Origin of the sequence: Mesorhizobium delmotii (assembly GCF_900149755.1) — a bacterium.
In the GTDB taxonomy this organism is placed as follows: Bacteria; Pseudomonadota; Alphaproteobacteria; order Rhizobiales; family Rhizobiaceae; genus Mesorhizobium; species Mesorhizobium delmotii.
Genome location: NZ_FUIG01000103.1, coordinates 172,779 through 277,679 on the forward strand (window position 1 = coordinate 172,779; position 104,901 = coordinate 277,679).

The window sequence follows — 104,901 nt, forward strand, 5'->3', positions numbered from 1 at the left end:
GGCCTTGGCTTTGGCCTCCGCTTCAGCCCTCGCCCTTGCCTCCGCCTCGGCCTTGGCTTTGGCCACGGCTTCATCCCTCGCCTGCGCATCCGCTTTGGCCTTCGCCTCCGCTTCGGCTCGAGCCTTTGCCTCGGCTTCAGCCTTCGCCCTGGCATCTGCCTCGGCTTGCAGCCGCGCCGCCTCCTGCTGCTTGCGCAATTCCTCGGCTGCCCTCTCACGCTCGGCTTGCAGGGCCGCGTAGTAACGCACCTCGCGCCGCAGCCGCTGTTTTTCAAGCAGCGCCGCCTGCATGGCCTCGACCCGCTGCTGTTCCTTTTCCAGCGCGCGCTGGGTCAGGAACTGCGCCAGCGGCTCACTGTCGAATTGCCGCTTCGCGGCGCCGAACGGCCCGTCGACGCTGAAATTCACAGTCGGATCGGAGCCGACCAGCGCTTCGTCGCCGGGCCGATAAGTGATCGAACCACTGGCGGCGACCGTGCTGGCGTTCAGGTCCGCCGTGATGTCGGCGGACAGCTTCGCCGCCGGATTTTCCAGGTTGACCGGCGGTGCCCTCAGCGTGCCGCCGGCAATTGTGAAGGCGATGTCGGTATCCCCAGCCGGAAAACTGCCGTCCGCGGCGATCTGCGGCGCGAACCCGGCAGTCTTGGCCGCATCGATATCGCGCCCGATCGCGTCGGCCTTGGCGATGAAGGCGCCAAAGGCGTCGGGATTGACGCCGGCAATGGTCAAGCTCTTCAGCGCCGCCGTGCCGGAACCGGACAGCGCCGCAACCATCGCATCGACCGATTTGCCACTGGTCGAAAGCGCCGCCGAGAAATCGCCGCTTCCGCTGAATCCGGCCTGTGGCAGCACGGTGGCCAGATCGGCGCCGGCAAGTTTCATCTGGCCGGAGAAAAGCCCGGTGCCGTCATTGTTCTTCAGCTCGAACAGCCCGGAAAGCGCACCGCCGGCGAACTTTGCCTTGAGGTCCGAAACGCGGATGCCTTCCTGGTCGAGCTTCAGCGAAAGCGCCGCGTCATAGGCCGTGGCAAGCGGGCCGGCGACCAGCGAGGCCGTGGTCAGGTCGAGTTCGGCGGTGAACGGCAGGCTGGACTTCTGGCTGAACGGGGCGGTCGGCCAAGCCCTGCCGGCGCCCAGGAAGGCCTGGTCACCAAACAGCGCCACCGCCATCGGGTCGAGATCCAGCTCATCGAGTACCAGCGCGCCGGCAAGATGCGGCAGCCCGTCCTTGACGTCGACATTGACGTCGCCGGAAACCGCCAACTCGTTGATGGCGCCGCTGAGGCCGGACAGCACCAGAAGGCCGTTGCCGAAATCGGCGTCGGCCGCAAGCCACGTCGACATGCCTGTCCCCATGCCCGGCAAGCCGACGCCTGTCGTCATCAGCCACGGCTCGATGTCGGCAGCCTCCAGACTGACCTTGCCCTTGGCTGTGGGGCCTTGTGGCGTGCCGGCGAATGTCCCGTCGAAACCGGCTTTGAAGTCGTTGCCGATGAGGTTGAAGCTCGTCGCCATGCCGCCGCCAAGCGTGCCTTTCGCCGAAACATCGGTCGTCGCCTCGCCAAGCATGCCGAGCGGCAGCGCCGGCAGGCCGTAAAGCGCCAGAAGCGCGGTGGCGTCGGTATTCCTGGCGTTGAAGGTCACGGACACCGGCGCCTCGAGAAGCCGATCGGCCAGTCCTTTGCCGGACAGCGATCCTGAAAACGCCGAGCCGCCTGCCCTGCCTTGCGCGCTGACCGCCAGTCCCGTCGTGCCGTCGCCATTGGCGGCGGCACTCGTCACCAGATCGATGCGCGCATTCTGGAACAGCTCGGGATAGGCGGCCACACGCCCCGCCAGCCCTTTCAGCACGGCATTGTCCGGATAGTGCTTCGCCGCGACATCGACCAACGGCTTGAGATCGACGGCGACCACCGAGGCATCGAGCTTACCGGTCGGGCTCGCTGGGAAATCCTTGATCCGGCCAGTGGCGCTGATCGAGGCGCCGGCAAGTCCGCCGACCGAGAGACGGTCGATTTCAAGCAGCCCGTCGCGGAGCCTGAGCGCCGTATCGACCGTATCGGCGGTCAGCCCGCCGGCACTGACCGGCCCGGCCTTGATCTGGAAATCGAGGTCGCGGTCGGAAAAACGGTTGGCGCCCTTGTCGCTGATGAAGATCGAGGCGAAGGCGGCGAGGCCGTCGACATCGAGCTCGCCGCCTTCGAGCCGCATCAGCACCGACGGCCTGGCGTCGTCGGGCTGGCTGGAATCGATGCGGCCGGAAAATTTCGCCTTGCCAAGAACGAGTTCGAGGTCGCTGAAGGCCTGCCGCTTCCCGGTCAGGTCGACCTTGGCCTTGAAGCCGGCGGCCGGCAGCCGGCGGATCGCTTCGTCGACATCTTTCGACAGCCAGGCGGCAAAGCCGGAAGGTTGCCCCACCGCCAGAAGCAGCGAACCGGTGAAGCCGAAATCATCCTCGACACTGATCATACCGTTTGCTTCCAGCCTGGCGCGGCCCGGGAGCGTCGCGCCCAGCGACTTCACCGACCAGCCGGCATCGGCCGGCTCGGCGGAAAGGCGCACGTCACGAACCGTCGTGTCGCCGGCCACCACCGCCGGCAGCTTCACCTCGACGGTGCCCGGTATGGTCGGCCTGGGCAGTTCGAGCAGCGCCTGCTCCAGCGCCGCGACGCGCTCGGATAGCGTCAGTCCGGTCGCGGCGCCGACGGCTTCATCGAACTGCACCTGCGCGCCATCGGCCTCGATCGAAAAGCTTGGGCTCGGCCCAAGTTCGACGGCAGCCTTGCCGTCGGCGGTGTAGGGATTGTCGAGCCGTCCGGTCTCGAAGCGGAATTCGTCGACACCAAGCTTCCGGTGGTCGAGCGAGAACTTGCCGTTCAGCCTGAACCCCGGCTCCGGCTTGCCCGCGCTGGCCTTCATCATCTCATCGTCGGTGCCTTGAAGCCGCGCCGAACTCTTGTCGGCGCCATTCTTGTCGGAACTTGCGACCTTGAACTGGCCCGAATAGATGGCGGCGCCGTTGACGATGCCGGCATTGCCATCGGCTTCGACGATCAGCGGATAGGCGTCCGGATTGGCCTTGAGCCTGAGCCGCATCTGTCCGTCGCCACCGGCTTTGCCGGTTGAGGCGACGACCGCGCTGCGCAGGCCGTCGAGCCGCAGCGAACCATCCATCCGCCATGGTCCAGCCAGCGATTTGGCAGAGATCGTCGAATTGATCTCCGAAAGCAGGTGGCTGCGCCCGCCGGCGGCATGGCGCAGCGCGATCTCTCCCTCCGTCACCGTCAGCTTTTCGATCGAGATCTGGCTGGGATCGAAGGGCGAGGACGGGCGTATCGCCCAGTCGACCGTGCCGTCGGCGGCAATGTCGATCGTCGCCCTCGGCCGCACCAGCCGCATGTCGAAGATCAGCACCTCGCCGCTCAGGAAGGGCGCCAGTTCCGCATCCATCGAAAAGGTCTCGACGGTCATTGCCGGCTGGCCACCGGGGCCGCCGGCAACGGTGACATTCGAGAAGGTCACCGAGGGAAACGGCAGCAGTTTCGCTGTCGCATCGCCCTGAACGGTGACCTTGCGGCCCAGAATGGCGCTCGCCTCGCGTTCGAAATCGGCACGGTAGCTTGTCCAGTCGACAAAATACGGCACCACCAGCGCCGCACACAGCACCAGCACGAAAAAGCCACCGAAGAAAACGAACAGGCGTGCGAGCATCAACTCCCAAGCAGTTGATTGAAAATCAGCCGCACTCTACCCGCATCAGCGTGTTGATAAAGAGGCAAATCGATCGCCCTAAGAGCAAAAAGCTCTAGTCGGCTGGCAGTATCTTCCCAGGGTTCATGATATCAAGCGGGTCGAGCGCCTGCTTGATCGTGCGCATGATGTCGACGCTGTGGCCGAGTTCATGGCGCAGGAAGCCGACCTTGCCTTGTCCGATGCCGTGCTCGCCGGTACAGGTTCCATCCATGCCGATCGCCCGCATGTTCAGCCGCGCGACAAACTCTTCCGTCGCGGCGATTTCCTTCGGATCGTCCGCGTCCATCAGCACCAGCACATGGAAATTGCCATCGCCGGCATGGCCGACGATCGGCGCGATCAGCCCCATCTCGGCGATGTCGGCTTCGGTTTGCGTGACGCATTCGGCAAAGCGCGAGATCGGCACACAGACGTCGGTTGACAGCCCCTTGGCGCCCGGCCGCAGCGTCAGCGACGACCAGTAGGCATCGTGCCTGGCCTTCCACAGTTTCGTTCGCTCTTCGGCGACGCTGGTCCACAGGAACGGGCCGCCGCCATATTCCTCGGCGATCGTGCCGAAGGTCTCGGCCTGCTCGGCAACGCCGGCGTCGCTGCCATGGAACTCGACGAACAGGCACGGGCTCTCCGGATAGTCGAGTTTCGAATAGCTCTTCATCGCCCGCATCTGCAGCGCATTCACCAGTTCGATGCGTGCCACCGGAATGCCCATCTGGATTGTCGCGATCACCGCGTTGCAGGCCGCCTCGACGCTGGGAAACGGGCAGACGCCACCGGAAATCGCCTGCGGAATGCCCTGCAGCTTCAGGGTCAGTTGGGTGATGATGCCGAGCGTGCCTTCAGAGCCGATCAGGAGCCGCGTCAGATCGTAGCCGGCCGAGCTCTTCTTTGCGCGCTTGCCGGTCGTCACCGTCTCGCCGTCAGCCATCACCGCCATCAGCGACAACACATTCTCGCGCATCGTGCCGTAACGCACTGCATTGGTGCCCGAGGCGCGCGTTGCCGCCATGCCGCCGAGCGATGCATTTGCGCCCGGATCGATCGGAAAGAACAGGCCGGTGTCGCGCAGATGCCGGTTGAGATCCTCGCGCGTCACACCGGGCTCGACCGTGCAGTCGAGGTCCTGCGGGTTGACCGCGAGGATGCGGTTCATCCGCGACATATCCAGCGAGATGCCGCCGCCCGGCGCGTTGGTATGGCCTTCCAGCGAGGAGCCGACGCCGAAGGCGATCACCGGCACGCGGTGCGCGGCGCAGGTCGACACGATCTCCTGCACCTCCGCCGTCGTCTCCGGAAACGCCACGCCATCCGGCGCCTGGGTCGGAATGTAGGTGGTGGTATGCGCGTGCTGGGCGCGGATCGCCTCGCCGGTCTGGAACCGCTCGCCGAGCCGCTGCTTGAGGATGCCAAGCACAGCGGCGATGCCTTCTTCGTTGCGCTCGACCGGATTGAGGTCGCTCAGAGCCATCTATTCCTCCGCGAATGGACCAGTGTCCACCCTTGTTATGGACTTATGGATGGGTAGTCTCACCAACCACGTCCTGTCCAGCCAGAAGGAAGTTTTCGATGTCCACCCCTGCCCCCTTCGTCTCTCGTGCCATGGACATCGAGAAGGACTGGATCGACTACAACGGCCATCTCAACATGGCCTATTACAACGTGCTGTTCGACCGCTGCTCCGACGAAGCGTTCGAAATGATGGGGATGGGGCTGGATTATGTGAAGCGGCGGCGGCTTACCATCTACACGGCGGAAGTCCATGTCTGCTATATCAGGGAGCTGCATCTCGACCACAAGGTCAATGTCTCCTTCCAACTCCTCGACCACGACGACAAGCGGCTGAGAGCCTACCAGGAAATCCGCCATGTCGACGGTTGGCTCGCTGCCACTTCCGAATCATTATCGCTGCATGTCGACATGTCCGGACCGAAGGTGGCGCCCTTCCCCGCCGATGTCCTGGCCAAGGTGGAAGTGATGCGCGCCGCCCATGCGGCGCTGCCGATGCCTGAGCGCGCCGGCCGTTCGATCGGTATTCGTCGCAAGACGCTTGAACCGCAGTCAGACCGTAGTTAACCTTACCAAGGTTTTAACGTGAACAAGCCGAATTGAGGCGTTGAACGACTCAGCGCGGCGTTCGAAAACCGTCCGCACGGGCGGCGGGGCTGAAGCGGTTCGGGGAACGTGCATGAAAACCGACATCAAGGTCGAGGCGGACAAGCTGGCCGCCGACCCACGCATCACCGACTATGATTTCTGGCGATCGCTGAAGAACCTCAACAATGAAATTTTTACCATCGCCAACAACAACGAGCCGATCCCCTTCGCCATGATCCGCTGGCGCGCCATCCTGAAGCAGGCGCGGATGAAGCGCGGCCACGCCTGACGGCAGCGCTTAATTCCTTAAACATCAGGGCTGGTGCTTCACCGCCGCCAGCGGCGAACGCGCCACCACCGGTGACGACTGGATGATCGCGGTGTTGGTCATCGCAAACGGAATGATGCGGTCGATCACCCGTTCGAGTTCGGCCACCGAGCCGACATGCGCCAGCGCGATGAAACAGTCCTCGCCGGTCACCCGGTCGCATTGGGCGATCTCCGGCAAATCGCGGATGATCTCGGCCACTACAGCCAGTTGTCCCGGCACTGGCCTGATCCGCAGCCATGCCGACAGCTTCATGCCGAGCGCGGCCGGATTGATCCGCACCGTATAGGCCTCGATCACGCCGCTCTCCTGCAGCCGCCGGATGCGCTCGGCCACGCTCGGCGCCGACAGCCCGACCGAGCGCGCCAGTTCAGCGGTGCTGGTGCGCGCATCCTTTTCCAGCAGGCGCAGGATTTTCAGATCCGCCGCATCCAGAGCAGCATTTTCGCTTCGAAGGCGTTTCAACGAAAACCCCTTTGTTTCGGAACATTAATTATCAGTTTGGCAAGTCACTATCCATGTAAACCGGAAAGATTGCCTGCGATAATGATCCTATGGATGATCAAGCGCAAGCCCCTGCTGCAAGCCCTGCCCTCGCCGGCCCTGTCTTTGGCAAGCTGGCGACCTCGTTGCCGCCGCATGTCTGGTTCGGCGTCAGCACCGTGTTCCATTATCTCGGGCCGGCTTTCGCCGTGCTGCTTTTCCCGCATGTCGGCGTGCTCGGCATGGCCTGGCTGCGGATCGTCACGGCCACCCTTGTCTTCGCGCCGCTGACCCGGCCCTGGACGGTCTTCGCCCGCGCCGACCGGCCGACCCGACTGCTGCTTCTCGCTTTTGGCGCTTGCCTCGGCGTGATGAATTGCTCCTTCTACCTGGCGCTCGATCGTTTGCCGATCTCGCTGGTCGCGGCGATCGAATTCGTCGGCACCATCGGCGTCGCGCTGGTAGGCGTCAGAAGCCCGCGCAATCTCGCAGCCCTTGCCGTTGCCGTCATCGGCACCTTGCTGCTGATCGATGTCAAATGGTCAAGCGACCCGATCGGCCTGTTCTGGGCCTTCCTGAACGGCGCGCTGTTCGTCGGCTATATCGTGCTTGGCCATCGCGTTGCCCGCGCCGGCGCTGGCGACGGCATCGCCGGCCTGGGTGCCGCCATGGCGGTCGCCTGCCTCGTCGTGCTGCCGATCGGCTTCACCAATGCGCTGCCGGCCTTCTCGGCGCCGCCACTGCTCATCGCCGCCATCGGCGTCGGCATCTGCTCCTCGGTCATCCCTTATATTTGCGACCAGCTTGCCATGTCGCGGCTGCCGCGATCGAGCTTCGCGTTGATGCTGTCGTTGCTGCCGGTCACCGCCACGCTGATCGGCGTCATTGTGCTCCGCCAGATACCCAGCCCTACCGATTGCCTCGGCATCGCGCTGGTGGTGGCCGGTGTCGCTTTCCACAAACCGGCGCGTGGCTAGAGCATCGGACCCAAAAGTGGCAGCCGGTTTTGGAAAATCCGATGCTCAAACCAAAACATGGAGCGGCGGCACGGTTCGACCTGAGAGTCCGCCGCTCTATGCCAGCTTCTCCCTGAGGAAGGCGCTCGTCCGGCCCCAGGCGAGGTCCGCCGCGTTCTTGTCGTAGCGGGCCGCGGACGTGTCATTATTGAAGGCATGATTGGCACCTTCATAGACATAGATCGTGTACTCGACCTCGGCTGCATCGAGTTCCTTCCTGAAGGCGTCGATGCCGGCATTGATGCGGGTGTCGAGCCCGGCATAATGCAGCAGCAACGCCGCCTTGATCTTCGGCACATCCTCGGCCTTCGGCTGCATGCCGTAATAGGCGACAGCGGCGGCCAGATCCGGCGCGTTGGCAGCCAATGTGTTCACCGTGCCGCCGCCCCAGCAGAAGCCGACCGCGCCGACCTTGCCGTTGCCATCCGCGTATCCCTTGAGGAAAGCGACCGTTGCGACCGCATTGGCGATGGTCTGCGCCGGATCGAGCTTGGAAAACTGCTCACGCGCCTTGTCTTCGTCGGCCGGCGTGCCGCCGAGCGGCGACAGGAAGTCCGGGGCAAGCGCCACGAAGCCTTCCAGCGCCACGCGCCGCGCCACATCGCGTATATGCGGGTTGAGCCCCCTGTTCTCATGCACGACGATGACGGTGCCGAGCTTGCCGGACTGGCCGGCCGGCTTGACCAGATAGCCCTTCATCTCGCCACCGCTGCCGGGATAGCTGATGTCCTCGCCCGTCACGCGTGAATCGTCCTCGGCAATGATCGCTGCCCGGGCCGAATTCGCAGCCAGCAGCGGCGCGATTGCGGCCGCCGCCGCACCTGATCCGGCAAGCCTGGTCAACTGTTCCATGAAGCGCCGCCGGTCGAGCGTCAGATGCGTGTATTCGTCATAGGCGTCGATCATCGCCTGGGTAATGGCGGGTGTCGTGACGGCTGGGCTGGCAGGTCTAGGTTTCGTCATGGCGCTCTCCTCGGCTTCGGGAAGTACTTCCGCCGCGCAACATAGGGTGGAAGCCCGCATGGTCCAGTCACGGATCAGTGAGGGCCTAGCATGCACTCCACAACGCCGGTCGGCCTGCATTGGCTATGGACCGTCGGAGCGATTTCCTTAGCTAGGATAATTCAAGGCGACAGCCGTGGGCCGTCCTCGGCGTCGTCGCCAAGGCCTGTCTGCTGGTCTCGGCCCGAAAGGCCATGACGCGAAAGCGCCGCATCTTCATCAAATTTTGGTCATCTGCGACAATCTTGGCGGTGCTGCCGCAGTATGAACGAAAGCCGCCGGTAGTGATCCTGCCTACCCTGTGGCTGGCTCTGACAAGAAGGAACAACGCCCATGACCTTCCCGACTCCGATCCTCGTAAGCGCATTCGTGCTTGCCGGCGCTGCGCTGCTGGCGCTGCGGTCCGCCGCCTTGGCGGCCAGGCGATCGACGGTCAAGGTCCGCAGCAACCGGCGCCTGCCTGCCGGCAGCCGCTCGAAAACCAACGACTGAACGCCTTATTTCGGCAGCGTATAGGCCATCACGTAATCCCCCGGCTTGGTACCGACCGAGCCATGGCCGCCGGCGACGATGACCACGAACTGACGACCGTCGGCGACCGTGTAGGTCATCGGCGTCGACTGCCCGCCGGCCGGCAGCCGGGTCTGCCAGAGCTGCCTGCCGGTCGTCAGATCATAAGCGCGGAAAAAGTCGTCGACCGCGGCACCAAGGAAGGCGACGCCGCCGGCGGTGATCATCGGCCCGCCAATGCCCGGCACGCCGACCTTGAACGGCAGTGGCAGCGGCGTCATATCGTAGACGGTGCCGTTGCGGTGTTTGTAGACGATCTTGCCGGTCCTGAGATCGACGCCCGCGACATAGCCCCAGGGCGGCGCTTGGCAGGGAATGCCGCGCGGCGACAGAAACGGCTTCAATATCACTGCGTAAGGCGCACCGTCATTGCGATTTAGGCCCTGTTCGCTGCCCTTGGTATCGCCCGGCGGCGGCACGTCCGCGCGCGGGACCAGCCTGGAGATGAACGCCAGGTATGTCGGCATGCCGAACATCACCTGCCGGACCGGATCGACCGCGACGCCGCCCCAGTTGAATGTGCCGAAATTGCCGGGATAGATCAGCGAGCCTTGCAGCGACGGCGGCGTATAGCGGCCCTCGTAGCGCAGTTTCAGTAATTCGATCCGGCAGGCCAGCTGGTCGAACATGGTGATGCCCCACATGTCGGCGCCGGTCAGCGGCTTCGGATTGAAGCTCAGGTCCGAAACCGGCTGCGTCGGCGAGGTGTGGTCGCCCTCGATCGCCGCCCGGCGCCGGCACTTCCCCGACAGGAACAATCGGCTCGCCGCTGCGCCGGTCGAGCACATAGAGGTCGCCCTGCTTGGTCGGCCCGACCAGCCCCGGCACCACGCCGCCAGCCGTGGTGATGTCGACCAGCGTCGGCTGCGCAGGTACGTCCATGTCCCACAGATCATGATGCACGGTCTGCCGCACCCAGCGCAATTGGCCGGTGTTGAGATCGAGCGCGGGGATCGAGGAGGAGAATTTCTCGACATTGGCGCTGCGCCCCATACCAAGCTGGTCCGGCGTCTGATTGCCGAGCGGCACATAGAGCAAGCCGAGCTTCTCGTCGGCACTCGCTGTCGACCACATGTTGGGCGAGTTGTGGCTATAGGTCTGACCCGGCGCCAGTGGCGTCGTCTGGTCCGGATTGCCGGAATCCCAGTTCCAAATCAGGGCGCCGGTTTCGACGTCGAAGGCACGGATGACGCCGGACGGCTCCTGCGTTGAATAATTGTCGTTGACCGCGCCGCCGACGATGATCTTGTTGGCGACGATCAGCGGCGCCGAGGTCGAATAATAATAGCCCGGCTTCGGATATGGCATGTTGGCAAGCAGGTTCAGCGTGCCGCCTTCGGCAAATGTGGGACAGACCTGGCCATTCGCGGCGTCGAGCGCGATCAGCCGAGCGTCGGATGTCGGCAGATAGATGCGTGCCGCACAAGGCTGGCCGGCGGCGATTTTGGCATCGACATAATAGGACACGCCGCGGCAGGTCTGGTGTTGGCGGTCCTTGTCCAACTTGACCTTGGGATCGAAGCGCCATTTCTCCTTGCCGCTGGCGGCATCTATGGCAATGGCGAAATTGTGCGGCGTGCAAATGTAGAGCGTGTCGGCAACCTTCAGCGGCGTCACCTGATAGGTCGTCTCACTGACGTCGTCGGGCCCTTTCACATCGCCGGTGCGATAGGTAGTCCAGGCCGGCTGCAAATTGGCAACGTTTTCGGGGGTGATCTGGTCGAGCGGCGAATAGCGCTGGCCGTACGTCGTGCGACCGTAATAGTGCCATTCGCCGGCTGGCACGTTGCCGCCGAGATCGGCGGTCGGCGTCACCTTGTCGGTGTTGAGTTCGCCGGCAATATCCTTTGGATCGGTCGTCATCGAATAGCCGGCGACGCCGATCGACGCCAGCACGGCGAGGATCAGCGGCGCGCGTCCATCGGGACCGGTGAGCCCGCGCCGCGCCCACGGTGTCAGCAGCCACAACGCGATAAGCACGATAATGCCGCCGCGCGGACCGAGCTCCCACCAGTCGAAGCCGGTTTCCCAGACCGCCCAGCAAAGCGTGCCGATGACGATCGCCGCGTACAGCCACAGCGCCATGGATTTGCGCCTGTAGAGCAGCCAGGCAGCGACGAGGAAGGCTATGCCGGCAATGATGTAATACCAACTGCCGCCTAGCGAAGCTAACCAGATGCCGCCGCCGCCGAGTACCAGGCCGATGAGGAAAAGGATGAGGGAGGTGATGACGACAGCCAAAACGATGCTCCTTCGACTGGTGCGCGCTTCGCACGCGTCAATGGGCAACCCGGCATTGCGTTCCTGCCCCGAGCACAACTTTCTCCGGCCCGCCATGGCTGTCAAGCAGGCCGGCGCTATAGGTGGTGTTCTACCGGATTTGTAACTCCCCCGCCTGGATTGAGAACAAAACGGAGACACTTCTGGCCTTTCGCTGCCGAATCACTACATTCGGGGACAATGTCCGGCTTTTCGGAAGACATGCCCTTTTTTGACGAACCGAATGCGCGGCCCACGGCCCCGTCCGGCATTGCCGCGCGCGCCATGGCTGCCCGCAGCGGCCACACCAATGCGCCCGACTATCTGAACGGGCTCAACCCCGAACAGCGGCTGGCGGTGGAAACCACCGAGGGTCCGGTTCTGGTGCTGGCCGGCGCCGGCACCGGCAAGACGCGTGTCTTGACCACCCGCATCGCTCACATCCTCGCCACGAAGAGAGCCTTCCCGTCGCAGATCCTCGCCGTCACCTTCACCAACAAGGCCGCGCGCGAAATGAAGCAGCGCATTGGCCTGCTGATCGGCGACGGCAATGTCGAAGGCATGCCGTGGCTCGGCACCTTCCACTCGATTGGAGTGAAGCTGCTGCGCCGCCACGCCGAGCTTGCCGGGCTCAAATCCGACTTCACCATTCTCGACACCGACGACGTCGTTCGCTTGATCAAGCAGCTCATCCAGGCCGAAGGGCTGGACGACAAGCGCTGGCCGGCCAAGCAGTTCGCCCAGATGATCGACGGCTGGAAGAACAAGGGGCTTGGCCCCGCCGACATTGCCGAGGGCGACGCCCGCGCCTTCGCCAACGGCAAGGGCCGCGAGCTCTACAAGGCCTATCAGGAGCGGCTGAAGACGCTGAATGCCTGCGACTTCGGCGACCTCCTGTGCCACCCGATCCGCATCTTCCGCGACAATCCGGACGTGCTGAAGGAGTACCACAAGCGCTTCAAATACATTCTCGTCGACGAGTATCAGGACACCAACACCGCCCAATACATGTGGCTGCGCCTGCTGGCCCAGCGGCCGCAATCCTCCCCCCTTGAGGGGGAGGTGCCCGCGAAGCGGGCGGAGGGGGTCGCCTCAGAAGGCACCGCCAGAGCGTCGAGCACTGCCGCACGGACCCCACCCGGCCGGGCTTTGCCCGGCCACCCTCCCCTCAAGGGGGAGGGAAACCCGCGCCCAGCCACCGTAAACATTTGCTGCGTCGGCGACGACGACCAGTCGATCTATGGCTGGCGCGGGGCCGAGGTCGACAACATCCTGCGCTTCGACAAGGATTTCCCCGGCGCCGCGATCATCCGGCTGGAGCGCAACTACCGCTCCACCGCGCACATCCTCGGCACCGCCTCCCACCTCATCGCCCACAATGAAGGCCGCTTCGGCAAGACGCTGTTCACCGAAAAGGTCGCCGAGGACGACGAGAAGGTCCATGTCCATGCCGCCTGGGATTCCGAGGAGGAGGCCCGCGCCGTTGGCGAAACCATCGAGGCCTACCAGCGGCAGAAGCACAATCTCAACGACATGGCCATTCTTGTCCGCGCGTCCTTTCAGATGCGCGAATTCGAGGATCGTTTCGTCACGCTTGGCCTCAACTATCGCGTCATCGGCGGCCCGCGCTTCTACGAGCGCCTCGAAATCCGCGATGCGCTGGCCTTCTTCCGCGTCGTCGCGCAAGGCGCAGACGACCTCGCCTTCGAGCGCATCGTCAACGTGCCGAAGCGCGGGCTGGGCGAAGCCACCATCCGCCAGATCCACGACACCGCCAGGGCGCTTCGCATCCCGATGCTGGAGGCTGCGGAAAAACTCGCCGAGAGCGACGAACTGAAGCCAAAGCCGCGCGCAGCATTGCGCGAAGTCGCCGCCAATTTCGAGCGCTGGCAGAAAGCGCTGGAGACCACGCCGCACACCGAGCTCGCCGAGACCATCCTGGAAGAGAGCGGCTACACCGACATGTGGAAGAACGACCGCTCGGCGGAAGCTCCCGGCCGGCTGGAAAACCTCAAAGAACTGATCCGCTCCATGGAGGAGTACGAATCGCTGCGCTCGTTCCTCGAACATGTCGCGTTGGTGATGGACGCCGAGCAGAACGCCGAGCTCGACGCCGTCAACATCATGACGCTGCATTCGGCCAAGGGCCTGGAATTCGAGACGGTTTTTCTCCCTGGTTGGGAGGAAGGTCTTTTTCCACACCAGCGCGCGCTCGACGAGGGTGGCCGCTCCGGGCTGGAGGAAGAACGGCGGCTGGCCTATGTCGGCCTGACCCGCGCCAAGAAGAACCTGCATTTGTGGTTCGTCTCCAACCGCCGCATCCACGGCCTGTGGCAATCGACCATCCCGTCGCGCTTCCTCGATGAATTGCCGGAAGCCCATGTCGAGGTCGCCGAAAGCGGCAACAGCTACGGCGGCTACGGCAATGCCTATGGCGGCGGGTCTTTCGCCTCCGGACGGGGCGGCCAAGGCGCAGGAAGGCAGAATCCTTACGGCGCTTCGCGCTTCGACAATGTTGGCGGCAATACAGGCGGCACCGAGAAATCAGGTGCCTTCTCCAGCACCTATGCGACGCCGGGCTGGCAGCGCGCGCAACAGAACCGCACCGAAGCGACCGACCGCAACTGGGGCTCGCGCTCCGGCCACCAGGTCGAGCGCATCGGCTATGGCGAGACCGACAGTGGCTATGGCGCCGGTCGCACCTCGATCAAAGGCCGCACCATCGACGGCGAACTGGTCGCCAAATCCGTTGCCGACACGCCATCTCCCTTCAGTGTCGGCGACCGAGTCTTTCACCAGAAATTCGGCAACGGCAACATTGCTGCCATCGACGGCAACAAGCTGACCATCGATTTCGACAAGGCCGGCCAGAAACGCGTGCTGGACGGGTTTGTCACCGGGGTGTGAGAGCTTCGCCTATTTGTTCCGAAGCGCGGGGTCCCAGGTGATCGACCAAAACTTCAAAATCGTGACTGCGTTCTACGGTGAGTTTCCGAAGATCGCCGCGCCCTATATGCGCATGTCGCAGAAGTTGTAGTCCTACTGCCGACGGACAAACCAAGACCTCTGGGGGTTATGTCCGATCTCACTCATGGGGGGAGACTCATGGTCGAAGGTGAATTCCACGTCGTGGCGCATTGCCCCAGTTGCGGGGTACCCGCGGATGCTTGGCTTACGGAAGTGCCCGCCCCGGATCTGACCGCAGAGTCTGCGTCCGATGCGATAGCAACTGGAGACATCGAGATAGAATGTGAGACTTGCGGAAACGTGTTTCCGGTCACGATTACGGCTCATTTAACTGGATGGGAAGCTCATCTCACCGACGACCCCAAGACGAAGGCCGAATTCGAACAGTTGGACTATTCGTATGACGACTGGCTCGAGGAAATGGAGCCGGAGCCTCATCCTCGTGCCATATTCAACCAAGCAATTAGCGATTGGACAAGTCTACTACACCTAGTTGGCGACAAGAGGTCGGGGGCAGCCGGCATCAACAGAATGCTGCTTGTCCAACTGTTCTCGATTATCGAAGCCTACCTGTCAGATGCCGTGATCAAGCTTGCATTCGAAGATCGTGCTGTCGCCAAAGCCATTGTGGAGTGGCACCCCGATCTGAAAGTAGAGCAAGTATCTCTAACGACGGTGGCGTCACAGCCGAATTTAGTGCGCGACATGGTTGTCGCCCAGCTGCGGAAAAAGACCCAGTTCCACCGGTTCGAGTTCCTGAATGGCATGCTGCGTGCAGCCATTGGCCACCGTCTTCTGCCAGGCGACAAAGTTAAACGAGACCTGATTCTGCAATCCGTCCAAAGTCGTCACCACTGCGTGCATCGAAATGGTCGCGACGTTGACGGCAAGATCTTGGATAGCGTGACTGTAGACTACCTAGATCGGTTGGCCCGGTGTTTTATGGAGACAGTCGAAAGGCTAGCAACGGCGATCGATGAGATCGAAGCCAAACGACCATCTCCGCTTTCAGAGGACCTGCTTGCTATCCAGTGGTGACACTTGCCTAGGGAGCATAGCCTATCCCTTTTCGACTGTGCAAACCCTTGCGTGATAGGCGAGGAAGCGCCGTGGTGGAGCTTTCCGTTCGGCTCAATCACGTCGCTCGCGCTGGCAGCCGCCTATTACCGCTTCGGCCGCTGGCGCACCCTGCACATGATCGAAGACAGGCCGGCCGCCGGCGAGCCGCCGGACACCGGCCTCGGCGTGCCGCACCAGCGCGCGCATCTTTCGCCCGAGACGCCGAACGGCTGAACGACAGCGCCCAGGCCTTCCCTCCAGCCACTTCGATCGCCTAGGATGAGCCAGGCGCAGTGGAGGAAATCCATGGGCAAGGGACGAGTCGAGGCATTTACCGATGGCGTCATCGCCATCATCATCACCATCATGGTGCTCGAGTTGAAGGTGCCGCATGGCGCGGAGTTTTCCGTGCTGGCACCTCTATGGCCCACGTTTTTCAGCTACGTGCTGTCCTTCATCTATGTCGGCATCTACTGGAACAATTTGCACCACATGTTCCACACCGTGCAGCGGGTGGATGGCCGCGTGCTGTGGGCGAATTTGCATCTGCTGTTCTGGCTGTCGCTGATGCCCGTCACCACCGCCTTCATGGGCGAAAACCATTTCGCGCCGGTGCCTGTCGCCGTTTACGGTGTTGTCCTGGCGCTTTGCGCGGCCGCCTACTTCATTCTAGTCGTCATGCTGCACCGGCTGCATGGCAACGACACTGCCTTCGCCAGAGCGGTAGGCACCGACCGCAAGGAAAAGATCTCGTTGGTCCTCTATATCGCCGCCATTCCGCTGACCTTCGTCAATCAATGGATTAGCGTCGCGCTCTATGTGCTGGTTGCCATGATCTGGTTCGTGCCGGACAAGCGGTTCGAGAGGCTGGTCGAAAAATAGGTCTGCCTATTCCCGCATTGCTTTCAGCTTTTCCGCCACCGAGGCCGCAAGGTCGGCATAGCGCTCCTCAAGCCGCTCGGCCGCCTTGATCACCGAAAAATCATGGCCGAATTTTTCCAGCGCCATGCGCAGCTTCTCGACGAATTCCGCCTGTTTTTCGAGCGCCGAAAACAGCGTCTTCACTTGCGCTTCGCTGATGTCGGGATTGGCAAGCATTTGCGGCACCTCGCGGCTCATCTGGTCGCCGGTGGCGGTCTGTTCTTTCAGGATCTCGATCCAGTCGGTCAATCGGTAATCTCCTTCTTACCCGGACAGCATGCGCAGCGCGTGCCGATGTGGTCAACCCAAGGATGCCAAAGCGGGCTTGCGCGAGCCCCTCGCCGCGCTAAGTTCGGCGCAGCTTGAACGAGGACGCTATAGCCATGACCACCGATGCCGAAATTCAGCGCGCTTTGCCTGCCCTTGCCTCCGGCAACGTTGCCGTCGTCACCGGCGGCGCCAGCGGCATCGGCCTTGCCGCGGCCAAGCGGCTGGCGGCAATGGGCCTGAAAATCGTGCTGGCCGATATCGGCGGCGCGCGGCTCGATGAGGCTGCCGGCGCCGTTGCAACGATTGCCGGCGACAGCGCGGTACTCGCGGTCGCCACCGATGTCTCGAAAGCCGACGAACTCGACCGGCTGGCCGAAAAGGCGTTCGGTGCGTTCGGCGGCGTGTCGCTGTTGATGAACAATGCCGGCGTCGGCAACAATCCCGGCAAACCCTGGGAGAACCGCGACGCCTGGAAACGGCTGCTGGACATCAATTTCTGGGGCGTCGTCCATGGCGTCGAGGCCTTCGCGCCGCGTATGCTGGCGGCCGCCAGGCCGGGCCTGATCGTCAACACCGGCTCCAAGCAAGGCATCACCACGCCGCCCGGCAACCTTGCCTACAACGTCTCCAAATCAGGCGTGAAGACGTTCACCGAAGGCCTGGCACATGCGTTGCGCAACGAGCCCGGTGCCAACATCGCCGCGCATCTGCTCATCCCGGGGTTCACTTTTACCGGCCTGACCGAGGGTGCGACCGAAAAGCCCGCCGGCGCCTGGACAGGCGAGCAGGTGATCGACTTCATGCTGGCCTCGCTGGTGCGTGACGACTTCTACATCCTGTGCCCCGACAACGAGGCGACACGGCCTATGGACAAAAAGCGCATGGCCTGGGCGATCGGCGACATTATCGAAAACCGCCCTGCTCTGTCGCGCTGGCACCCGGATTACAAGGAGGCTTTCGCGGCGTTCATGGAAGGCTGACGCTCACGCCGCATGGTTCTTCGAGCCGTGCTTTTGCGCAGCGGCTTTCTTGACCGCCGCATCGGCGATCTTCTGGTCATGCCGTTTCGCCGCCTGTTCACATTTTTTGCGGATCTCCTCGACCTCGGATTCTGTCAGGTGCTCGATGCCGATAAAAGTATTGTGGGCTTTGCCGACCCGGATCAACTCATCGAGTTTCGTCTGAATCGCCGTGCCATCGCGGTTCTGGGTGTTTTGGATGAGGAACACCATCAGGAAGGTGACGATCGTCGTGCCGGTATTGATGACGAGTTGCCACGTATCCGAAAAGCCGAACAACGGCCCGCTTATCGCCCAGACAACGATGACCAGAAAACAGACGGCGAATGTCGTCGGCAAACCGGCAAGATGGGCAACGTAGGTGGCGATCCTGGTGAAAAGCTTCTCGATCATGGCAAGAGAAACAACCGGCAACCGCTCCGGGTTCCCTTGCAAGGAGGGATTTCACGGACATAACAGTGCACGCGCCTGCCAAATCAGGATATTTCGTTTTCCCAGCGGTCGAGGAAGGCCTCGAGCGGCATTGCCTGCATGTCGGGGACTGCCTTTGCCAGTTTCTCGGGCGGCCAGTCCCACCAGGCTAGGCTTTCGATCCGCGCGGCGATGTCCGCCGCGAAGCGTTGGCGCAATTGCCTGGCCGGAACGCCGGCCACAATCGCATAAGCAGGTACGTCGCGGGTCACCACAGCATTGGCGCCGACGATCGCGCCATTACCGATGGTCACATCAGGCATGATCACCGCACCATGGCCGATCCAGACATCGTGGCCGATGCTGACGGATTGCGCCCGCCGTCGTTCCCGGAACGCCGCGTCGACGCCCAGCCAGCGAAAATATTCGTTCGGGCGGTAGCTGAGCTTGTGCTGGGTCAGCCGCTCAATCGGATGCTCCAGCGCGTTGATCCGGCTGTTGGCGGCGATCGAACAGAACTTGCCTATGGTCGTGTAGATCGCCTCGGCGTGGCGCTCGAAATAAGAGAAATCACCCACTGTGACTTCACGCAAGATGACCCGCTCGCCGATCGAGGCGTAGCGCCCAAGCTTGCACGCCTTCAATTCCGCGGTCGGGTGGATGCGCGGCTCGGGGTCTTTCAGGACAAGATTTTCGGGACGGTCCATGCCGGCGGCTTTACGCCCGAGCGATTGGTCCCGCAAGCGGGACCAATCGTCCGTCACCTGTTACCAGAGCCTATTTTGGCTTGCCGTTGCTCCACACCACGTTCTGGCCGTAGAGCGGCACGGTGGTGACCGACATTTTCGCCGAACCGTCCTGCACCTGGCGCGAGTGCGACAGATAGATCAGGGTCTCATTGGTCTTGTCGTAGATGCGGTTCACCACCTGCTTCTTCCAGATCAGGCTGATGCCCTGCTTGAATACCTCCTCGCCGGCCTCGCTCATGTCGATGTCGCTGATGGTGATCGGCCCGGTCTGGCGGCACGAGATCGAGGAATCGGACGGGTCCTCGAACCAGTTGCCCTTTTGCAGGCGATCGATCACGCCGCGGTCGAAATAGGAGACGTGGCAGGTCACGCCTTCGACCTTCGGGTCCTTGATCGCCTCGACGATGATGTCGTTGCCGAGCCAGTCGACGCCGACCTTGCCGACCTCCTGGGCGACAGCCGCACCAGCACCGATGACAAGGCATGCGGCCAAAGCGCCGCCGATCAGTTTTCGCAAGGAAGCCTCCTGCGGTTCGAGTTTTGCCGACCTCAGGTGGGACGGGCGGCAGCGCTTTGCAAGCGGATCATTTTTTGACAGGAATGCCGGTTGCGGCAACGCGACATCTTTGCGCGCGCGAGATCAAACCGTTAAGAGTGTTCGCCCAACAAGCTCCATGGCGCCGATACCGCGCCAATGAAAATCGCAATGGACACCAATTGATGATGCGTTCAATTCTGGTCGGCATTCTCGTCCTGATGGCGGCGGGCATCGGCTGGCTCACCTTCGACTGGTACCGCGGGCATTATGGCGGCGAGCCGTTCGGCGCGCCGTTCAGTTTGGTCGACCAGAAGGGCGCTCCGGTCACCGAGGCTGCGTTTCGCGGCCACCCCAGCGTCGTCTTCTTCGGCTTCACCCATTGCCCGGAAGTGTGCCCGACCACGCTGTTCGAACTGGCGAGCTGGCTGAAGACGATGGGTGACGAAGGCAAGAACCTGCGCGCCTATTTCGTTACGGTCGACCCGGAGCGCGACACGCCCGACGTCCTGAAAGCCTATATCAGCAATTTCTCCGACCGCATCCTCGGCATCACCGGTGACCCGGACAAGGTCCACGCCATGGCCAAATCCTTCGGCATCTATTCGAAGAAGGTCGATACGGGCAACGGCGACTACACGATGGACCACACCGCTTCGGTGCTGCTGCTCAACGCCAGGGGCGATTTCGCCGGCACCATCGCCTACGGTGAAAGCCCGGACACCGCCATCGCCAAGCTCAAGCGGCTGGCGGCGGAAGGTTAGAGCATGATCCCGAAAAGTGAGACCGGTTTTCGGAAAAGATCATGCTCAAACAAAAACATCGTTTGATGACCCAAACGCGGCTTTATTTCACCACTGGAAAGATCGAGGCCGACCGTATCTTCGCGGCGTTGGAAACGGCCTTCGAGGACGAGGGTCTGCCGATTGCCATCCTCGAAGTCGATGAGGATCGCGACATCCAGGAAGTGTCGCTCTATGCCGACGGCGATGTCGACGCCGTCGAGGCGCGTGTGGAAGAGATCCTTGCCGGGCTTGCCTTGTCGAGGCCGATTGCGCGCGAGCCCGTGCCAGATATCGACTGGGTGACGCGTTCGCTGGAGGGACTGAAGCCGGTACGCGCCGGCCGTTTCTTCGTCCACGGCGCGCATGACCGCAGGAAGCGCCACAGCGGCGAACTCGCCATCGAGATCGAGGCGGGCCTCGCCTTCGGCACCGGTCATCACGGCACCACCGCCGGCTGTCTTGAAATGCTGGAACAGGTCGTGCGGCGCGAGCGCCCGCTCAACGCGCTCGACCTCGGCACCGGCAGCGCGGTGCTGGCCATCGCGCTGGCTAAGCTCGCCCATATCCCGGTGCTGGCGACCGACATCGATCCGGTCGCCACAAAAGTCGCCGCCGCCAATGCGCGGCTCAATCACGTCAAGGCGCTCGTCGAAACGGTGACGGCGCCGGGCTTCCACCATCCGATCTTTGCCGCGCGCGGCCCCTTCGACCTCATCGTCGCCAACATACTGGCGCGGCCGCTGATGCGGCTGGCGCCCGAAATGGCCAGGTATATCGCTTTGGGCGGCTCGATCGTGCTGTCAGGCATCCTCGACCGGCAGCGCGACGCGGTGATCTCGGCCTATGTCGGCCAGCAGTTCCGCCATGTCAGGACGTTGCATCGCGAGGGCTGGGTGACAATCCACCTCAAGCGGTGACGCGCAGCGCCTTCAAACGCCAGCCATAAATTCGCTCAGACGTAGCGCGACCTTGCCGCCTTCTTCAGTTCTTCGCGATCGTAGCCGTTCGCTTTCAGCGTTTCGTCGTCAAAGCCAAGCAGAACGCCGCTCACATACCGGCTCGCTTCGCGCTGGCGCGCTTCGATGAGAGCATTCATGGCGCTTCTGAAAAATCCGCGTCTGGCTGAAATCGTGGACATGATGGTCTCCTTTGCAGGGCAGTAAGACTCGTTCCTCCACACCGAAAACGTAAGCTCTGCTGACCTTTTTTTGAATCGCTGATTCTGCATGGCGTCCATGCGCAAAAGCGCACGTCGATGACCACTGTCGATGGCGGCGCCGCCCCTCATCCGCCTGCCGGCACCTTCTCCCCGTATAGTGACCTATCGGATTCACACATCATGAACATCGAGCGTGGCTCCGCACTTGATGGCGTGGAACTCTGCGAGGCCGATGCGCATGACCTTGGGGCCTGGCTTGCCGTAGTAGCCGGTCCAGCCGCCGAGGCGAGCGATGACCCAGGCTGCGAAGGCCAGAGATCCTTTGGGATGGGGATTGCGTTGTCGCTCGGTCTTGCCTTCAAGCTTGGCAGAGACGGCTTCGAGAATGGGACGGTCGTCGGGATCGAAAGCATCGCTGAGCCTCTGATCGGTGTTGCCGTCGCGGGCCTGCACGAGTTGCTTGATGGTGACGGCGGCGATCGTGGCGGCGGCGGCGAAGTTGATCATGGCATGCGGGTCGCCGATGTCGGCCGCCTCGATGTCGAAGCCTGCCGTCTTGAGGGTGCGGAAGAACTCCTCGATGACCCAGCGCGAGCGGTAGAGGTCGACGACACGGCGTGCCTGGGCCACGGTGGCGACACTGTGGGTGGTCAGCAAGCGCCAATGCACCGGTTCGCTGCCGTCTTTCGGCTTCGACACCTCGCGGACATCGACCAGTATCAAACCGACCGTCTCGGGCAACGCCGGATCGGCTCCGTTGAGTGGGCGCCGCACCGTCACCGGCGCGTAACGCACCGCCAACTCGGCATCCCGTGCGCATCGTCCGGGCGCGGCGGGGATGGTCACGGCAAAGCGGCTTTGCTCAGGCTGGGCGTCGATGAAGGCGAACAGCAAGCCTGGCTCTTCTTGCGCGGCCTCGATGCGCCGGTTCTGGCAGGCCCGCACGATCAGGTCGACATTGTGCGGACGTTCGGCGAAGAGTTCATAAAAGTCGCTCTCGCGATCCGACACCATGGTGATGCTGGCCGCCCCTTCCAGAACCGCGCCGGCCTGCTTGGTTGCATCGATCCAGCGCTGCGATTCCTTGTTGATCGTCGCCCGCTGGCGCCGCGGCGCCAGTTCTTCTGCGCCGCGGTTCCAGACCTGCATAGAGACCAGGCCCAGCAGCGCTCCCGTGCCGGCCTCTACCGCCAGCATAGGGTGCAGCATCAGACCTGCTGCATTGCCATTGCCGACCGGACCGTAGCCTGGCCGCGCCCGCCGAGAACCCAGCGCCAATTCCGAGCTGTCTTGCACGGCAACGACATGGCGACCGGCCGCGCGCCGCCCGGTCTGTTCGCCGGCATGCCGCGACATCTCCGCAGCGCTCACCGAGCGGTTGCGCAGAAATCGCGTGAACTGCATCTCGCCCGCCCGACTGCCGCCAAGCCGGCGGATACACGATCCAGGCCGCGCAACCAGCGCGGCATGCAAGCAGGCCCCCCTTTTTCCAGGCGGCGATCGCCAAATCGCCCCAGCCCGTGCTCGATGCCGGTCATTCAAACCTCCTTCGTCTTTCCGGCCGAAATAGAATCGAGCTTCGCCGCAAAGCGCAACCGAGATGTGTGAATGCGATAGGTATAGTGACGGGGAGAAGGGGGAATTGCCGCAACCTCGCCGCCCTTTCTGCACCGCCGACAATTGGCGAAAATCATTGGTGATAGCGTCTTTCTCCCCGTCACTATACGGGGAGAAATGCCCGGCAGGGCAATGAGGGGCAGCGCAGACCTGAAGCGATTGCCCTGCTGGATCGAATCCGGCCGGCGGCCAGCATAGCAAAAGTCGATTCCGATTTTCGGGGTCATACGCTACGGTCGCGCCAGCATCCGAGGAGAGGCCATGATGTTCCAGACCTTTGATTCCGCCGGCGACCCCGCTGTCGCCAAGCCGCGTGTGGCGCTGCTGCGTCAATGGCTGGCTGCCAACGGCTTGGATGGCTTCATCGTGCCTCGTGCCGACGAGCATCAGGGCGAATATGTCGCCGACCGTTCGGCGCGGCTGAAATGGCTGACTGGCTTCAGCGGTTCGGCCGGCGTCGCCATCGTGCTCGGCGACGGCGCCGTCATGTTCGTCGACGGGCGCTACACGCTGCAGGTACGCCAGGAGGTCGATCTCGACATCTTCTCGATCGAAAGCCTGGTCGACAATCCGCCCGCCACCTGGATCAAGGACAATCTCGGCAAGGGCGTGCGGCTTGGCTTCGATCCGTGGCTGCAGACGATCGGCGACGTGAAAGCGCTGAAAGCTTCGGCCGAAAAATCGGGGGCGGTTTTGGTGCCGCTCGAGAAGAATCCAATCGACGTCATCTGGAAGGACCAGCCCGAACCGCCGCTGGCGCCGGTCGAGCTCCATCCGATCGCCTTTGCCGGCGAACTGGCCAAGGATAAGCTGGCACGGCTGGCCGAGGCCATCGGCAAGGACGGCGCCGCCCATGCCGTGCTAACGGACCCGTCCTCCATCGCCTGGGCCTTCGACATCCGCGGCGGCGACGTGCCGCACACGCCGCTGGCACTCGGCTTCGCCGTGCTCGCCGCCGATGGGTCGCATCTCCTTTTCATGGACCAACGCAAGTTTTCGCGCACCGTCGCGGCCTATTTGACGCAGCTCGCCAAATTGCACGAACCCAGTGAATTCGAAGCGGCGATCGCAGGATTGGCCAAGGGCGGCGCGAAGGTCGCGCTGGATCCGGTGCTGGCGGCGGAGAAGCTCAGGATGCTGGTCGAGGACAATGGCGGCACCGTCATCACTGCACCCGATCCTGCCCGCATTCCACGCGCGACGAAAAACCAGGCCGAGATCAACGGCGCCCGCGCCGCGCATCGCCGCGATGGCGCCGCGGTGGCCAAGCTGCTTTGCTGGCTCGACCGCCAGGAACCCGGCAAGCTCGACGAGATCGCGGTCGTCACCAAGCTCGAGGAGTGCCGCCGCAGCACCGGCGAGGAAACGCAAATGCCGCTGCGCGACGTGTCCTTCGACACCATCTCGGGCGCTGGCCCGAACGGCGCAATCATGCACTACCGCGTTTCCCACGCCACCAGCCGAAAGCTTCAGTCTGGCGAGTTGTTCCTGCTCGATTCGGGCGGACAGTATCAGGACGGCACCACCGACATCACCCGCACCGTGCCGATCGGCACACCGACCGAGGAAATGCGCGAACGCTTCACGCTGGTGCTGAAGGGCATGATCGGTATTTCCATGCTGCGCTTTCCCCCGGGCACACGCGGCTCCGAGATCGATGCCGTGGCGCGGCTGGCGCTGTGGAAACACGGTTGCGATTTCGCCCACGGCACCGGCCACGGCGTCGGCTCCTATCTGGCAGTGCACGAGGGCCCGCAGCGCATCGCAAGGACCGGCACCGAAAAGCTGCTGGCAGGCATGATCGTCTCCAACGAGCCGGGCTACTACAAGGAAGGCTCTTACGGCATCCGCATCGAGAACCTCATTCTGGTGACGCCGGCCGAGCAGATAGAGGGCGGCGACATCGCCATGCACGGCTTCGAGACACTGACGCTGGCGCCGATCGACACCAGGCTGGTGCGATCCGACCTTTTGACGCGCGACGAGCTGCATTGGCTCGACACATACCACCAGCGTGTGCTGGCCGAGATCGGACCGATGCTCGAAGGCGAGACGCTGGCCTGGCTGGAAAAGGCAACCGCGCCGCTGCCGCACGACCAGAAGATTTGATTTTTCGGCAAGGCGGTGGGTCAGCTATCGACCCGGGACAGACCGGATCACCCCTTTGGAATCATGACATGAGTGCGAAGCGGACTTTGGCTTGTGCTGCCCCAACAGTTGCGCGAAGCACGTCACGCAGACGATGCCAATCTGCCGGGAACGGCCTGTGGCCTTATCGTTGCCAACCGGCTTTCTTCAACAGATGCGCCATCTCATCTGCCCAATGTGGATTGCGCAGCCTGAACGGCGCCAAGGCATCGCCTGAAGGGTTTTCCATTTCCCGCATCAGCTCAACGCAAGATCCAGCCTCCGGCAAGCGGCCGAGCGAAACGTAGCAGCAGGCGAGTGTTTCGTGGGTGGGCCGCCATGCCGGAGCGATCTTGCGCGCCTTGATGGCCGCGGCAAGCGCCTCGCTTGCCTGTCCTGCAAACAGGTAGGCGAGCGCCAGGATATTGAACCAGACAAAGTTCTGCGGATCGTAAGGGTTCAACATAAGGCCGTGCTCGAGCGGCGCTATTGCCTCCGATGCGCTGCCGCGGAAAAACTGCCCCATTCCCATCACCAGATGACCAAGGGCGAAGCTTGGGCTGATCTCTATCGCCTTTTCCGCGGCAAGAACGGCCTGTTCCGGTGCATTGGCATAGATGCTGCAGATGGCCAGCGCGTAATGCGAATAGGGGTTCTTCTCGTCGAGCCGAACCGCCTTCAAGGCTGCATCCAGACCTTCCCGGATATCCTGTGCCGGTTTGTCGCTCCAGCCGTAAGCGACGATGCCGGCGCTCACGCGGCCGAGCCAGAGATGGGCCTCTGCGAGTTCAGGATCGAGCCTGCATGCCTCCCGGAACAGCTTGCGGGCACTCAAGTGAGTTTGACGGCCGACGTGGTGGAAATGCCAGGTACCTTGCCGCAGCAGGTCCCAAGCCGTCGCATTTCCGCTGTTGCGTGCAGCGGCTGGAAGCGACTCCGTCTTGAGCAGTTCGGGCTCGATCGCGCCGGCCACCCGCTCGGCTATGGCATCCTGGACGGCGAACGCCTCCGTCATTTCCATCTCGTATCGTTCGGCCCAGATCTGATTGGCCGAGGCCGCATCGACCAATTGCGTCGAGACCCGAATATGCTGGCCGGACCGGCGCACGCTGCCTTCCAGCACATAACGGACGCCAAGCTCGCGGGCCACCTGTTTGGAGTCGACTGGCTTGTCTTTATAGACGAAGCTGGAATTGCGGCCGATCAACCGGAACCAGCGGAACCTCGTCAGCGCTGTGATGATGTCCTCCGTGATGCCGTCAGCCAGATAGGCCTGTTCCCTGTCGCCGCTGACATTGGCGAACGGCAAGACCGCGATGGACGGTCTTTCGGAGAGTCCCGCCGGCTGGCCGGAACTTGGCAGCGCGCCGTCTGGAGCGGCGTCCAGCACACGGACGCTGCTGGCGAAACGATATCCGGTGCGGGGAACCGTGGCGATCCACTCGCTGCCGTCTGGCTGTGGCCCGAGCAGCTTGCGCAGGGCTGCAATCTGCACAGAGAGATTGCTTTCTTCGACAACGGCATCGGGCCAAGCCGCTTCCATAAGCGCCGTCTTGCTCAGCACTTGAGCCGGTGCCTCCAGCAGGGCTTGAAGCAACGACAAGCCTTTGTGCCCGAGCGCAACCGGCCGGCCCTCGCGGACAAGCCCCCCGCGCAGCATGTCGAGCACGAACGGCCCGAACGCTAAGCATCGCGGCGCTGCGACATTCCGCTTACCGGCTTCGGAAGAATTCGGAACTTTTCGCCTCCCCTTTTAGGACTCCGGCCGGACGTGCGGTCATCTTGGCCGTTCTTCGTATAGACTAACACAAATGGAGGTCGAAATGACGATGTTGAAGCAACCGTCAGGAGCGGACAGTGTGGCGCCCAGCGACAGAAAAGCTGTAATCGTCGGGGCTGGCGAGGCTTATCGGGCCGAACAGGGATCGGACTATCTGCCGGGAATAAGTGCTGAGACCGTCGGCGCGAAGGCGCTTTGGCTGGGCGTCGTCACGATGCCTCCGGGGAAGCGGACCAAGGCCCACGTCCACGCACGTCACGAAACAGCATTTTATATGCTGAGCGGAGACGAGCTGGAGATGTGGAGCGGGGACGACCTGCAATTTCGGGACGTCGTGCATCCCGGCGACTATCTCTATATTCCGGCCAACGTGCTCCACGTCGCCGTGAACCGGGCAAGCACGCCGGCCATCTTTATCGGCGCCCGCAACGAACCGACCGCGCAGGAAAGCGTCGTTCTGTTCCCGGAGATGGACGGGAGGATACCGTAGAAGGCGACCTTCTAGGACTGATTGGTGGGCGTCCTTCAACCGAACATTCCGCCAATGGAGTGCCACCAGACCGGACCATTCTGTCGCCCCAGCACGGGTCGCCGACGGATTTCGCATTGAAACTCGTTGAAGACACATCGCGGGTGCAGGATGACGGATGTGTCGGCAGAAGGTCTGGCGTGGTGGAACGAGAAGGCAGAGCGTGGGCGAGACCGACGAGCGGCTGCTGGCGCTGATCGCGCAAAACAATGCGGCTGCGGTGGAAGCCATGGTCGAGCGCAAGCTGCCGCGGCTGATCCGTCTCGCCATGCGAATGCTGGGCGACCGCGGCGAGGCGGAGGACGTCGCGCAGGAGACCTTCTTGCGCATCTGGCGAGCGGCTCCGGGCTGGCGCGCCGGCGAGGCGAAGTTCGATACGTGGCTGCATCGCGTCGCACTCAATCTCTGTTACGACCGGCTGCGCAGGCGGCGGGAGACGCCGGTGGCGGAACTTCCCGATCGCCCCGACGAACGCCCGGGCGCAGAAGCCGATATGCTCGCAGCCGACGATCAGCACCAGGTGCGGCGCGCGCTGGCCGAGCTGCCGGAGCGCCAGCGCGAGGCGATCGTGCTGCAGTATTATCAGGAGCTTTCGAACAGCGACGCGGCAGAGGTCATGGGGATCAGCATAGAGGCATTGGAAAGCCTCTTGTCGCGGGCACGGCGGCAGTTGCGCTCCAGGCTCGGACGAGACAGGGACGAAATGACATGACTCCAGAGAGGTTTTCCGAGCTCGTTGCCGCCTATGGCGGGTCGCCGCGGCGCTGGCCTGAAAACGAGCGCGCGGCGGCGCTGGACTTCATCGCCGCCAATCCGACTCAAGCCGAAGTCGCACTTGCCCCGGCGGCGGAGCTCGACGATCTGCTGTCGCGCCATCGCGTCGCAGCTCCGGACGGCGCGCTCGCGCGAAGAATCATCGCCACGGCGCCGCATGCGCTGTGGCGCCGCACACGGCTCATCTGGCAGTGTGCCGGGTTGGCCGGCATCGGACTGGCGGGCGCGCTAGCCGGTGTGCTGACAGTCGCCGTGCTGTTGTCGCTCAACAGCGCCCCTGACGATGGCGATGCCTACGCGCTGACCGCATTCGGCGACATTCAGGGGGACGTGCAATGAGCGAACGCAGCATCAGGATCCTGCTTGCCGTCTCGCTGGCGCTGAACATCTTCGTGCTCGGCGCCGCCGCCGGCGCTGGCTATATGTGGCGCACGCAGGGGGCGCAGCGCGACGGGGCGGGCGACCAGCGCGGCCTGCGCTTCGCTGCGGCCGGCCTGTCGCCCGAACAGCGCAAGGCGTTCCGCCAGACACTCGCCGATGCCCGGCGCCAGTCGGCTGCCGACATCGAAGCGGGTCGGACCGGCCGCGAGCAGGTCGCGCGCCTGATCGAGGCCCAGCCGATCGACGCAGCGGCTGTCAATGAGACGCTCGCTTCGGTTCGGCAAGCCGATATGGCGCTGCGCGGCCGGCTCGAACAGGCGATCGTGAGCTTCGCGACGGGACTGACGCCGGCCGACAGGGCGCGGCTTGTCGACGGCCTGCGCGGCCGCAGCAACATGCTGCGCCGAGCGGGCGAAAAATAGAGATGGAAAGAGCGACGGATTCCGGTCACTGCCGCGTTGAAGCCTCTGAAAACAATGCTGACGGAGGCACGATTGGCACGCCCGAGCGAGGTCGCGGTCGCGCTCAACCGCTTCGGCCTGGGCGCCCGGCCCGAAGACGAGGCGCCGGACGACCCGAAATCCTGGTTGGTAGCGCAGTTCGAAAGCTACGACGCAAGCCCGGCGGTCTTTTCCGGCGCGCGGGACTCGGCCACTCTCGGTGACGGCTATGCCGAGGCGATGCTCGAGGCCAAGGACGCCGAGGGGGCCGCAAAGATGGCCGCCCGCAAAGCGGCGCGCCAGGAGGCTCAAGCGCTTTATCGCGACGAGGTCGACATGCGGGCACGCGCGGCGCTCAAGACATCGACCCCCTTCATCGAGCGGCTCGTGCATTTCTGGTCGAACCATTTCGCCATCTCGGCGGAGAAACCGCAGGTGACCCTGATCGCCGGCGCCTTCGAGCGCGAGGCGATCCGCCCACATGTGCTCGGCCGCTTCGAGGATATGCTACTCGCCGCCGAGCGCCACCCGGCGATGCTGTTCTATCTCGACCAGGTGCGCTCGATCGGTCCCAACTCGAGATTTGCCAACCGCGCAGCAAAACGCAACGCTAAGCGCAAACCCGGCATCAACGAGAACCTGGCCCGCGAAATCATGGAACTGCACACACTCGGTGCACGCTCCGGCTACAGCCAGGCCGACGTGACCGAATTCGCGCTGGCGCTGACCGGTTTCAGCACCGGACGCGCCAGAGGGCGGGGCCAGGCCGGCGCCTTCACCTTTCGACCCGGGCTGCACGAGCCAGGCCAACGCACGATCATGGGCAAGACCTACGACCAGGGCGGGGACAAACAGGCGCTCGCCGTGCTCGGCGACCTCGCGGCGGCCGAGGCGACCGCAACGCAGATCGCCGCCAAGCTGGCGCGCCACTTCATCGCCGACGAGCCGCCGGCAGCGGTCGTGACACGGCTCGCCGAAGCCTTTCGCCGGTCGAACGGCGATCTCGTCGCTGTCTACCGCGCGCTCATCGACAGTCCAGAGGCCTGGCAACCGGCGGCGGCGAAGTTCAAGACGCCGTGGGAATGGACGATCTCGGCGCTGCGCGGCCTGGGCCGCAGCGACATCGGCAAGCCGCGTTTGGCGCAACTGCTCAAACAGCTCGGCCAACCGGTATGGCGTCCGCGTTCGCCGGCCGGCTATGACGACGTTGCCGGGAGTTGGGCGGCACCCGACGCACTGGTCCGCCGGGTTGAGGCGGCGCAGCGCCTCGCCGCACAGAGTGGCGACATCGATCCGCGAGATCTCGCGCGAAAACTCTTTGCCGGCTCACTCAGCGACCTGACAGTGGCCGAGATCGACCGCGCCGAGAGCCGACGCACCGGCATCGCGCTGCTGCTCGTGTCGCCCGATTTTCAGAGGAGATGACCAAGATGAAACGCCGTCAATCCTCACTCTCGCCGGCGCCGGCCTCGGCTCTATGCTGATCGCGCCGCGCATCGTCTTCGCCAATGTGGAAACCGACCGCCGCTTCGTTTTCATCATCCAGCGCGGCGCCGCGGACGGGCTGAACACGATCATTCCCTATGCCGATCCCGCCTACCGCACGCTGCGCGGCTCCTTGGCAATCGACAATCCGATAAAGCTCGACGGTACGTTTGGCCTGCATCCTTCGCTCACCGGGCTCGGGAAGCTGCATCAGCACCAGCAGGCACTGTTCGTCCACGCGGTCGCTTCGCCCTATCGCGAGCGCTCGCATTTCGACGGTCAAAACGTCCTCGAAAGCGGCGGCAGTTCGCCCTATGAACGCAAGGACGGCTGGCTGAACCGGCTGGTCGGCATGCTGCCTAAGTCTCGCGGCGAAGCGATCGCTTTTGCACCGACCATCCCGCTGGCGCTGCGGGGCCAGGCGGACGTCACTTCCTATGCGCCATCCGCTCTGCCAGAGGCGCCGGACGAACTGATGATGCGCGTCGGCAAACTCTATGACGCCGACGAACAGCTGCATGCGCTGTGGAGCAGCGCGATAGAGACACGGGCGCTGGGCGCGGTGAACGCGCAGCGCAAGGACGCAGCGAGCGTCGGCCGCACCGCTGCGGGCTTCCTCTCCAAGGCCGACGGACCGCGCGTTGCCATGATCGAAACCAGCGGCTGGGACACGCATAGCGGCCAGCAAGGCTGGCTGGCCAACCAGTTCAGAGCGCTCGACGCGCTCATCGATGCGTTGCACGTTGGGCTCGGGGATATCTGGAAGGATACGACCGTGCTGGTCGCCACTGAGTTTGGCCGCACTGTCGCCGTCAACGGCACTGGCGGCACCGACCACGGTACGGCATCGGCCGCGATGATCGCTGGCGGAGCGGTGAATGGCGGGCGGGTGCTGGCCGACTGGCCGGGACTGTCTACCGGTGCGCTCTACCAAGGACGCGACCTCGCACCGACGCTCGACCTCGACGCGCTGATTGCGGTGACGGCCGCCGAAACGTTTGGTCTCGATCCGGAAGAGACGATGCGCACGCTCTTTGCAGGAGGTCGATTCGACCCCGCGATCTCCGACATCGTGCGCAAGTAGGACTGGCGTACTCAGCCGGTCCGGTTACCCGACGAACTGGCGGGCGAGGACCAGCACAGCGGCGCCGGCCAAAAACATCGCCATAAGCCCGCCGCGCAGCGAGACCAGCCCGGCGACGATCAATGCCGCCCATTCCGCCGGCCCGGCGCCAAGCGCCGCGGGCGCCACCAGCGTCGTCAGCACCGCGGCAGGCACGGCGTTCAGCCCGGCCTCGACGCGCGGATGAATGTTTTCAAAGCGCGAGATCACCAGATGGCCGCCGATGCGGGTCAGATAGGTGGCAATCGCACCGGCGATGATGATCCACAAGGTTGTGCTCATGGCCGCGCCTCCACACCACTGTGGTGCGGCGGCAGGATGACTGCGAGCAGCACGCCGGCCACGGCGCCAATGGAGACGTGCCAGGGCGAGCCTACCGTCTTGTAGGCGATGATGGAGGCAGCAGCACTGGCGACGACCACCGGCAGCCATAGGGGCCGTTTGCGAAAGCTCATGACCAGGCCGAGAAAATAGATCGGCAGCAGGAAGTCGATGCCCAGCGCATGTGTGTTAGGAATGAGCTTGCCGAACACCGCGCCAAGCGCGCTTTCGGTCACCCAGAACACGTAGACCGGCAGACCAAGTCCCATATACCAGGCGAAGCCGACCGTTTCGCCGGCCTCCGCCTTGCGCTCGGCCACCGCGAACTGCGGATCGGTCAGAATGAAATAGCCGACGGCCTGCTGCATCAGCGGCCAGTGCGCGATGCGCCGGCCGATACCCGCCGAGTAGAGCACATGGCGGAAATTCACGGCGAAGATCGACAGCACGATCAGCCATGGCGCGACATGCTGCCCGAACAATTCGATGCCGACCATCTGGCTGGCGCCGCCGAAAACCATGGCGCTCATCAGGAAGGCTTCCAGCACCGAAAAACCGTTGTCGACGGCAAGCGCCCCGAACAGCAGTCCAAACGGCGCCGCCGCCACCACGACGGGCAAGCTGAGCCGCACGCCATGCCAGAGATCGCTTTTTGCGCGGTTTTCGGAGATTGCTTCCGCCGACATCAGCCACTCCTTAGAGCGCCGCTCGTCCTTTTGGACGAGCAAAGGACGCTCTAACACTTTGAATCCACGCATCGGGCCATCCGAAAATCGATCCCGATTTTCGGGCCGATGCGGGGGGAAAGCCCGTATGTAGGGATCGCCGCCAGCCTTGTCACACCAATTCGCTTGAGCCAATGATCAGCGGAAATGATCGCTGGAACGCAGCCAGTCTACTCGACCTGGCCTTCGATCGCCCTGCCCCAGTCGAGCAGCGGTCTTGCCCGCAAGGCGAAATCGACAAGCTCGTCGACCAAGGCCGGCCCATGGATTCCAGCAGGGTCGATTTCGTGCCGGACGGCGAAATGCCGGTTGCGGATGGCCGCGGCGAGATCGGCGTCCGTGACATGCTCGAAGCCGCGTGGCACGCGCTTCATGCAACCTTCCGCATCGAGTTCGAGACGATTTTGCTTCAGCGCCTTGATCAGCGCCCGGAATTCACCCGGCCGCGTCGCAATAGCCCGGCGCATCGCCAGGAGCAGCTCCGGCCCGGGCTGCCACCAGGCAACGCCTGCAAAGCAGCGGTCGAGCCCAATGTAAACGAAGAACACGCCCTGCTCCATCTTGGTGCCGTCGGGTGAGAGAATCGCCGACAGATGCCGGTTGTAGGGTCGTTTGTCCTTGGCGAAACGCACGTCGCGATTGATCCGGAACAGCGACTTCTTGCGATCGCCGCGCAAACCCAGCCCCGCTGCCGCGAAACGCTCGGACAGCGTTTCGACCAGATCGCCGAAGGGGTCGCGCAGCTCGCCTTCGAAAAGGTCGCGGTTTTCCAGAAACCACTCCCGGCTCTGATGAAAATCGAGTGCCTTGAGGAAAGGAATGGCCTTTTGGCCGAACCCGTTAAATGCCACCGTCACGACTTGCCGATCCGCGCCAGCCACGCATCCTCGTCGATCACTTCGATGCCGAGCTCGGTGGCGAGCTTGAGCTTGGAGCCGGCACCTGGCCCGGCAACGACGAGATCGGTCTTCGTCGACACCGAGCCGGCGACCTTGGCGCCGAGCTTTTCGGCCATCGCCTTGGCCTCGTCGCGCGACATTTTCTCCAGCGCACCGGTGAAGACCACCGTCTTGCCGGAGACCGGCGACGACACGCGACCGACCGGCTCCTCGTCGAGCACTGTTACTTCCGCCAGCAATGCATCGAGCGCCTGCCGGTTATGGTCTTCGGCGAAGAAATCGACCACCGCTTCGGCAACGATCGAGCCGATGCCGTTGATGCCGTTCAACTCCTGCCAGGCAGCGTTGCCAGGGTCACCCTTGCCGGCCGGCATGACGGCGTTTTGCCCGGCTTCGCGAAAAGCGGCAAAGGAAAGGAAATGGCGGGCCAGCCGCTTGGCATTGGTCTCGCCGATGTGGCGGATGCCGAGCGCATAGAGGAAGCGCGAGAACTCGATCTGCCGCCGATCGTCGATTGCCGCGAACAGCTTGCGTACCGAGGTCGCGCCGAAACCGTCGACATTCTCGAGCTTGGTCAGCGATGCTGCCTGCCGTGCCTTCAGGGTGAAGATGTCGGCCGGCGAATAGATGCGCAGCGACGGATCCTCGGCATGGAAGAAGAACTCAATCTGCTTCTCACCGAGCCCCTCGATATCAAAAGCACCTCGAGACACGAAATGGCGCAGACGCTCGACCGCTTGCGCAGGGCAGATCAATCCGCCGGTGCAGCGCCTGACGGCTTCACCCTCCTCGCGCACAGCGTGGCTGCCGCAGGCCGGGCAAAGCACTGGGAAAGCATATGGCAGACTGTCGGGCGGCCGCTTTTCCATGACCACGTCGATGACCTGCGGGATGACATCGCCAGCACGCTGGATGCTCACCGTGTCGCCGATGCGAATGTCGCGGCCTTCGCGGATCGGCTGGCCGCTGTTGCCGATGCCCTTGATGTAGTCCTCATTGTGCAGCGTTGCGTTAGTCACCACGACGCCGCCGACCGTCACCGGCACCAGCCGCGCCACCGGGGTCAGCGCGCCGGTGCGGCCGACCTGGATGTCGATGCCGGTCAGGATCGTCGTCGCCTTCTCGGCCGGGAATTTGTGCGCGATCGCCCAGCGCGGCGAGCGTGAGACGAAGCCCAGCCGCTGCTGCAGCTCGAGGCTGTTCACCTTGTAGACGACGCCGTCGATGTCGTAGCCGAGCGTCGCCCGGTTGGATTCGATCAGCCGGTATTGTTCGAGCAGCCCCTCGACGCTGTCGAACAGCTTCATCAGCGGATTGACCCTGAAGCCGAAACGCTCGAACGCGGCCACCATGCCCATCTGCGTGTCGGCGGGCATGGCGCTCACCGCGCCCCAGGTATAGGCAATAAACCGCAGCGGCCGGCTGGCGGTGATCGACGTGTCGAGTTGGCGCAAGGAGCCTGCCGCCGAGTTGCGCGGATTGGCAAAAACCTGCTTTCCGGCCTCGGCATTGCGGCGATTGAGTTCGGCGAAATCAGTGAGGCGCATATAGACCTCGCCCCGCACTTCCAATACTTCGGGGAAATCCCCCGAAAGCACATTGGGAATCTCGGCGATGGTGCGGGCGTTGGCCGTCACATCCTCGCCGACCTGACCGTTGCCACGCGTTGCCGCCGTCACCAGCCGTCCGGCCTCGTAGCGCAGCGACAGCGACAGGCCGTCGATCTTCGGCTCGGCCGTCATCGCCAGCGGCGCGTCGGCGCCGAGCCTGAGGAAGCGGCGGATGCGGCCGACGAAATCGATCACGTCCGCTTCGGCAAAAGCGTTGTCGAGCGACAGCATCGGAATGGCATGGACGATCTTGCGGAATTTCTCCGAGACCGCCGCACCGACTTTGCGTGAGGGCGAATCCTCGCGCACAAGGGCGGGAAACCGCTGTTCGATGGCGAGGTTGCGCCGCCGCAGGGCGTCGTAAGCCGCGTCCGAAATCGTCGGCGCGTCCTCGGCATGGTAACGCTGGTCGTGAGCGGCGATTTCCTCGGCCAGCCGCTTCAGCTCGCTGGCTGCTTCACTTTCGCTGAGTGAATCGACGGGTTTTTCGGGCATGCACGGCTCCTCGACGCAGGACCCCGAAGACCGGAACGATTTTCGGGGTCATGGCAAAAATCAAATTGCTACAACGTCCCTGCGCGTCCGAAAGGACGCGCGGCGCTGCAGCGGTGGCGCGCCACAATAGATCAGGATTTTGAGAAAATCATTCCTGAGCAGCAGGATGGAGCCACATCCTGACTCGACCCACAACGCCGAGCATGAGCTCCGCTATGCTGCGGTGTTTTCGCGAAGCAGCCGCTCGGCAGCCGCGCGCGCCTCGTCGGTGATGGTCGCCCCGGCCAGCATCCGCGCGATCTCTTCCTGGCGTGCCGCGCGGTCCATCTCGGCGATGCCGGTGGCAACACGATCGGCGCCGCCGGATTTGGAGATCAGGAAATGCGTCGCCGCGCGTGCCGCCACTTGCGGCGCGTGCGTAACCGAAAGCACCTGCACGCGCTTCGACAGCCGCGCCAGCCTTTGGCCGATGGCGTCCGCCACCGCGCCGCCAACGCCGGTGTCGATTTCATCGAAGACCAAGGTCGGCGCCGAGCCGCGGTCGGCCAGCGCCACCTTCAGCGCCAGCAGGAACCGCGAAAGTTCGCCACCGGAGGCGACTTTCATCATCGGGCCCGGTCTTGTGCCGGGATTGGTGCGCACCCAGAACTCGACCTGGTCGATGCCGTCTTCCATGCGGCTCTCGGCCTCACTTGCCATCTCGACGATGAACGCGGCCCGTTCGAGCTTCAGTGCCGGCAGTTCGGCCATCACCGCCCTGGTCAATCCGATCGCCGCCGCATGGCGCAGTGACGAAAGCTGTGCCGCGGCAATGTCATAGGTTTCGCGCGCGGCGGCGGCTTGCTTCTCCAGCCCGTGCAGGCGCTCCTCGCCGGCGTCGAGATCGGCGAGATCGGCCGCCATCGTGTCGCGCAATTGCGCCAGATCGTCGACCGCCACACTGTGCTTGCGTGAGGCGGCGCGCAGCGAAAACAGCCGCTCCTCGGCCTGTTCCAGCCGCCGCGGATCGTATTCGGTGGCGCGAAGTGCCGCTTCCACGCCCGATTGCGCCGCGTCGAGCGACAGCATCGCCTCGTCGAGCGATTTGACCACGTCGTCGAGCAGGCCGGGCGCCTCGGTCACCTTGCGCTGCAGCCGCCGCAACAGGCTGGCGAGTTGCGGCAGGGGCGAGGACGGGCCCGAGAGCACATCTTGCGCGTCGTGGATTTCCAAGGCGATCTTTTCCGCCCGCATCATAGAGGCACGGAGTTCGGCAAGGTCGGCTTCCTCGCCGGGTTGGGGGTCGAGCTTCGTCAATTCGGCGACCGCGGCGCGCAGATAGTCGGCCTCGCGGGCCGCCGCCTCCACCTTGGCGCGGTGTCGCAAAAATTCCTGCTCGCAGGCCCGCCAGTACCGCCATGCTTCGCCGGTCGCCCGGACAGCGCCGAGATGACCGCCGAAGCTGTCCAGTAATTCGCGATGGGCGCCGGGATCGACCAGGGCACGCTCGTCATGCTGGCCGTGGATCTCGACCAGCGCGTGACCGACGTCGCGCATCAGCGTCACGCTGGAAGGCTGGTCGTTGACGAAGACGCGGGTGCGGCCGTCCGCCGTCTGCACGCGCCGCAGGATGATGTCGCCATCGTCCTCGATAGCGTTGTCGGCAAGCAGCATGCGGGCAGGATGGTTGCGCGGCACGTCGAACACCGCGATGACCTGGCCCTGTACCGCGCCATGCCGCACCAGCGAGGCGTCACCGCGGGCGCCAAGCGCCAGCGACAGCGCGTCGAGCAGGATGGATTTTCCAGCGCCGGTTTCGCCGGTCAGCACTGAAAGACCGGACGAGAAATCGATGTCCAGTTTCTCGATCAGAACGATGTCGCGGATCGACAGTCTGGAAAGCATGGTGGCGCGCCGCTCAGGCGCCGGTGATCAGCTTCCCGGCCTTGGCGATCCACGACCCGGCATTCTCGCGCGGCTCGAGCCCACCAGTCTGCAGGAGCTTGTAGGAATCCTTGTACCACACGCTGTCGGGATAGTTGGTGCCGAGCACAGCCGCGGCAGTCTGCGCTTCCGATGTCAGCCCCATCGCATAATATGTTTCCGTAAGGCGCGCGAGCGCTTCCTCGACATGACGCGTGTTGGAATAGGTCTCCACCACGAGCCGGAACCGCTTGACGGCGGCGATATATTCACGGCGCTCGAGATAGTAGCGGCCGATCTGCATCTCCTTGCCGGCGAGCTGATCGTTGGCGAAGCGGATCTTTTCCTTGGCGTCATCGACATATTCGGAATCGGGCCAGCGCGTCACCAGCTCCTGCATCGTCTGCACGGTCTGACGCGCTTCCTTCTGGTCCTGGGTGACATCCCTGATTTGCCGGTAATAGCTGAGCCCGATGATGTACTGGGCATAGGCCGCGTCGTCGGTCGACGGATAGAGCGTGAGATAGCGCTTGGCCGAACCGATCGCCTCGGTATAGTTGCCCTGGCGATAATCGGCAAAGGCGCCCATCACCATCGATTTGCGGGCGTATTCGGAATAGGGATGCTGGCGGTCGACCGCACTGAATTTGCGGCTCGCCTCCTGCAGGCGCCCGGCATTCAGATTGGCGAGGCCCTGATTGTAGAGAACGTCGGCCGGCTCGGTCTGCTCGACATAGGTCGACAGGTCGACATCCTTTTCGGACGACATGCAGGCCGACAGGAACAGCGATGGAACAACCACCGAAAGCGCCAGGAAAACAGCCCGATGCGGCGCTTTCGATTGACCAATTCGCTTGAAGAACATGATTGGATTCCGCCCTTTCGGCGTCATTTCAGTCGTCATTTCGCTCTGGGGCAGCAGGCATAACCATAATCGCCGTGCCCGGCAACGCTATCTCCGGCCAATCGCACATTTTTGTGGCAGCCTGGCGCAGCCTGCACACTTGCGTGATTTCGCCGGCCAATGATGCATTCATGCAACACCGGCCGGCAGCCATAAAACCCGAAAAACGTTAAGATTCAGATCATCCAGGGCGCGTAGACGGGCGCATAGACGGCGCTCATCTCGGCGGTACGACCGCGCTCGCGGCGTGTCGTCTCGACGATCTCGAACGCCGAACGGTCCGACAAAAGGCGGCGCACCGCTGCCGCATTCAGCCTGTGGCCGCCGCGATAGGAACGGAAGCAGCCAATGAACCGGGCGCCGGCCAGCGCCAGATCGCCCATGGCGTCCATCGTCTTGTGGCGCACGAACTCGTTGGGATAGCGCAAGCCTCCCATATTGATCACGCGGTTGTCGTCGCCGATCACCAGGGAGTTTTCCAGCGAGGAGCCAAGCGCATAGCCGGCTGCCCACAGCCGCTCGACGTCCTTCATGAAACCAAAGGTACGGGCCCGCGCGATATCGCGGCGAAAAATGTCGGCGTTCATGTCGGATGCGAACAGCTGACGGCCGATCGCTGGACTTTCGAAATCGATCTCGATCTCGAAGCGCGTGCCGTCATAGGGCCTGAACTCCGCCCAGGAGGCACCGTTCTCGATGCGAACCGGCTTGACCACACGGATATAGCGGCGCTTGACCGGCAGAGTATCGATGCCCGCCTGGTCGATCGCCTCGACGAACGCCATGGCGCTGCCGTCAAGGATCGGAACCTCATGGCCGTCGATCTCGATGACGACATTGTCGATGCCGAGCCCGAAAAGCGTGGCCATCAGATGTTCAACGGTGGCGATATGCTCGCCTGCCGGATCGCCGAGCATCGTGCAGAGATCGGTGGCGCCGACCTCGGAAACGAGCGCACGGAACTCCCGGTCTTCGCTTCCATTCGAAAGCTGGAACACGACACCCGTATCAGCGTCTGCCGGCAGGAAATGAACGGTAACGGGATTGCCGCTGTGAACGCCGGTGCCGGTCAGCGTTGCACGCGATCTAAGTGTCGTCTGATAGTCGTGCAAAACAAACCCCATAGCCCATACTGCCTACGTCCGCTTCTTTAGCCCAAGGGCGCGGCTCTTTGATCGGCAGGCAGGGCCACTTCCCCGAATCCCAGCAAACCGAAATTGATCGGGGCGAAGATAGTGGTCCAGCAGGAAGTCTCAAAATCACGGTTTCTTACTCTCTGTAACCGCAATCCGCAGCGGATACGGTCTCGTAACTCCCTGTTTTACAAGCACTTTTAATATTAACAGGCAAACAATTTCTTGTCTGCCTGTTAACAACTGTTACGGACCGTTAACAGGTCAGTTGGCCTGGCGGCGCAGGAATGCCGGAATCTCCAGCTGATCGTCTTCCTGGACAGCCCTGCTCTGCGGCGTCAGCCGGCCCTGGTCGTCCAACTGGCCGCGGCGTGGCGCGTAAAGCTGCGGATCCTGGCTGGCAAGGCGGCGCACTTCGGGTGCCGCCTGGCGCAGTTTCGGCTCACGCGGCTGCGCCGGCTGCAGCCGTGCAGGTTCTTCTTCGCGGCGGGTAAGGCCGTTGGTCAGGCGCTTGAGCAGTCCCATCGGGCCGCTGTTCTCATGGTCGGCCGGGCGGCCCTTGGCTTCCACTTCGGCTTTCACCACCGGCGGAAAGTCCTCGACGCGCGGCATGCGCTGGGGCGCTGCGGCCGCCGGTTGAAGCACTTCACGCTGCGGAGCAGGCTGCATCACCTGATGCACGATCGGCTGCGGCTGCGCCGGCGGCGCCTGGAAGATCTTGCTCTGCGGACGAAAATCTTCCGCCTGGGCAGTCGGCGCGGGACGCGCCATCGCCGCGGCATTCGCCTCGGCAAGCTGGATCGCCTCGGCTACAGGATCGGCGGCGCGCGGCTCGTAGCCCCCCTGCTGGACAGGCGCCGGACGGCTTTCCGTGACCGGAACGGCCGGGCGATTGACCGGCTTTGGCGGGGCCGTGCGGATGGCGATCGGCGCGGCGGCGATTTCAGCCGCCGATTTGTCGATGCCGGTGGCAACCACCGAGACGCGGATGACGCCTTCGAGATCCTCGTCGAACGTCGCACCCAGAATGATGTTGGCTTCCTGGTCGACCTCCTCGCGAATGCGGGTCGCCGCCTCGTCGACTTCGAACAGGGTCAGGTCGCGGCCGCCGGTGATCGAGATCAACAGGCCCTTGGCGCCCTTCATCGAGGTCTCGTCGAGCAGCGGGTTGGCGATCGCGGCTTCGGCGGCGGCCATGGCGCGGCCCTCGCCGGAAGCCTCGCCGGTCCCCATCATCGCCTTGCCCATCTCGCGCATGACCGAGCGGACGTCGGCGAAGTCGAGGTTGATCAACCCTTCCTTGACCATCAGGTCGGTGATGCAGGCGACGCCGGAATAGAGCACCTGGTCGGCCATGGCGAAAGCGTCGGCGAAGGTCGTCTTGTCATTGGCCAGCCGGAACAGGTTCTGGTTGGGGATGACGATGAGGGTGTCGACGCATTTCTGCAATTCCTCGATGCCCAGATCCGCCGTCTTCATGCGGCGCTGGCCTTCGAAATGGAACGGCTTGGTGACGACGCCGACGGTGAGGATCCCCTTTTCGCGTGCAGCACGAGCAACGACCGGCGCGGCCCCCGTGCCGGTGCCGCCGCCCATGCCGGCAGTGACGAAGCACATATGGGTGTTGGAGAGATGATCGACGATCTCGTCGATGCATTCCTCCGCCGCCGCGCGTCCGACTTCCGGCTGCGATCCCGCACCCAGGCCCTCGGTGACATGCGCGCCGAGCTGGATCAGGCGGTCCGCCTTGGACATGGTCAGCGCCTGCGCGTCGGTATTGGCGACCACGAACTCGACGCCGCGCAAGCCGGCGGTGATCATGTTGTTGACGGCATTGCCGCCGCCGCCGCCGACACCGAACACGGTGATACGCGGCTTGAGCTCGGTGATATCCGGCTTCTGCAGATTGATGGTCATTGTCTCCGTCCTTTGCCTTTCCCGCCGCTTCGCCGCTGCGGCCGCCTATGGGGCTGTCCCCGTCAATTTAAAAACTGTCTCTCAACCACTGACTCATTCGATGCAGTTTTCCGCCCGTTCCGGTCATCCTGAGACCAGAAATTCCTTTCGCCGGATGGCTCTCGAAATTCGCCATCTGCGGGTAGATCAGAAGCCCGACCGGCGTCGAGAAAGCCGGCCCCTTGGCCGCTTCGGGCAAGCCCGCCACACCGAGCGGACGGCCGATGCGCACATTGCGCCCGAGAATGCGGCGCGCTGCCTCGGGCAGGCCGGAAAGCTGGCTGGCGCCGCCGGTCAGCACGACGCGCTTGCCGACGGCGTTGCCGTAACCGGACCTGTTCAGCCGGTCGCGCAACAGTTCGAGCGTCTCGTCGATGCGTGCGCGGATAATGCGCGTCATCACCGAACGCGGTATCTGCAGCGGCACCTCGCCATCCTCGCCGATCGGCTGTATCGAGACCAGGTCGCGGTCGTCGGCACTGCCGGGCAGCGCCGAGCCATGCATCACTTTCAGCCTCTCGGCGGCGTCGAGCGAGGTCGACAGGCCCTTGGCCATGTCCAGCGTGACGTGGTTGCCGCCGATGGCGATGGCATCGCCATGGACGAATTTGCCTTCCGAAAACACCGAGATCGTGGTGGTGCCGCCACCCATGTCGATGCAGGCTGCACCCATTTCGAGTTCGTCGTCGACCAGTGCGGCAAGCCCGCTGGCATAGGGCGTCGCCACCATGCGCTCGACCGACAGGTGCGAACGGTTGATGCAGAGCTCCAGATTGCGCAAGGGCGCCGCGTCACCCGTCAGCACATGCATATTGACGCCGAGCTGGTCGCCGACCATGCCGCGCGGATCACGCACGCCGCGCTCGGCGTCCAGCGAAAAGCCGACGGGAAGCGAATGGATCACCTCGCGCTCGGCCCGCAGCGCCTGCTTGGCGCCGGCGGCAAGCACGCGCTTGATGTCGGCCTCGTCGGCCTCATGGCCACCGAGATTGATGGTTGCCGAGAAGCTTTCGCTCTTCAGCCGACCCGCCGTCATGTTGACGATCAGTGAATCGACGGTCAGGCCAGCCATGCGCTCGGCGGCATCGACGGCAAGACGGATGGCGTGCTCGGCCCTGTCGAGATCGATGACGACACCCGATTTCACGCCTTGCGATTTCTGGTGGCCGATGCCGATCACCTGGATGCGATGCGAGCGTCCGCGCAGCAGCATGCCGTCCTCGCGCGGCTTGAGCTTGGCCACGACGCAGCAGACCTTGCTCGAACCGACATCCAGCACTGTCATGATGCCGGACCGGCGCGACGAGGCATCGCTGTTGCCGCCAAGCCAGCTCATATCTTCGTCTCCGCCTTGCGCTTCGGCATTTTCGGCTTTTCATTGAGCGCAGCCTCGCGCTGCGTCGCCGCTTCCGGCGTCAATTGGACGACGAGGCGATCGGGAAGGCGCATGTCGACGGCGGCGATGTCGCGCGTCAGCAGCCCGTTCTCGCGGTCCATCCTGACCAGATCGGCGATCGCCTGGTCCTCGCCATCCTCGGGAAGCTTGACCGTGATGCCGTTCTCCAGCTTCAGGTCCCAACGCCGTTCGCCGATGCGGATATAGCCTTTGACCCGCGCGGCAAGCTCTGGATATTTTTTGATCCTGGCCAGGAAATCGGGCGCTTTGGCCGGCGCGCCGGTGCCGATGATCAACGGCAGCAGCGACTGCCTGCCGCCGGAGAATGGCGCGATCACGGCGCCGGACCATTCGATGACGGAAAGCTCGCTGCCCTGCTGCCAGAGCGCAAAGGGCTCACGCTCCTCGATGCGCACCTCCAGCGTGTGCGGATAGACCTTGCGCACCGCCGCAACCTCGACCCAGGGCAGCGTGGTTATGCGTTCCCGCGCGGCTTCGGCGTCGAAGCCGATCAGCGACGTCCAGCCATCGAGCTGCATCCTGTCGAGAATGTCGATCTCGGAGGTTGCGCGGTTGCCGACGACCTTGATCTGGTCGACGGCGAAGCCGGTGCGGGCGGTGATGCCCTGGACGATGCCGTCGACATGCCCGCCGAGATAGGCGCCATAGGCACTGCCCGATAGGAGCAGCGCCGCCGACAACATGGCTGCGGAAAAAGGCGGCGCCTCGAAGTCGTCCTCGCCCAGACGCGCCAGCACGCGCGCCGGCCGACGAAGCAGACGCGGCAGCACGAAATGGTCGAACGACAACGAAACACCGAACAGCGTCGGCCCGGCCGCGCCCTTCCTCTTGCCCTGTCCCCACTTCAACGCAGACACGAAGCGTCCTCCACCATCCAACTCAACAAATCGCCGAACGAGTGTCCCGCCTGCGCGGCGATTTCAGGCACCAAGGATGTCGGCGTCATGCCCGGCTGAGTGTTGATCTCGAGCCAGACAATTTCGCCGTTCTCGGAGTGTCGATCATCATAACGGAAGTCCGACCGGGAAACGCCCCGGCAGCCGATAGCTTGGTGAGCCTTGAGCGTCAGTGTCTGTATTTTTTGGTAAATATTCGGTGAAATTTTTGCAGGGCATTCGTGTTTTGATCCGCCCGCGACATATTTTGAATCATAGTCGTAGAAGGAATGGCCGGTCGGGATGATCTCGCAGACGCCGAGCGCCACATCGCCCATCACCGCGCAGGTCAACTCCCGCCCGTGCACGTAGCGCTCCACCATGACGGTATCGCCATACTTCCAATCGGACGAACCGATGACCTGCGGCGGATGCGACTGACCTTCGTGCACAATGACGACGCCGAAGCTCGACCCCTCGTTGACCGGCTTGACGACATAGGGCGGCTTCATCGGGTGCTTGTTCTGGATGGCGAAGCGATTGACCACCTTCGATTCGGCAACCGGGATGCCGACAGACTTGGCGATCTTCTTGGCTTGTTCCTTGTTCATGGCAAGCGCCGAGGCGAGCACGCCGGAATGGGTGTAGGGGATGGCAAGATATTCGAGGATGCCCTGTATGGTGCCGTCCTCACCGAAAGGGCCATGCAGCGCATTGAAGGCAACATCCGGCTTGAGCTCAGCCAGTACCGATCCGACATCGCGAGAGACGTCGACGCGAGTGACCTGGTAGCCTTCCTTCTCGAGCGCATCAGCACAGGCTTTCCCCGAGGACAAAGACACGGGCCGCTCGGACGAGAATCCTCCCAGAAGGACGGCCACGTGCTTGCTTTTCATTTCCCGTCATTCCCTCTCACGGCGGGCCCTTTCACGGCGGGTCTGCATCTCACATGCCCCGGAAAGGGCCGCACACTCAAACGCTCGGAGCAGTCCCTGCTCCCATGGTTCCGCAACATCGAGTCCCCGAGCCTCCCGGCAGGTTGCCCCTGACGGAAAAACGCTGGCAACGCGTCGAAACGACTCAAATCAGGAAACGCTTCAGGGCAGAGAATCAGAGAGTTGATTCACTGGCAAGTCCTTACGATTCCGAGAGATTCACTTTCCGCAAAAACGGCAGCGAAAACTGTGTTGTGAGTCTTTAGAGCAACTGTCCGAGGAACTCCTGGACCTCGTGCCCCGGCCGGAAATTGCCGATGCGTTTGATTTCCCAATGCAGCCGGATGCCCGACTTTTCGAGCACACGCGTGCGCACCGTCTCGCCGAGATATTCGAGGTCGTAGCCGGTCGCGGTTCCCGTGTTGATCATGAAGTTGCAATGCACCGGCGACATCTGCGCGCCGCCGATCATCAGCCCCCGACAACCAGCTCTGTCGATCTCCTTCCAGGCCGAGGTGCCCTCCGGATTCTTGAAGGTCGAGCCGCCGGTCTTTTCCCGGATCGGCTGCACGGTCTCGCGATGATGCTGGACGGCGTCCATCGCCGCCTGGATCGCGGCCTTGTCTGCCAAAACCCCTTCGAATACAGCCGATGTGAAGATCAGCCCGGCAGGTGCTGCCGAATGGCGATAGGCGTAGCCCATATCGGCGTTGCTCAGCGTATGCACATTGCCCTTGCGGTCGAGCGCCCGCACCTCGACGACGCGCTCGCGCGTCTCGACGCCATTGGCGCCGGCGTTCATCCTCAGCGCACCGCCGATGGCACCCGGAATGCCGTGGTAAAATTCGAAGCCGCCTATACCAGCCTGATAGGCGACAGCGGCAAGGCGCTTGTCGGGCGTGGCGGCACCCGCCCTGATCGTGGTCGGCGCAATCACTTCGGCCTCGCCAAAGCCCTTGGCCGAAAGCCGGATGACGAAACCCGCAATACCGCCGTCGCGGACAAGCAGATTCGAGCCGAAGCCGACGATGGTCAGCGGTATCTCTTCGGGCACTGCTCTCAGGAATGTGGCGAGATCGTCCTCGTCGGCCGGCTGGAACAGCGCGTCGGCCAGTCCCCCGGCGCGAAACCAGGTGATCTTGTCCATCTCGGCATTGGGCGTGATGCGGCCGCGCAGGCCGGCAAGCCGGCCGCCAAGCTTGTCGATCAATGCCTGGCCGCGCATCATGAGGCAGTACCGCCGAGTTCCTTGGGCAGCGCGTAGGCCCATTGCGTGATGTTCCCGGCACCAAGGAAGACGATGAAATCGCCTGGTTTCGCCAGATCGCGGATAACCGGCGCAATCGCCGCGGGGCCTTCGATGTAGCGCGCGTCGCGATGGCCGCCGGAGCGGATGCGCGACACCAATGCTTCGGACGTCACCCCGTCGATCGGCTCTTCGCCTGCCGCATAGACCGGCGCCACCATCACCGTGTCGGCATCGTTGAAGCAGACGGAAAACTCGTCGAACAGGTCGTGCAGCCGGGTGAAGCGGTGTGGCTGGGCAATGGCGATGACGCGGCCCTTGGTGGCATCGCGCGCCGCCTTCAGAACCGCCGTTATCTCGACCGGATGGTGGCCGTAATCATCGAACACATCGACGCCGTTCCACGAACCCGTACGGGTGAAGCGCCGCTTGACGCCGGCGAAGGACGACAGGCCCTTCCTGATCGCCTCGGCCGAAAGGCCGAGCTCATGCGCCACAGCGATCGCCGCCGTCGCATTGGCGACGTTGTGACGGCCGGGCATCGGCAGGCGCAGGCCTGAGATCGTCGACTGGCCGCGGCTCTTGCGGTCGCGGATCACCACGTCGAATTCCGAGATCGGGCCGTTCATGCGGTGATTGGTGAAACGTACGTCGGCCTGCGCGTTCTCGCCATAGGTGATGACGCGCCGGTCCTCGATGCGGCTGACCAGCGCCTGAACCTCCGGATGGTCGGTGCACATGACGCCGAAGCCGTAGAACGGCACGTTCTCGACGAACTGGCGAAAGGCCTCGCGCACCTTGTCGAAGGAGCCGTAGTGGTCGAGATGCTCGGGATCGATGTTGGTGACGACGGCAATCTCGGCCGGCAGCTTCAGGAAGGTGCCGTCGCTCTCATCGGCTTCGACCACCATCCATTCGCCGTCGCCCATGCGGGCGTTGGTGCCGTAGGCATTGATGATGCCGCCATTGATCACGGTCGGATCGAGCCCGCCGGCTTCGAGCAGCGTCGCCACCATCGAGGTCGTCGTCGTCTTGCCATGCGTGCCGCCGATGGCCACCGCCTGCCGGAAGCGCATCAATTCGGCCAGCATCTCGGCGCGACGGACGATGGGAAGCAGTTTCTCGCGTGCGGCCTTCAACTCCGGATTGGATTTCTTGATCGCCGTCGAGACGACCACCACTTCGGCATCGCCGATATTGTCGGCATGATGACCGACAAGGCACTCGATGCCCTTGTCGCGCAGCCGCTGCACGTTGGCGCTGTCGGCCTGGTCGGACCCCTGCACCTTGTAGCCGAGATTGTGCAGCACCTCGGCGATGCCGCTCATGCCGATACCGCCGATGCCGATGAAATGCACGAGGCCGATCGTCTGCGGCATCTTCATGCGTGCGTCTCCTTCCTGAAGTCCGATACGCTTTTGTTCGACGCAATAGCCTCTGTCAGATCGGCGAGCAACCGTGCAGCGTCCGGTTTTCCGGCCGATTTCGCCGCCGCTGCCATTGTGGTCAGCCGCTCCGGATCGTCCATCAGCGCCCCGACGAGCGCAGCGATGCGCTCGGGCGAGAGCGAGGATTGCGGATGCACTTCGGCGCCATTTGCCGCTGCCAATGCCGCGGCATTGGCAGCCTGGTCGTGGTCGAGCGCGTGCGGATAGGGCACCAGCAGCGCTGGCCGGCCGATCACCGCGATTTCCGATACGGTCGATGCGCCGGATCGTGACATCACCAGATGCGCCGCAGCCATGCGCGCCGCCATGTCGGTGAAGAAGGGCGATACCTCAGCCTCGACGCCAAGGGCGGCATAGGCCGCCTTCACCCGCTCGACGTCGTCGGCACGAGCCTGCTGGGTGATATCAAGCCGCTTGCGTTGTGCGTCGGAAAGCTGTGCTACCGCCGCTGGAATTGCGTCGGAAAAGAACTGTGCGCCCTGGCTGCCGCCGAACACCAGAAAGCGGAACGGCTGCTCCCCGGTCGACGCCGCATAAGGCGTCTTTGCCGCCGCCAGCACTTGCGGCCTGACCGGATTGCCTGTCGTCACCGTCTTGGCGCCCGCAGCGCTTGAATCTTCCGGCAAGAACCCGCCGGCGATGGCATCGACGCGGCCGGAGAGCGCCCGGTTGGCGCGCCCCATCACCGCGTTCTGCTCGTGGATCAGCGTCGGCACCTTGCGCCGCGTCGCCGCATAGAGCGGCGGCAGTGTCGGATAGCCGCCGAAACCGACCACGACGGCTGGCTTGATCCGGCCGATCACGGCGGACGCCTGCCGCACGCCACCCCAGATTTTCCAGAAGGCGGCGAGCACGGCAAAAGGATTTTTCGAACTCATCGTCGCCGACTGGATCGGATGGATGCCTGCGGCCGGAAACTGGCCGGCAAAACGCTCGGCACGATCATCGGTGGCGAGATGTACCGCCCAGCCGCGCCTGATCAGCTCGTGCGCCAGCGCCTCGGCCGGGAAGAGGTGCCCGCCCGTGCCGCCGGCCGCCAGAAGGATCGCGCCTTTCGACATTTCATTCCGCCGGCATGGCGCGCTGCGACGGTGCGAATCCCAACTGCTTGCGCTTTTCCGGCCGCTTGCGCGTGAGCGCCAGCACCTTGCCCATCGAGATGGCGATGGCGATCTGCGAGGAGCCGCCATAGGAGATGAACGGCAAGGTCATGCCCTTGGCAGGCATCAGCTGCAGATTGACTGCCATGTTGATGACCGACTGCAGACCGAAGACCGTGACCAGGCCGCCAACCGCATAGCGTGTGAAGTCGTCCTGCTCCTTGAGCGCGGTGCTGAGGCCGCGCAGCACGATGAAGGCGAAGATGGTCATGATGAAGAAGCACATGATCAGTCCGAACTCCTCGCCGGCCACCGAGTAGACGAAATCGGCATGGCTGTCGGGTATCACCCGCTTGACGGTGCCCTCGCCCGGCCCGACGCCGAACCAGCCGCCGTTGATCAGCGCATCGCGGCCCATGTCGACCTGGAACGTGTCGCCCTCGCCGGTCATGAAGCGATCGATGCGGCCGGCGACATGCGGGAACACCGTATAGGCGGCAAACACGCCGCCGATGCCGGCAGCGCCCAGCGCGATGATCCACAGCCATGGCAGTCCGGCCATGAAGAACATCACCCCCCAGGTGCCGAGCACCAGCATTGTCTGGCCGAAATCAGGCTGCGCCACCAGCAGCGAGATGACGAGGGCCAGCAGCAGCATGGCGAACAGATTGCCCGGGATGTCGGGCTGGCGCTTGTGTTCGGCAAACAGCCAGGCACAGATGACGACGAAGGCCGGCTTCAGGAATTCCGACGGCTGGATCGACACGCCGGCGAGCGACACCCAGCGCCGCGCGCCCTTCACCTCGACGCCGATGTAGAGCACCGCCACCATCAGCACCAGCATGATGCACAGCATCGCCAGGGCCATGCGTCTGATCTGCCGCGATTCCAGGAAAGAGACCGCCAGCATCACGCCAAGTGCGGGAATGGTGAAGATGATCTGCCGTGTGGCGAAGTGGAAACTGTCCAGGCCGATGCGCTGGGCCACCGCCGGGCTTGCCGCGAAGGACAGCACGATGCCGAGCCCCATCAGCGACAGGAACGCAGCCAGGAACCAGCGATCGATCGTCCACCACCAGGTGGCAACCGGGCTTTTGTCGAGACGACTTTGCATTACCGTGTCCCTCCGATGAGCTTCACGCCATCAATAGTGCTCGCAGCTTGCCTGAAGGCTTCGCCGCGCACTTCGAAATTCTTGAACTGGTCGAAACTGGCGCAGGCCGGCGAAAGCAGCACCACCACCTCGCCGTTGCCATCATCCCTGGCCGCGTCACTTGCGGCGTGCTCGACTGCTGCGGCCAGCGTGCCGGAGATCTCGTAAGGCACCGCCTCGCCGAGCGTCGCCGAGAAGACTGGTGCGGCCTCACCGATCAGATAGGCTTTGGCGACGCGCGGAAAGAGGCCGCGCAACGGCTCGATGCCACCCTCTTTCGGGAGCCCGCCGGCGATCCAGTAGATGCGCGGAAAGCTGGACAGTGCGGGCGCTGCCGCATCGGCATTGGTCGCCTTGGAATCGTTGATGAACAGCACACGGCCCTTGCGGCCGACCTGCTCCATACGGTGCGCCAGCCCGGGAAAGCTCTCCAGGCCCGACTGGATCTCGCCCAGATCGAGCCCGACCTTGAGGCAGGCGGCGATAGCGGCCAACGCATTCTGCGCATTGTGCTGGCCGCGCAGCGAGCCGATGCCTTCGAGAAAGGCAATGCGGCTGTAACGGCCGTGCACCGCCTCCATCAGGTCGGTGCCATCGGCGAAATAGCCGTCGGTCAATGGCAGGCGCTTGGAAATGCGGATGACGTGCTGGCCTGCCCGTTCCAGCCGGTCGGCGAGCTGGGCGCACCAGGAATCGTCGACGCCGACGATTGCCGTCTCGCTGCCGGCCGCCAGCCGCTCCTTGATCGCGGCGTAGTGCTGCATCGTGCCATGACGGTCGAGATGATCGGGCGTCAGGTTGAGCAGGACGCCGGCGGTCGGATTGATCGAGGGCGCCAGGTCAATCTGGTAGGACGAGCATTCCACGACATAGTGCCGCCCGGGTCCCGGCGGATCGAGCGTCATCACCGCGCGGCCGATATTGCCGCCCATCTGCGTGTCGCGTCCGGCCGATTTCAGGATATGCGCCGTCAGCGCCGTCGTCGTCGATTTGCCGTTGGTGCCGGTGATGGCGATGAAGGGTGCTGCCGGCGCCAGCAAGGTCCGCTGCCGGCAGAACAGCTCGATGTCGCCAATGATCTCGACGCCTGAAGCGCGCGCCAGCTCCACTGTCCAGTGCGGCTTCGGATGCGTCAGCGGCACGCCGGGCGACAGCACGAAGGCCGAGAACTTCGCCCAGTCTGCGCCGCGCAGATCGCCGGTCGCGATACCGACGGCCGCGGCATTGGCGACGCTGCCGGGATTGTCGTCCCAGGCGAGCACGTCCGCCCCGCCCTCGATCAACGCGCGCGCAGTGGCGATCCCCGAGCCGCCGAGCCCGAAGAGCGAAACGCGCTTGCCTGCGAAGGATGCAGCGGGGATCAAGCGACCTCCTATCGGAGCTTGAGGGTCGACAGGCCGACCAGCGCCAGGATCACGGCGATGATCCAGAAGCGGATCACCACCTGGCTTTCGGTCCAGCCCAGCTTTTCGAAATGATGGTGGATCGGCGCCATCAGGAACACTCGCTTGCCGGTCATCTTGAAATAGCCGACTTGGATGATGACCGACAGGATCTCGACGACGAACAGGCCGCCGACGATGACCAGCACGATCTCGTGCTTGGTGGCAACCGCGACCGTGCCGATCAGGCCGCCCAAGGCCAGCGAGCCTGTATCGCCCATAAAGATCGCCGCCGGCGGTGCGTTGAACCACAGGAAGCCGAGGCCGGCGCCGATCACCGCGCCGAGGACCACCGCCAATTCGCCGGTGCCGGGCACGAAATGGATCTGCAGATATTCGGCGAATACCGCATTGCCGGAGAGATAGGCGATGACGCCGAAGGACGCCGCCGCGATCATGATCGGCACGATCGCCAGCCCGTCGAGGCCATCGGTCAGGTTCACGGCATTGCCGGCGCCGACGATGACGAAGCACGAGAACGGGATGAAGAACCAGCCGAGATTGACGAGGAACTCCTTGGCGAAAGGAAAAGTCAGCGATGACGAGAACGGCGCCTGGCCGTTGTGCATGATCACCCAGGCGGCGATGCCGGCGATGACGAATTCAAGCGCCAGCCGCGCCTTGCCGGAAAAGCCGAGATGCGATTGCTTCGTCACCTTGAGATAATCGTCGTAGAAGCCGATCGAGCCGAAACCCAGGGTCACCAGCAGCACCAGCCAGACATAGATGCTGGACAGGTTCGCCCACAAAAGCGACGAGCCGATGATGCCGCACAGGATCATCAGCCCGCCCATGGTCGGCGTGCCGGCTTTCTTGAAGTGCGTCTGCGGCCCGTCGGCGCGGATCGGCTGGCCCTTGCCTTGCCGCAGCCTCAGCGAATTGATGATAGCCGGTCCGAAGATGAAGACGATCAGCGCCGCTGTTATCAGCGCCCCGCCGGTACGGAAGGTTATGTAGCGAAAGACGTTGAAGACCGAGATCTTGTCCGCGAATTCGACGAGCAGTGTGAACATGCGATTCGGTCCCCGGGCCTGGCTCTAGGTCTGTTTGGCGGTTGTGGCTACCGCCGGAAATTTGCTGAGCAGTGCGTCGACCAACTTGGAAAACCCGATGCCTTTCGACGATTTGATCATCACCACGTCGCCGGGCTTCAGCGCCGACAGAAGCACCAGTTTCAGATCCTCTGCGCCGGCGCGATACTCCGTCTCGATCTCATCAGGCAGGATGTCGGCCAGCGCCCGCATTTCCGGGCCGGCGAGAAAGACCGTGCGCGTGTCTGTGCCGACGATGAGATCGGCAAGGGCTGCATGCAGCTTCGCCGAGTGGTCGCCGAGTTCGAGCATGTCGCCGAGCACCGCGATGCGCCTGCCTTCGCCCGACACCGGCGTCGCGTTGAGCAGCGCCATTGCTGCGCTCATCGACGCCGGATTGGCATTGTAGCTCTCGTCGATCAGCGTGATCGGACCCCTGGGGTGGCGCAGCACATGGCGCTTGCCGCGTCCGCGTTCGGCCGAAAGATCGGCCAGCGCCAGCGCCACCCTGGCGATGTCGGCGCCGACCAGATGCGCGGCGCCCATCACGGCCAGCACATTCTGCACCATGTGTCGGCCCGGCGCGCCTACCCTGGCGGTGATCTCCTGCCCGCCGATCTTGGCGGTGATGACAGAATGATCGGCATGCAGCGCGCATTTGAGCAGCTTGAAGGTCGCACGGGCATTCTCGCCAAACCCGTAAATGTGCTCGACGCCGGCGGCTCTCGCCAACTTGTCCAGAAGCTTCCAGCGCGGATCGTCACGGTTGAGAAGGACGGCACCGTCCGGTTCCAGCCCCTCGAAAATCTCGGCCTTGGCCTTGGCGATCTCGTCCAGATTGCGGAAGAAGCCGAGATGTGCCGCGGCGATCAGCGTGACGATGGCGACATGCGGCCGGACCATCTTGACCAGCGGCCGGATCTCGTCGGGATGATTCATGCCGATCTCGAAGACGGCATAGTCGCAATCCGCCGTCATCCGCGCCAGCGTCAGCGGGACGCCCCAGTGGTTGTTGAAAGACTGGGCCGATGCGTGCACCTTGCCGACGGCGGACAGCACATGGCGCAGCGCTTCCTTGGTGGTGGTCTTGCCCGCCGAACCGGTCACCGCGATGATCTTGGCATTCGAGCGCGCGCGTGCGGCCAGCCCCAGCTTTTCCAGCGCGGCCAGCACGTCCTGCACGACGATCATCGGCGCCGTCAGCCGCCCGAGTGACGGCAGCTTGCCCTCGGCGACGACCAGCACGCCGGCGCCGGCCTTGATGGCGGCGGTCGCGAAATCATGGCCGTCCATCGCCTCGCCCTTGATGGCGAAGAAAGCATCGCCCGGCTCAAGGCTGCGGCTGTCGATCGAGATGCCGCTGATCCCTTCCGGCATCGGACCGAGCGGTCGTCCCCCCATGGCGGCGACGAGATCCTCGGAGGTCCACAGGAAGTTCATGCGACGCGCTCCTGGAGCGCGGCGCGGACTTCCTCATGGTCGGAAAAATGCAGCGTCTCGGCGCCGATGGTCTGGCCTTCTTCATGCCCCTTGCCGGCCACGATCAGCGTGTCGCCGGCATGGAGCATGGCGACCGCCTCGTGGATCGCCTTGCGCCGGTCGCCGATCTCGATGGCGCCGGGCGCAGCGGCAAGGATCGCGGAGCGGATCGTTTCGGGCACTTCCGAACGCGGATTGTCGTCGGTGACGATGACGACATCGGCGAGCCGCGTGGCGATCTCGCCCATGATCGGCCGCTTGCCCCGGTCGCGGTCGCCGCCGCAGCCGAACACGACGATGACGCGACCGGTGGTGAACGGCCGCACCGAGGCCAACACGTTTTCCAGCGCGTCCGGCTTGTGCGCGTAATCGACATAGACCGGCGCACCGTTGGCAGTGGTGCCAACAAGGTCCAGCCGGCCCGGTGCGCCCTTCAATTTCTCCAACGCCATCAAGGCTTTGGCGGCAGGTGTTCCAGTGGAGATGGCGAGGCCCGCCGAAACCAGGGCATTGGCGATCTGGAAATCGCCGGCCAGCGGCAGGTCGATCTCGTGGAGAACGCCATCGACTTCCACCTCGGCACGCTGGCGGTGGCGCTCGTGCTCGACCCGCTTCAGTGTCAGGAACTCGCCGTGACGGCCGACCGTCAGCACATCCAGTCCCGCCGCCCTCGCCGCCCGGATCGTCGGCTCCGACCACGGATCGTCGGCAAAGATGACGGCCGGTGCACCCTTCGGCAGCAGCGTGTCGAACAGGCGCAGCTTGGCGCGATGATAGTCCTCGACTGTCGGATGATAGTCCATGTGGTCGCGGCCGAGATTGGTGAAGCCGCCGGCTGCAAGCTTCACGCCATCGAGCCGGCGCTGGTCGAGACCGTGGCTGGAGGCCTCCATCGATGCGTGAGTGACGCCGGCATCCGTCAGTTCCCGCAGCAGCCTGTGCAGATCTATCGGGTCGGGGGTGGTCAGCGAGCCATATTCGTTGCGGCCCGGCGCCACCACGCCGGTCGTGCCGATCGAGGCGGCGGCAAAGCCTGACTGCTCCCAGATCTGCCTGGTGAAGGCCGCAACCGATGTCTTGCCGCTGGTCCCGGTCACCGCGACCATGGTTTGCGGCTGGCTGCCGAAGTAGCGGGCGGCACTCAGCGCCAGCGCAAGGCGCGGATCGTCGACGGCGAGAACGGGCACCGGCAGCAGTCCGGCGACCGCACTGCCGTTGCCGGCCACGATCGCCACTGCGCCGCGCTTGGCGGCATCGGCGGCATAGACCACGCCATCGGCCTTGGTACCGATGAGCGCGAAGAAGACCACGCCCGGTCCTACCTGGCGGGAATCCGACGAAATCCCGGTAACCTCCGTATCGAAGGAAGCTGTCCCCTCGACAGGCAGGATACCGGCTAGGTCTTTCAGCTTCATCGAACCCCGTTCATCGCAACAAAATAGCGCGCTGTTTCCGGCGCGCCCTAAGAATCACTGATAGGAAACCAGCGTTGCGCCATTTTCATGGCTGAAATCTGGCTTCACGCCAAGCATGGAAGCCGAACGTCGGACAATGTTCGCAGCCATGACGCCAGCATTCGAGGCGGCCGTTGCACCCATGCCGGGTTTTTCCGGCCTCGGTTCGTCGGCGATCGTAAGCACGATGTATTGCGGATCGTCCATCGGGAAAGCCGCGACGAAGGCGTTGAAATTCTTGTCCTTTGAATAGCGGCCGTTGACAACCTTCTCGGCCGTTCCGGTCTTGCCGCCGACGCGGTAACCTGGAACCCTGGCGTTCCTGCCTGACCCTTTCTCGGCGTTAAGTGCGTAGAGATAGCGCATGCCCTCGACCGTCTTGTCGCTGACCACTTTCTTGGCCACCGACATCGCCTGTTCCTGTGCGCGCCTCAGGAATGTCGGCTGGATCAGATAGCCGCCGTTCAGCAGCGCAGCGCAGCCGACCGCCGTCTGCAGCGGCGTTGTCGACACACCGTGACCGAAGGCGATGGTGATCGAATGGACCTGTTTCCAGACTTTGGGCTCGGTCGGGCGGGCGACCTCCGGCAGTTCCGTCTGCATCTTCTCGAGGATCCCCAGGCGATGCAGGAATTCGCGGTGCCCCTCGATGCCAACCGCTTCGGCTTCCTTGGCCGAACCGATGTTGGACGAGTAGATGAACACTTCGGGCACCGACAGCACCCGAGCCTTGCCGTGAAAATCATGGATGGTCTGACGGCCGATCCTGATCGGGCGCGAAGCGTCGAAACGGCTTTCCAGCGTCACTTTGCCGGAATCGAGCGCCATGGCGGTGGTGAAGCTCTTCAACGTCGAACCCATTTCGTAAAGGCCGGCCGACATGCGGTTCAAGCGGTCCTTGTCCTGCGCATTGTAGGGGTTGTTCGGGTCGAAATCCGGAACCGATGCCATCGCCATCACTTCGCCGGTCTTGATGTTGAGAACGACGGCGCCCGCCGCGACTGCGCGGTATTTCTCCATGCCGGTGGCGACCTCGTCACGCACGATATGCTGGACGCGCAGGTCAATCGAGAGCTGCACCGGCTTCAGATCCTTGGCCACCGCCAGGCCCGACGCCTGAAGATCGCTCAGCCCCTGTTCGTCGATGTATTTCTCCATGCCGGAGATGCCTTGGTTGTCGATGTTGGTGAGCCCGACAATGTAGGACGAAGTTTCGCCAGCCGGATAGAAGCGGCGCTTTTCGGTGCGGAAGCCGAAGCCGGGAACACCGAGCTGCATGATGTCAGATTGTTGCTTGGGCGTCAGTTGCCGCTGCAGCCAGACGAAGCCGGCGCCGCTCTTGAGCTTGTGGTAGGTCTGCTCGTAGTCGATCTCGGGAAGCACCGTCGCCAGCTTTTCGATCGCCTCGTCGGCGTCGACAATGCGGCGCGGTTCGGCAAACAGCGACGCCGTCTTGATGTCCGTCGCCAGCACTTCGCCGTTGCGGTCGACGATGTCGGGCCGTGACGCCGTCACCCGGCTCTGCGGACCGCCGGACAGGTCGGGGTTCTGAAAACCCAGATAGACCAGCCGCCCGGTGATGGTCGAATAGATGCCGAAGAACACCGCCATCGTCATCACGATGCGGGTCCTGCCCTTGCCGCCGGTCGCCTTGCGGGCGCCTTCGACCACAATCGATCCGTCTTCCGACTTGGCGCGGCGCTTCAGCAGTCTGGCGATCGATGGAAATCTGGCGATCATTGGACGATGCCTCCGGTCACCACGGGGTCTTTGTCGCCCAAGGGTCCTTTGCCGGAATTGTCGGCCATGCCGCCCAGCCGCTGCGACGAAAGGTCCTCGATGGTGAGGGGTTTTGCCGGCAGGTCGTCCAGCCCGATGATCTGGCGGGCGCTGACCGGCTCGAGTTCGAGTTGCGACTTGTAGATCTCGGCCAGCTTTTGCAGGCGCGACGGCTGGGTCAGCAGGCTCCAGTCCGCCTTCAGGAGATCGATCGTATCCTCCTCATAGCGGATCTGCGCCTGGATCTTGTGCACCGCCGCCAATTGTTCCTCGGCCTCGCGCTTGGTCTTGAAGGTCAAGGCCGCAGCCGAAACCATGACGGCGATAAGGACTATGTCGCTGGTACGAAACACGTGCGCTCACCTCTCTCCCGGGCGGTCGGCACCGGGAAGTTTTGGGTCAGGAAGTTTTGGAAGCCCGAAAATCGAAAAGTCGCCGGCGCGCGGCGGTGCTTCGGTGCGGATCGCAGCGCGCAGCCTTGCCGAGCGTGCGCGCGGATTGGCTGATATCTCGGCCTCATCAGGCGTCACGCCGCTACCCGCCTTTTTGAAGGTGGCGGTGCGCGCTTGCGCCTCGGGCAGGTGCCGCGATCCGGTTGCCGCATCGGCGCGATCGGCGATGAAGCGCTTGACGATGCGGTCTTCCAGGGAGTGGAACGTCACCACGGCCAGCCGTCCTCCCGGTTTCAGCACGCGTTCAGCCGCAAACAGCGCTTTGGCCAGTTCGCCGAGTTCGTCATTGACGAAGATGCGCAGCGCCTGGAAGACGCGGGTCGCCGGATGGATCTTGTCCTTCGGCGCGCGGCCGACATGCGTCTCGATGGCGTCGGCAAGGTCGAGCGTGCGCTCGAACGGATGTTTTTCGCGACGGCTCTCGATCATGCGGGCGATGCGGCCGGCGTGACGCTCTTCGCCAAGAAACCCGAAGATGCGGGCAAGGTCGCCCACTTTGAAGCTGTTGACGACATCAGCGGCGCTGAGGCCAGCCTGCGCCATACGCATATCGAGTGGTCCGTCGGCGCGGAACGAAAAACCGCGCTCCGGCTGGTCGATCTGCATTGAGGAGATGCCGATGTCGAGCACGACGCCGTCAGCACTTTCGACATGCTCGTCCAATGTCGAGAACGGCGCCTGAACCAGCCTGAGCTTGCCGCCTGATTGTTGGTCGAGGACACGCCCCGCAGCGATCGCATCCGGATCGCGGTCCATGGCGACGACCGAGGCGCCGCTTGCCAGAATGGCTTTGGTGTAGCCGCCGGCGCCGAAGGTGCCGTCGACGATCAGCTCGCCCGCCTTAGGGGAAAGCGCCTCCATCACTTTGGCAAGGAGGACCGGAATATGGCGAGCCGGTCCGCCTGCGGCGTGAGGGTCATCGCCGTAGCCCGCCATCATTCCGGTCGCTCCCCAGGCTTCGTCCCCTGCCGAAGCTGCAAAAGCCGGGCGCGTGCTTCCGCCCCATAGGCGGTGAGCCGTCCAGGTTCCCAGATCTGAAAGAAATTGCCGCGACCGACAAACGCCGCTTCCGCGGAAATGCCGGTGTGCTCGCGGATGAAATCGGTCATCGAGATGCGGCCGTCCTGATCGAGCTTGAGAAATGTCCCATCGCCATGGCAGAAGAACGACATGTCGTCCGCCGTCTGCAGGAAGGGGTCTTCCTGCGCGATGCGCTGCTCGTAGCGGTCGAGCAGGTCGAGCCCGCCGACATCCATCGCCGGGCGATCCAGGCAGCGCAGCGCATAGAGTTCCGAATAGCCGCGTTTCTGGACAACGGCACGGAAATGCGCTGGAACGGACACCCGTCCCTTCGCATCGATCCTGTTCACCGCGCTTGACAGAAACCGGTCCATTACGCGTTACGGCCGCTTGCGCCGCCGCACCCCTCTGCATCTTCCCGCCCGCGCCGCCCCGGCGCGGTCCCTGCCCAAAACTCACTTCGTTCCAGGCGAAAACAAGCAAACGCTCAGCCGCCGCGGCTGCCCGATTGGCGTACGCTTCACCCTGACGCGGAACGAAGGCTTGAATATTGAAATGGGATATCATGGGGCGCTATGGGCGTCAACGGGAATAGGCTTCACAAACGCGCGCGCCACAACCGATAAGAGCAGCTTTGACGGCACTCCCGTCTTTATGCTCCATTAAGCCTAACGAAGCGTTTAGAGCGGTTTGCCGGCACGGTTCGGCGCTTGCCTGCCGGTGTGACCCGGCATAGCGTCTGCGCATTCTTCTCCTCAAAGTCAGGGTTCGAAAAACCGATGTCCGAAACAGCGAAGTCGCGCGCCGCCACCCTTGCCCATTTGCGTGGCGTCAAGCTCGCCAAGGGCGACCCGGTCTCACTGCCGCTGATAGTGACGACAACTTTCCATCTGCCCGGCAACCCGGCCGGCGTCAGCCAGTACGGGCGCTACGACAACCCGACATGGGACGCGGTGGAAGACATGCTCGGCCACCTTGAGGACGCGCCGTCTGTAGCGTTCCCGTCGGGCATGGCCGCGATCTCGGCGGTCTTCTTCGCGCTGCTCAAGGCAGGCGATCGCATCCTGTTGCCGTCCGATGGTTACTACACGCCGCGCCTGCTTGCCGAGCGCTTCCTCAAACCTTTAGGCGTCTCGTTTGACACAAGACCGACCAAGTCCTTTCTGGACGGCAGTTTTTCCGGCTACCGGCTGGTGTTCGTCGAGACCCCATCCAATCCCGGGCTGGACATTTGCGACATGACCGGCGTGGCGCGCCTTGCGCACGAGGCCGGCGCGCTGGTCGTCGCCGACAACACCACGATGACGCCTTACGGTCAGCGCCCGCTCGATCTCGGCGCCGATATCGTCGTTGCTGCTGACACTAAGGCGCCCAATGGCCATTCCGACGCGCTGTTCGGCCATGTCGCCAGCCGTGACACCGGGATCATCACCGCCATCCGCGACTGGCGCAAACTGTCGGGCTCCATCCCCGGACCATTCGAAGCCTGGCTGGTCCATCGAGGCCTCGAGACGCTGGAAGTCCGCTTCGACCGCATGTGCACGTCGGCCGAACTGATCGCCCGACGCCTGACAAATCATCGGAGCGTGAAATCCGTCCGCTTTCCTGGACTGGAGAATGACCCTTCGCACAATCTGGCGACCACCCAAATGGAGCGTTTCGGCTTCCTTATCGGTCTCGACCTGGGGAGTGAAGCCAAGGCCGAAGCGTTCATCGGCGCCTGCGCCCTGATCCAGCCCGCGACCTCCTTCGGCGGCGTCCACTCTTCGGCCGAGCGGCGCGCCCGCTGGGGTGATGCAGTGCCGCCCGGCTTTGTTCGCCTGTCGGTCGGCTGCGAGCCGGTGGAAGAGCTTTGGCAGGCGATGCAGGCGTCACTGGACGGCGCCGGCGGCTGAACGAACCGATCAGGAAGCCAGATCGTCGGCTTCAATATTGCGCCGGCCATGCAGCACACGCAGGATTTCGATGGCATCTCCGCCGACACGGTACAGGGTGAGATATTCGCCGACGACCAGGTGGCGAATGCCGGGCGCAATGTCTTCGCGCGGCGCGCCTGAGAAGGGATAAGTCGCCAGTTGCTGCCAGCGGGCTTCGATCCCGTCGAGCAGCCGGTCTGCTGCAGCCTCGTCGTCTCGCGCGATATGAAGCCAGATCGCGATCAAATCCTCTTCTGCATTTGCAGTTCGGATGATGGGCAGCAAATTCATGCCGCGTTATCGGATTTCAATCGCCTGCGCGCTTCGGCCTTGATTTCGTCGATCGACGCAAACCGTCCCGGCCCGCTGTCGATCCCCTCCTGCACCAGCTTGCGCAGCTCCTCGACCGTGTAGCCATGCAAGTCGCGGCGGTCCTTCCATTGCCTGAGTGCGTCGCGGATCACCTCGCTCGCCGAAGCATATTCGCCTGCGGCGACCACATCGTCGACGGCCGCCGCCAGTTCCGGCGAAAGCGTGATGCTGCGTTTGTCGACCTGGCCCATGATGCGCTCCTGATATTGCCCGGCCTATGGTACGATTTAATCGTACCAATTTCAAGAAACGCTCGCTCCATGCACAGCCCAGTGAAAGCTGATTCAGTCAATGAGGCGCCTGAACCAGCAGGCGCGCCCGAAGACGCAACCTGCTGATATCAGGGAATTTCCTTGTAGAATCTGGAAGAAATTGCCAGCTGGCCTGTAAGCCGGGTTCTGTATGGCCCTCGCCCCTTGCGGCGCGAGAACGTGGCGGCCATTCATCTTGGGCGCATGTTGCCATGCACCTCACGCAACCTACCCGGACGGTGAGCCGGAAACAGCCCTCGAGGGTTTCCCCTCGCACCGCCCCTATTCGGTCTTGCTCCCGGTGGGGTTTACCGTGCCGCTCCTGTTGCCAGTCGCGCGGTGGGCTCTTACCCCACCCTTTCACCCTTACCACGACGGATCGTGGCGGTTTGCTTTCTGTGGCACTTTCCCTAGGGTCGCCCCCGCCGGCCATTAACCGGCACCGTGTCTCCATGGAGCCCGGACTTTCCTCACCCGCAGCCTTTCGGCTTCGCGGGTACGGCCGCCCGGCCAGCTGGCAAGGCGTATAAAGGGATTCACGTCCGAAAACGCAAACAAAAAAGCAGGTTCCGGCTTTTTACGCCGGCGCTCCAAGCGCGGCCAGCTGCACCTTGACCTTGCCGCAATAGGCCGCGGATATCGGGTTCATACGCTTGGCGCCATGGCCGGCATTGTACTTCAGGATCGTGCCGCATGTCGTGCCGTCGCCGAGGTTCCGCGCCATGGCGAGGTATTTCATGCCGTATTTGATGTTGGTCTCGGGATCGTAGAGACCTTTGATCGAGCCGCTGTAACCCATCATCCGCGCCGTCGACGGCTTGATCTGCATCAGGCCGATCTCACCGGCGCTGCCGACCTGGTTCGGCTGGAAACTGCTCTCGATCATGATGACGGCCTTGGCGAGCGACACCGGCACACCATTGCTGGCGGCATGACGCTCGATGATCGTCGAATACTGGCCGCTGCCGCCGGCGACCGCCGCCTTCGGCGCCGCCGCCCTGCTTTTCCGGCCGATCGCCGCCGTCGTCGCCTGGTCGATGCGGGTCCTGTTGCGCTTCACATGCCGCTTGGAGACTGCCTTGTTTGCAGAGACTGGCTTTTTCACTTTTACCCCAGCTTTTTCCGGCTTTGCGGATGCTGGCTTTTTCACCTTTACCGCAGCAGCTTTTTCCGCCTTTGCGGAGGCTGTCCTTTTTTCCTTTGCGCCCTGGCCGGCTTTCGGCGTGGCGGTTTTGTCGGACGCGGTAATGAAACCCTGGTCGGCTCGCTGGCTCAGTGGCGCGCCATTCGCCGCACCGATGGCAAAAGTCATTACGCCGGCAGCAACAGCTGCCGTTAAAACGGTCAATTTCTGCATGGGATCCTGTTCTGTTTGAGCCGCGCGAAGAACTTCACGCAGCTACGCTAATCAACATCGGAACATCTGGGGGGCTGTAGGTCCGACAACTTGCACGGATCGCCTTTGACGACCGAATTGGCGGCAAAAAAGGCGAGGCAAGTCACTTTAAGTGACAGGTTGTAACTTAACAGCTAGGAAAAGACTACTTGGGCGGAACTGCCCTCACGGAGGCAAGCAGCCTTTCCAGCGTGTGGATTGTCGATCCGTCGGCCACACCATCCACTTTGCGTTGGCGGAAGTGCCGTTGAAAAGCCTCGACCACGATTTCGGTATGCCGGTCAAAATTGCCTGATATCTCCACGCCATAACCGTAGAGCGCCAGCATCGATTGCAGCGCCTCAACCTCGGCATCCGCATCGCCGGCCTTCAGCACCGCGCCACGCCTGACAGGTGCCGCTTCGACGAGATGGCCGACACCGGCCTCGAACAGGGCCTTCCAAGGGAATTTCTCGCCCGGGTCGATCTTGCGTCCCGGCGCCACGTCGGAGTGGGCGAGCACTCGTTGGGCTGGAATGGAATGGCGCTGGACAATCCCCTTGCACAGGCCGATGACGGCATCGATCTGCCGTTTCGGAAAATTCCGATAGCCCAGTAAATGCCCCGGATTGACGATCTCGATGCCGACCGAACAGGAGTTGATGTCGGTGCGTCCGAACCACGAACTCTTGCCGGCATGCCAGGCACGGTCGCTTTCGCTAACCATCTGGACGATCCGGCCATCCTCATCGACGAGATAGTGCGACGAAACCTCGCTGGCCGGATCGCACAGCCATGCTTCGGCGCCGGCGCCAGTCTCCATGCCGGTGTAGTGCAGCACGATCATGTCGGGCTTCTCGCGTCGTGGACCGAAATTCGGCGATACCCTTACCTCGGCGCTCGGCTCGTCGGGGGGGAAGCCGCTCATGCGTGCCGCAGGCCTCGTTCGATCATCTCATAGGCCGCGTTGATTGCCGCTATCCTGCTCGTTGCGATCTTGATGAATTCCTGCGGCAGACCGCGTGCGATCAGCCGGTCGGGATGGTTGTCCGAAACCAGCTTGCGATAACGCTTCCTGACCTCCTCGAACGTTTTTCCCCGCTCGATGCCAAGCACGACATAGGGATCGGCCGCACCCAGGTCGACGTGCCGGGCCAGAATGCTCTGGTAATGCGCCTCCTCGATCCGGAATATCTCGGCGATACGATGCAGGAACTGGCCTTCGCGCTCGTGGACCAGCCCGTCAGCCTTGGCGATATGGAACAGCCCGTCGAGAATGTCCTCCAGCATCGCGCAGTTCGAATGGCCGGAGCCGCAAAGCTGCGCCATCCGCGCGGCATAGGTCTCGAATCCGGCGATGTCGCGCTTGGCCAGATCATAGAGCCGCGCCACATTGCGCGTTTGGTCCTTCGGCACTTCGAATATCTGCTGGAAGGCGCGCACCTCGTCCTGCGTGACGATGCCGTCGGCCTTGGCCATCTTGGCCGACAGCGCGATCATCGCCACCGAGAAGGCGACGCGCCGGCGCAGATCGGGATCGCCGGAGAAAACCGTACGCACGGCCTCGACGACGTCGGCGACACCCGACGAGGTTGAGGACGAAACGCGGGTGATGAAGTCGCCGAGGCGATCCCAAATCGACATGATCACCTATTAGGGCTAACCGGCCACCGCTATCAAGCGAAGACAATGCCGCAGGGCCGGCCCAGCCGATTTCGTGGGATGCCTGAAGTAGGTGGCGCTAACCATCGATTATGGAAAACAAGCAGACGGCAGCCGCGACACCGGCCATATCGCGAGAAAACCGCAGGCCTTGCGACATCTTGCCGTTCGTTCCCGCCCTGGCGGCGAGGTTAGGCTATGTCGTCTCGGGGAAACTGGCGCGGGAAATGCCGGGCAGGCAGGTGGTCTGCCGGGCGCTATCGCCCGCGTCAGCCAGGCACAATTGCTGCAATTTCGGCCCTTCTGCTGGGCGAAAAAGTGACGGGCGAAACCATACCATTCGCGCTTGCGGTGATGGCCATCGCCGCAAGGCGCGTGTCTTGAACCAGATGCTGGGAAGGCCGGCATCATGCCGGCCTTCCCTCAATCTTCAGTCAGATAAACTACTGCGCCGGCGCAGGAGCAGGCTCTGTCGGAGCCGGCTCGGCCGGCTTCGTGGCATCAGGAGCCGGCTGCATCGGCTGTTCAGCCGCCGGCGGATTGGTGCTCTGCGTGGTTGTGGCGTCCCCGCCCGTGCCGCTGTCGCTGCAAGCCGCAACGCCAAGCAGGGCAAGCGCCGAAACTGACGCAAGAATGAGTTTCTTCATGACATCTCTCCTCTAATCACGCCCCCGCTACCGGTGACGATCGAGGGCAGAATGCACCAAGTGCCCTATGAGTTTCATAACGTTGCGTTTCCGCATGTAACATCATCTGCTTTGCCGTTGCCGGCGAAGCCGTGGCGAACTAACACCAAGCCATGGCGAATTAACACATTGAATCAATAAAATGCCTGGGAGAGCTGCCGTGACCGCCAAATGGGATTTCTGGATCGACCGCGGCGGCACCTTCACCGATGTCATCGGCCGTGACCCGGAAGGCGGGCTGCACCCGCGCAAGCTGCTGTCCGAGAATCCTGAAGCCTATGCCGACGCCGCTGTCCAGGGCATTCGCGAGCTGCTCGACCTGAAATCCGGCGCTCCGATCCCGTCCGGCCTGATCGGCGACATCAAGATGGGCACCACCGTTGCCACCAACGCGCTTCTGGAGCGCAAGGGCGACCGTGTTCTGCTGCTCATCACCAGGGGATTTCGCGACGCGCTGAGGATCGCCTATCAGGCGCGGCCCGACATCTTCGCCAAGGAGATCATTCTTCCCGAGCAGCTCTACGAACGCGTCATCGAAGTCGACGAACGCGTGCGCGCCGACGGGAATGTCGAACGGCTGCTCGACATTGCCGCCTGCCGGCCGGCGATCGAACAAGCCAAGGCCGACGGCATCGACGCCGTGGCGATCGTCTTCATCCATGCCTGGAAATATCCCGATCACGAAAAGGCGGTTGCAAAGGTCTGCAGAAAACTAGGGTTTCGCCAAGTCTCGGTCAGCCACGAAGTCTCGCCACTCATCAAGCTGGTCGGCCGCGGCGACACCACCGTGGTCGACGCCTATCTGTCGCCGATTCTGGCAAGGTATGTGCAAAAAGTGGCGGGTGAACTGGGCGTTCTCTCCCCCCTCGAGGGGGAGATGGCCGCGCAGCGGCCAGAGGGGGTCGCCCAAGGCAGCGCGAGGCGTCAAGGAACGTCGAGCACTGCCGCAACGACCCCACCCGGCGGCTTTGCCGCCACCCTCCCCGCAAGGGGGAGGGAATCCCCCCGGCTCATGTTCATGATGTCGTCGGGCGGCCTCACCGCCGCCGACATGTTCCAGGGCAAGGACGCGTTGTTGTCCGGCCCGGCCGGCGGCGTCGTCGGCATGGTCGAGACAGCAAAACTCGCCGGTTTCGACAAGGTCATCGGCTTCGACATGGGCGGCACCTCGACTGACGTCGCCCACTATGACGGCGACTATGAGCGCGCCTTCGACACCGAGGTTGCCGGCGTGCGCATCCGTGCGCCAATGATGCGCATCCACACCGTCGCCGCCGGCGGCGGCTCGATCCTGCACTTCGAGGCCGGCCGCTTTCGCGCCGGGCCGGACTCGGCCGGCGCCAATCCCGGCCCGGCCGCGTACCGGCGCGGTGGCCCGCTGGCCGTCACCGACGCCAATGTCATGCTGGGCAAGCTGCAACCAGACTTCTTCCCGGTCATTTTTGGACCCGGCCAGAACGAGCCGCTCGACGTGCAAACCGTGCGCGAGAAATTCGCAGCACTCGCCGCCGAAATCGGCGAGGGCCGGACGCCGGAAGCTGTCGCCGAGGGGTTTGTCACCATCGCCGTGGAAAACATGGCCAACGCGATCAAGAAGATTTCCGTGCAGCGCGGCTACGACGTCACCGAATATCTCCTGAACTGTTTTGGTGGCGCCGGTGGCCAGCACGCCTGCCTCGTTGCCGACGCACTCGGCATGGAAGCGGTGCTGATCCATCCCTTCTCCGGCCTGCTGTCGGCTTATGGCATTGGGTTGTCCTCGATTTTTTCGTCACGCCAGCAGGCGCTGCTGAAACCGCTGGCGGAAGACTCCAGGCCGGCGATCGACGACCTTATCGCGACATTGCGCAAAGCCGTCATCGACGAGCTCGCCGCACAAGGCATCGCCGAGGACGCCGTCGCCTCGAAACCGGTGCTGCAGGTCCGCTATGACGGCACCGACACCGCGCTGCCGGTGAATTTCGAGCACGGCTCGATCGCACGCGCCAAGGGCGATTTCGAAATGGCCCACAAGGCGCAGTTCGGCTTCGTCTATGACGACAAGCCGATGATCGTGGAATCGGTCGGCGTCGAAGGCATCGATACCGGCGGCACTAGCCGCGACGAAAGTGATTCAGCCCTTGAGGACATCGCCGCAAGCCCTTCGCAGAGTCGGAAAATCTTCGCCGACGGCACCTGGCGAGACGCCGGCATCTTCCGCCGCGAGGTACTCAAACCGGGGCACAAGGTTGTCGGCCCTGCCCTGGTGATCGAACGGAACCAGACCATCGTCGTCGAGCCGGGCTGGCAGGCCGGGATCACCGCCAAGAACCACGTGCTCTTGCGCCGCATCGAGAAAAAGCGCCGGCAGGCGGCGCTCGGCACCGAGGCCGATCCGGTCATGCTGGAGGTGTTCAACAACCTGTTCATGTCGATCGCCGAACAAATGGGCGTGACGCTGCAAAACACCGCCTATTCGGTCAACATCAAGGAACGGCTGGATTTCTCCTGCGCCGTCTTTGACCGGAATGGCGCGCTGGTCGCCAACGCGCCGCACATGCCGGTGCATCTCGGTTCCATGGACCGTTCGGTGGAAACCATCATCCGGCTGAACTCCGGCGACATCCACCCCGGCGACGTCTTTGCACTGAATGCGCCTTATAATGGCGGCACGCATCTGCCTGATATCACCGTGGTGACGCCGGTGTTTTCCCTCCCCCTCGAGGGGAGGGTGGCCGCGAAGCGGCCGGGTGGGGTCGCTGCGGCAGTGCTCGACGTTCCGGCGGTGCCTTCTGAGGAGACCCCCACCGCCGCCTTCGGCGGCACCTCCCCCTCAAGGGGGGAGGAGATCCTCTTCTACGTTGCCTCACGCGGTCATCATGCCGACATCGGCGGCACCGCGCCCGGTTCAATGACGCCGCTCGCCACCACGGTCGACGAGGAAGGCGTGCTGTTCGACAATTTCCGCATTGTCGATCGCGGCCGGTTCCGCGAGAAGGAACTGGAGACGCTGCTCACCGACCACCCTTATCCCGCGCGCAATCCTCACCAGAACATTGCCGACCTCAAGGCGCAGATTGCCGCCAACGAAAAGGGCGTTGCCGAACTGCGCAAGATGGTCGCGCATTTCGGCCTTGATGTCGTCGAGGCCTACATGGCTCACGTCCAGGACAATGCCGCCGAAAGCGTGCGCCGTGTACTGGAGCGGCTGCCCGACAGTTCCGTATACGAGTATCCGACCGACACCGGCCAAGTCATCAAGGTGAAGATCTCGGTCGACCGGAAAAAGCGTGAGGCGACCGTCGACTTCAGCGGCACCTCGCCGGTCATGAAGAACAATTTCAACGCCCCCGAGCCGGTCGCCCGCGCAGCCGTGCTCTATGTCTTCCGCGTCATGGTCGAGGACATGATCCCGATGAATGCCGGCTGTCTGAGACCCATTAACATTATTATTCCCGAGGGTTGCATGCTGAAGCCCGCCTATCCGGCCGCCGTCGTCGCCGGCAATGTCGAGACCTCCCAGCATGTCACCAATGCGCTGTTCGGTGCCATGGGCGCGATGGCCAACGCGCAAGGCACGATGAACAACCTCACCTTCGGCAACAAGCAGTACCAGTATTACGAGACGATCTGCTCCGGCTCGCCGGCAGGCCGGATGAACTCCGGCCGCGGCTTTGCCGGCACCTCCGGCGTCCACACCCACATGACCAATTCGCGCCTGACCGACCCGGAAGTGCTGGAACTGCGCTTTCCCGTCCTGCTCGAGGATTTCCACATCCGCGAGGGCTCCGGCGGCAAAGGCAAATGGAGTGCCGGCGACGGCACCGAGCGCACCATCCGTTTCCTCGAAAGGATGGAATGCGCCATCCTGTCCTCGCACCGCAACCGCCCGCCGCAAGGCCTGGACGGCGGCGGCGATGGCGAGGCCGGCTCGACCAAGGTCCGCCGCAAGGATGGCCGCGTCGAAGTCCTCAAGGCTTGCGACCAGACGGTGCTCGACGCCGGTGAAGCCGTCATCGTGACGACGCCGACGCCGGGCGGATTTGGCCGCTCCTAGAGGAGGCATCCAGAATTCGCTCCGGCGAGTCAGGTGGGGTGGTTCTTGAGAACCGAAGCGGAGCGGACATTTGGGTCCGTGAGCATCGGAAGCGCAGAAAACCGCATCAGATGACCGCCGGAGTAGAATTATCGATGCCTCCGACTGTCACCGGCCTGTCATGACGCTGCGCTACCCGCTTGCGGCAAAGCAAACGGGGAATCGCCTTGCCATGACCGACATTTCCGGAGAACTGGTTTTTCGCCGCGGCAAGGAAGTTGGCAAGGCCGTCTACCAGAACCGCCCGCTGTCGAAGGCCGGCCTCTCCGAACGGCTCTTCGCGTTGCTGTTTTCCGGCCTCGTCTATCCGCAGATCTGGGAAGACCCCGACGTCGACATGGATGCGATGCAGCTTGGCCAACGCCACCGCGTCGTCACCATCGCCTCGGGCGGCTGCAACATCCTCGCCTATCTCACCCGGTCGCCCGAAAGGATCGATGCCATCGATCTCAACGCCGCCCACATCGCGCTGAACCGCATGAAGCTCGAGGCGGTGCGCCATCTGCCCTCGCAGGGCGACCTGTTCCGTTTCTTCGGCGCTGCCGAGACCCGTCACAATTCGCAAGCCTACGACCGTTTCATCGCGCCGCATCTCGACCCGGTCAGTCGCCATTACTGGGAGCGTCGCAACTGGCGCCTCCGTCGCCGCATCGCCGTCTTCGACCGCAATTTCTACCAGACGGGCCTGCTCGGCTTGTTCATCGCCATGGGTCACCGCACCGCCAAATTCTTCGGCGTCGATCCGGCCGGCATCATGGGAGCCAAAAGCCTCGCCGACCAGCGCCGCTTCTTCGACGAGGAACTGGCCCCGGTCTTCGAAAAACGGTTGCTGAAATGGGCCACCTCGCGAAAGGCCTCGCTGTTCGGCCTTGGCATTCCGCCGGCGCAGTACGATTCGCTGATCACCTCGGGCGACGGCACCATGGCCAGCGTGCTGAAGGCCCGGCTGGAAAAGCTCGCCTGCGATTTTCCGCTACAGAATAACTATTTCGCCTGGCAGGCTTTTGCCCGCCGCTATCCCAATCCCGGCGAGGCTGCGCTGCCCGCCTATCTCGAAAAGCGCAACTACAATACGATCCGCAACAATGTCGACCGCGTTGCCGTCCACCATACCAATCTGATCGAATTCCTCGCCGGCAAGGATGCCGGTTCGGTCGACCGCTTCGTCCTGCTCGACGCCCAGGACTGGATGACCGACGACCAGCTCAATGCGCTGTGGGCCGAGATCACCCGCACCGCGTCCACTCATGCCCGCGTCATCTTCCGCACCGCGGCCGAACCCAGCCTGCTGCCCGGCCGGGTCTCGAATTCGCTGCTCGACCAGTGGAGCTATGCAGACGAGGCGTCGCGCGAATTCTCGGCCCGCGACCGTTCGGCCATCTATGGCGGCTTCCATCTTTATGTGAAGCAGTCCGCATGAGCACGACCGAATTGCCGGCCAGGCACGCCGAACCGCCGGCCAGCCATGCCGAACTGATGGACGGCGTCTATCGCTGGCAGCGCCATTTCTACGACCTGACCCGCAAATACTATCTGCTCGGCCGCGACCGGCTGATATCAGGGCTCGACGTGCCGGCCGGCGGCACGGTGCTCGAACTCGGCTGCGGCACCGGCCGCAACATCGTCCTTGCCGCCCGCCGCTATCCAGGCGCCCGTTTCTTCGGCCTCGATATTTCGGCCGAAATGCTGGAGACGGCCAGCGCCGCCATGGTCCGCGAAGGCCTGTCCGGCCGTGTCACGCTGGCACGCGGCGACGCCACTGATTTCGACGCAGAAGCGCTATTTTCTGTTGAAAGTTTCGACTGCATTTTTGTCTCGTATTCGCTGTCGATGATCCCCGGTTGGGAGAAGACGGTTTCCGCGGCACTTGCAGCCTTGTCGCCTGGCGGCTCGCTGCACGTCGTCGATTTCGGCCAGCAGGAAGCCCTGCCCCGCTGGTTCCGCACGCTGCTGCGCGGCTGGCTGAGAAAATTCCATGTCGAGCCGCGTGAAGCGTTGCGCGATGTCCTGGAATCGGAATCTGCAACAGTCGGCGCAAGCCTCCGATTCAGAACACTTTATCGCGGCTATGCATGGCTCGCCGTGGTCGGGCAGCGCAGCTAGTCAGGGTGTGTTGAAATTCAGGTCAGGCCGAGCCGGAGTCGAAGACGGGCAACTTCGCGCGTCAGGAGCGGATATTGCCATCCACCTCGCCACGCTCTTCACGAGAACGAACTCTGAATCGGATTAGACTAGACCTGGCGAACGCCGCTTGTGTCTTCCGGCGCGAAAGGCCAACGCTCAGCCGAGTATCCTCTTGACTCGTCCGGGCTTCCCGGTGCGGTCGCGCCATTTGCAAACATCGGCTCTCCAACAGCGACGGGGATTTTTGGCGATCGCAATGCAACTCAACCAGATATTGCGACTTGCCACACGGAGCAGCTGGAAATTTATCCTGCCCTCCTTCTACAAAACGCGAGAGCAAGCCATGATGGGCTAGTCGTATTCATCGCGAGACCGCTATCCCAGGAGAAGCGAAGCGGCCAAATGCGTAACTGGGTGACAAAGTTCTGGCGCTCGCTTTCTGCCGGCGGCCTCGTCGTGGGCACGCTGTTCTTCGTAGCTTCTCTTACGCCGACCCTTGTTCCTCGAACCTATCTGACCCAGGGCGTGCTCTCCGGGGCATGTTTCGCCGCCGGATACGGCATCGGAGTCGCGTGGCGCTGGCTGTGGGCCTATATGGAGCTTCCGGAACCGCGTGAGCGGTTCCTGCTTGCTCTCAAGATCGCCGTCGCGGCCATTTGCGCAGCAATCGCCATCTTGTTTTTATGGTGGGCAGCGGAATGGCAAAATTCAATCCGTCAACTGATGCACCTCGAACCCGTGACGAGCGCGCATCCGCTTGAAGTCTGCGTCATCGCGATCGTCACGTTCCTGATGCTCATCGCGCTGGCCCGGCTCTTCAAACGCATCTCCCGTTTGATTTCAGAAAGGTCGGGCCGCTTCGTCCCCCGCAGGGTTTCGAATGTGATCGGTTTCACTGTCGCGATACTGTTGTTCTGGGCGGTCGCAAATGGCGTGCTCGTCCGCTACGCGCTCTACGTCGCCGATTCGTCCTTCGCAACGTTTGATGCCCTCGTCGAACCGGATCGAGCGCAGCCGACACCTCCGCTCAAGACCGGCAGTGCCGCTTCCCTCGTCAGCTGGAAAGAACTTGGACGGGCAGGACGAGAGTTCATCGCGACGGGACCTACCGCTAGCGAGATAAGCACTTTCACGCAAAAGGATGCGCGCGAACCCATCCGGGTCTATGTGGGGCTTCGGGCGGCCGACACTGCCGAAGAAAGGGCGCAACTTGCCCTTGAGGAATCAAAGCGCGTCGGGGCCTTCGAACGCTCCGTACTGGTCGTCATCACGCCTACCGGAAGTGGCTGGATCGATCCCGCCTCGATGGATACGGTTGAATACCTCCACAATGGCGACGTGGCGAGTGTTGCCCAGCAGTACTCCTATCTGTCGAGCCCGCTATCGTTGCTGGTCGAGCCGGAATACGGCTCGGAAGCAGCAAGGGCTTTGTTTGCCGCAGTCTATGAATACTGGACGACGCTTCCCCACGACAGGCGACCCAAACTCTATCTGCATGGCCTGAGCCTCGGAGCGATGAACTCCGAGAGATCGGTGGAGCTTTTCGAGATCCTTGGTGACCCTGTCCACGGGGCGCTGTGGAGCGGTCCGCCCTTTGAGAGCAGAATTTGGCGCAGCATAACGGAGCATCGCAATGCCGGTACGCCCGCTTGGTTGCCGCGGTTTCGGAACGGTTCGTTCGTCCGCTTCATGAACCAGAATGGCGAGACCGGTCCGGCGGACGCGCCTTGGGGTCCCATGCGCATTGTCTACCTCCAATATGCCAGCGATGCGATCACGTTTTTCGATTATCGCGACTTCTATCGTCGTCCCGAGTGGATGGACGCTCCACGCGGCCCGGACGTCTCGCCGGAACTGCGGTGGTATCCGGTGGTATCGATGCTACAGTTGGCCCTTGACATGGCCGTCGCGACCAATACGCCGATGGGCTATGGTCATGTCTTTGCGCCCGAACACTACGTCGACGCGTGGCTCGCGGTGACTGATCCGCAGGGCTGGTCTGCCGACCAGATCGCGCGATTGAAGCAGTATCTTGCCGCTCGCGGCAGGATGTGATCGCTGCCTGCGACGAGTGCGTTATGCGAGCGGTTTGTTTACGAAAGTCTACACATTTGGCATTCGACTTTGGCTTTCCACACGACATAAGGAGATAGGAGATCCTCATCATGTCGGACAAACCTAAAAACGGCCTCGATCGCCGGGATCTAATTGTAGCATCCATTGCCTCGGTAGGCGCGGCGGCCGTCTTCGCGGCCAATGCTGGTTCTGCGAACGCCCAGGACTCAGCGGCTTCATCTGTTAGCCCGACACCGGGTGCGCCATCAGCGACGATCTATACCGGCGATGTGATCCAGAGGAAAAAAGTCGTCAGCGTGCTCGACGTCAAGAAGCATTTTTTGTATTTTCAGGGCGTGCAGATGCCCACCGGACAGCACTGGTATGTGTCTGTGACGGTCGCTAGGGGGGCAAAGCCGGGCAAGCGCGCTGTCCTGGTCAGTGGTGTGCATGGTGACGAGATGAGTTCTGTGCATACGGTCCAGACCGTGATGAACCAACTTGATCCGGCGGAGATGTCGGGCACAGTGATGGCGGTCACGGACGTGTCCCGTCCAGCCATGGAAAGCATGCAGCGCAGATGGCCCAATTCTGGCAGGGGGCATTGACCTGATCAACATGAATAGGGAATGGCCCGGCGACGAGAACGGTGCCAGTGCGGCCAGCCACCACGCCGGTCTCCTGTTCAACCGGCTCCTTCGGCCGAACGCTGACGTCGCAATCGACTTCCATACCGGGACGACCGGATTCGATGCCTCCGCTTTCAATATTGGCGACATGGATGTGCCCGAGATCAAGGCGATGCTGGAACTTTATCCAGTGGGCCAGATCTTCGACAATCCTGTGTATCCAAGTGTCCTTCATAACGCGTTTGTTGCCGCGGGGATCCCATCCTTTTGTCCGGAGGTTGGTGCTGCGCGTATCCTCGACCTTGAGATGATTCCGCTATTCGTTGAAGGCACGATGAACGTCCTCAAGCATCATGGCATCCTTGCCGGGCCAATGGGACGCACAGGCAAGGATGTGAATGTTTTTGTCGGCAACAGTGCGTTCCCGATCCTGGCAACCCAGGCCGGGTTCGTCGAGCATCTGGTCAAGCTGAACGACAAGGTCGGACCCGGACAGAAAGTGGCCATTCAGCGTAAAAGCTTCGGCGAGGTGGTTGCGGAGTACACCAGCAGCGTGGCTGGAGAGGTGGCGGGTCTGCGCAGCGATACGACGGCCGAGGCCGGCAATACCTTGGTATTTGTCCTTTTCCACAGGGCGGCGCCGGAGGGCGTCGAGACTTATCCCGAGTAGTTCACACCCTGCCGAGGCGGCTTAGGTGAACTGACGAGCGATCGCGCCAATCCAAACGCGTCGCCGAGTGGTGCTCTATGGTGAAATTCGATATCGCCGGACTGGAGGCCGCGCCGACAGATTGAGCCTTACCGCGCTCGTAGGATCCGTACTCCAAAAACGACTAGCGACGGAGCGTCCGCTTCCCACCCAACTTGCGTCGTCCCGGCTCTCGGCGTCAAATGTCCGAGAAGGGTCCGAACTCGGTCGTTCAGGTGATTGGGTTTTGACCCTAATGCAGCGCCTTCCCCAGCGCTGCCAGCATGATCTGCGGCCGGTAGCCGAGCTTGGCCGGCGTCAGGCCGAGCCGCACCACCACCAGCTGCTCCGAGGGGATGACGGCGACCGTTTGCCCGTCATGGCCTTCCATCCAATAGGTATCCCTTGGCAGGCCCGCAGCGATGCCGGCGCCGGGGTTCTCCTCGTCGCCCGGCCCCTCGATCCACACCTGGCCCCTGCCGTAGACTTTCGAGGCCGGTGCGGCTTCCCGCATCCAGGCGACGAAGCCGGCAGGCAGGATCTGCTGGCCGTTCCAGACGCCGTCCTGCAGCAGGAACTGGCCGAAGCGCGCCCAGTCGCGCGCGGTGGCGTAGAGATAGGACGAGCCGACGAAGGTGCCGTGCTCGTCGGCCTCCAGCACCGCGCTCTGCATGCCGAGTGGGTCGAACAGTGCGACTCGTGGCCACGCCAGCGCCTCGTCCTTATCGCCGATCGCATCCTGCCAGAGCCGCGACAGCATCACTGCCGTGCCGCTCGAATAGGCAAATACCTTGCCTACCTCGCCGGTCAGCGACTTGGATCCGGCAAAGCCCGCCATATCAGGCTCGAGGTAGAGCATCCGCGTCACGTCGGTGACGTCGCCATAATCCTCGTTGAACTCCAGCCCGCTCGACATCGCCATCATATCGGCGAGACTGATGGCGGCGCGGCCGTCCGTTTTCCAGGGTCCGAACAGGCCCTGGTTCGTAATCACCATCTTGCCGTCCTTCACCACTGTGCCGACAATCGCGGCATTTACCGTCTTGGTCATCGACCAGCCAAGCAGCGGCGTCTTTTCGGTAAAGCCGTCGCCATAGCGCTCGGCGATGATGCGGCCGTTCTTGACCACCACCACCGCCCGCATACCGGCGCCGGTCATTGCAGGATCGTCGAGGATTTTCGCGATTTCGGGGTTTTGCGAGGCGTCGACCCTGTCGCCGTCCGGCCAAAGTGCGACGCGCGACGGCGCCGGTATCAGCGCCGGCCCGTCGACTGCTTTGGCCGTGGCGATGTCGCCATCCGGAACCGAAGCACAGCCGAGCCCGTCTCGAACGACCGCGACGCTCTTGCCGAACACGCCGAACAGCCCCGCCCAAACCGTGCCCTGCTCCTTGTCGACGGAGACCCTCATCAGCCTGAGCAGCGGATGGCCCGGCGCCTGCACGTCGACGGCGAGCACCTGGTCGGCATCGCGTCCGGCGACGAAGACATTCGAGCAGATGATCTTGGCCGTGTAACCCGAGCCGACGCGGATCAGTTCAGGCGGCGCGATGTAAAGCCAGGCGGCGAGTGCTGCGACCGCCAGCACGGCCAGCCCGAGCAGCCATTTCACCAGTCTCAGAACAATCCGCATTTCCGACTCCCCCCGGACGCTCATCTATGTCATCGATTTGCCGCCATTGCTTCGGCAAAATCGCGGTTCTGGTCGAGCGCTGTCAACGGAATATCAACCATGATCGGCGATCACTGATGCATGTCACCCAAAAGCATGCCCCCGGGCCCGAACCGGGGGTGCGCAGCGGTTTTGGGATAACGACATGCATAACAAAGATTAAGGCGCGCCGAAGCGGCGCACTTTAAAAGATAGAGCGGTCCTGTGGGGCGATCGCTTGGGGGCACGGTCGAGGGACCACCTGCAGCAACAACCCATCAGCGGCCGGCTGAAACCGGTTCAGGAGTAGCGATGCGCCGTTTCGCGGCTTTCATCTTGCTGACGCTGCTGGGCGCCTGCTCGACCGTCGACGATCTTGCGCCGTCGCTGCCAGGCGCCCCGACTGTTGCGGTGCGCGCACCCCGTTTTGACGACTCCGACCCGCATGAATGGGACAGCGGCGCGCCGTGGAGCTATGCCGTTCACGGCACCGACGTCTCCAAATACCAGACCTCGGTCGATTGGCCGGCGGCCAGGGCCAGCGGCATTTCCTTCGTTTTCATCAAGGCGACGGAAGGCGGCGATCGCTTCGACGAGTATTTCAACGAGCATTGGAGCCGCACGAAAGCCTCAGGAGTCCCGCGCGCGGCCTATCATTTCTACTATTTTTGCACACCGGCCGCCACGCAGGCGCGCTGGTTCATCCAGAACGTGCCCAAGGACCGCTCGGCGATGCCGCCGGTTCTCGACATGGAATGGAACCCGCAATCGCCGACCTGCAAGCTGCGGCCGGATGCGGCCACGGTGCGCAGCGAGATGAGCACATTCCTCGAAATCGTCGAAAAACACTATGGCAAGAAGCCGATCATCTACACTTCGATCGATTTCTTCGACGACAACGGCCTGTCGGTTTTCCGCGACTACCCCTATTGGCTGCGTTCGGTGGCCGGCCACCCGCGCAAGAAATACGGCAGCCACCCCTTCACCTTCTGGCAGTACACCGGAACCGGTATTGTGCCGGGCATCTCAGGCAAGGCCGATATCAACGTTTTCAATGGCTCGGAAGCAGCCTGGAACAAGTGGCTGCGGCAGAACACCCGTTGACACCGGGCCTGCCGCCTGCTTTTCGACACAGCCAAATGAAGGATGCTTGCAACCGCTGGTGATCTTCTTGGGGGATGGCGATGCGATTGCGCTTGGAAATTCTCGCGGCGCTGCTTCTGGCAGCTACGGCGGCGACGCCAGCGGTGGCACAGCAATGCGGCGGCGATTTCGAGGCATGGAAGCAGGGCGTAGCGGCGGAGGCCAGGAACGCCGGCGTCGGCACTGCCGGCCTTGAGGCGCTGGAAAAGGCCACCGCCGACAAAAAGGTGCTGGCGCGCGACCGCGCCCAGGGCGTCTTTACCCAGACCTTCGTCGAGTTCTCGAACCGGATGATCTCAGCCTACCGGCTGAAGCAGGGCGCCGCCAATCTGAAAAAATACGCCGACGTCTTTGCCCGCGCCGACCAGGAATTCGGCGTCCAGCCGCCGATCATCGCCGCCTTCTGGGCGCTGGAAACCGATTTCGGCGCCGTGCAGGGCGATTTCCACACCCTGAACGCACTGGTCACGCTCTCGCATGACTGCCGCCGCCCGCAACTCTTTCGCCCGCAGATCACGCCGCTGCTGACCCTCATCGATCGCGGCGTCGTGCCGGCCGATGTCACCGGCGCTTGGGCGGGGGAAATCGGCCAGACGCAGATGCTGCCGTCCGACTATCTCGGCCGCGGCGTCGACGGCGACGGCGACGGTCTGGTCGACCTGCGCAGCAGCGCGCCGGATGTGATCATGACCACGGCCAACAAGATCATGTCGCGCGGCTGGAAACGCGACCAGCCCTGGATCGAGGAAGTCCGCGTGCCCGACGACATGCCATGGGACCAGACTGGCCGCACCAACAGGCTGCCGCTGACGCAGTGGGCTCAGTGGGGTGTCACCAACCCCAACGGCACGCCGCTTGTCGACAACGACCTGAAGGCAGGTCTCGCGCTGCCCATGGGCCGCAAGGGTCCGGCCTTCCTCGTCTACGACAATTTCGACGTCTACCTCGAATGGAACCAGTCTTTCACCTATGCGCTAACCGCTGCAAATCTCGCCGCGCGGCTGGCGGGTGCGCCGCAATTCGATCCGCGCAATCCCGAACCCGGCCTCAACGGCGACCAGATGAGGGCATTGCAAACAAAACTCGAGGCCAAAGGCTATGATGTCGGAACGGTCGACGGCATCCTGGGCACCAACACCCGAGAGGCGATCCGCAAGGAGCAGATGCGGCTAGGCCTGCCGGTCGACGGCTGGCCGACGCCGGAGCTTTTGGCGAAGCTGCAGGTTAGTGAGTAGTGAATAGTGAGTGGTACTAGTGGTGAAAGCCTGACGCTTGGTACCCGACGCGCAGGGCAGTTCAGGGTGGAGAGTTCGCGTTGACGGTCTGAACGGGCAAGAAGCGACAGTTGCGGACGATCGGAAAGTCACGTCGTTTGTTGCGATGGTGATTTACCTACGAATGCCCAGCGTTTCATTCCGGCAGGCCAGCGAGCCGCAACCCTTCGACGTATCGGGCAAGGAGAGCCTTATCCCGATATGGCGCGCGGGAGCTGTATCGCCCGATCGAGAATTCCGGATTGAGCTTGAGAAGTTCGCTAGCGGCGCGACGGGCGTCCTCCAAGCGACCAAGTTGGGCATATGTTGCCGCCAGCAAGCGGTAGGCGGAACCAAGGTCCGCCATCTTTTCCAAAAGGGACAGGGCTTCGAGGTAGTTTCCGGAAAGGTATTTGCTGGCCGCAATGTTCCAAAGGTACCAGTCGGGTCGGCTGGGATTGAGCCGTAAAGCCAGTTCTCCGATTCTGGTCGCGTCCTCGAGACGCCCGAGATAGCCCAAGGCATCGCAATATTCGGCGAGGAGATCGCAATTGTTGGGCGCAAGCTCGCGGCCGCGTTCGTAACAGCCTATTGCTCTTTCAGCTTCCCCCCGCCAGAGGTAAACGACGCCCAGCGCCCAGTGGACGTTGGCGTCGTAGGGACTGAGTTCAAGGGCTTTGCTCGCCGAAGCGAATGCACTTGCCAGCGTGGTTTCCAGATCGACGCGCTCATTCCATTTCAGCCTGTGTATCTCGAGCCAGGCGAGTCCCAGGTATCCGCGCGCGTAGCCCGGATCGTCGTTGATCGCGGCGACGAACATCTCTCTGGCAAGTCTGACGTCATCCGGATTCAAGCTCATCTCAAGATGCCTGCCGCGCAGGTAAAAGTCGTATGCCCTCAGTGCGGTTAGCGGTTTGCCGAGAACACGGTGGCGCTCGGCCTCCTCGATCTTGATGTTAAGGGCGGCCGGAATGGATTGGGACAGCTCGTCTTGGATGTAGAACACATCGACAAGGTCGAAATCGTATTTCTCCGCCCAGATGTGTTCGTGTAACGCATTGGTCAGATTGGCATTGACCCGGACGCGATTGCCGAGCCGCCTCACGCTGCCCTCAAGAGTGTAATGCGTGGCCGGAGCATTCTGTTGCGGCTCTGAACGAGGCAAGCGAACGATCACGTTTAACCCGGAGAAGCGCGACAATGCGGCAACGATATCCTCGGTTATGCCGGCGGCGAAATACTCCTGGTCGGGATCGCCGCTCAAATTCACAAACCTCGAGACATAGAGAAGCGTTCTGTTCGACGCGTTAGCAGGATTATCCTGAACGTTGAGCGACGGCGGTGCCATGAGGGCGGTGGGCGTGTGCTTGGATGGCGTGTCATCATCGATGATGACATTGAAAATCCGGAGCGGACGTTCAATGTTCTTCAACGCCTGCTCGCCCGCATCTTCGAAGCTGACATACAGGCGGTTGCCCACAGTATCGCGCACCGATGCCGAGACCGCGACGCCCCCAGGCCTGGCGATGCTCTCGATGCGCGCCGCCACGTTTACGCCGTCACCATAGATGTCTTCGTCTTCGAACAGGATGTCGCCGATATTAATGCCGATGCGAAATTCTATTTGCCGATCGCGACGGACGTTCGTGTTCCTCGTCCGCATCTCCCGTTGGATTTCGACCGCGCAGAGAACCGCTTCCTCGACGGCGCGGAACTCCACCAACATGCCATCGCCCATGAGCTTGATGATGCGGCCATGATGCAATGCGACCTTGGCGTCCAATAGTTCCTGACGATGCTTCTTCAGGGCCGACAAAGTACCTTTCTCGTCAATTTCCATCAGCCGGCTGTAGCCGACTACGTCAGTGGCCATGATGACGGAGAGTTTCTGTTCCATCGGCGCTCCCCACTCCTACAAGCAACTAGATAACACATCCGCACCGCCGAAGCATCGAACTTGCGCGGCCGGAAATGGGAAGATCATTAAACGATAGGTTCCTGATGGCTGCGGAAATTTCGGCTGCCGGCATGGACAACTTATTGGGCAATTCCGTTTTTGATTGTCGGCTTCGGGCTCACTCACGACCTTCCAGCAGAAGCATTTAAGGGCAGCACAGGGTCGGATCTTGCCGTTCATTGCGGGTACCAAGCGTTAGGCTTTCACCACTAGGTACTCACTGCTGACTACTGACTTATTCACTATTCACTATTCACTATTCCGCCATCATCTCCAGGGCTGGCAAATCCCTGCGGCGCGTCACTTTCATCGAACAGCGTCACCGCCTGGCAAGCAGGAAATCGATGAAGACGCGCAAGGCCGGCGGAACCTGTCGGGAGCTCGCATGATATAGGTAAAAGCCCGGAAATCTGGGCGACCAGGCTTCGAGAAAACGGATGAGCTTGCCGGCTTCGATCCACGGCCGAACCTGGTAATCCAGCATGTAAGCCACGCCGATCCCATCCAGGGCCGCCCTGATCATCAGTTCCGTATCGTTGACCGTCAGACCGCCGTTCACGGCTATTTCCAAAGCGCGTTGGCCTCGCGCGAACTCCCATCGATAGATGTTGCCGCCGCCGGGCCACTGGAAACTGATGCATTGGTGATGGTGCAGGTCGGCGGGATGACGGGGTATGGGGTGATCCTCGAGATAGCTGGGCGCCGCCACCGCAGCCATCTCCAACTCGTCGCTGAGTTTCACCGCCACCATGTCCTTATGCAGCCGCTCACCAAGCCTGATTCCGGCATCGAATCGTCCCTCCACAATGTCAGTCAGCGTGTCGTCGACGATTATGGTGAGGGCAATATCGGGATAGGCGCGGCGGAAATCGCCGAGGATAGGCACGATGAAACGCATGGCGGCGATGCGTGGAACATTGATGCGCAGCGAGCCTGCCGGTCGATCGCGTGATGCATGCGCGTCGGCGACAGCCCCTTCGAGTTCATTGAATGCCGGTGCGAGGCGTGCAAACAGCGTTTCGCCTGCTGCGGTCGGCGACACGCTGCGGGTCGTGCGGTTGAGCAGCCGGACACCGACACGTTCTTCCAGCACGCGTATCGTCTGGCTAAGCGCCGGCGGCGAAATCCTGAGCCTGGCCGCGGCGCGGACAAAGCTGCCTTCCTCGACGATCGTTGCGAACGCCTTCAGCTCGGAAAACTCGGCCCCTCGCATTATGTACTCCAGACTTAACAAGCCTGTTCGATCATAGGCTATTATATGAGCAATAGCATGCCCCTAACTTCCCACATGGGACGCCGCTCGATTTGGAGCGGTCGGTAGCCAGTCGAGAAAGGGACAGCAGCTATGTATCATTCGCTTGAAGGCAAAATCGCGCTCGTGACGGGCAGTTCGCGCGGCATCGGACGCGCCATCGCCGAGGGGCTCGCGGCAAACGGGGCGGCCGTGGTCGTCAACTATGTCGGCAACGAGAACGCCGCTCAGGAAGCCGTTGCCGCGATCCGCGAGAATGGCGGAAAGGCCGTCGCCATTCGGGCCGATATCTCCAGTGTTTCCGACATCCGCCGGCTGTTCGACGAAACCGAAAAGCAGATGGGGGCAATTGACATCGTTGTCGCCAATGTCGGCGTCGCCGTCATAAAACCGCTGGTCGAGGCCACCGAAGCCGACTTCGACCACGTCTTCGGCGCCAATGCCAAAGGCACCTTCTTCACGCTTCAGGAAGCGGCGCGCCGCGTGCGCAACGGTGGCCGCATCATAGCGGTTTCCACCGGTGGAACCAAGATGTTCTTCACGCAGACCGCCCTTTATCTCGGCAGCAAAGGAGCCGTCGAGCAGTTCGTCCGCGTCCTCTCGCGCGAGCTCGGGCCGCGCGGCGTCACCGTGAATGCGCTTTCGCCGGGCTTTACCGACACCGATCTGCTTCCGGAGCGGGACCGGGCTGTGGCCGCCGGCATGTCGCCCTTCGGCAGGATTGGAGCGCCGCGGGATGTTGCCGATGTCGCGGTTTTCCTCGCCTCCGACGAAGCCCGCTGGCTGACCGGCGAAAACATCCAGGCCGGCGGCGGCGTGGCCTGACCGACCGCAGCCTATGCCCCAAACCCACAAAAGTCGTTCAGTGCGACGGCAAAAGCCGAGATCGAGGCCGATCTCTGGTTACGGCAACCCGAGAACTATGTCGCCGCACTCAAACTCGCCGCAAGGCCGACCCCGAGCGGACGTACGCCCGATTTCGACCGGGAGAATGATCGCGCTATGTTTGCGAATCCCCAGAGACAGCACTTCGGAACTGGTGCCGCAGCGTAGGCTTATGCACTTTGCCGACCGCGCTGCGGGGCAGAGCTTCCACGAACATCGCCGTGCGCGGAACCTTGTAGCGCGCCAAGGCGGTGGCGCAGTGTGCCAGCAGCTCGGCCTCTGTGACCGCCGCACCATTCTTTCTCACTACGATGGCGCAGCCCACCTCGCCCCAGCGCGAATCGGGCACACCTATCACTGCCGCCTCGGCCACCTCAGGATGGCTGTAGAGAACATTTTCGACTTCGGCCGGATAGACGTTCTCGCCACCGGAGACGTACATGTCCTTCCAGCGATCGACGATCGTGACAAAACCCTCCTCGTCGACCCGCACGGCATCGCCGGTGCGCAACCAGCCGCCCTCGGCGAAGGCGGCGCGCGTCGCTTCCGGCTGGTTCCAATAGCCCGGCGTGACGGCGGGACCACGGACCCAGAGCTCGCCGACCTCGCCCGGGGCGGCATCGCGCGCCGCATCGGCCACCACGCGCACTTCGACGTGCATCACGGGCTTGCCGGCCGAGTCCACCTTGCGCGCAGCATCCGCCGCCTCGAGATTGAGGATCAGCGGACCTGTCTCGGTCATGCCGTAGTTCTGTCTGAGTACTACACCTTTGCGCCGCCAGGTTTCGAGGAGCGGGACGGGAACGGGTGCCGCGCCGACGAAGGCACCCACGACGTTGGAGAGGTCAGCCGCGGCGAAATCCGCGTGCGCCGCCATGGCCTGGTAATGCGCCGGCACGCCGTGCAGATGCGTCACGCCAAGCATCGGATCGGCCAGCTGCCGCAGCGCCTCGCCGGCATCGAAGCGCCGTGTCACCGCGACAGTGCCGCCGGCATAGAAGGTGGGATTTGCGTAGATGTTGAGGCCAGCCGCGTGAAATAATGGCAGGACGCAGAGCAGCACGGTCTGCGGCGACAGGACGGCCACGCCAATGCAGTTCACTGCATTCCAGAAGTTCATGCCGTGGGTCGCGATGGATCCCTTGGCCACGCCTGTCGTACCTGAGGTGTAGAGAATCGTGCAGACGGCGTCATGCGTGAGCCGGTGTGGCGCCGCGAGCGGCTGCGCCGCGGCGATGGCGCGCTCGTAGGGGCTCTTCTCTGGACCGCGCAGCAGGCGATGCACGATGCCGTGACGGCGCGTCAGCTCATCGGCGACACCGGCAAACTCGGGGTCGTAGATGAGCACAGCGGGGGTGCAATCGCCGATGATGGCGTCCAGTTCCGGAAGCGCCAGCCGCCAGTTGAGCGGGACAAAAATGGCGCCGAGACGGAAGCAGGCGAATTGTAGCTCAAATGTGTCTGTCGAATTGTGCGCCAGCAGCGCTACGCGCACGCCGGGCGAGACGGCGCAGGCCTCCTGCAGGTGCCGCGCCAGGGTCGCGATGCGCCGATCAAACATGCGGTAGGTCAGGCGGCGGCCGTCTTCCAGATTTACCGCCGCGAGCGCCTCCGGCCGACGGGCGGCATGATGGGCGATCCAGTCATGGTGGCATGTGGACATTCTGGGCTATGTTGCACATGGGCTTAGGTTCGACAACGTGTCTGCATTTAGCACTTCCGCGACATGGAGGCAGTCGTGAAGAAGAAGCATCTTCAAATCGAAAGCAGACTTCCGTACGCGGCTGGCCGTGCCGGTTTATGAGTTCACGAACTAACTAATCCGCCATCGTCTCCAGGCTGGCAAACCCCTGCGGCGCGTCGCCTTCGTCGAACGGCGTCGTCACTTCGACGAACGTGTCGGGATAGAAGCCGTTGAACCGTGTCCTCAGCGACAGCGAATAGGCGCCGATATGGCCGATCTCGATCCAATCGCCGGTATCGACCGTTTCCGGCAGCCAAAACGGCCGCGACAGGATGTCGACGGAATCGCAGGTTGCGCCGCAGACCTTGAACGGCACGATGGTCTTCTCCTCGCCATTGCGCGAGCGGATCGCCGGGTCTGGAATGAAGCGCGCCGGCAGCGTGATCTTGCCGGTCCATGAATCCGACAGCGACGCCCAGATGCCGTCATTGATGTAGAGCCGCTTGCCCTTGCGCAGCAGCACGCGCACGATCAGCGACAGGCAGCGCGCCACGATCACCCTGCCCGGCTCAGCCACCAGCGGCATCTGGTCGAACTGGTATTCCTTCAGATCGCCTGACAGCCGCGACATGATCTGGCCGAGTGACGGCATCTCGATCTGCTTGCGATTGGGATCATGGCCGTATTCGGCGGGAAAACCGCCGCCGACATCGAGCCCGGCAATGTCGAAGCTGACGCGGTTGCGCACCCAGTCGGCCGAGGCCAACGCCCGCTCATAAGTGTCGGGATCCTCGATCTGGCTGCCGACGTGGAAGCACAGCCCGACCTTGTAGCCCGTCCGGTTCAGCCGTTCGGCCAGATCGACCGCGTTGGCCGGCCCGGCGCCGAATTTCTTCGACAGTTCGTAGGCGGCCGATCCCTTCGTCTGGATGCGCACGAACACGGTGATCGCACCCGGATCGATATCGAGCGCCCGCACCACGCGGGTCAGCTTGGTGATCTCGTCCTCATGGTCGAGCGAGATGACCCGGATGCCGTATTTCTTCAGCGCCAGCTTGATGTCCGACTGCGCCTTGACCGGATGCATATAGAGCATCTCGGCGTCGGGCGAGACCGCGCGCACGGCGGCGAATTCGCCGGGCGAGGCCACGTCGAAAGCGCCGACGCCGGACTCGACCAGCGCCTTCAGCACGATCTGCTCGCCGTTCGTCTTGACCGCATAGGCGGTCTTGCCGGGAAACATCCCCATGAACTGCGCGGCGTCCGCCTTCAGCACCTGCGGGCGAAAGCAATAGATCGGATCGTCCGGGCGAAGCGCCAGCGCCGCTTCGCGCGCATTTTCGAATCGCTGCATGGACGAATCCCTTGACCTAGACTGCGCACAATTAATCCAACCTATGCGTGAATGAAAACAATTCTATGTCTCGCGGCGCGGACGCTGCGGCGCTACGCCAGATGACAGGCCAGACGACAGGAAAAGCTAGCCTACCGATCCGGTTTCGGGTGGCCCTTGCCGTCGAACAGGATATGGCCTGAACAGACGCCTGATTGGCTTGGCATTCAGAGCCATCTGGGAGGACGATCCATGGCGATCACAACCACGACTACAATGCGCGGACCCATGGCCCTGAAAGACTGGGCACAGCTTCTGCTGCTCGGTGCGATCTGGGGTGGCTCGTTCTTCTTTGCCCGCATTGCGGTTGCCGAGATTCCGCCGCTGGTGCTGGTGCTGTTTCGCGTCGCCATAGCGGCGCTGACGCTGCAGCTCTATCTCGGCCTGCGCGGTCCGTCCTTCCGTCTCGCCTTGCAGCATGCCGGCCTGTTCTTCCTGCTGGCGCTCGTCAACAACGTCATTCCCTTCTCGCTGATCTTCGCCGGCCAGACTGAGCTTGGTGCCGGTGTCGCCTCGGTGCTCAATTCGACGACGCCGTTCTGGACGTTGATCCTCGCCAACGCGCTAACCACCGACGAAAAACTCTCCTGGAACAAGCTTGCCGGGATCGCGCTCGGCATCGTCGGCACTGCGGTGATGATCGGTCCCGGCCTGCTTGCCGGGCTGGGCGGGCCGGTCTGGGCGAAATTCGCGCTGGTCGGCGCGTCGCTGTCCTATGCGGTCGCGCTGATGATTGCCCGCCGCTTCAAGGGCGTGCCGTCACCGGTCATCGCCACTGGACAGTTGACCGCCTCGACCATCATCATGATCCCGATCGTCCTGCTTAGCCACGGCACTGCCAACATGTTTTCGGCCTCGCCGCCGGTCTGGGCAGCGGTGTTGGCGCTGGCCCTGCTGTCCACCGCCTTCGCCTACATCCTCTATTTCAACCTCGTCGCCTCGGCCGGCGCCACCAACGCCTCGCTGGTCACGCTGATCGTGCCGGCCAGCGCCATCCTGCTCGGTTTTCTGTTCCTGGGCGAACGGCTCGAATTGTTCGAACTCGGCGGCATGGCGCTGATCGCGCTCGGCCTCGTCACCATCGACGGCCGCCTGTTCGGCCGACGCTAATGCATGTCGCCCAACCTTGAGCGCGTCGCTTCCCGGGCGCGACGCGCTTTAGAGCTTCGCATCCAATCGGGGGCGCAAACGACGCTCCAACCCATTGAATCTTCGCATCGACCCGAAAATCGATTCCGACTTTCGGCGACGGTAGCGCTGCCATATCCATCCTCGCCCCAGCTTCGTCACATTTTATGCACAGGTCCGAAGCGCGATTTTGCCGAAGGGTTTCAATGCCTAACGGCAAATGGCCGCTCGTGAATTCCACAATGTCGTCGCATTGCAGCATATTTTCCGCTTGCCTGTGGCACAAATGACCCTAGACTCTGGCCGTAGCTCTTTAAGAGGAGGCTATGACGTGGGACTCACGAGGCCAATCAACGCATTGATGATCTGTGCTGCGTTTGCATTCATCGGAGCCCTGATAATGGGCTTTCTTCCGTAGACCCGCCAAAGCAACGGAAGATCAGCACCGAATAGTCCAAGTCATCGAAAAGGCCGGGTTTTTACCCGGCCTTTTTGCATTTCCAGAGACTTGGCCGAGACTTACGCCGCAGCAGATCCCGCAGCTTCAGCCTCATGCGAGCGGATGCCGATCATGTGGCAGACGGCGAAGACCAGATCGGCCCGGTTCATCGTGTAGAAATGGAAATCACCGACGCCGCGCTCGACAAGGTCCAGCACCTGCTCGGCCGCCACCGCGGACGCCACCAGCGCATGCGTCTGCGGGTCCGTCTGCAGCCCGTCGAAGCGCTCGGCCATCCACGCCGGCACCAGCGCGCCGCAGCGCGCCGAGAAATTGGCGACCTGGGTGAAATTGTGGACCGGCAATATGCCCGGCACGATCGGTATGTAGATTCCGGCCCGCCGTGCCCGCTCGACATAGCGCTCGTAGAGATCATTGTCGAAGAAGAACTGGGTGATTGCCCGTGTCGCGCCATTGTCGACCTTGCGCTTCAGCATGTCGATGTCGGTGGCGAAATCCGGGCTCTCCGGATGCTTTTCCGGATAGGCGGAGACCGAGATGTCGAAATCGCCGACACCTTTCAGCGCCCCCACCAGTTCGGCGCCATTGGCATAGCCGTCCGGATGCGGACGGTAGGCGGCGCCGACGCCCTCGGCCGGATCGCCGCGCAAGGCGACGAAGCGGGTGACGCCCATGTCGGCGAACTCCTGAATGACTTCATCGACCTGGTGACGCGCCGCATCGACGCACGTCATGTGCGCCGCCGGCGTCAGCGCCGTTTCGTTGAGGATGCGCTTGACCGTGCGCGCCGTGCGCTCGCGCGTCGAGCCGCCGGCGCCATAGGTGACGGAGACGAATTTCGGCTTGAGCGGCTGCAGCCGGGTGACTGTGTCCCACAGCCTTGCTTCCATCTCGTCGCTCTTCGGCGGGAAGAACTCGAACGAAACTCTGACCTTGTCGCCAATGTCAGGGCGGCGGGAAAAGCGGAACTGGTTCATCAGGCGGTTTCCCCTATCGGATAGGCATTGGCCGGTTGTGCGTGGTTGGAAGGATCGGCGATCAGCATGCGCTGGTCACGGCCGAGCCACAGTTTGACGGTGAGCCTGGCCTCGTTGCCGCCGCGCGGCTCGAATTCCTGGCTGTCCTCGAGATCGAGCCCGGCCTCGGAAAACCACTCGGTGATCTGCCGGTCGGAAAAGCCGAGCCGCACATGCGCGTGCACGTCGCGCAGGAATTCCAGCGCGTGCGGAGCGAAATCGACGATCACCAGCCGGCCTGCCGGGCGCAGCAGCCTTGCTGCCTCGCGGATGGCGCGGGCGGGATCGTCGAGATAGTGCAGCACCTGGTGGATGGTGACGAGATCGAAGGCGTCGCGCTCGACCGGTGGCGCAAAAATATCGCCCTGGCGCACCTGCGCATTCGAGATGCCGGCTTTGTCGAGATTGGCGCGCGCCACCGTCAGCATCTCGCGCGACATGTCGATGCCGATGCCGCGCCGGTAAAGCGGCGAAAAGATCTCAAGCAGCCGCCCGGTGCCGGTGCCGAGATCGAGCATCGACTGGAACGGCCGCTTGCCGACGAGCTTGAGCAGCGCCGCCTCCACGGCGCGGTCCGGCACATGCAGTGAGCGGATGCGGTCCCAGCTTGCGGCGTTTACGGAGAAATATTCGGCGGCGCGATCCTGCCGCTTGCGCTTGACCGCTGCCAACCGCTCGAGGTCACGCTCGACCTGCGGATCGGCACCCCGGATGCCGGAGACCAGCCTGAGCACGAAATCCCGCGCCGCATCCGAATCCGACAGCCGGAAGAAGGCCCATGAGCCCTCCTGATAGCGGCCGATCAACCCCGCCTCCAGCAGCAGCTTCAGGTGGCGCGAGACGCGCGGCTGTGACTGGCCGAGGATCTCGGTGAGATCGGAGACGGTCAGGTCGCCGCGCGACAGCAACGCCAGGATGCGCAACCGGCTGGATTCGGCCGCCGCCTTCAATGTATCTACCATGGTGTCGAGAGCGACATGCATGCGAGCATTCTCTTTGAAAAAGATATAAACATATGTTTATGTCGATTTTGATAGCCTTGCAAGCGCTATGTCGCTTCCGGACAAGAAAATGGCGCATGCGTGACGGATCGCGCAAAGCCGGAAGCAGGATCGGGGCGAAAAACCATGTTCGAGACGCGCAGCGGCGAAAAGCTTCTGGAAACCGATCCGGCCGATATGCCGCCGGACGGCCATGTCGTCTTCATCGGCCGCATCGCCTCGCCCTGGACTGCGCGGGAAACTTGCCCCAAGAACATGAAAGCCGCGCGGGAAACCGGACAGCAGGCGGTTCTCACGATCGATCAGCGCTATCGTAACGGTCTGCTTGGTTTGGAGCGCGCCAGCCACGTCATCATCCTGTCCTGGCTGCACCACGCACCGCGGACCCTGATTGTTCAGAAACCCCGCCATGCGACTGAACCGAAAGGCGTTTTTTCGCTGCGCTCCCCGGCCCGGCCGAACCCGGTCGGGTTGCATATCGCCAGGCTCGTCGCCCTCGACATCGATACGGGCCGTATCGATATCGATGCCATCGACGTGCTCGACGGCACGCCGGTCATCGACATCAAGCCTTATTTCGCATCGACCGACGCCTTTGCCGAGGCGACCATTGCCGGACGGGACGGGCCCGGACGGGATGGGCAATGAGCGCGCCGACCGGCCGCCGCCGCGCCATCGCCAAGGCGCTGACAGCGCTTTTGCCGCTGGCGCCCTATGCCGACATGGAAAAGATCCGCGCCGACGCCGGCGCGGTGCATATGAAGAGCTTGCCGCCGACGATCGCCGTGTGGCTGGCGACTATCGCCCATATCCGTCATGTGCACACCGACTACGAAAAACTGCTGGCCGAAGGCTACGACCGCGACTCGGCGCGCTTCTTCGTCATGGAACAGACCAACATCGTGCTGACCCGCTGGCGAGCCACACGTCTGCTCGATGACGAGGAGGAAGAGTAACAAGTTCCTCGATGGCCCAGCGGCAGGACCAGCCTGTGTCTTGTACCACCCGCCGAGCCGCTCTATCCCGCCATCTGGGCGGCGAAAAACGATCTGACGGAGGACGTGATGAGCAACTCGATCGATCCGCATGCCAAACCACTGCCCTCGCTCTCCGCCCATCACATAGACCCTCACTCCTATCCGGACGGCGTTGCCTTCCTGGACGGGCAATATCTGCCGATGTCGCAGGCCAAGATCTCGGTGCTGGATTGGGGCTTCCTGCATTCCGACGCCACCTACGACACGGTGCATGTCTGGGGCGGTCGCTTCTTCCGCCTCGACTTGCATCTCGATCGCTTCTTCGGCGGGCTGGAAAAGCTGCGCATGACGATGCCGTTCGACCGCGATGGCGTCGCCGAGATCCTCGAAAATTGCGTGGCGCTGTCGGGTCATCGCGCCGCTTATGTCGAGATGCTGTGCACGCGCGGCACCTCGCCGACCTTCAGCCGCGACCCGCGCGACGCGGTCAACCGTTTCATGGCGTTCGCCGTTCCCTTCGGCTCGGTCGCCAATGCCGAGCAATTGCAGCGCGGCCTGCATGTGGCAATCAGCGACAAGGTGCGCATCCCACCGGCTTCGATCGACCCGGCGATCAAGAACTATCATTGGCTCGACCTGGTGCGAGGCCTCTACGACGCCTATGACCGCGGCGCCGAGACCGCGCTGCTCCTCGATTTCAACGGCAATGTCGCGGAAGGCCCCGGCTTCAACGTCTTTTGCGTGGATGACGGTAAACTGTCGACGCCGGCTGCTGGCGTGCTGCCCGGCATCACCCGTCGCACCGTCTTCGATCTCTGCGCGGAGGCAGGGCTTGCCGTTGCAGCGGCCGATGTCAGCGTCGCTGCGCTGCGTCGGTCCGACGAGGTCTTCATCACCTCGACCGCCGGCGGCATCATGCCGGTGACGATGATCGACGGTATTCCGGTCGCAGACGGCAAGGTCGGCGCGATTACCAAGCGCCTCATCGCGATCTATTGGCAAAAGCACGAAGACCCGGTCTGGTCCAGCCCGGTGCGCTATCTCAGGCCCGGTAAATCCACTGCTCGGGCACACGCACCGAAATCTCCTCGCCGGTCGTGATGCGGCCTGGTTTTTCGACCCAGGCGACGAGGCCGCGCAACCGCTTTGCCGCCTTCGGGAACAGCAATGCGCCGGCCTCGTGGTCGGCCATTCCGGCATTTTCGGCGACCGATCGCCCAGCGATGCGGCAAGGTCCGTTCTGCGCGTCGACCTTGATGGTGACGCCACCCCTGAAGAACAGCAGCGTGCCGGACGGCAGCATGGAGAGATGCGGCAGGCCTTCGATCAACAGATTGGCGCCGATCCACTCCGGCTTGATCTCGGCGATGCCCATCCGCTGGGCGACGATCGCCAGCTCGTCCGCCGCCACAACAGACAGCTGCCGCTCGTTGCGCATCTCGGTGCCGCGTGGATACCAGGGCTCGCGCCCGCCGGAGCGCCGCGTCGCGCCGGCGTGGAAATCGCCGTCGATGCCGTCGAAGCCGAGCCGCAATTCATCCACCGCGCGTGTCTCGAAATGATCCGATGGCGCGACGTAAACCGCTGCCACCTGCGCGGCAAGCTTCCGCGCCGGGATGATTTCGACCGGGTTTTCGGTCTCGGGGAAGAGATCCAGCATAGGCTTCGCTCCTTGCGTGATGCCAAGCAATTAGCTGCAGTGAGCTCATCAGGTCCAGTCTAAAGCACTGATAATCCAATCAAGCAGACTGATGCGATTACACACCGGCGGCCTCTAATGCTGGTGCTGTTCGCGCCAAAGTAGATCAGAGCATGCGCAATAGCGCCCCGCCGATCGAATAGCCGGCGCCGAAGGCGCAGAGCAGGCCATAGTCGCCGGCCTTCATGTCGGCGTGGTTCTCCGACAAGGCGACGATCGCGCCGGCGCCGGCGGTGTTGCCGAGGCGCTCCAGCACCATCGGCGCGCGGTCATGGCCGACCTCGTGGCCGAACGACAGCTTCAGGATCATGGCGTTCATCCGGGCATTGGCCTGATGCAGCCAGAAGCGCCGAATCGCTTGCGGCGTCAGCCCGTGCTCGGCCAGGAACTCGACGATGAACTTGTGCCCGGCGACGGTGACTTCCTTGAACACCTTGTTGCCGACCTGCTTGATCAGGTTGCCTTCCAGATTGATCATATACGGATCGTCTTGGGCGGTGCGCGTGTAGTAGCCAAGATTGGTGCGGATGTTGTTGGACATCTGCGTCCACGTGCGCGTGTCAAGCACCTCGAAGCGCCCCGGCCGCTTGTCGCCCTGGGCAAGTCCCTCGACGATCATCGAGACCGAAGCATCGCCGAAGATGAAATGCGTCTGCCGGTCGCGGAAGTTGAGATGGCCGGTGATGATCTCGGGCGTCGTCACCAGCACGCGCCTGTGTGCGCCCGCCCGCACCAGATTGACCGCAATGTGCAATGCCGCCGCCGCCGATGAGCAGCCAAGGCCCATGTCGAAACCAGCGCCCTTCGTGCCCATCGCCTGCTGCATCTCGATAGCGATGGCCGGATAGGGCCGCTGGTGATGCGAGGCCGAGCAGATCACCAGGTCGATATCCCCAGGCTCCAGGCCGGCATGGTCGAGCGCTTTCCTGGCCGACGCGATGCCGAACTCGGCTTCGAGCGACAGCGCATCGTCGGGCCGCGCCGGAATGCGCGGCGCCATGCGGGTCGGGTCGAGAATGCCTTCCCGTTCGATCACATGGCGGGTCTGTACGCCCGAAGCATGGACGATGAAGGCACTGTCCGACTTCTGCAGCAGCGTCTCCCCCGAAGCCTCGCGGCGGACATTCTCGATGTCGACCCAGGCATTGAAGCTGTCGACCAGTTCTTCATTGGTGATCGAAGGCTCGGGGATTTCAACGCCGATACCGCTGATGATGACGCGATGCATTTCGACCCCATGCGCAGGCGTTGCGGCTCTCATTTGGGCGCCGCGAAGGTTGGGCGCAACTGTTTTTCGTATCTGGTGGGTGTTTACGCCGGCTTAAATCAAATGCCTGAAGAAAAGACCACAACCTTGCGTTGCGGAAATGCGCATGGTGCGGATCAAGCGCCGCCAGGCACTGCCTTTCGGTGTGGCTACCGTTTCTGAGCGGATCGCCGCGCGACTATGAACAGGCGCGGAAAACGCAGCAGCACCTTGCCGTTTGCCGTCTTCGAATAGGCTTGGGTTATTCTGGCAGTGTAGCGATTGAGGAAAAGCCGGCGCTCGTCCTCGTCGAGCGGATCGAGGAACGGCTTCAGCCCGGTCGACTTCAGCCATTCGACAATGGCTTCGGCACCGGCAAGCGGATGATTGTAGGCGGTGTGCCAGATGTCGAGCCGGTCTGAGAACGGCGACAAAAGATCGTAGTAGAACGACACCGGCGGCAGCGGCCCGCCCGCAGCACCCCTAAGCTTTTCGGCAAACGGCATTTCGGCCGCCGTCTCCCGCATCAGCCGGTGCGAGGGTTCGCTCATATTGTCGGGCATCTGCACGGCAAGCGCGCCGCCGGGCGCCAAAAATCCCATCAGCCGCTGGAAGATCGCCGGATGCTCCGGCAGCCACTGGAAAACCGCATTGGCGAAGATCACGTCGACCGGCTGTTCGGGCAGCCACGCCACCGCATCCGCCAGTTCGAAGGTCACTTCAGGCAGACGCGCCCTCGCCTTCTCGATCATGTCAGGCGAGGTGTCGAAGCCGCTGACCTGCGCGCTCGGCCAGCGCGCGACCAGCAATTCGGTAGAATTCCCCGGCCCGCAACCGATGTCGACCACCCGGCGCGGTGCCTCCACCGGCACCTGCGCGACAAGATCGCGCGACGGCCGCGTGCGCTCGTCCTCGAACTTGAGATATTGGGCGGCGGACCAGTCTGCCATTTTCAGCTCATCAGATCATTTGAGAATTCGCCGCCCCAAAAAGCTCTACCTCGTCAGCCGCTTGTACGTCATGCGGTGCGGATTGATCGCGTCAGGGCCGAGCCGGCGGATCTTGTCCTGCTCGTAATCCTCGAAATTGCCCTCGAACCATTCGACATGGCTGTCGCCCTCGAATGCCAGGATGTGCGTCGCCAGCCGGTCGAGGAACATGCGATCGTGCGAGATGATGACGGCGCAGCCGGCGAAGTTTTCCAGCGCGTCTTCAAGTGCCGCCAGCGTTTCCGTATCGAGATCGTTGGTCGGTTCGTCGAGCAGCAGCACATTGCCGCCGGTCTTCAGCATCTTGGCCAGGTGCACGCGGTTGCGCTGGCCGCCGGACAGATTGCCGACCTTCTGCTGCTGATCGCCGCCACGGAAATTGAATGACGCGCAGTAGGCACGGGTGTTGGCCTCGAACTTGCCGAGCTTGATCACTTCGGCGCCGCCCGAGATTTCTTCCCACACGGTCTTGGTCGGATCGAGTGCGTCGCGGCTCTGGTCGACGTAACCGAGCTTGACCGTCTCGCCGACGCGGATCGTGCCGGCATCCGGCTTTTCCTGGCCGGTGATCATGCGAAACAGCGTCGTCTTGCCGGCGCCGTTCGGGCCGATGACGCCGACGATGCCCCCGGGCGGCAGCTTGAATTCGAGATCGTCGATCAGCAGCGTGTCGCCAAAGCCCTTCGACAGGCCCTCGACCTCGATCACCACATTGCCGAGCCGCTCGCCATGCGGAATGACGATCTGGCTGTCGCTCGGACGCCGCTTGTCGGCCGCATCCAGCAGATCCTGGAACGCCTGGATGCGCGCTTTGGACTTGGTCTGCCGGGCTTTCGGGCTGGACTGTATCCACTCGCGCTCGCGGCCGATCGCCCGCTGGCGCGCATCGTCCTCGCGGCCTTCCTGCTTGAGCCGCTTGGCCTTGGCTTCGAGATATTTGGTGTAGTTGCCCTCATAGGGAATGCCGCGGCCACGGTCGAGCTCGAGGATCCAGCCGGTGACGTTGTCGAGGAAGTAGCGATCGTGGGTGATGATCATCACCGCGCCCGGATAGGCGCGCAGATGCTTTTCCAGCCAAGCCGTCGTCTCGGCGTCGAGATGGTTGGTCGGTTCGTCGAGCAGCAGAAGGTCGGGCTGCCGCAGCAGCAACTGGCAGAGTGCTACGCGGCGGCGCTCGCCGCCCGACAGCTTGGTGACGTCGGCTTCCTTGGGCGGGCAGCCCAGCGCTTCCATCGCCATCTCGACCTGCTGTTCGAGATCCCATAGGTTCAGCCGGTCCATCTCGTCCTGGAGCTTGGCCGACTCGTCGGCCGTCTCGTCGGAATAGTTCATCATCAATTCGTTGTAGCGCTCGATGATCGCGGTCTTGGCGGCGACGCCTTCCATGACGTTCTCGAACACGGTCTTGTTCGCATCGAGTGCCGGTTCTTGCGCCAGGTAACCGACGGTGGCGCCTTCGGCCAGCCATGCCTCCCCGCTCCACTCCTTGTCGATGCCGGCCATGATCTTGAGGATGGTCGACTTGCCGGCGCCGTTCGGCCCGAGGATGCCGATCTTGGCGTCGGGGTAAAAGGAGAGGTGAATGTTCTCGAGCACCTTCTTGGTGCCATAGGCCTTGTTGAGGCCGGCCATGTGATAGATGAACTGGCGTGCCACGCGCGCTTTCCCTGAAAAGTCGACTGGATGTCGGATTGAATGGAAGTTGCGCGCTATGTAGGCGATGCCGCGCCGAACGGCAAACTGTTTTGGCATTTCGAACGTGTCACTGGAACTCGATCGGATCGACGGTGCCTTTCGGACAACCCGCATTGTTCGTCGGCACTGATGCCAGCAACAGCTCACTGAGCGAAGAGTTCGGACCGATCGGGCCGGTCAGGCCGAGCGTCAGTTCGCCGATCAGCCGCCTGCCGCTCGAATGGTCGTCCAAACAGGAGACGCGAACCCGATCGCCCGCGCCGGGACCGAAGGCACTGTCGAAGGCGGAGCGGATCTGGTCGGAGGTCAGATCCCGGCCAATTTTTTGCGTGAAAAGATCACGCACCGGTGAAGCATTCACCGCGCGCGTCAGGTTCAGCGCATCGGAAAAATACGCCTGCTGGCTCTTGCCATAACAGGTGCCATGCTTGATCCACTCATGCCTGTCGAGATCGGATGCGGTGCCCGGCATCACCTGATCGAGCTCCGACCGCGTGTTCGGCTCGAGCTCGACCGGCGGCAAATCCTGCCAATGCGCCGGATTGTCGTTCGCCTTGTCGGCCGCTGCCACTTGGCAATAGAAATTTCCGTTCGGCTGCGGCCACAGCCCATGCAAGGTGAAATGCGTCGCGTCAAAACCGGCCGCGGTCTGTGCCTTGCATTCGGTCTTGCTGGGCTTGGTTTCGCAAAAGGCCGGCTGCCAGCTCAGCGCGAGGACATATTCGGGTTTTCCCGAAGCGGGCGCAGCAGACTTCTCCCGGTCGGCTGGCACTGGTGCTGTCGGCATCGTTGACGCGCCCGAAACATGGCCGCAATCGACCTTCACCCAGCGGCGCTCCGGATCGGCCCCTGGCACACGGATCAGATAATGCGTGGGAGCATCCTTGTTGCCGGCCAGAAGCTCGTAGCTCTGCCCCGCATCTGTCGAGATGTTGCCGGGATTCTTGCCGCTCTTGATGGCCTGCGTCGCTGGACAGGTGGCGTCGGCCACGAAGGAGCCGCTCAACTTCACCTCGGCCCACGCAGCACCCGTTAGCGACGCGGCGACAAGCGCCAATCCAAAAACAAGGCCTGTCAGCGTACGCATGGGTACTCTCCGGTTGCAAAATGCCGCGGCAACAGACCGCCGCCCTCTCTCGGTAGCAAATTCTCGATGTCAGAATTGCGTCGCGACACAAGAATGGCGCTGCGGAATACACGGATTGACGCAAAACCGGCGTCGGCGCACACAAACGTCCGCAGGCGCAAAAGACGCGCGGAGACGAAGCGACAATGTCATTCAGCCAGCAGCGCGTGCTGCGATCGCCGACCGGTACCGAGCTCAACCTTTATGTGAAACGTGCCGAGGGCCGCCCGCGCGCAGTCGTCCAGATTAATCACGGGCTGGCCGAACACGCCGCGCGCTATGTCCGCTTCGCTACCTTTCTGGGCGAGCGCGGTTACCACGTCTATGTCCACGACCATCGCGGCCACGGCGCCACCAAGGCGCCAGACGCGCCACTCGGCCAGTTTGCTCAATCGGATGGCGGCGCCAATGTCATCGCCGATGTCGCCGCGGTGCACGACCTGATCGCCGGCGACCATCCCGGCCTGCCCGTCATCGTTTTTGGTCATTCCATGGGCGGCCTCGTGGCCTTGAATTTCATGCTTCACCATTCGAACCGGCTGCACGCCGCCGCCATCTGGAACGCCAATTTTTCCGCAGGGCTGGCCGGCCGTGTCGCGCAAATCATCCTGGCCTGGGAAAAATTCCGGCTCGGCTCCGACATGCCGTCGCGCATGCTGCCGAGACTGACCTTCCAGGCCTGGGGCAAGGCCGTCCCCGATCCCCGGACGCCGTTCGACTGGCTGTCGCGCGACGCAGCCGAAGTCGACAAATACATCGCCGACCCGCTGTGTGGCTGGGATGCCTCGGTGTCGATGTGGCGCGACCTGTTCGGCTTTGTCTTCGACGGCGCCGACGACGCTAATTTTTCCGGGGTCCGCAAGGCCCTTCCGATCTGCCTGGTCGGCGGCGAAAGGGACCCCGCCACCGATTGCGGCAAGGCGGTCGGGCACCTCGCCGGGCGCCTGCGCAGGATGGGCTTTTCGAATCTCGTTTCAAAGGTTTACGCCGAGACCCGCCATGAAAGCCTGAACGAGGTGAATCGAGATATCATCATGAACGATTTCGCCGCATGGGCCGATAGGGTGCTGCAACAAGCGTGATCGACATTGGCGGGTTGGCCCATTGCAAGAACCGTGACAGCAGCACGCGGGATTGATAGTGCATGTTGCCCAAAAGCATGCCCTCGATCTTGAGCCGAGGGTGCGCAGCGGTTTTGGGATGACGACATGCATAAAAGAAATCTAAAGCTGCGTTCCCGATCAATTACGGTGATCCATGACCGAGCCTCCGCTGAAAGGCATCCGCGTAATCGAACTCGCCCGCATCCTGGCCGGGCCGTGGGCTGGGCAGCTGCTTGCCGATCTCGGCGCCGACGTGATCAAGGTCGAGAGCCCGGATGGCGGCGACGACACCCGCAAATGGGGTCCGCCCTTCGTCATGAGCCATGACGGCGAAAACCTTTCGGCCGCCTACTACCATTCCTGCAATCGCGGCAAGCGCTCCATCGCCATCGATTTCTCGACGCCCGAAGGTGCCGAGACCGTGCGCCGGCTGGTCGCGACATCAGATGTGCTGATCGAGAACTTCAAGCTCGGCGGCCTGAAGAAATATCGCCTCGACTATGACAGCTTGCGCAAGATCAACCCGCGGTTGATCTATTGCTCGATCACCGGCTTCGGCCAGGACGGGCCGTATGCGCCGCGCGCCGGCTATGACTTCATCATCCAGGGCATGGCCGGCATGATGTCGATCACCGGCGAAGCCGGCCGCGAGCCGCAAAAAGCCGGTGTCGCCATATCGGACATTTTCACCGGCCTCTATTCGGTGATCGCCATCCAGGCCGCACTTCGCCACGCCGAGAAGACCGGCGAAGGCCAGCATATCGATATGGCGCTCTACGACAGCCAGATCTCGGCGCTCGGCAACCAGAACCTCAACTATCTGGTCTCGGGAAAATCGCCAGTGCAGATGGGCAATGCGCATATGAACATCGCGCCCTACGAAGTGGTGCCGGTGAAGGACGGCCACATCATCCTGGCGATCGGCAATGACGGCCAGTTCGCCAAATTCTGCGCCGCCGTCGGATTGGACGACCTGCCATCGAACCGCGATTTCGCCACCAACCCTGCCCGGGTCGCCAACCGGGCGACGCTGCGCGAGCATATAATCGAGGCGCTGAAGACCTTCGATCGCGATCCGCTGCTGGCCAGACTGGAGGCGGCAAGCGTGCCTGCCAGCCCGATCAACACGATCGGCGAGATGTTCGCCGACCCGCAGACCATCGCGCGCGGCATGCGGCTCGACCTCGACGACGGCCATGGCAATCTGTTGCCCTCGGTGCGCGCGCCGATGGTCATGTCGGGCACGCCGCTGGTCTATGAGCGGCCCTCGCCGCGCCTCGGCGAACACACCAAAGAAATCCTTGCCGAACTGGAGAGGTCAGGAAAATGAAGACCGGCGGACAACTGATCGTCGATGCGCTCGAAGCCAACGGAACGGACCGTATCTATTGCGTGCCCGGCGAATCCTACCTTGCGGTGCTCGACGCGCTGCACGACTCGCCGATCCGCACCATCGTCTGCCGCCAGGAGGGCGGTGCTGCGATGATGGCCGACTGCCATGGTCGCCTGACCGGCAAGCCCGGCATCTGCTTCGTCACCCGCGGCCCCGGCGCCACCAACGCCTCGGCCGGCATCCACATTGCCATGCAGGATTCGGTTCCCGTCATCCTGTTCATCGGCCAGGTCGCCAGCCACGCCAAGCAGCGCGAGGCCTTTCAGGAGGTCGACTACGTCAGGTTCTTCGGCGATATCGCCAAATGGGTGGTCGAGATCGACGACGCCGCGCGCATCCCCGAATTCGTCACCCGCGCCTTCGCGGTGGCGACGTCCGGCCGTCCCGGCCCGGTCGTCATCTCGCTGCCTGAGGACATGCTGACCAGCCTTGCCGACGCGCCAGCGGCCCTGCCCCACACGCCGGTCGAAACACGGCCGGGCGAGGCCGAGCTCGACGCGCTGGAAAAGCTGCTCGGCAAGGCAAAGCGCCCCTTTGTCATCCTCGGCGGCACGCGCTGGGATGCGACGGCCGTCGCGCGAATGCGGACGATCGCCGAAGCCTGGTCGCTGCCGGTCGGCTGCTCCTTCCGCCGCCAGATGCTGTTCGATCATCTCCACCCGAACTACGCCGGCGATGTCGGCATCGGCATCAACCCGAAGCTGGCCACCGCCATCAAGCAGGCCGACCTCGTGCTGCTGATCGGCGGCCGCATGGGCGAGATGCCGTCCTCCGACTACACGCTGCTCAAGAGCCCCTACCCCGACCAGACGCTGGTCCATGTCCATGCCGACGCCGGCGAGCTCGGCCGTGTCTATCGGCCGACGCTGGCGATCAACGCCTCGCCGTCCGCTTTCGTCGAAGCCTTTGCCGGGCGCAAGCCGGCCGCCACGCCGGCATGGGCTGATGAAACGCCGAAGCTGCACGCCGCCTATCTCGACTGGTCGACACCACCCGAAAGCGGCCCCGGCGCCGTCCAGATGGGGCCGATCATGAACTATCTCGAAAAAATCCTGCCCGACGACGCGATCCTCACCAACGGCGCCGGCAACTACGCCACCTGGGTGCATCGCTTCCACCGCTCCCGCCGCTTTGCCACCCAGGCAGCACCGACCTCCGGCTCGATGGGCTACGGCACGCCGGCGGCGGTCGCCGCCAAGGAATTGTTCCCCGAGCGCGACGTGATCGCCTTTGCCGGCGACGGCTGCTTCCTGATGAACGGCCAAGAATTCGCCACCGCCGTGCAGTACGATCTGCCGATCATCGTCGTCGTCGTCAACAATGGCATCTACGGCACCATCCGTATGCACCAGGAACGCGAGTATCCGGGCCGTGTCGTCGCCACCGACCTAAAGAATCCCGACTTTGCCGCTTTAGCCCGCGCCTATGGCGGCCATGGCGAAACGGTCGAGAAGACGGCCGACTTCGCGCCGGCCTTCGAACGCGCCCGCGCCAGCGGCAAGCCGTCGATCGTCGAGATCAGGCTCGATCCCGAGGCGATCACGCCGACCCGGACGATGACCCAGATTCGCGACAGGTCCTGAGCGCCTGAGGCATAGGCCGAGTTCCTTGGCGCCCCCCTCTGCCCTGCCGGGCATCTCCCCCTCAAGGGACCCTCAAGGGGGAGATCGGATGTCACAATTGCTTTCGCCAATTTTCAACGTTGGAGGAAAGGCAGGGCAATGAAGCTGCCAATCTCCCCCCAAGTGGGGGAGATGTCCGGCAGGACAGAGGGGGGCGCTGTCCCGCAAACTTTCGACAGTTTAATGCAGTGCTATAATCGCCGCCGGGCGACGTTGCCCTACATCGCCGCTGCCTTCTCGATCTGCCCGCGGATCTCGCCGTCTTTGTGGGCCGCCGTATGGATGTTGATGTAATATTTCCCGGCCATCAGATCGGCAGCCTGCGCGTCGGTCAGGATCGCCGCCCCCTTGAACGGACTTTTCGGAGCGCCCTTGAACGGGACGACGACGTCGGCATTTTCACCCTTTGCTGCCGGACCGTGAATATGTCCGGCCGTCGCCGGTCCACTGAGACCTGAATACGTCACGTTCCAGGTCAGCTGTTTCGTGGCGGTGTTGAAGCCGAGATCGGCCTCGCCTTTGCCCTCTGTGGTGATGGGCGGATTCTGCTGAGCGCCATCGAGCGTCGCCTTCATCTTCATCATGTCGGCCAAGGCCGGTGAAGCGCACAGGAAGGAAGCCGAAACGGCCAGCGCCGAAAGCATCGGCGAGAAGGATTGCATGCGCATGGAAATCTCCGTTGTGGCGATGACATCCGCTGAAGCTGGATGCACCGCAACAACGGTTGCGGCGAGCGGATGTTTCCACCGGTAACGGCTATTTTACATCCCCACCAAAAGGGGGCGGTCGCCCGCCCCCTTTTTCGACTGCAGAAGCCCAGTTGATCGCCGCTATTGATGGCTCCCTACTTGATGGCTTTGTCGGTGATGGCGGTCGTGTAGGCGCCGGTCGGCTCCTTGGTAATGATCTTCTGGTCGAGCAGCGCCTTGGCGGTGCGCGCGTAGGTCGCCGGGTCGAGCTTGCCGTCGGCATTGTCGATCAGCTTGGCGACTTCGCCCATCATGCGCTTCTGGTGATTCTCGTCCTGGCCGCCATTGTCCATGACGATTTCGGCCGCCTCGTCGGAATTGTCGACAGCGTATTTCCAGCCCTTCATCGAGGCGCGCACGAAACGCACCATCTTGTCCTCGAAGGCCGGATCCTTGAGCTTGTCCTCCAAGGCATAGAGCCCGTCCTCAAGCAGGTCGTTGCCCATGGCCGAGTAGTTGAACACGATCAGCTCTTCCGGCTTGTAGCCGGCATCGATGAGCTGCCAATATTCGTTGTAGGTCATGACCGAAATACAATCCGCCTGCTTCTGGATCAGCGGCTGCACGTCGAAACTCTGCTTCAGCACGGTGACGCCGTCCGGGCCGCCGTCGGTCTTCAGGCCGAGCTTGTTCATCCATGCGTAGAACGGATATTCGTTGCCGAAGAACCAGACGCCGAGTGTGCGGCCCTTGAAGTCGGCTTCGGTCTTGACCGGGCCGTCCTTGGGACAGACCAGCTGCATGCCGGCCTTCTTGAACGGCTGGGCGATATTGACCAGCGGCACACCCTTTTCGCGCGCGGCCAGCGCGCCGCCCATCCAGTCGACGATGACGTCGGCGCCGCCGCCGGCGATCACCTGCTCGGGCGCGATATCAGGGCCGCCCGGCTTGATCTCGACGTCGAGGCCCTCGGCCTCGTAGAATCCCTTGTCCTTGGCGACGTAGTAGCCGGCGAACTGGGCCTGTGTGACCCATTTCAGCTGCAGTGTCACCTTGTCGGCGGCCATCGCCTGGAACGCGGCAAGCGACATCGCGCCGGCCAGCATCGAAACAACAAGTCTTTTCATGTTTTACCCTCTGAAGTTAAGTGTTCACCCTTTTAGGATCAGGACCTTCAATGCGCCCTGATTCCAAACCCGCCACCGCCCTATCCACCACGGACGGAGGGATGCCAAAACGTGACTGCTCTCTCGAAAAGAGCGACCACTCCATAAAAGACCGAACCCGCAAGTGCTGCAACTGCGATTTCGGCCCAGACCATGTCGATATTCATCCGTCCGACTTCGGTCGAAATCCGGAATCCCATGCCGACCACGGGCGTGCCGAAGAACTCCGCGACGATGGCGCCGATCAGCGCCAGCGTCGAATTGATCTTCAGCGCATTGAAAATGAAGGGCGCTGCCGCCGGCAGCCGCAGCTTGAACAGCGTCTGCCAGTAGCTCGACGCATAGGTGCGCATCAGGTCGCGTTCCATATGGCCGGAGGCGGCAAGCCCGGCGACCGTGTTCACCAGCATCGGGAAGAAGGTCATGATGATGACGACGGCGGCCTTCGACTGCCAGTCGAAGCCGAACCACATGACCATGATCGGCGCCACGCCGATGATCGGCAGCGCCGAGACCATGTTGCCGATCGGCAAAAGCCCGCGGCGCAGGAACGGCACGCGGTCGGCCGCGATGGCGGCGAGGAAACCGGCGCCGCTACCGACGACGTAGCCAAAGATCACCGCCTTGAAGATGGTCTGCCGCACGTCGGCGGCCAGCACCGGCAGCGAATTGGCAATGCGCACGCTGATCGCGCTTGGCGGCGGCAGCAGGATGAAAGGGATGCCCGCGCCGCGCGTCACCGCTTCCCAGATAATCAGGATCCAGGCGCCGAAGATCGTTGGGATGGTCAGCCTCAAAGCGGTCGCCGCCCAGCGCGAGGCCGGGCGAAGCGCGGACAGGACCGTCACGCAGCGCCAGGCCAGAAGCCATGCCGCGGCAAGCAGCAGATAGAAGGATGTGCGAGCGGTGCCCTCATTGCCGGTTATGCCGGCGAGCAGCAGCCACGCCGCGCCATGCGCGCCGAGGAAAAGGAATATTGCCCTGGCTACGGGCGGAAAATGGTCAAACTGAATTGCGAGGAGTAGCAGGAAGAAAATCAAAACACCGGTCGTCACATCGTAACCGGGAGTGGCAGTGACAGGCGGCCAAAGAAGCAGCGCTCCGGCAAGAAGCGCAAGCGCTGCATACCCTTGCCAGGAACGAGGCGTGATCGACGAAAGGCTGAGAAGAGAGCTCATGCCGGCCTCCCGCCCATGGCGCGGTCGACGATGCGCCCGGCAATGCCGACCACCATCACCAGCAAGGCGGCCACGACCGAGCCGGCAACCAGCGCCGACCAGATGTCGATCGTCTGGCTGTAATAGGCACCGGCGAGCAGCTTGGCGCCGATGCCGGCGACGGCACCGGTCGGCAGTTCGCCGACGATGGCGCCGACCAGGCTGGCGGCGACCGCCACCTTCATCGAGGTGAACAGGAACGGCACCGACGCCGGCACGCGCAGTTTCCAGAAGGTCTGCGACGGGCTGGCATTGTAGGTGTGCATCAGGTCGAGATGGGTGATCTCGGGCGAACGCAGCCCCTTGACCATGCCGACGGCCACCGGGAAGAACGACAGATAGGTCGAGATCAGCGCCTTCGGGATCAGGCCGGTAACGCCGATCGCCGCCAGCACGACGATGATCATCGGCGCCACCGCCAGGATCGGAATGGTCTGCGAGGCGATGATCCACGGCATCAGGCTGCGATCGAGCGTCGCCACATGCACGATGCCGACGGCAATCACGATGCCGAGCGCCGTGCCGAAGGCGAAGCCGAGCAGCGTCGAGGACAGCGTCACCCAGGCATTGTAGACAAGGCTGCGGTTGCTGGTGACTTTGCGCAGAAAAGTGTTCTCGAAGAAATTCACAGCCACCTGATGCGGCGCCGGCAGCGTCGGCTTCGGCTGCGACATCGTCTTGCCGATGAATTCCACAACGCCCGGCGTCTCGCCGGCACGTCGGTCGAGATCGCGCTGGAACGGCGCGTTGAGGATGGCGGCGAAAACATACCAGACGACCACCACGCCCGCGAGGATAGAGGTCACCGGAACGATCTTGTCGCGAAAGGAGTCCATCTAGCAGCGTTCCCCTCCTCTCCCCAACGGGGAGAGGGTGGCCGGAGCGAAGCGGAGGCCGGGTGAGGGGGTAGAAAT

At 63.1% G+C, this 104,901-nt stretch carries 89 protein-coding genes, 1 other RNA gene and 2 pseudogenes; 34 read left to right on the forward strand and 58 right to left on the reverse strand.

The window, feature by feature from the left end; all coding sequences use genetic code 11:
- Window positions 1-3,711, reverse strand: a 3,711-nt coding sequence (locus tag BQ8482_RS36535; protein WP_244603128.1) for an AsmA family protein, incomplete at its 3' end; no start/stop codon positions are given.
- A gap of 94 nt (window positions 3,712-3,805) precedes the next feature.
- On the reverse strand, window positions 3,806-5,218 hold the full coding sequence (locus BQ8482_RS36540; protein WP_123151929.1) for an FAD-binding oxidoreductase: 1,413 nt from the start codon (window positions 5,216-5,218) through the stop codon (window positions 3,806-3,808).
- 98 nt (window positions 5,219-5,316) lie between these two features.
- Between BQ8482_RS36540 and BQ8482_RS36545 the strand changes: the two genes are divergently transcribed.
- Both BQ8482_RS36545 and BQ8482_RS36550 read left to right on the forward strand, forming a co-directional pair.
- Window positions 5,317-5,823: a thioesterase family protein gene (locus BQ8482_RS36545; protein WP_123151930.1), complete on the forward strand. Its 507-nt coding sequence runs from the start codon at window positions 5,317-5,319 to the stop codon at window positions 5,821-5,823.
- A 112-nt stretch (window positions 5,824-5,935) separates the two neighbouring features.
- On the forward strand, window positions 5,936-6,133 hold the full coding sequence (locus BQ8482_RS36550) for a hypothetical protein (RefSeq protein ID WP_123151931.1): 198 nt from the start codon (window positions 5,936-5,938) through the stop codon (window positions 6,131-6,133).
- Between the two features lie 24 nt (window positions 6,134-6,157).
- Here BQ8482_RS36550 and BQ8482_RS36555 read toward each other — a convergent pair whose 3' ends face one another.
- Window positions 6,158-6,637: an Lrp/AsnC family transcriptional regulator gene (locus BQ8482_RS36555; RefSeq protein WP_123151932.1), complete on the reverse strand. Its 480-nt coding sequence runs from the start codon at window positions 6,635-6,637 to the stop codon at window positions 6,158-6,160.
- An 89-nt stretch (window positions 6,638-6,726) separates the two neighbouring features.
- Between BQ8482_RS36555 and BQ8482_RS36560 the strand changes: the two genes are divergently transcribed.
- The gene (locus tag BQ8482_RS36560) at window positions 6,727-7,632 is read left to right on the forward strand and encodes an EamA family transporter (RefSeq protein ID WP_123151933.1); all 906 of its coding nucleotides are present in this window, start codon (window positions 6,727-6,729) and stop codon (window positions 7,630-7,632) included.
- 96 nt (window positions 7,633-7,728) lie between these two features.
- Here BQ8482_RS36560 and BQ8482_RS36565 read toward each other — a convergent pair whose 3' ends face one another.
- Window positions 7,729-8,634: a dienelactone hydrolase family protein gene (locus BQ8482_RS36565; RefSeq protein ID WP_123151934.1), complete on the reverse strand. Its 906-nt coding sequence runs from the start codon at window positions 8,632-8,634 to the stop codon at window positions 7,729-7,731.
- Window positions 8,635-9,006: 372 nt separating this feature from the next.
- On the opposite strand from BQ8482_RS36565, the gene BQ8482_RS38565 reads away from it, so the two are divergent.
- Window positions 9,007-9,165, forward strand: coding sequence for a hypothetical protein (locus BQ8482_RS38565; RefSeq protein WP_165848853.1), 159 nt, complete (start codon window positions 9,007-9,009; stop codon window positions 9,163-9,165).
- A gap of 5 nt (window positions 9,166-9,170) precedes the next feature.
- Here the strand turns inward: BQ8482_RS38565 and BQ8482_RS36570 are convergent.
- Window positions 9,171-11,484, reverse strand: a pseudogene (locus BQ8482_RS36570) (glucose/quinate/shikimate family membrane-bound PQQ-dependent dehydrogenase).
- Between the two features lie 219 nt (window positions 11,485-11,703).
- On the opposite strand from BQ8482_RS36570, the gene BQ8482_RS36575 reads away from it, so the two are divergent.
- The 4 genes from BQ8482_RS36575 to BQ8482_RS36590 all read left to right on the forward strand — a co-directional run bounded on the left by BQ8482_RS36575 (window position 11,704) and on the right by BQ8482_RS36590 (window position 16,410).
- Complete coding sequence (locus tag BQ8482_RS36575) at window positions 11,704-14,409, forward strand: ATP-dependent helicase (RefSeq protein WP_123151935.1); 2,706 nt, start codon at window positions 11,704-11,706, stop codon at window positions 14,407-14,409.
- Between the two features lie 198 nt (window positions 14,410-14,607).
- Window positions 14,608-15,507 (forward strand): hypothetical protein, encoded by a 900-nt coding sequence (locus tag BQ8482_RS36580; protein WP_123151936.1) that lies wholly within the window; start codon window positions 14,608-14,610, stop codon window positions 15,505-15,507.
- 51 nt (window positions 15,508-15,558) lie between these two features.
- Complete coding sequence (locus BQ8482_RS36585; protein ID WP_244603129.1) at window positions 15,559-15,762, forward strand: hypothetical protein; 204 nt, start codon at window positions 15,559-15,561, stop codon at window positions 15,760-15,762.
- A gap of 72 nt (window positions 15,763-15,834) precedes the next feature.
- Window positions 15,835-16,410, forward strand: a complete 576-nt coding sequence (locus BQ8482_RS36590; protein WP_123151937.1) for a TMEM175 family protein — start codon at window positions 15,835-15,837, stop codon at window positions 16,408-16,410.
- Between the two features lie 6 nt (window positions 16,411-16,416).
- Here the strand turns inward: BQ8482_RS36590 and BQ8482_RS36595 are convergent, their stop codons facing one another.
- Entirely contained in the window at window positions 16,417-16,698 is a 282-nt protein-coding gene (locus BQ8482_RS36595) for a hypothetical protein (protein WP_095494736.1), read from the reverse strand.
- Window positions 16,699-16,832: 134 nt separating this feature from the next.
- On the opposite strand from BQ8482_RS36595, the gene BQ8482_RS36600 reads away from it, so the two are divergent.
- A complete protein-coding gene (locus BQ8482_RS36600) occupies window positions 16,833-17,699 on the forward strand; it encodes an SDR family NAD(P)-dependent oxidoreductase (protein ID WP_123152098.1) in 867 nt (288 codons plus the stop codon).
- A gap of 3 nt (window positions 17,700-17,702) precedes the next feature.
- Here BQ8482_RS36600 and BQ8482_RS36605 read toward each other — a convergent pair whose 3' ends face one another.
- The 3 genes from BQ8482_RS36605 to BQ8482_RS36615 all read right to left on the reverse strand — a co-directional run bounded on the left by BQ8482_RS36605 (window position 17,703) and on the right by BQ8482_RS36615 (window position 19,415).
- Entirely contained in the window at window positions 17,703-18,131 is a 429-nt protein-coding gene (locus tag BQ8482_RS36605; RefSeq protein WP_165848854.1) for a low affinity iron permease family protein, read from the reverse strand.
- Window positions 18,132-18,214: 83 nt separating this feature from the next.
- Window positions 18,215-18,856, reverse strand: a complete 642-nt coding sequence (locus BQ8482_RS36610) for a DapH/DapD/GlmU-related protein (RefSeq protein WP_123151938.1) — start codon at window positions 18,854-18,856, stop codon at window positions 18,215-18,217.
- A 70-nt stretch (window positions 18,857-18,926) separates the two neighbouring features.
- Window positions 18,927-19,415 (reverse strand): CreA family protein, encoded by a 489-nt coding sequence (locus tag BQ8482_RS36615; RefSeq protein ID WP_123152100.1) that lies wholly within the window; start codon window positions 19,413-19,415, stop codon window positions 18,927-18,929.
- Between the two features lie 203 nt (window positions 19,416-19,618).
- Here BQ8482_RS36615 and BQ8482_RS36620 point away from each other — a divergent pair, with 203 nt between their 5' ends.
- Window positions 19,619-20,197: an SCO family protein gene (locus BQ8482_RS36620; protein ID WP_123151939.1), complete on the forward strand. Its 579-nt coding sequence runs from the start codon at window positions 19,619-19,621 to the stop codon at window positions 20,195-20,197.
- A 65-nt stretch (window positions 20,198-20,262) separates the two neighbouring features.
- Window positions 20,263-21,135 carry a 50S ribosomal protein L11 methyltransferase gene (locus tag BQ8482_RS36625; protein WP_123152101.1) on the forward strand — a complete coding sequence of 291 codons (873 nt, stop codon included), beginning with the start codon at window positions 20,263-20,265 and terminating at the stop codon, window positions 21,133-21,135.
- 35 nt (window positions 21,136-21,170) lie between these two features.
- On the opposite strand, the gene BQ8482_RS36630 is transcribed toward BQ8482_RS36625, so the two are convergent.
- Window positions 21,171-21,356, reverse strand: a complete 186-nt coding sequence (locus BQ8482_RS36630) for a hypothetical protein (protein ID WP_123152102.1) — start codon at window positions 21,354-21,356, stop codon at window positions 21,171-21,173.
- A 192-nt stretch (window positions 21,357-21,548) separates the two neighbouring features.
- A complete protein-coding gene (locus BQ8482_RS36635; protein ID WP_123152103.1) occupies window positions 21,549-22,781 on the reverse strand; it encodes an IS4 family transposase in 1,233 nt (410 codons plus the stop codon).
- A gap of 474 nt (window positions 22,782-23,255) precedes the next feature.
- On the opposite strand from BQ8482_RS36635, the gene BQ8482_RS36640 reads away from it, so the two are divergent.
- Complete coding sequence (locus tag BQ8482_RS36640; protein WP_208867964.1) at window positions 23,256-25,103, forward strand: aminopeptidase P family protein; 1,848 nt, start codon at window positions 23,256-23,258, stop codon at window positions 25,101-25,103.
- 163 nt (window positions 25,104-25,266) lie between these two features.
- Here the strand turns inward: BQ8482_RS36640 and BQ8482_RS36645 are convergent, their stop codons facing one another.
- Window positions 25,267-26,781, reverse strand: a complete 1,515-nt coding sequence (locus BQ8482_RS36645; RefSeq protein WP_123152105.1) for a winged helix-turn-helix domain-containing tetratricopeptide repeat protein — start codon at window positions 26,779-26,781, stop codon at window positions 25,267-25,269.
- Window positions 26,782-26,944: 163 nt separating this feature from the next.
- Here BQ8482_RS36645 and BQ8482_RS36650 point away from each other — a divergent pair, with 163 nt between their 5' ends.
- The 6 genes from BQ8482_RS36650 (at window position 26,945) to BQ8482_RS36675 (ending at window position 31,594) form a co-directional block, all read left to right on the forward strand.
- Window positions 26,945-27,391: a cupin domain-containing protein gene (locus tag BQ8482_RS36650; RefSeq protein ID WP_123152106.1), complete on the forward strand. Its 447-nt coding sequence runs from the start codon at window positions 26,945-26,947 to the stop codon at window positions 27,389-27,391.
- A 202-nt stretch (window positions 27,392-27,593) separates the two neighbouring features.
- Complete coding sequence (locus BQ8482_RS36655; RefSeq protein WP_244603130.1) at window positions 27,594-28,142, forward strand: RNA polymerase sigma factor; 549 nt, start codon at window positions 27,594-27,596, stop codon at window positions 28,140-28,142.
- Window positions 28,139-28,543, forward strand: a complete 405-nt coding sequence (locus tag BQ8482_RS36660) for a hypothetical protein (RefSeq protein ID WP_123151941.1) — start codon at window positions 28,139-28,141, stop codon at window positions 28,541-28,543. Before BQ8482_RS36655 ends, BQ8482_RS36660 begins: the two co-directional genes overlap by 4 nt.
- Window positions 28,540-29,007 (forward strand): periplasmic heavy metal sensor, encoded by a 468-nt coding sequence (locus BQ8482_RS36665; protein ID WP_123151942.1) that lies wholly within the window; start codon window positions 28,540-28,542, stop codon window positions 29,005-29,007. The genes BQ8482_RS36660 and BQ8482_RS36665 overlap by 4 nt, the downstream gene beginning before the upstream one ends.
- Before the next feature lie 72 nt (window positions 29,008-29,079).
- Window positions 29,080-30,450, forward strand: a complete 1,371-nt coding sequence (locus BQ8482_RS36670) for a DUF1800 domain-containing protein (protein WP_244603131.1) — start codon at window positions 29,080-29,082, stop codon at window positions 30,448-30,450.
- A gap of 52 nt (window positions 30,451-30,502) precedes the next feature.
- Window positions 30,503-31,594 carry a DUF1501 domain-containing protein gene (locus tag BQ8482_RS36675; protein ID WP_123151944.1) on the forward strand — a complete coding sequence of 364 codons (1,092 nt, stop codon included), beginning with the start codon at window positions 30,503-30,505 and terminating at the stop codon, window positions 31,592-31,594.
- 24 nt (window positions 31,595-31,618) lie between these two features.
- Here the strand turns inward: BQ8482_RS36675 and BQ8482_RS36680 are convergent, their stop codons facing one another.
- The 23 genes from BQ8482_RS36680 to mraZ all read right to left on the reverse strand — a co-directional run bounded on the left by BQ8482_RS36680 (window position 31,619) and on the right by mraZ (window position 58,783).
- Complete coding sequence (locus tag BQ8482_RS36680) at window positions 31,619-31,915, reverse strand: AzlD family protein (RefSeq protein ID WP_077383210.1); 297 nt, start codon at window positions 31,913-31,915, stop codon at window positions 31,619-31,621.
- Entirely contained in the window at window positions 31,912-32,640 is a 729-nt protein-coding gene (locus BQ8482_RS36685) for an AzlC family ABC transporter permease (protein ID WP_123152107.1), read from the reverse strand. The genes BQ8482_RS36680 and BQ8482_RS36685 overlap by 4 nt, the downstream gene beginning before the upstream one ends.
- 209 nt (window positions 32,641-32,849) lie before the next feature.
- Entirely contained in the window at window positions 32,850-33,536 is a 687-nt protein-coding gene (locus BQ8482_RS36690) for a DUF2461 domain-containing protein (protein ID WP_123152108.1), read from the reverse strand.
- A complete protein-coding gene (ligA, locus tag BQ8482_RS36695; protein WP_123151945.1) occupies window positions 33,533-35,683 on the reverse strand; it encodes an NAD-dependent DNA ligase LigA in 2,151 nt (716 codons plus the stop codon). Before ligA ends, BQ8482_RS36690 begins: the two co-directional genes overlap by 4 nt.
- Before the next feature lie 213 nt (window positions 35,684-35,896).
- Window positions 35,897-37,567, reverse strand: a complete 1,671-nt coding sequence (gene recN, locus BQ8482_RS36700; protein WP_123151946.1) for a DNA repair protein RecN — start codon at window positions 37,565-37,567, stop codon at window positions 35,897-35,899.
- Window positions 37,568-37,580: 13 nt separating this feature from the next.
- Window positions 37,581-38,450 carry an outer membrane protein assembly factor BamD gene (locus tag BQ8482_RS36705; RefSeq protein WP_123152109.1) on the reverse strand — a complete coding sequence of 290 codons (870 nt, stop codon included), beginning with the start codon at window positions 38,448-38,450 and terminating at the stop codon, window positions 37,581-37,583.
- A gap of 215 nt (window positions 38,451-38,665) precedes the next feature.
- The gene (lpxC, locus tag BQ8482_RS36710) at window positions 38,666-39,613 is read right to left on the reverse strand and encodes a UDP-3-O-acyl-N-acetylglucosamine deacetylase (protein ID WP_123151947.1); all 948 of its coding nucleotides are present in this window, start codon (window positions 39,611-39,613) and stop codon (window positions 38,666-38,668) included.
- 273 nt (window positions 39,614-39,886) lie between these two features.
- Window positions 39,887-41,539 carry a cell division protein FtsZ gene (gene ftsZ, locus BQ8482_RS36715; protein WP_123151948.1) on the reverse strand — a complete coding sequence of 551 codons (1,653 nt, stop codon included), beginning with the start codon at window positions 41,537-41,539 and terminating at the stop codon, window positions 39,887-39,889.
- 67 nt (window positions 41,540-41,606) lie between these two features.
- Entirely contained in the window at window positions 41,607-42,914 is a 1,308-nt protein-coding gene (gene ftsA, locus BQ8482_RS36720) for a cell division protein FtsA (RefSeq protein WP_123151949.1), read from the reverse strand.
- On the reverse strand, window positions 42,911-43,852 hold the full coding sequence (locus BQ8482_RS36725; protein ID WP_123151950.1) for a cell division protein FtsQ/DivIB: 942 nt from the start codon (window positions 43,850-43,852) through the stop codon (window positions 42,911-42,913). The genes ftsA and BQ8482_RS36725 overlap by 4 nt, the downstream gene beginning before the upstream one ends.
- Entirely contained in the window at window positions 43,840-44,766 is a 927-nt protein-coding gene (locus BQ8482_RS36730) for a D-alanine--D-alanine ligase (RefSeq protein ID WP_123151951.1), read from the reverse strand. The genes BQ8482_RS36725 and BQ8482_RS36730 overlap by 13 nt, the downstream gene beginning before the upstream one ends.
- A gap of 301 nt (window positions 44,767-45,067) precedes the next feature.
- Window positions 45,068-46,033, reverse strand: a complete 966-nt coding sequence (murB, locus tag BQ8482_RS36735; RefSeq protein ID WP_123151952.1) for a UDP-N-acetylmuramate dehydrogenase — start codon at window positions 46,031-46,033, stop codon at window positions 45,068-45,070.
- Window positions 46,030-47,436, reverse strand: a complete 1,407-nt coding sequence (murC, locus tag BQ8482_RS36740) for a UDP-N-acetylmuramate--L-alanine ligase (RefSeq protein ID WP_123151953.1) — start codon at window positions 47,434-47,436, stop codon at window positions 46,030-46,032. Before murC ends, murB begins: the two co-directional genes overlap by 4 nt.
- Window positions 47,433-48,560 carry an undecaprenyldiphospho-muramoylpentapeptide beta-N-acetylglucosaminyltransferase gene (gene murG / locus BQ8482_RS36745; RefSeq protein ID WP_123151954.1) on the reverse strand — a complete coding sequence of 376 codons (1,128 nt, stop codon included), beginning with the start codon at window positions 48,558-48,560 and terminating at the stop codon, window positions 47,433-47,435. The genes murC and murG overlap by 4 nt, the downstream gene beginning before the upstream one ends.
- Window position 48,561: 1 nt before the next feature.
- Window positions 48,562-49,713, reverse strand: coding sequence for a putative lipid II flippase FtsW (ftsW, locus tag BQ8482_RS36750; RefSeq protein ID WP_123151955.1), 1,152 nt, complete (start codon window positions 49,711-49,713; stop codon window positions 48,562-48,564).
- Window positions 49,713-51,116, reverse strand: a complete 1,404-nt coding sequence (gene murD / locus BQ8482_RS36755) for a UDP-N-acetylmuramoyl-L-alanine--D-glutamate ligase (RefSeq protein ID WP_123151956.1) — start codon at window positions 51,114-51,116, stop codon at window positions 49,713-49,715. The genes ftsW and murD overlap by 1 nt, the downstream gene beginning before the upstream one ends.
- A gap of 8 nt (window positions 51,117-51,124) precedes the next feature.
- Entirely contained in the window at window positions 51,125-52,207 is a 1,083-nt protein-coding gene (gene mraY, locus BQ8482_RS36760) for a phospho-N-acetylmuramoyl-pentapeptide-transferase (RefSeq protein ID WP_123151957.1), read from the reverse strand.
- Window positions 52,208-52,231: 24 nt separating this feature from the next.
- Window positions 52,232-53,665, reverse strand: coding sequence for a UDP-N-acetylmuramoylalanyl-D-glutamyl-2,6-diaminopimelate--D-alanyl-D-alanine ligase (locus BQ8482_RS36765; RefSeq protein WP_123151958.1), 1,434 nt, complete (start codon window positions 53,663-53,665; stop codon window positions 52,232-52,234).
- Window positions 53,662-55,119, reverse strand: coding sequence for a UDP-N-acetylmuramoyl-L-alanyl-D-glutamate--2,6-diaminopimelate ligase (locus tag BQ8482_RS36770; RefSeq protein WP_123151959.1), 1,458 nt, complete (start codon window positions 55,117-55,119; stop codon window positions 53,662-53,664). The genes BQ8482_RS36765 and BQ8482_RS36770 overlap by 4 nt, the downstream gene beginning before the upstream one ends.
- 54 nt (window positions 55,120-55,173) lie before the next feature.
- Complete coding sequence (locus BQ8482_RS36775) at window positions 55,174-56,898, reverse strand: peptidoglycan D,D-transpeptidase FtsI family protein (protein ID WP_123151960.1); 1,725 nt, start codon at window positions 56,896-56,898, stop codon at window positions 55,174-55,176.
- Window positions 56,895-57,290, reverse strand: a complete 396-nt coding sequence (ftsL, locus tag BQ8482_RS36780; protein ID WP_123151961.1) for a cell division protein FtsL — start codon at window positions 57,288-57,290, stop codon at window positions 56,895-56,897. Before ftsL ends, BQ8482_RS36775 begins: the two co-directional genes overlap by 4 nt.
- Before the next feature lie 6 nt (window positions 57,291-57,296).
- Window positions 57,297-58,328, reverse strand: a complete 1,032-nt coding sequence (gene rsmH / locus BQ8482_RS36785; protein ID WP_123151962.1) for a 16S rRNA (cytosine(1402)-N(4))-methyltransferase RsmH — start codon at window positions 58,326-58,328, stop codon at window positions 57,297-57,299.
- Window positions 58,325-58,783, reverse strand: a complete 459-nt coding sequence (gene mraZ, locus BQ8482_RS36790; protein ID WP_123151963.1) for a division/cell wall cluster transcriptional repressor MraZ — start codon at window positions 58,781-58,783, stop codon at window positions 58,325-58,327. The genes rsmH and mraZ overlap by 4 nt, the downstream gene beginning before the upstream one ends.
- Window positions 58,784-59,188: 405 nt before the next feature.
- On the opposite strand from mraZ, the gene BQ8482_RS36795 reads away from it, so the two are divergent.
- On the forward strand, window positions 59,189-60,304 hold the full coding sequence (locus BQ8482_RS36795) for a cystathionine gamma-lyase (RefSeq protein ID WP_123151964.1): 1,116 nt from the start codon (window positions 59,189-59,191) through the stop codon (window positions 60,302-60,304).
- Between the two features lie 9 nt (window positions 60,305-60,313).
- Here BQ8482_RS36795 and BQ8482_RS36800 read toward each other — a convergent pair whose 3' ends face one another.
- The 7 genes from BQ8482_RS36800 to BQ8482_RS36830 form a co-directional block, all read right to left on the reverse strand.
- Window positions 60,314-60,616: a type II toxin-antitoxin system RelE/ParE family toxin gene (locus BQ8482_RS36800; protein ID WP_123151965.1), complete on the reverse strand. Its 303-nt coding sequence runs from the start codon at window positions 60,614-60,616 to the stop codon at window positions 60,314-60,316.
- Window positions 60,613-60,888, reverse strand: a complete 276-nt coding sequence (locus BQ8482_RS36805) for a type II toxin-antitoxin system ParD family antitoxin (RefSeq protein WP_123151966.1) — start codon at window positions 60,886-60,888, stop codon at window positions 60,613-60,615. Before BQ8482_RS36805 ends, BQ8482_RS36800 begins: the two co-directional genes overlap by 4 nt.
- Window positions 60,889-61,068: 180 nt before the next feature.
- An RNA gene (gene rnpB, locus BQ8482_RS36810) (RNase P RNA component class A) lies at window positions 61,069-61,466 on the reverse strand.
- 59 nt (window positions 61,467-61,525) lie between these two features.
- The gene (locus BQ8482_RS36815; RefSeq protein ID WP_123151967.1) at window positions 61,526-62,305 is read right to left on the reverse strand and encodes a transglycosylase SLT domain-containing protein; all 780 of its coding nucleotides are present in this window, start codon (window positions 62,303-62,305) and stop codon (window positions 61,526-61,528) included.
- Window positions 62,306-62,489: 184 nt separating this feature from the next.
- Complete coding sequence (locus BQ8482_RS36820; protein WP_123151968.1) at window positions 62,490-63,251, reverse strand: N-acetylmuramoyl-L-alanine amidase; 762 nt, start codon at window positions 63,249-63,251, stop codon at window positions 62,490-62,492.
- Window positions 63,248-63,967, reverse strand: a complete 720-nt coding sequence (locus tag BQ8482_RS36825) for a J domain-containing protein (RefSeq protein WP_095494817.1) — start codon at window positions 63,965-63,967, stop codon at window positions 63,248-63,250. The genes BQ8482_RS36820 and BQ8482_RS36825 overlap by 4 nt, the downstream gene beginning before the upstream one ends.
- A 461-nt stretch (window positions 63,968-64,428) precedes the next feature.
- Window positions 64,429-64,632, reverse strand: coding sequence for a hypothetical protein (locus BQ8482_RS36830; RefSeq protein WP_123151969.1), 204 nt, complete (start codon window positions 64,630-64,632; stop codon window positions 64,429-64,431).
- A gap of 199 nt (window positions 64,633-64,831) precedes the next feature.
- Between BQ8482_RS36830 and BQ8482_RS36835 the strand changes: the two genes are divergently transcribed.
- The 5 genes and pseudogenes from BQ8482_RS36835 to BQ8482_RS36855 all read left to right on the forward strand — a co-directional run bounded on the left by BQ8482_RS36835 (window position 64,832) and on the right by BQ8482_RS36855 (window position 74,224).
- On the forward strand, window positions 64,832-68,707 hold the full coding sequence (locus BQ8482_RS36835) for a hydantoinase B/oxoprolinase family protein (RefSeq protein ID WP_123151970.1): 3,876 nt from the start codon (window positions 64,832-64,834) through the stop codon (window positions 68,705-68,707).
- Window positions 68,708-68,867: 160 nt separating this feature from the next.
- Window positions 68,868-70,166, forward strand: coding sequence for a BtaA family protein (locus BQ8482_RS36840; RefSeq protein WP_123151971.1), 1,299 nt, complete (start codon window positions 68,868-68,870; stop codon window positions 70,164-70,166).
- Window positions 70,163-70,849, forward strand: a complete 687-nt coding sequence (locus BQ8482_RS36845; protein WP_123151972.1) for a class I SAM-dependent methyltransferase — start codon at window positions 70,163-70,165, stop codon at window positions 70,847-70,849. Before BQ8482_RS36840 ends, BQ8482_RS36845 begins: the two co-directional genes overlap by 4 nt.
- Before the next feature lie 423 nt (window positions 70,850-71,272).
- Complete coding sequence (locus BQ8482_RS36850; RefSeq protein ID WP_123151973.1) at window positions 71,273-72,925, forward strand: alpha/beta hydrolase; 1,653 nt, start codon at window positions 71,273-71,275, stop codon at window positions 72,923-72,925.
- A gap of 110 nt (window positions 72,926-73,035) precedes the next feature.
- Window positions 73,036-74,224: pseudogene (locus tag BQ8482_RS36855) on the forward strand (M14 family metallopeptidase).
- A 271-nt stretch (window positions 74,225-74,495) separates the two neighbouring features.
- Here BQ8482_RS36855 and BQ8482_RS36860 read toward each other — a convergent pair.
- Window positions 74,496-75,875, reverse strand: coding sequence for a serine hydrolase domain-containing protein (locus BQ8482_RS36860; protein WP_123152110.1), 1,380 nt, complete (start codon window positions 75,873-75,875; stop codon window positions 74,496-74,498).
- A gap of 330 nt (window positions 75,876-76,205) precedes the next feature.
- Between BQ8482_RS36860 and BQ8482_RS36865 the strand changes: the two genes are divergently transcribed.
- Window positions 76,206-76,997 carry a glycoside hydrolase family 25 protein gene (locus BQ8482_RS36865; RefSeq protein ID WP_123151974.1) on the forward strand — a complete coding sequence of 264 codons (792 nt, stop codon included), beginning with the start codon at window positions 76,206-76,208 and terminating at the stop codon, window positions 76,995-76,997.
- Between the two features lie 80 nt (window positions 76,998-77,077).
- Window positions 77,078-78,271 (forward strand): lytic murein transglycosylase, encoded by a 1,194-nt coding sequence (locus tag BQ8482_RS36870; protein WP_123152111.1) that lies wholly within the window; start codon window positions 77,078-77,080, stop codon window positions 78,269-78,271.
- Window positions 78,272-78,446: 175 nt separating this feature from the next.
- Here BQ8482_RS36870 and BQ8482_RS36875 read toward each other — a convergent pair whose 3' ends face one another.
- Both BQ8482_RS36875 and BQ8482_RS36880 read right to left on the reverse strand, forming a co-directional pair.
- A complete protein-coding gene (locus BQ8482_RS36875; RefSeq protein WP_123151975.1) occupies window positions 78,447-80,186 on the reverse strand; it encodes an adenylate/guanylate cyclase domain-containing protein in 1,740 nt (579 codons plus the stop codon).
- Window positions 80,187-80,565: 379 nt separating this feature from the next.
- Window positions 80,566-81,459, reverse strand: a complete 894-nt coding sequence (locus BQ8482_RS36880) for a LysR family transcriptional regulator (protein WP_123151976.1) — start codon at window positions 81,457-81,459, stop codon at window positions 80,566-80,568.
- 132 nt (window positions 81,460-81,591) lie between these two features.
- Between BQ8482_RS36880 and BQ8482_RS36885 the strand changes: the two genes are divergently transcribed.
- The gene (locus BQ8482_RS36885) at window positions 81,592-82,323 is read left to right on the forward strand and encodes an SDR family oxidoreductase (RefSeq protein WP_123151977.1); all 732 of its coding nucleotides are present in this window, start codon (window positions 81,592-81,594) and stop codon (window positions 82,321-82,323) included.
- A gap of 175 nt (window positions 82,324-82,498) precedes the next feature.
- On the opposite strand, the gene BQ8482_RS36890 is transcribed toward BQ8482_RS36885, so the two are convergent.
- Window positions 82,499-84,046, reverse strand: a complete 1,548-nt coding sequence (locus tag BQ8482_RS36890) for an acyl-CoA synthetase (protein ID WP_123151978.1) — start codon at window positions 84,044-84,046, stop codon at window positions 82,499-82,501.
- Window positions 84,047-84,200: 154 nt separating this feature from the next.
- Window positions 84,201-85,421, reverse strand: a complete 1,221-nt coding sequence (locus BQ8482_RS36895) for an alanine racemase (protein WP_123151979.1) — start codon at window positions 85,419-85,421, stop codon at window positions 84,201-84,203.
- Window positions 85,422-85,652: 231 nt separating this feature from the next.
- On the opposite strand from BQ8482_RS36895, the gene BQ8482_RS36900 reads away from it, so the two are divergent.
- Window positions 85,653-86,570 (forward strand): DMT family transporter, encoded by a 918-nt coding sequence (locus BQ8482_RS36900; RefSeq protein ID WP_123151980.1) that lies wholly within the window; start codon window positions 85,653-85,655, stop codon window positions 86,568-86,570.
- Between the two features lie 537 nt (window positions 86,571-87,107).
- Here the strand turns inward: BQ8482_RS36900 and metF are convergent.
- A complete protein-coding gene (metF, locus tag BQ8482_RS36910; RefSeq protein WP_123151982.1) occupies window positions 87,108-88,025 on the reverse strand; it encodes a methylenetetrahydrofolate reductase [NAD(P)H] in 918 nt (305 codons plus the stop codon).
- On the reverse strand, window positions 88,025-89,047 hold the full coding sequence (locus BQ8482_RS36915) for an ArsR/SmtB family transcription factor (protein WP_123151983.1): 1,023 nt from the start codon (window positions 89,045-89,047) through the stop codon (window positions 88,025-88,027). Before BQ8482_RS36915 ends, metF begins: the two co-directional genes overlap by 1 nt.
- 144 nt (window positions 89,048-89,191) lie before the next feature.
- Here BQ8482_RS36915 and tsaA point away from each other — a divergent pair, with 144 nt between their 5' ends.
- The 3 genes from tsaA to BQ8482_RS36930 all read left to right on the forward strand — a co-directional run bounded on the left by tsaA (window position 89,192) and on the right by BQ8482_RS36930 (window position 91,143).
- A complete protein-coding gene (gene tsaA / locus BQ8482_RS36920; RefSeq protein ID WP_123151984.1) occupies window positions 89,192-89,713 on the forward strand; it encodes a tRNA (N6-threonylcarbamoyladenosine(37)-N6)-methyltransferase TrmO in 522 nt (173 codons plus the stop codon).
- Window positions 89,710-90,021 carry a DUF2293 domain-containing protein gene (locus tag BQ8482_RS36925; RefSeq protein WP_123151985.1) on the forward strand — a complete coding sequence of 104 codons (312 nt, stop codon included), beginning with the start codon at window positions 89,710-89,712 and terminating at the stop codon, window positions 90,019-90,021. The genes tsaA and BQ8482_RS36925 overlap by 4 nt, the downstream gene beginning before the upstream one ends.
- A gap of 108 nt (window positions 90,022-90,129) precedes the next feature.
- Window positions 90,130-91,143: an aminotransferase class IV gene (locus tag BQ8482_RS36930; protein WP_123151986.1), complete on the forward strand. Its 1,014-nt coding sequence runs from the start codon at window positions 90,130-90,132 to the stop codon at window positions 91,141-91,143.
- Here the strand turns inward: BQ8482_RS36930 and BQ8482_RS36935 are convergent.
- From BQ8482_RS36935 to BQ8482_RS36955, 5 genes are all read right to left on the reverse strand, one after another.
- Window positions 91,085-91,702 (reverse strand): MOSC domain-containing protein, encoded by a 618-nt coding sequence (locus BQ8482_RS36935; RefSeq protein WP_123151987.1) that lies wholly within the window; start codon window positions 91,700-91,702, stop codon window positions 91,085-91,087. The genes BQ8482_RS36930 and BQ8482_RS36935 overlap by 59 nt on opposite strands.
- A gap of 145 nt (window positions 91,703-91,847) precedes the next feature.
- Window positions 91,848-92,969 carry a beta-ketoacyl-ACP synthase III gene (locus BQ8482_RS36940; protein WP_123152112.1) on the reverse strand — a complete coding sequence of 374 codons (1,122 nt, stop codon included), beginning with the start codon at window positions 92,967-92,969 and terminating at the stop codon, window positions 91,848-91,850.
- A gap of 188 nt (window positions 92,970-93,157) precedes the next feature.
- Entirely contained in the window at window positions 93,158-93,937 is a 780-nt protein-coding gene (gene tam / locus BQ8482_RS36945; RefSeq protein ID WP_123151988.1) for a trans-aconitate 2-methyltransferase, read from the reverse strand.
- 45 nt (window positions 93,938-93,982) lie between these two features.
- Window positions 93,983-95,632 carry an energy-dependent translational throttle protein EttA gene (gene ettA / locus BQ8482_RS36950; RefSeq protein ID WP_123152113.1) on the reverse strand — a complete coding sequence of 550 codons (1,650 nt, stop codon included), beginning with the start codon at window positions 95,630-95,632 and terminating at the stop codon, window positions 93,983-93,985.
- 106 nt (window positions 95,633-95,738) lie between these two features.
- Window positions 95,739-96,758 (reverse strand): ribonuclease T2 family protein, encoded by a 1,020-nt coding sequence (locus BQ8482_RS36955; RefSeq protein WP_123151989.1) that lies wholly within the window; start codon window positions 96,756-96,758, stop codon window positions 95,739-95,741.
- 185 nt (window positions 96,759-96,943) lie between these two features.
- Between BQ8482_RS36955 and BQ8482_RS36960 the strand changes: the two genes are divergently transcribed.
- The 3 genes from BQ8482_RS36960 (at window position 96,944) to BQ8482_RS36970 (ending at window position 100,876) form a co-directional block, all read left to right on the forward strand.
- Complete coding sequence (locus BQ8482_RS36960; protein WP_123151990.1) at window positions 96,944-97,879, forward strand: alpha/beta fold hydrolase; 936 nt, start codon at window positions 96,944-96,946, stop codon at window positions 97,877-97,879.
- Window positions 97,880-98,054: 175 nt separating this feature from the next.
- Window positions 98,055-99,230: a CaiB/BaiF CoA transferase family protein gene (locus tag BQ8482_RS36965; protein WP_123151991.1), complete on the forward strand. Its 1,176-nt coding sequence runs from the start codon at window positions 98,055-98,057 to the stop codon at window positions 99,228-99,230.
- Window positions 99,227-100,876: a thiamine pyrophosphate-binding protein gene (locus BQ8482_RS36970; RefSeq protein ID WP_123151992.1), complete on the forward strand. Its 1,650-nt coding sequence runs from the start codon at window positions 99,227-99,229 to the stop codon at window positions 100,874-100,876. Before BQ8482_RS36965 ends, BQ8482_RS36970 begins: the two co-directional genes overlap by 4 nt.
- 257 nt (window positions 100,877-101,133) lie before the next feature.
- On the opposite strand, the gene BQ8482_RS36980 is transcribed toward BQ8482_RS36970, so the two are convergent.
- The 4 genes from BQ8482_RS36980 to BQ8482_RS36995 all read right to left on the reverse strand — a co-directional run bounded on the left by BQ8482_RS36980 (window position 101,134) and on the right by BQ8482_RS36995 (window position 104,823).
- Window positions 101,134-101,583: a CHRD domain-containing protein gene (locus BQ8482_RS36980; protein ID WP_123151993.1), complete on the reverse strand. Its 450-nt coding sequence runs from the start codon at window positions 101,581-101,583 to the stop codon at window positions 101,134-101,136.
- Between the two features lie 176 nt (window positions 101,584-101,759).
- Window positions 101,760-102,731 (reverse strand): ABC transporter substrate-binding protein, encoded by a 972-nt coding sequence (locus BQ8482_RS36985; RefSeq protein ID WP_123151994.1) that lies wholly within the window; start codon window positions 102,729-102,731, stop codon window positions 101,760-101,762.
- An 80-nt stretch (window positions 102,732-102,811) separates the two neighbouring features.
- Entirely contained in the window at window positions 102,812-103,948 is a 1,137-nt protein-coding gene (locus BQ8482_RS36990; RefSeq protein ID WP_123151995.1) for an ABC transporter permease, read from the reverse strand.
- Complete coding sequence (locus tag BQ8482_RS36995; RefSeq protein WP_123151996.1) at window positions 103,945-104,823, reverse strand: ABC transporter permease; 879 nt, start codon at window positions 104,821-104,823, stop codon at window positions 103,945-103,947. Before BQ8482_RS36995 ends, BQ8482_RS36990 begins: the two co-directional genes overlap by 4 nt.
- Between the last annotated feature and the right edge of the window lie 78 nt (window positions 104,824-104,901).

Coding starts and splice junctions, on each gene's coding strand:
- lpxC (WP_123151947.1), bottom strand. CDS start 39,613: ATGGGGTTTGTTTTGCACGACTATCAGACGACACTTAGATCGCGTGCA.
- BQ8482_RS36805 (WP_123151966.1), bottom strand. CDS start 60,888: ATGGGCCAGGTCGACAAACGCAGCATCACGCTTTCGCCGGAACTGGCG.
- tam (WP_123151988.1), bottom strand. CDS start 93,937: ATGGCAGACTGGTCCGCCGCCCAATATCTCAAGTTCGAGGACGAGCGC.
- BQ8482_RS36685 (WP_123152107.1), bottom strand. CDS start 32,640: ATGTCGGCGGAAGCAATCTCCGAAAACCGCGCAAAAAGCGATCTCTGG.
- BQ8482_RS36935 (WP_123151987.1), bottom strand. CDS start 91,702: ATGCTGGATCTCTTCCCCGAGACCGAAAACCCGGTCGAAATCATCCCG.
- BQ8482_RS36830 (WP_123151969.1), bottom strand. CDS start 64,632: ATGAAGAAACTCATTCTTGCGTCAGTTTCGGCGCTTGCCCTGCTTGGC.
- BQ8482_RS36625 (WP_123152101.1), top strand. CDS start 20,263: ATGACCCAAACGCGGCTTTATTTCACCACTGGAAAGATCGAGGCCGAC.
- BQ8482_RS36540 (WP_123151929.1), bottom strand. CDS start 5,218: ATGGCTCTGAGCGACCTCAATCCGGTCGAGCGCAACGAAGAAGGCATC.
- BQ8482_RS36580 (WP_123151936.1), top strand. CDS start 14,608: ATGGTCGAAGGTGAATTCCACGTCGTGGCGCATTGCCCCAGTTGCGGG.
- BQ8482_RS36645 (WP_123152105.1), bottom strand. CDS start 26,781: ATGCTGCGCGGGGGGCTTGTCCGCGAGGGCCGGCCGGTTGCGCTCGGG.
- BQ8482_RS36965 (WP_123151991.1), top strand. CDS start 98,055: ATGACCGAGCCTCCGCTGAAAGGCATCCGCGTAATCGAACTCGCCCGC.
- BQ8482_RS36875 (WP_123151975.1), bottom strand. CDS start 80,186: ATGGAACAGAAACTCTCCGTCATCATGGCCACTGACGTAGTCGGCTAC.
- BQ8482_RS36765 (WP_123151958.1), bottom strand. CDS start 53,665: ATGAACTTCCTGTGGACCTCCGAGGATCTCGTCGCCGCCATGGGGGGA.
- BQ8482_RS36865 (WP_123151974.1), top strand. CDS start 76,206: ATGCGCCGTTTCGCGGCTTTCATCTTGCTGACGCTGCTGGGCGCCTGC.
- BQ8482_RS36650 (WP_123152106.1), top strand. CDS start 26,945: ATGACGATGTTGAAGCAACCGTCAGGAGCGGACAGTGTGGCGCCCAGC.
- BQ8482_RS36675 (WP_123151944.1), top strand. CDS start 30,503: ATGCTGATCGCGCCGCGCATCGTCTTCGCCAATGTGGAAACCGACCGC.
- BQ8482_RS36885 (WP_123151977.1), top strand. CDS start 81,592: ATGTATCATTCGCTTGAAGGCAAAATCGCGCTCGTGACGGGCAGTTCG.
- BQ8482_RS36985 (WP_123151994.1), bottom strand. CDS start 102,731: ATGAAAAGACTTGTTGTTTCGATGCTGGCCGGCGCGATGTCGCTTGCC.
- BQ8482_RS36590 (WP_123151937.1), top strand. CDS start 15,835: ATGGGCAAGGGACGAGTCGAGGCATTTACCGATGGCGTCATCGCCATC.
- murB (WP_123151952.1), bottom strand. CDS start 46,033: ATGATGCGCGGCCAGGCATTGATCGACAAGCTTGGCGGCCGGCTTGCC.
- BQ8482_RS36930 (WP_123151986.1), top strand. CDS start 90,130: ATGAGCAACTCGATCGATCCGCATGCCAAACCACTGCCCTCGCTCTCC.
- BQ8482_RS36895 (WP_123151979.1), bottom strand. CDS start 85,421: ATGCAGCGATTCGAAAATGCGCGCGAAGCGGCGCTGGCGCTTCGCCCG.
- BQ8482_RS36550 (WP_123151931.1), top strand. CDS start 5,936: ATGAAAACCGACATCAAGGTCGAGGCGGACAAGCTGGCCGCCGACCCA.
- BQ8482_RS36845 (WP_123151972.1), top strand. CDS start 70,163: ATGAGCACGACCGAATTGCCGGCCAGGCACGCCGAACCGCCGGCCAGC.
- BQ8482_RS36560 (WP_123151933.1), top strand. CDS start 6,727: ATGGATGATCAAGCGCAAGCCCCTGCTGCAAGCCCTGCCCTCGCCGGC.
- BQ8482_RS36850 (WP_123151973.1), top strand. CDS start 71,273: ATGCGTAACTGGGTGACAAAGTTCTGGCGCTCGCTTTCTGCCGGCGGC.
- BQ8482_RS36775 (WP_123151960.1), bottom strand. CDS start 56,898: ATGATCGCCAGATTTCCATCGATCGCCAGACTGCTGAAGCGCCGCGCC.
- BQ8482_RS36680 (WP_077383210.1), bottom strand. CDS start 31,915: ATGAGCACAACCTTGTGGATCATCATCGCCGGTGCGATTGCCACCTAT.
- murC (WP_123151953.1), bottom strand. CDS start 47,436: ATGAAGATGCCGCAGACGATCGGCCTCGTGCATTTCATCGGCATCGGC.
- BQ8482_RS36915 (WP_123151983.1), bottom strand. CDS start 89,047: ATGCATGTCGCTCTCGACACCATGGTAGATACATTGAAGGCGGCGGCC.
- BQ8482_RS36820 (WP_123151968.1), bottom strand. CDS start 63,251: ATGAGCGGCTTCCCCCCCGACGAGCCGAGCGCCGAGGTAAGGGTATCG.
- BQ8482_RS36995 (WP_123151996.1), bottom strand. CDS start 104,823: ATGGACTCCTTTCGCGACAAGATCGTTCCGGTGACCTCTATCCTCGCG.
- BQ8482_RS36610 (WP_123151938.1), bottom strand. CDS start 18,856: ATGGACCGTCCCGAAAATCTTGTCCTGAAAGACCCCGAGCCGCGCATC.
- metF (WP_123151982.1), bottom strand. CDS start 88,025: ATGAACCAGTTCCGCTTTTCCCGCCGCCCTGACATTGGCGACAAGGTC.
- murG (WP_123151954.1), bottom strand. CDS start 48,560: ATGTCGAAAGGCGCGATCCTTCTGGCGGCCGGCGGCACGGGCGGGCAC.
- BQ8482_RS36605 (WP_165848854.1), bottom strand. CDS start 18,131: ATGATCGAGAAGCTTTTCACCAGGATCGCCACCTACGTTGCCCATCTT.
- BQ8482_RS36635 (WP_123152103.1), bottom strand. CDS start 22,781: ATGCAGTTCACGCGATTTCTGCGCAACCGCTCGGTGAGCGCTGCGGAG.
- BQ8482_RS36860 (WP_123152110.1), bottom strand. CDS start 75,875: ATGCGGATTGTTCTGAGACTGGTGAAATGGCTGCTCGGGCTGGCCGTG.
- BQ8482_RS36900 (WP_123151980.1), top strand. CDS start 85,653: ATGGCGATCACAACCACGACTACAATGCGCGGACCCATGGCCCTGAAA.
- ftsW (WP_123151955.1), bottom strand. CDS start 49,713: ATGCAAAGTCGTCTCGACAAAAGCCCGGTTGCCACCTGGTGGTGGACG.
- BQ8482_RS36545 (WP_123151930.1), top strand. CDS start 5,317: ATGTCCACCCCTGCCCCCTTCGTCTCTCGTGCCATGGACATCGAGAAG.
- BQ8482_RS36940 (WP_123152112.1), bottom strand. CDS start 92,969: ATGCATCGCGTCATCATCAGCGGTATCGGCGTTGAAATCCCCGAGCCT.
- BQ8482_RS36565 (WP_123151934.1), bottom strand. CDS start 8,634: ATGACGAAACCTAGACCTGCCAGCCCAGCCGTCACGACACCCGCCATT.
- BQ8482_RS36840 (WP_123151971.1), top strand. CDS start 68,868: ATGACGCTGCGCTACCCGCTTGCGGCAAAGCAAACGGGGAATCGCCTT.
- BQ8482_RS36970 (WP_123151992.1), top strand. CDS start 99,227: ATGAAGACCGGCGGACAACTGATCGTCGATGCGCTCGAAGCCAACGGA.
- rsmH (WP_123151962.1), bottom strand. CDS start 58,328: ATGATGGCGGGCTACGGCGATGACCCTCACGCCGCAGGCGGACCGGCT.
- BQ8482_RS38565 (WP_165848853.1), top strand. CDS start 9,007: ATGACCTTCCCGACTCCGATCCTCGTAAGCGCATTCGTGCTTGCCGGC.
- BQ8482_RS36705 (WP_123152109.1), bottom strand. CDS start 38,450: ATGTTCTTCAAGCGAATTGGTCAATCGAAAGCGCCGCATCGGGCTGTT.
- BQ8482_RS36890 (WP_123151978.1), bottom strand. CDS start 84,046: ATGTCCACATGCCACCATGACTGGATCGCCCATCATGCCGCCCGTCGG.
- BQ8482_RS36620 (WP_123151939.1), top strand. CDS start 19,619: ATGATGCGTTCAATTCTGGTCGGCATTCTCGTCCTGATGGCGGCGGGC.
- BQ8482_RS36770 (WP_123151959.1), bottom strand. CDS start 55,119: ATGAAGCTGAAAGACCTAGCCGGTATCCTGCCTGTCGAGGGGACAGCT.
- BQ8482_RS36730 (WP_123151951.1), bottom strand. CDS start 44,766: ATGAAAAGCAAGCACGTGGCCGTCCTTCTGGGAGGATTCTCGTCCGAG.
- tsaA (WP_123151984.1), top strand. CDS start 89,192: ATGTTCGAGACGCGCAGCGGCGAAAAGCTTCTGGAAACCGATCCGGCC.
- recN (WP_123151946.1), bottom strand. CDS start 37,567: ATGCTTTCCAGACTGTCGATCCGCGACATCGTTCTGATCGAGAAACTG.
- BQ8482_RS36955 (WP_123151989.1), bottom strand. CDS start 96,758: ATGCGTACGCTGACAGGCCTTGTTTTTGGATTGGCGCTTGTCGCCGCG.
- BQ8482_RS36630 (WP_123152102.1), bottom strand. CDS start 21,356: ATGTCCACGATTTCAGCCAGACGCGGATTTTTCAGAAGCGCCATGAAT.
- BQ8482_RS36880 (WP_123151976.1), bottom strand. CDS start 81,459: ATGCGAGGGGCCGAGTTTTCCGAGCTGAAGGCGTTCGCAACGATCGTC.
- BQ8482_RS36660 (WP_123151941.1), top strand. CDS start 28,139: ATGACTCCAGAGAGGTTTTCCGAGCTCGTTGCCGCCTATGGCGGGTCG.
- BQ8482_RS36870 (WP_123152111.1), top strand. CDS start 77,078: ATGCGATTGCGCTTGGAAATTCTCGCGGCGCTGCTTCTGGCAGCTACG.
- BQ8482_RS36575 (WP_123151935.1), top strand. CDS start 11,704: ATGTCCGGCTTTTCGGAAGACATGCCCTTTTTTGACGAACCGAATGCG.
- BQ8482_RS36925 (WP_123151985.1), top strand. CDS start 89,710: ATGAGCGCGCCGACCGGCCGCCGCCGCGCCATCGCCAAGGCGCTGACA.
- BQ8482_RS36825 (WP_095494817.1), bottom strand. CDS start 63,967: ATGTCGATTTGGGATCGCCTCGGCGACTTCATCACCCGCGTTTCGTCC.
- ftsA (WP_123151949.1), bottom strand. CDS start 42,914: ATGAGCTGGCTTGGCGGCAACAGCGATGCCTCGTCGCGCCGGTCCGGC.
- BQ8482_RS36800 (WP_123151965.1), bottom strand. CDS start 60,616: ATGAATTTGCTGCCCATCATCCGAACTGCAAATGCAGAAGAGGATTTG.
- BQ8482_RS36600 (WP_123152098.1), top strand. CDS start 16,833: ATGACCACCGATGCCGAAATTCAGCGCGCTTTGCCTGCCCTTGCCTCC.
- BQ8482_RS36795 (WP_123151964.1), top strand. CDS start 59,189: ATGTCCGAAACAGCGAAGTCGCGCGCCGCCACCCTTGCCCATTTGCGT.
- mraZ (WP_123151963.1), bottom strand. CDS start 58,783: ATGGACCGGTTTCTGTCAAGCGCGGTGAACAGGATCGATGCGAAGGGA.
- ligA (WP_123151945.1), bottom strand. CDS start 35,683: ATGCCCGAAAAACCCGTCGATTCACTCAGCGAAAGTGAAGCAGCCAGC.
- BQ8482_RS36990 (WP_123151995.1), bottom strand. CDS start 103,948: ATGAGCTCTCTTCTCAGCCTTTCGTCGATCACGCCTCGTTCCTGGCAA.
- ftsZ (WP_123151948.1), bottom strand. CDS start 41,539: ATGACCATCAATCTGCAGAAGCCGGATATCACCGAGCTCAAGCCGCGT.
- BQ8482_RS36815 (WP_123151967.1), bottom strand. CDS start 62,305: ATGCAGAAATTGACCGTTTTAACGGCAGCTGTTGCTGCCGGCGTAATG.
- BQ8482_RS36665 (WP_123151942.1), top strand. CDS start 28,540: ATGAGCGAACGCAGCATCAGGATCCTGCTTGCCGTCTCGCTGGCGCTG.
- mraY (WP_123151957.1), bottom strand. CDS start 52,207: ATGTTCACACTGCTCGTCGAATTCGCGGACAAGATCTCGGTCTTCAAC.
- BQ8482_RS36960 (WP_123151990.1), top strand. CDS start 96,944: ATGTCATTCAGCCAGCAGCGCGTGCTGCGATCGCCGACCGGTACCGAG.
- BQ8482_RS36980 (WP_123151993.1), bottom strand. CDS start 101,583: ATGCGCATGCAATCCTTCTCGCCGATGCTTTCGGCGCTGGCCGTTTCG.
- BQ8482_RS36640 (WP_208867964.1), top strand. CDS start 23,256: ATGATGTTCCAGACCTTTGATTCCGCCGGCGACCCCGCTGTCGCCAAG.